Source organism: Paraburkholderia sediminicola, assembly GCF_046030555.1.
Classification (GTDB): Bacteria; Pseudomonadota; Gammaproteobacteria; order Burkholderiales; family Burkholderiaceae; genus Paraburkholderia; species Paraburkholderia sediminicola_E.
Map to the genome: position 1 here is coordinate 171498 of NZ_JAQQCH010000004.1, position 111320 is coordinate 282817.

The 111320-nt window shown below is 59.5% G+C and carries 116 protein-coding genes and 4 pseudogenes (2 of these 120 cut by a window edge); 51 read left to right on the top strand and 69 right to left on the bottom strand.

What is annotated here, in order from left to right; all coding sequences use genetic code 11:
- From PQQ52_RS08320 to PQQ52_RS08385, 14 genes are all read right to left on the bottom strand, one after another.
- Positions 1-363: the beginning of an efflux RND transporter periplasmic adaptor subunit gene (locus PQQ52_RS08320; protein ID WP_408209027.1), read on the bottom strand. 1182 nt of this gene lie to the left of the window's left edge; 363 of the gene's 1545 nt are visible here — the first part of the coding sequence; it begins with the start codon at positions 361-363; the stop codon falls past the left edge of the window.
- A 10-nt stretch (positions 364-373) separates the two neighbouring features.
- Entirely contained in the window at positions 374-1675 is a 1302-nt protein-coding gene (locus PQQ52_RS08325; RefSeq protein WP_408209029.1) for a TolC family protein, read from the bottom strand.
- Between the two features lie 112 nt (positions 1676-1787).
- A complete protein-coding gene (locus tag PQQ52_RS08330; RefSeq protein ID WP_408209031.1) occupies positions 1788-2153 on the bottom strand; it encodes a hypothetical protein in 366 nt (121 codons plus the stop codon).
- A 584-nt stretch (positions 2154-2737) separates the two neighbouring features.
- A complete protein-coding gene (locus tag PQQ52_RS08335; protein WP_408209034.1) occupies positions 2738-3076 on the bottom strand; it encodes a hypothetical protein in 339 nt (112 codons plus the stop codon).
- Positions 3077-3238: 162 nt separating this feature from the next.
- On the bottom strand, positions 3239-3601 hold the full coding sequence (locus PQQ52_RS08340) for a translation initiation factor Sui1 (RefSeq protein ID WP_408209037.1): 363 nt from the start codon (positions 3599-3601) through the stop codon (positions 3239-3241).
- Between the two features lie 102 nt (positions 3602-3703).
- Positions 3704-4279 (bottom strand): hypothetical protein, encoded by a 576-nt coding sequence (locus PQQ52_RS08345; protein ID WP_408209040.1) that lies wholly within the window; start codon positions 4277-4279, stop codon positions 3704-3706.
- Positions 4276-4857: a hypothetical protein gene (locus tag PQQ52_RS08350; protein WP_408209042.1), complete on the bottom strand. Its 582-nt coding sequence runs from the start codon at positions 4855-4857 to the stop codon at positions 4276-4278. Before PQQ52_RS08350 ends, PQQ52_RS08345 begins: the two co-directional genes overlap by 4 nt.
- Before the next feature lie 93 nt (positions 4858-4950).
- Complete coding sequence (locus tag PQQ52_RS08355) at positions 4951-5301, bottom strand: hypothetical protein (RefSeq protein ID WP_408209045.1); 351 nt, start codon at positions 5299-5301, stop codon at positions 4951-4953.
- A 477-nt stretch (positions 5302-5778) separates the two neighbouring features.
- Positions 5779-6822 (bottom strand): alpha/beta fold hydrolase, encoded by a 1044-nt coding sequence (locus PQQ52_RS08360; protein ID WP_408209048.1) that lies wholly within the window; start codon positions 6820-6822, stop codon positions 5779-5781.
- 228 nt (positions 6823-7050) lie between these two features.
- Positions 7051-8388, bottom strand: a complete 1338-nt coding sequence (locus PQQ52_RS08365) for an ATP-binding protein (protein ID WP_408209051.1) — start codon at positions 8386-8388, stop codon at positions 7051-7053.
- On the bottom strand, positions 8385-9125 hold the full coding sequence (locus PQQ52_RS08370) for a response regulator (RefSeq protein ID WP_408209053.1): 741 nt from the start codon (positions 9123-9125) through the stop codon (positions 8385-8387). Before PQQ52_RS08370 ends, PQQ52_RS08365 begins: the two co-directional genes overlap by 4 nt.
- A gap of 126 nt (positions 9126-9251) precedes the next feature.
- Positions 9252-9623, bottom strand: a complete 372-nt coding sequence (locus PQQ52_RS08375) for a GFA family protein (protein ID WP_408209055.1) — start codon at positions 9621-9623, stop codon at positions 9252-9254.
- A 291-nt stretch (positions 9624-9914) separates the two neighbouring features.
- The gene (locus PQQ52_RS08380) at positions 9915-10997 is read right to left on the bottom strand and encodes an aldo/keto reductase (RefSeq protein ID WP_408209058.1); all 1083 of its coding nucleotides are present in this window, start codon (positions 10995-10997) and stop codon (positions 9915-9917) included.
- Positions 10998-11208: 211 nt separating this feature from the next.
- A complete protein-coding gene (locus tag PQQ52_RS08385) occupies positions 11209-11958 on the bottom strand; it encodes an SDR family oxidoreductase (RefSeq protein WP_408209061.1) in 750 nt (249 codons plus the stop codon).
- A 101-nt stretch (positions 11959-12059) separates the two neighbouring features.
- Between PQQ52_RS08385 and PQQ52_RS08390 the strand changes: the two genes are divergently transcribed.
- Entirely contained in the window at positions 12060-12977 is a 918-nt protein-coding gene (locus PQQ52_RS08390; protein ID WP_408209063.1) for an AraC family transcriptional regulator, read from the top strand.
- Between the two features lie 62 nt (positions 12978-13039).
- Here PQQ52_RS08390 and PQQ52_RS08395 read toward each other — a convergent pair whose 3' ends face one another.
- Entirely contained in the window at positions 13040-13351 is a 312-nt protein-coding gene (locus tag PQQ52_RS08395) for an H-NS histone family protein (protein WP_408209065.1), read from the bottom strand.
- 217 nt (positions 13352-13568) lie between these two features.
- Here PQQ52_RS08395 and PQQ52_RS08400 point away from each other — a divergent pair, with 217 nt between their 5' ends.
- Positions 13569-14195 carry a TetR/AcrR family transcriptional regulator gene (locus PQQ52_RS08400; protein ID WP_408209068.1) on the top strand — a complete coding sequence of 209 codons (627 nt, stop codon included), beginning with the start codon at positions 13569-13571 and terminating at the stop codon, positions 14193-14195.
- A gap of 22 nt (positions 14196-14217) precedes the next feature.
- On the opposite strand, the pseudogene PQQ52_RS08405 reads toward PQQ52_RS08400, so the two are convergent.
- Both PQQ52_RS08405 and PQQ52_RS08410 read right to left on the bottom strand, forming a co-directional pair.
- A pseudogene (locus PQQ52_RS08405) lies at positions 14218-14331 on the bottom strand (lipid II flippase family protein); the annotation flags it as partial.
- A 217-nt stretch (positions 14332-14548) separates the two neighbouring features.
- Positions 14549-16096: an FAD-dependent oxidoreductase gene (locus PQQ52_RS08410; protein ID WP_408209070.1), complete on the bottom strand. Its 1548-nt coding sequence runs from the start codon at positions 16094-16096 to the stop codon at positions 14549-14551.
- A gap of 53 nt (positions 16097-16149) precedes the next feature.
- Between PQQ52_RS08410 and PQQ52_RS08415 the strand changes: the two genes are divergently transcribed.
- The gene (locus PQQ52_RS08415; RefSeq protein ID WP_408209072.1) at positions 16150-16788 is read left to right on the top strand and encodes a TetR/AcrR family transcriptional regulator; all 639 of its coding nucleotides are present in this window, start codon (positions 16150-16152) and stop codon (positions 16786-16788) included.
- A gap of 112 nt (positions 16789-16900) precedes the next feature.
- On the top strand, positions 16901-17428 hold the full coding sequence (locus PQQ52_RS08420; RefSeq protein WP_408209075.1) for a VOC family protein: 528 nt from the start codon (positions 16901-16903) through the stop codon (positions 17426-17428).
- Between the two features lie 8 nt (positions 17429-17436).
- Here the strand turns inward: PQQ52_RS08420 and PQQ52_RS08425 are convergent, their stop codons facing one another.
- Positions 17437-18321, bottom strand: coding sequence for an SDR family oxidoreductase (locus PQQ52_RS08425; protein WP_408209078.1), 885 nt, complete (start codon positions 18319-18321; stop codon positions 17437-17439).
- 105 nt (positions 18322-18426) lie between these two features.
- Here PQQ52_RS08425 and PQQ52_RS08430 point away from each other — a divergent pair, with 105 nt between their 5' ends.
- Entirely contained in the window at positions 18427-18846 is a 420-nt protein-coding gene (locus tag PQQ52_RS08430; protein WP_408209081.1) for a winged helix-turn-helix transcriptional regulator, read from the top strand.
- A gap of 44 nt (positions 18847-18890) precedes the next feature.
- Here PQQ52_RS08430 and PQQ52_RS08435 read toward each other — a convergent pair whose 3' ends face one another.
- On the bottom strand, positions 18891-19220 hold the full coding sequence (locus PQQ52_RS08435) for a TfoX/Sxy family protein (protein ID WP_408209083.1): 330 nt from the start codon (positions 19218-19220) through the stop codon (positions 18891-18893).
- Between the two features lie 634 nt (positions 19221-19854).
- Between PQQ52_RS08435 and PQQ52_RS08440 the strand changes: the two genes are divergently transcribed.
- Together PQQ52_RS08440 and PQQ52_RS08445 are read left to right on the top strand one after the other, a co-directional pair.
- A complete protein-coding gene (locus tag PQQ52_RS08440; RefSeq protein ID WP_408209085.1) occupies positions 19855-20223 on the top strand; it encodes a BlaI/MecI/CopY family transcriptional regulator in 369 nt (122 codons plus the stop codon).
- Between the two features lie 5 nt (positions 20224-20228).
- The gene (locus PQQ52_RS08445) at positions 20229-21797 is read left to right on the top strand and encodes a M56 family metallopeptidase (protein WP_408209087.1); all 1569 of its coding nucleotides are present in this window, start codon (positions 20229-20231) and stop codon (positions 21795-21797) included.
- Positions 21798-21913: 116 nt separating this feature from the next.
- Here PQQ52_RS08445 and prpR read toward each other — a convergent pair whose 3' ends face one another.
- On the bottom strand, positions 21914-23878 hold the full coding sequence (gene prpR, locus PQQ52_RS08450; protein ID WP_408209089.1) for a propionate catabolism operon regulatory protein PrpR: 1965 nt from the start codon (positions 23876-23878) through the stop codon (positions 21914-21916).
- Positions 23879-24128: 250 nt separating this feature from the next.
- Here prpR and PQQ52_RS08455 point away from each other — a divergent pair, with 250 nt between their 5' ends.
- From PQQ52_RS08455 to PQQ52_RS08475, 5 genes and pseudogenes are all read left to right on the top strand, one after another.
- A complete protein-coding gene (locus PQQ52_RS08455; RefSeq protein ID WP_408209092.1) occupies positions 24129-25487 on the top strand; it encodes an MFS transporter in 1359 nt (452 codons plus the stop codon).
- Positions 25488-25587: 100 nt separating this feature from the next.
- Positions 25588-26814 carry an MFS transporter gene (locus PQQ52_RS08460; RefSeq protein ID WP_408209093.1) on the top strand — a complete coding sequence of 409 codons (1227 nt, stop codon included), beginning with the start codon at positions 25588-25590 and terminating at the stop codon, positions 26812-26814.
- Between the two features lie 70 nt (positions 26815-26884).
- Positions 26885-27940, top strand: coding sequence for an alpha/beta hydrolase (locus PQQ52_RS08465; protein ID WP_408209096.1), 1056 nt, complete (start codon positions 26885-26887; stop codon positions 27938-27940).
- Positions 27941-28095: 155 nt separating this feature from the next.
- Positions 28096-28548, top strand: a complete 453-nt coding sequence (locus tag PQQ52_RS08470) for an NUDIX hydrolase (protein WP_408209099.1) — start codon at positions 28096-28098, stop codon at positions 28546-28548.
- A gap of 38 nt (positions 28549-28586) precedes the next feature.
- Positions 28587-29312: pseudogene (locus PQQ52_RS08475) on the top strand (LysR substrate-binding domain-containing protein).
- Positions 29313-29357: 45 nt separating this feature from the next.
- Here PQQ52_RS08475 and PQQ52_RS08480 read toward each other — a convergent pair.
- The 3 genes from PQQ52_RS08480 to PQQ52_RS08490 all read right to left on the bottom strand — a co-directional run bounded on the left by PQQ52_RS08480 (position 29358) and on the right by PQQ52_RS08490 (position 32808).
- Positions 29358-30728: an MFS transporter gene (locus PQQ52_RS08480; protein ID WP_408209102.1), complete on the bottom strand. Its 1371-nt coding sequence runs from the start codon at positions 30726-30728 to the stop codon at positions 29358-29360.
- Positions 30729-30732: 4 nt separating this feature from the next.
- A complete protein-coding gene (locus PQQ52_RS08485; RefSeq protein WP_408209583.1) occupies positions 30733-31485 on the bottom strand; it encodes an alpha/beta hydrolase in 753 nt (250 codons plus the stop codon).
- 186 nt (positions 31486-31671) lie between these two features.
- Positions 31672-32808 (bottom strand): C45 family autoproteolytic acyltransferase/hydrolase, encoded by a 1137-nt coding sequence (locus PQQ52_RS08490; protein WP_408209105.1) that lies wholly within the window; start codon positions 32806-32808, stop codon positions 31672-31674.
- A 239-nt stretch (positions 32809-33047) separates the two neighbouring features.
- Here PQQ52_RS08490 and PQQ52_RS08495 point away from each other — a divergent pair, with 239 nt between their 5' ends.
- Positions 33048-33926 (top strand): LysR family transcriptional regulator, encoded by an 879-nt coding sequence (locus PQQ52_RS08495; RefSeq protein ID WP_408209108.1) that lies wholly within the window; start codon positions 33048-33050, stop codon positions 33924-33926.
- 296 nt (positions 33927-34222) lie between these two features.
- On the opposite strand, the gene PQQ52_RS08500 is transcribed toward PQQ52_RS08495, so the two are convergent.
- Positions 34223-34672 carry a type II 3-dehydroquinate dehydratase gene (locus tag PQQ52_RS08500; RefSeq protein ID WP_408209111.1) on the bottom strand — a complete coding sequence of 150 codons (450 nt, stop codon included), beginning with the start codon at positions 34670-34672 and terminating at the stop codon, positions 34223-34225.
- A gap of 16 nt (positions 34673-34688) precedes the next feature.
- Positions 34689-36056 (bottom strand): MFS transporter, encoded by a 1368-nt coding sequence (locus PQQ52_RS08505; RefSeq protein ID WP_408209113.1) that lies wholly within the window; start codon positions 36054-36056, stop codon positions 34689-34691.
- A 227-nt stretch (positions 36057-36283) separates the two neighbouring features.
- Between PQQ52_RS08505 and PQQ52_RS08510 the strand changes: the two genes are divergently transcribed.
- Positions 36284-37066, top strand: coding sequence for an IclR family transcriptional regulator (locus tag PQQ52_RS08510; protein ID WP_408209115.1), 783 nt, complete (start codon positions 36284-36286; stop codon positions 37064-37066).
- A gap of 244 nt (positions 37067-37310) precedes the next feature.
- Here the strand turns inward: PQQ52_RS08510 and PQQ52_RS08515 are convergent, their stop codons facing one another.
- Together PQQ52_RS08515 and PQQ52_RS08520 are read right to left on the bottom strand one after the other, a co-directional pair.
- Complete coding sequence (locus PQQ52_RS08515; RefSeq protein ID WP_408209117.1) at positions 37311-37700, bottom strand: lysozyme inhibitor LprI family protein; 390 nt, start codon at positions 37698-37700, stop codon at positions 37311-37313.
- A 53-nt stretch (positions 37701-37753) separates the two neighbouring features.
- Positions 37754-39175: an EAL and HDOD domain-containing protein gene (locus tag PQQ52_RS08520; RefSeq protein ID WP_408209120.1), complete on the bottom strand. Its 1422-nt coding sequence runs from the start codon at positions 39173-39175 to the stop codon at positions 37754-37756.
- Positions 39176-39471: 296 nt separating this feature from the next.
- Between PQQ52_RS08520 and PQQ52_RS08525 the strand changes: the two genes are divergently transcribed.
- The 3 genes from PQQ52_RS08525 to PQQ52_RS08535 all read left to right on the top strand — a co-directional run bounded on the left by PQQ52_RS08525 (position 39472) and on the right by PQQ52_RS08535 (position 42051).
- The gene (locus tag PQQ52_RS08525; protein WP_408209123.1) at positions 39472-39756 is read left to right on the top strand and encodes a cupin domain-containing protein; all 285 of its coding nucleotides are present in this window, start codon (positions 39472-39474) and stop codon (positions 39754-39756) included.
- 264 nt (positions 39757-40020) lie between these two features.
- Positions 40021-40980 carry an MBL fold metallo-hydrolase gene (locus PQQ52_RS08530; protein ID WP_408209585.1) on the top strand — a complete coding sequence of 320 codons (960 nt, stop codon included), beginning with the start codon at positions 40021-40023 and terminating at the stop codon, positions 40978-40980.
- Positions 40981-40998: 18 nt separating this feature from the next.
- Positions 40999-42051, top strand: coding sequence for a CobW family GTP-binding protein (locus PQQ52_RS08535; RefSeq protein ID WP_408209125.1), 1053 nt, complete (start codon positions 40999-41001; stop codon positions 42049-42051).
- Here PQQ52_RS08535 and PQQ52_RS08540 read toward each other — a convergent pair.
- From PQQ52_RS08540 to PQQ52_RS08580, 9 genes are all read right to left on the bottom strand, one after another.
- Positions 41939-42568, bottom strand: coding sequence for an endo-1,4-beta-xylanase (locus PQQ52_RS08540; protein WP_408209127.1), 630 nt, complete (start codon positions 42566-42568; stop codon positions 41939-41941). The genes PQQ52_RS08535 and PQQ52_RS08540 overlap by 113 nt on opposite strands.
- Before the next feature lie 222 nt (positions 42569-42790).
- Entirely contained in the window at positions 42791-43207 is a 417-nt protein-coding gene (gene arr, locus PQQ52_RS08545) for an NAD(+)--rifampin ADP-ribosyltransferase (protein WP_408209130.1), read from the bottom strand.
- A 247-nt stretch (positions 43208-43454) separates the two neighbouring features.
- Entirely contained in the window at positions 43455-43991 is a 537-nt protein-coding gene (locus tag PQQ52_RS08550) for a GNAT family N-acetyltransferase (protein WP_408209133.1), read from the bottom strand.
- A 197-nt stretch (positions 43992-44188) separates the two neighbouring features.
- Positions 44189-44599, bottom strand: coding sequence for an ACT domain-containing protein (locus PQQ52_RS08555; protein ID WP_408209136.1), 411 nt, complete (start codon positions 44597-44599; stop codon positions 44189-44191).
- A 613-nt stretch (positions 44600-45212) separates the two neighbouring features.
- Positions 45213-45509, bottom strand: a complete 297-nt coding sequence (locus PQQ52_RS08560; RefSeq protein WP_408209139.1) for a hypothetical protein — start codon at positions 45507-45509, stop codon at positions 45213-45215.
- 461 nt (positions 45510-45970) lie between these two features.
- Positions 45971-46477 carry a GNAT family N-acetyltransferase gene (locus PQQ52_RS08565; RefSeq protein WP_408209142.1) on the bottom strand — a complete coding sequence of 169 codons (507 nt, stop codon included), beginning with the start codon at positions 46475-46477 and terminating at the stop codon, positions 45971-45973.
- Positions 46478-47212: 735 nt separating this feature from the next.
- On the bottom strand, positions 47213-48526 hold the full coding sequence (locus PQQ52_RS08570) for an MFS transporter (protein WP_408209145.1): 1314 nt from the start codon (positions 48524-48526) through the stop codon (positions 47213-47215).
- Between the two features lie 141 nt (positions 48527-48667).
- Positions 48668-48970, bottom strand: coding sequence for a VF_A0006 family four-cysteine protein (locus PQQ52_RS08575; RefSeq protein ID WP_408209148.1), 303 nt, complete (start codon positions 48968-48970; stop codon positions 48668-48670).
- Between the two features lie 267 nt (positions 48971-49237).
- Positions 49238-49699, bottom strand: coding sequence for a cupin domain-containing protein (locus PQQ52_RS08580; RefSeq protein WP_408209150.1), 462 nt, complete (start codon positions 49697-49699; stop codon positions 49238-49240).
- 454 nt (positions 49700-50153) lie between these two features.
- Here PQQ52_RS08580 and PQQ52_RS08585 point away from each other — a divergent pair, with 454 nt between their 5' ends.
- Positions 50154-50525 carry a hypothetical protein gene (locus tag PQQ52_RS08585; protein ID WP_408209153.1) on the top strand — a complete coding sequence of 124 codons (372 nt, stop codon included), beginning with the start codon at positions 50154-50156 and terminating at the stop codon, positions 50523-50525.
- 415 nt (positions 50526-50940) lie between these two features.
- Here PQQ52_RS08585 and PQQ52_RS08590 read toward each other — a convergent pair whose 3' ends face one another.
- Positions 50941-51852 carry an AraC family transcriptional regulator gene (locus PQQ52_RS08590; protein WP_408209588.1) on the bottom strand — a complete coding sequence of 304 codons (912 nt, stop codon included), beginning with the start codon at positions 51850-51852 and terminating at the stop codon, positions 50941-50943.
- Positions 51853-52018: 166 nt separating this feature from the next.
- Here PQQ52_RS08590 and PQQ52_RS08595 point away from each other — a divergent pair, with 166 nt between their 5' ends.
- From PQQ52_RS08595 to PQQ52_RS08610, 4 genes are all read left to right on the top strand, one after another.
- Positions 52019-52852, top strand: coding sequence for an oxidoreductase (locus PQQ52_RS08595; RefSeq protein WP_408209156.1), 834 nt, complete (start codon positions 52019-52021; stop codon positions 52850-52852).
- A gap of 248 nt (positions 52853-53100) precedes the next feature.
- Positions 53101-53313, top strand: coding sequence for a ParD-like family protein (locus PQQ52_RS08600; RefSeq protein ID WP_408209158.1), 213 nt, complete (start codon positions 53101-53103; stop codon positions 53311-53313).
- Positions 53310-54077 (top strand): type I methionyl aminopeptidase, encoded by a 768-nt coding sequence (map, locus tag PQQ52_RS08605; RefSeq protein ID WP_408209161.1) that lies wholly within the window; start codon positions 53310-53312, stop codon positions 54075-54077. The genes PQQ52_RS08600 and map overlap by 4 nt, the downstream gene beginning before the upstream one ends.
- 469 nt (positions 54078-54546) lie before the next feature.
- Positions 54547-55668, top strand: coding sequence for a YncE family protein (locus PQQ52_RS08610; protein ID WP_408209164.1), 1122 nt, complete (start codon positions 54547-54549; stop codon positions 55666-55668).
- A 435-nt stretch (positions 55669-56103) separates the two neighbouring features.
- Here the strand turns inward: PQQ52_RS08610 and PQQ52_RS08615 are convergent, their stop codons facing one another.
- Positions 56104-56655 (bottom strand): winged helix-turn-helix transcriptional regulator, encoded by a 552-nt coding sequence (locus tag PQQ52_RS08615; RefSeq protein WP_408209167.1) that lies wholly within the window; start codon positions 56653-56655, stop codon positions 56104-56106.
- On the opposite strand from PQQ52_RS08615, the gene PQQ52_RS08620 reads away from it, so the two are divergent.
- The gene (locus PQQ52_RS08620) at positions 56638-57522 is read left to right on the top strand and encodes an alpha/beta fold hydrolase (RefSeq protein WP_408209170.1); all 885 of its coding nucleotides are present in this window, start codon (positions 56638-56640) and stop codon (positions 57520-57522) included. The genes PQQ52_RS08615 and PQQ52_RS08620 overlap by 18 nt on opposite strands.
- Before the next feature lie 30 nt (positions 57523-57552).
- Positions 57553-58665, top strand: coding sequence for an NADH:flavin oxidoreductase (locus PQQ52_RS08625; RefSeq protein ID WP_408209172.1), 1113 nt, complete (start codon positions 57553-57555; stop codon positions 58663-58665).
- A 115-nt stretch (positions 58666-58780) separates the two neighbouring features.
- On the opposite strand, the gene PQQ52_RS08630 is transcribed toward PQQ52_RS08625, so the two are convergent.
- Positions 58781-59629 (bottom strand): LysR substrate-binding domain-containing protein, encoded by an 849-nt coding sequence (locus PQQ52_RS08630; RefSeq protein ID WP_408209591.1) that lies wholly within the window; start codon positions 59627-59629, stop codon positions 58781-58783.
- A gap of 103 nt (positions 59630-59732) precedes the next feature.
- On the opposite strand from PQQ52_RS08630, the gene PQQ52_RS08635 reads away from it, so the two are divergent.
- Positions 59733-60380, top strand: coding sequence for a LysE family translocator (locus tag PQQ52_RS08635; RefSeq protein ID WP_408209175.1), 648 nt, complete (start codon positions 59733-59735; stop codon positions 60378-60380).
- A gap of 79 nt (positions 60381-60459) precedes the next feature.
- On the opposite strand, the gene PQQ52_RS08640 is transcribed toward PQQ52_RS08635, so the two are convergent.
- The 5 genes from PQQ52_RS08640 to PQQ52_RS08660 all read right to left on the bottom strand — a co-directional run bounded on the left by PQQ52_RS08640 (position 60460) and on the right by PQQ52_RS08660 (position 65746).
- On the bottom strand, positions 60460-62400 hold the full coding sequence (locus tag PQQ52_RS08640; RefSeq protein ID WP_408209178.1) for an SMP-30/gluconolactonase/LRE family protein: 1941 nt from the start codon (positions 62398-62400) through the stop codon (positions 60460-60462).
- A gap of 301 nt (positions 62401-62701) precedes the next feature.
- Positions 62702-63130, bottom strand: coding sequence for a hypothetical protein (locus PQQ52_RS08645; protein WP_408209181.1), 429 nt, complete (start codon positions 63128-63130; stop codon positions 62702-62704).
- A 143-nt stretch (positions 63131-63273) separates the two neighbouring features.
- Entirely contained in the window at positions 63274-64518 is a 1245-nt protein-coding gene (locus PQQ52_RS08650) for an MFS transporter (protein WP_408209183.1), read from the bottom strand.
- 120 nt (positions 64519-64638) lie between these two features.
- Positions 64639-65013 carry a VOC family protein gene (locus tag PQQ52_RS08655; RefSeq protein ID WP_408209185.1) on the bottom strand — a complete coding sequence of 125 codons (375 nt, stop codon included), beginning with the start codon at positions 65011-65013 and terminating at the stop codon, positions 64639-64641.
- Between the two features lie 337 nt (positions 65014-65350).
- A complete protein-coding gene (locus tag PQQ52_RS08660) occupies positions 65351-65746 on the bottom strand; it encodes a VOC family protein (RefSeq protein WP_408209187.1) in 396 nt (131 codons plus the stop codon).
- Between the two features lie 463 nt (positions 65747-66209).
- Between PQQ52_RS08660 and PQQ52_RS08665 the strand changes: the two genes are divergently transcribed.
- Positions 66210-66857, top strand: a complete 648-nt coding sequence (locus PQQ52_RS08665; protein WP_408209189.1) for a DUF3471 domain-containing protein — start codon at positions 66210-66212, stop codon at positions 66855-66857.
- A gap of 42 nt (positions 66858-66899) precedes the next feature.
- Here the strand turns inward: PQQ52_RS08665 and PQQ52_RS08670 are convergent, their stop codons facing one another.
- The 4 genes from PQQ52_RS08670 to PQQ52_RS08685 form a co-directional block, all read right to left on the bottom strand.
- Positions 66900-67043 (bottom strand): hypothetical protein, encoded by a 144-nt coding sequence (locus PQQ52_RS08670; protein ID WP_408209192.1) that lies wholly within the window; start codon positions 67041-67043, stop codon positions 66900-66902.
- Between the two features lie 178 nt (positions 67044-67221).
- Positions 67222-67911 (bottom strand): LrgB family protein, encoded by a 690-nt coding sequence (locus PQQ52_RS08675; RefSeq protein WP_408209195.1) that lies wholly within the window; start codon positions 67909-67911, stop codon positions 67222-67224.
- Positions 67912-67934: 23 nt separating this feature from the next.
- Positions 67935-68297, bottom strand: a complete 363-nt coding sequence (locus PQQ52_RS08680) for a CidA/LrgA family protein (protein ID WP_408209198.1) — start codon at positions 68295-68297, stop codon at positions 67935-67937.
- A gap of 139 nt (positions 68298-68436) precedes the next feature.
- Positions 68437-68559 (bottom strand): hypothetical protein, encoded by a 123-nt coding sequence (locus PQQ52_RS08685; protein WP_408209201.1) that lies wholly within the window; start codon positions 68557-68559, stop codon positions 68437-68439.
- A 249-nt stretch (positions 68560-68808) separates the two neighbouring features.
- Between PQQ52_RS08685 and gcvA the strand changes: the two genes are divergently transcribed.
- The 8 genes from gcvA (at position 68809) to PQQ52_RS08725 (ending at position 74984) form a co-directional block, all read left to right on the top strand.
- Positions 68809-69759 (top strand): transcriptional regulator GcvA, encoded by a 951-nt coding sequence (gene gcvA / locus PQQ52_RS08690; protein ID WP_408209204.1) that lies wholly within the window; start codon positions 68809-68811, stop codon positions 69757-69759.
- A 169-nt stretch (positions 69760-69928) separates the two neighbouring features.
- Positions 69929-70990 (top strand): catalase family peroxidase, encoded by a 1062-nt coding sequence (locus PQQ52_RS08695; RefSeq protein ID WP_408209206.1) that lies wholly within the window; start codon positions 69929-69931, stop codon positions 70988-70990.
- The gene (locus PQQ52_RS08700; protein ID WP_408209208.1) at positions 70987-71523 is read left to right on the top strand and encodes a cytochrome b; all 537 of its coding nucleotides are present in this window, start codon (positions 70987-70989) and stop codon (positions 71521-71523) included. Before PQQ52_RS08695 ends, PQQ52_RS08700 begins: the two co-directional genes overlap by 4 nt.
- Before the next feature lie 175 nt (positions 71524-71698).
- Positions 71699-72280: an RNA polymerase sigma factor gene (locus PQQ52_RS08705; RefSeq protein WP_408209211.1), complete on the top strand. Its 582-nt coding sequence runs from the start codon at positions 71699-71701 to the stop codon at positions 72278-72280.
- 12 nt (positions 72281-72292) lie between these two features.
- A complete protein-coding gene (locus tag PQQ52_RS08710; RefSeq protein ID WP_408209213.1) occupies positions 72293-72601 on the top strand; it encodes a hypothetical protein in 309 nt (102 codons plus the stop codon).
- A gap of 72 nt (positions 72602-72673) precedes the next feature.
- Positions 72674-73390: an O-methyltransferase gene (locus tag PQQ52_RS08715; RefSeq protein ID WP_408209215.1), complete on the top strand. Its 717-nt coding sequence runs from the start codon at positions 72674-72676 to the stop codon at positions 73388-73390.
- 121 nt (positions 73391-73511) lie between these two features.
- Positions 73512-74075: a cysteine hydrolase family protein gene (locus PQQ52_RS08720; RefSeq protein WP_408209217.1), complete on the top strand. Its 564-nt coding sequence runs from the start codon at positions 73512-73514 to the stop codon at positions 74073-74075.
- A gap of 213 nt (positions 74076-74288) precedes the next feature.
- The gene (locus PQQ52_RS08725) at positions 74289-74984 is read left to right on the top strand and encodes a nucleotide-binding protein (protein WP_408209219.1); all 696 of its coding nucleotides are present in this window, start codon (positions 74289-74291) and stop codon (positions 74982-74984) included.
- Between the two features lie 62 nt (positions 74985-75046).
- Here PQQ52_RS08725 and PQQ52_RS08730 read toward each other — a convergent pair whose 3' ends face one another.
- The 5 genes from PQQ52_RS08730 to PQQ52_RS08750 form a co-directional block, all read right to left on the bottom strand.
- Positions 75047-75421, bottom strand: coding sequence for a VOC family protein (locus PQQ52_RS08730; protein ID WP_408209221.1), 375 nt, complete (start codon positions 75419-75421; stop codon positions 75047-75049).
- A 32-nt stretch (positions 75422-75453) separates the two neighbouring features.
- Complete coding sequence (locus tag PQQ52_RS08735; RefSeq protein WP_408209223.1) at positions 75454-76176, bottom strand: helix-turn-helix transcriptional regulator; 723 nt, start codon at positions 76174-76176, stop codon at positions 75454-75456.
- Between the two features lie 305 nt (positions 76177-76481).
- Positions 76482-77654, bottom strand: a complete 1173-nt coding sequence (locus PQQ52_RS08740; protein WP_408209225.1) for a TIGR03118 family protein — start codon at positions 77652-77654, stop codon at positions 76482-76484.
- 311 nt (positions 77655-77965) lie between these two features.
- Positions 77966-78691, bottom strand: a complete 726-nt coding sequence (locus PQQ52_RS08745; protein WP_408209228.1) for an alpha/beta fold hydrolase — start codon at positions 78689-78691, stop codon at positions 77966-77968.
- Positions 78692-78835: 144 nt separating this feature from the next.
- Positions 78836-79759, bottom strand: coding sequence for a LysR family transcriptional regulator (locus PQQ52_RS08750; protein WP_408209230.1), 924 nt, complete (start codon positions 79757-79759; stop codon positions 78836-78838).
- 261 nt (positions 79760-80020) lie between these two features.
- On the opposite strand from PQQ52_RS08750, the gene PQQ52_RS08755 reads away from it, so the two are divergent.
- Together PQQ52_RS08755 and PQQ52_RS08760 are read left to right on the top strand one after the other, a co-directional pair.
- Positions 80021-80791 carry an APH(3')-II family aminoglycoside O-phosphotransferase gene (locus PQQ52_RS08755; protein WP_408209233.1) on the top strand — a complete coding sequence of 257 codons (771 nt, stop codon included), beginning with the start codon at positions 80021-80023 and terminating at the stop codon, positions 80789-80791.
- 554 nt (positions 80792-81345) lie between these two features.
- On the top strand, positions 81346-81846 hold the full coding sequence (locus tag PQQ52_RS08760; protein ID WP_408209234.1) for a DinB family protein: 501 nt from the start codon (positions 81346-81348) through the stop codon (positions 81844-81846).
- Between the two features lie 317 nt (positions 81847-82163).
- Here PQQ52_RS08760 and PQQ52_RS08765 read toward each other — a convergent pair whose 3' ends face one another.
- Genes PQQ52_RS08765 through bdcA form a run of 4 tightly spaced genes read right to left on the bottom strand, consistent with a single transcriptional unit; the run spans position 82164 to position 85180 of the window.
- Positions 82164-83048 carry an NAD(P)-dependent oxidoreductase gene (locus PQQ52_RS08765; protein ID WP_408209237.1) on the bottom strand — a complete coding sequence of 295 codons (885 nt, stop codon included), beginning with the start codon at positions 83046-83048 and terminating at the stop codon, positions 82164-82166.
- A gap of 33 nt (positions 83049-83081) precedes the next feature.
- Positions 83082-84101 (bottom strand): alpha/beta hydrolase, encoded by a 1020-nt coding sequence (locus PQQ52_RS08770; protein ID WP_408209240.1) that lies wholly within the window; start codon positions 84099-84101, stop codon positions 83082-83084.
- A gap of 13 nt (positions 84102-84114) precedes the next feature.
- Positions 84115-84435: an EthD family reductase gene (locus tag PQQ52_RS08775; RefSeq protein WP_408209241.1), complete on the bottom strand. Its 321-nt coding sequence runs from the start codon at positions 84433-84435 to the stop codon at positions 84115-84117.
- 16 nt (positions 84436-84451) lie between these two features.
- On the bottom strand, positions 84452-85180 hold the full coding sequence (bdcA, locus tag PQQ52_RS08780) for an SDR family oxidoreductase (protein WP_408209244.1): 729 nt from the start codon (positions 85178-85180) through the stop codon (positions 84452-84454).
- 70 nt (positions 85181-85250) lie between these two features.
- Here bdcA and PQQ52_RS08785 point away from each other — a divergent pair, with 70 nt between their 5' ends.
- On the top strand, positions 85251-85850 hold the full coding sequence (locus PQQ52_RS08785) for a TetR/AcrR family transcriptional regulator (RefSeq protein WP_408209247.1): 600 nt from the start codon (positions 85251-85253) through the stop codon (positions 85848-85850).
- Positions 85851-86029: 179 nt separating this feature from the next.
- On the opposite strand, the gene PQQ52_RS08790 is transcribed toward PQQ52_RS08785, so the two are convergent.
- On the bottom strand, positions 86030-86344 hold the full coding sequence (locus PQQ52_RS08790) for a GNAT family N-acetyltransferase (RefSeq protein WP_408209594.1): 315 nt from the start codon (positions 86342-86344) through the stop codon (positions 86030-86032).
- Here PQQ52_RS08790 and PQQ52_RS08795 point away from each other — a divergent pair.
- Positions 86296-86605 (top strand): annotated as a pseudogene (locus tag PQQ52_RS08795) (IS30 family transposase); the annotation flags it as partial. The gene PQQ52_RS08790 and the pseudogene PQQ52_RS08795 sit on opposite strands and share 49 nt — an antisense overlap.
- Before the next feature lie 74 nt (positions 86606-86679).
- On the opposite strand, the gene PQQ52_RS08800 reads toward PQQ52_RS08795, so the two are convergent.
- The 3 genes and pseudogenes from PQQ52_RS08800 to PQQ52_RS08810 all read right to left on the bottom strand — a co-directional run bounded on the left by PQQ52_RS08800 (position 86680) and on the right by PQQ52_RS08810 (position 89386).
- Positions 86680-87636, bottom strand: coding sequence for an alpha/beta hydrolase family protein (locus PQQ52_RS08800; protein WP_408209597.1), 957 nt, complete (start codon positions 87634-87636; stop codon positions 86680-86682).
- 584 nt (positions 87637-88220) lie between these two features.
- Positions 88221-88532, bottom strand: a pseudogene (locus PQQ52_RS08805) (hypothetical protein); the annotation flags it as partial.
- A 341-nt stretch (positions 88533-88873) separates the two neighbouring features.
- Positions 88874-89386 (bottom strand): GNAT family N-acetyltransferase, encoded by a 513-nt coding sequence (locus PQQ52_RS08810; protein WP_408209249.1) that lies wholly within the window; start codon positions 89384-89386, stop codon positions 88874-88876.
- Between the two features lie 104 nt (positions 89387-89490).
- Here PQQ52_RS08810 and PQQ52_RS08815 point away from each other — a divergent pair, with 104 nt between their 5' ends.
- Together PQQ52_RS08815 and PQQ52_RS08820 are read left to right on the top strand one after the other, a co-directional pair.
- Positions 89491-89946, top strand: a complete 456-nt coding sequence (locus PQQ52_RS08815) for a phage tail protein (protein ID WP_408209252.1) — start codon at positions 89491-89493, stop codon at positions 89944-89946.
- Positions 89947-90197: 251 nt separating this feature from the next.
- A complete protein-coding gene (locus tag PQQ52_RS08820; protein ID WP_408209255.1) occupies positions 90198-91325 on the top strand; it encodes an aminotransferase class V-fold PLP-dependent enzyme in 1128 nt (375 codons plus the stop codon).
- Between the two features lie 71 nt (positions 91326-91396).
- Here PQQ52_RS08820 and PQQ52_RS08825 read toward each other — a convergent pair whose 3' ends face one another.
- The 3 genes from PQQ52_RS08825 to PQQ52_RS08835 form a co-directional block, all read right to left on the bottom strand.
- Entirely contained in the window at positions 91397-92161 is a 765-nt protein-coding gene (locus PQQ52_RS08825; RefSeq protein ID WP_408209600.1) for an SDR family NAD(P)-dependent oxidoreductase, read from the bottom strand.
- A 57-nt stretch (positions 92162-92218) separates the two neighbouring features.
- Positions 92219-93232 (bottom strand): aldo/keto reductase, encoded by a 1014-nt coding sequence (locus PQQ52_RS08830; RefSeq protein WP_408209257.1) that lies wholly within the window; start codon positions 93230-93232, stop codon positions 92219-92221.
- A 185-nt stretch (positions 93233-93417) separates the two neighbouring features.
- Complete coding sequence (locus PQQ52_RS08835; RefSeq protein ID WP_408209260.1) at positions 93418-94314, bottom strand: LysR family transcriptional regulator; 897 nt, start codon at positions 94312-94314, stop codon at positions 93418-93420.
- Positions 94315-94601: 287 nt separating this feature from the next.
- Between PQQ52_RS08835 and PQQ52_RS08840 the strand changes: the two genes are divergently transcribed.
- Together PQQ52_RS08840 and PQQ52_RS08845 are read left to right on the top strand one after the other, a co-directional pair.
- Positions 94602-95321, top strand: a complete 720-nt coding sequence (locus PQQ52_RS08840) for a carboxymuconolactone decarboxylase family protein (protein WP_408209263.1) — start codon at positions 94602-94604, stop codon at positions 95319-95321.
- Positions 95322-95353: 32 nt separating this feature from the next.
- Positions 95354-96166, top strand: a complete 813-nt coding sequence (locus PQQ52_RS08845; protein ID WP_408209265.1) for a shikimate dehydrogenase family protein — start codon at positions 95354-95356, stop codon at positions 96164-96166.
- A 171-nt stretch (positions 96167-96337) separates the two neighbouring features.
- On the opposite strand, the gene PQQ52_RS08850 is transcribed toward PQQ52_RS08845, so the two are convergent.
- Together PQQ52_RS08850 and PQQ52_RS08855 are read right to left on the bottom strand one after the other, a co-directional pair.
- Entirely contained in the window at positions 96338-98623 is a 2286-nt protein-coding gene (locus tag PQQ52_RS08850) for a xanthine dehydrogenase family protein molybdopterin-binding subunit (protein WP_408209268.1), read from the bottom strand.
- Entirely contained in the window at positions 98624-99151 is a 528-nt protein-coding gene (locus PQQ52_RS08855) for a (2Fe-2S)-binding protein (protein WP_408209271.1), read from the bottom strand.
- Positions 99152-99297: 146 nt separating this feature from the next.
- Between PQQ52_RS08855 and PQQ52_RS08860 the strand changes: the two genes are divergently transcribed.
- The gene (locus PQQ52_RS08860) at positions 99298-100194 is read left to right on the top strand and encodes a LysR substrate-binding domain-containing protein (protein WP_408209274.1); all 897 of its coding nucleotides are present in this window, start codon (positions 99298-99300) and stop codon (positions 100192-100194) included.
- Between the two features lie 77 nt (positions 100195-100271).
- On the opposite strand, the gene PQQ52_RS08865 is transcribed toward PQQ52_RS08860, so the two are convergent.
- Positions 100272-101183, bottom strand: a complete 912-nt coding sequence (locus PQQ52_RS08865; RefSeq protein WP_408209276.1) for a LysR substrate-binding domain-containing protein — start codon at positions 101181-101183, stop codon at positions 100272-100274.
- 242 nt (positions 101184-101425) lie between these two features.
- Between PQQ52_RS08865 and PQQ52_RS08870 the strand changes: the two genes are divergently transcribed.
- The 8 genes from PQQ52_RS08870 (at position 101426) to PQQ52_RS08905 (ending at position 110308) form a co-directional block, all read left to right on the top strand.
- The gene (locus PQQ52_RS08870; protein ID WP_408209279.1) at positions 101426-102391 is read left to right on the top strand and encodes an amidohydrolase family protein; all 966 of its coding nucleotides are present in this window, start codon (positions 101426-101428) and stop codon (positions 102389-102391) included.
- The gene (locus PQQ52_RS08875) at positions 102391-103317 is read left to right on the top strand and encodes an amidohydrolase family protein (protein WP_074289307.1); all 927 of its coding nucleotides are present in this window, start codon (positions 102391-102393) and stop codon (positions 103315-103317) included. The genes PQQ52_RS08870 and PQQ52_RS08875 overlap by 1 nt, the downstream gene beginning before the upstream one ends.
- A 97-nt stretch (positions 103318-103414) precedes the next feature.
- Entirely contained in the window at positions 103415-104812 is a 1398-nt protein-coding gene (locus PQQ52_RS08880) for a UbiD family decarboxylase (protein ID WP_408209282.1), read from the top strand.
- Positions 104809-105423, top strand: a complete 615-nt coding sequence (locus PQQ52_RS08885) for a UbiX family flavin prenyltransferase (protein ID WP_408209285.1) — start codon at positions 104809-104811, stop codon at positions 105421-105423. Before PQQ52_RS08880 ends, PQQ52_RS08885 begins: the two co-directional genes overlap by 4 nt.
- A 76-nt stretch (positions 105424-105499) precedes the next feature.
- A complete protein-coding gene (locus tag PQQ52_RS08890) occupies positions 105500-106615 on the top strand; it encodes a CobW family GTP-binding protein (RefSeq protein WP_408209288.1) in 1116 nt (371 codons plus the stop codon).
- 89 nt (positions 106616-106704) lie between these two features.
- Entirely contained in the window at positions 106705-108051 is a 1347-nt protein-coding gene (locus tag PQQ52_RS08895; RefSeq protein ID WP_408209290.1) for a nucleobase:cation symporter-2 family protein, read from the top strand.
- A gap of 90 nt (positions 108052-108141) precedes the next feature.
- On the top strand, positions 108142-109530 hold the full coding sequence (locus PQQ52_RS08900) for an isoxanthopterin deaminase (RefSeq protein WP_408209602.1): 1389 nt from the start codon (positions 108142-108144) through the stop codon (positions 109528-109530).
- A 46-nt stretch (positions 109531-109576) separates the two neighbouring features.
- A complete protein-coding gene (locus PQQ52_RS08905) occupies positions 109577-110308 on the top strand; it encodes a maleate cis-trans isomerase family protein (RefSeq protein WP_408209292.1) in 732 nt (243 codons plus the stop codon).
- Positions 110309-110440: 132 nt separating this feature from the next.
- Here the strand turns inward: PQQ52_RS08905 and PQQ52_RS08910 are convergent, their stop codons facing one another.
- Both PQQ52_RS08910 and PQQ52_RS08915 read right to left on the bottom strand, forming a co-directional pair.
- Entirely contained in the window at positions 110441-110887 is a 447-nt protein-coding gene (locus PQQ52_RS08910; protein WP_408209294.1) for a PPC domain-containing DNA-binding protein, read from the bottom strand.
- A protein-coding gene (locus tag PQQ52_RS08915; protein WP_408209296.1) for a PCC domain-containing protein crosses the window boundary here: on the bottom strand, positions 110884-111320 show its 3' portion. It continues 97 nt past the right edge of the window; the window shows 437 of its 534 coding nt (coding positions 98-534); the start codon falls outside the window, past its right edge — the gene reads right to left on this strand; the stop codon is at positions 110884-110886. Before PQQ52_RS08915 ends, PQQ52_RS08910 begins: the two co-directional genes overlap by 4 nt.

Sequence of the window (111320 nt, forward strand, 5' to 3'; positions counted from 1 at the left end):
GGTGTCTTGCAGGACCACCGTCGCGTATCGAATGCCAAGATTCTGTTGAAGCGTGGAGTCGACCTTGATCCCGTTTGAACCGCCTTCGTCCGCGAAGACGGGCTGAAGCGCCATATTCATGAAGGGCGATTTGCCGGGTTTGTCAAAGTGCTGGTTGGGCACCATCGGATCGTGCCAATAGAGCACTTTGCGACCCGTGTTTGGATCGACCTTATCGCTGGGTGCGGATGGCGTCGCGGCCGCGGCTGACGCCATGGGTGCATCCGTTGCTGCACGATGCGTGCCGATCATATAGCCGGCGCCTAGCAGCACGGCCGCAGCGAACACGGCTGCCACCGCGCGTACGATCAGTTTCTGGTTCATGTTTTTCTCTTTACTGGCCGGAGGTCAGATCGGGCGGCAGAACCTGGTATTCCAGTTGCGCCCAGACGAGGGAAACGTCGTGTTCAAGGTTCAACACCTGAAGGTCCGCTTCGAGCTGTGTGTGTCTCGCATCCAACGCATCGGCAAGCGTCCCTGCACCCGACCGGTAAGCGGCATTGGCCAACTGCACTTTTTGTTCAGCCGCGGGAAGAACCGTTTGTTTCGCGTTGGTTAAACGTTCCCGGCCACTGGCAAGCTTCGCCGTCAGACTCTGGATATCAGCCACCACCTGCCGCTCGGTGTCTTCATAAGTGAGCCGCGCCTGCGTACCCGTCTCGGACTTCTGCTCGACGTCGCGGTCTTCGACGTTCCTGCGGTGGATCGGCAAAGGGATGGAAACACCGACCGAGACGTAATCCGGGAATTTCCCGCCGCTCTTGAAGTAGGTCAGCCCCCAGGTCCAGTTCGGGTTTCTGTTGCTTCGGGTAACGTCCGTGTCGGCGTCGGCGAGCGAGATCGCTGCGCGGGCTACGATCAACGACGGCTGAACCTGAGCGAGTTGCTCGACGCTTAAACGGGATACGTGTGACTCAAGTTCCGGCGGAGTGCCAGCCACTTCGAGCACGTTGCCCGCCGCCGTCCAACGCGACAACGCAATCAACGCGGTCTTCTCGTCTTGCCGCGCATTGATCAGTTCGTCACGCGCATTCCCAAGCGTCAGGTTGGCCTGAGCGACATCGACCGCCGTCCCCTTTGCGCCACGGTAGGACGCCTGCCTTGCCGTCAGTTCCTCGCTCAGATGGTCCACCAGAGCCTGGTTCAGAGCGACGGCTTTTTTTGCATAGAGAGCGTTCAGCCAGGCCATAGCCGCCTGCTGACGGACCTCGGCCACTTTTTCAAGGTACGTTGATTTGTCGCGCTCTACGGCACGATTGGCGAGCGTCGTCTGCAGTTGGCGCTTTTTCGGAGACACCCATTCCTGCTGGATGCCGATGCCGCGCATCGTGAAATTGTCTTGCCCGATGGTGAACGCATTGGCCCCATTGACGGGTAAGTCCTGGACACTCAGATTCAGCGTCGGGTTGGGCAGTTGCCCGGCTTTGACAACCACGTCCGAACTTCCTCGAACCGAGGCTTGCGCAGCCTGGATCAAGGACGAGCGGCTGGTGGCAATTTGCAGCGCCTCGTCGAGCGTCAAGCCCACGTCCTGGGCGTGCGCCGCACGGCCAGCCGACAGGCCGAACGCGAAAAAGAGGGCACACGAGCGAGCCCAGGCGCGCCGGGACGCCGACGTGCCGATGATGGAAAGCATGTTCTAACCTCGAATGGTCGAGCCGTGTATCGCCGAGCGAGCGGACACACGAACTCACGTCCCGAAACGGGACGACATCACCGCGCAAAAACGGTGAACCAGAACGATGGAGTTAGAGGGACTGCGGTGGACGCCAGAGGCCATCCGGCTCGCGGATGGAGAGCGACTGTGCGTAATGGAAGCTGACGGGGACAAACGACCCGGCGGGTCGAGTCACGGTAGGAGAAGAAACGGGGTGATAGAGGCTACCCATCTGACACTGGGCACTCACCTTGCACAGCGATACCTTCGACTTGCCCTGTTCGCCGGATGGTGGATTCATCGAATCGCAGCCGGGCATCTGAGCCGACATGGCCGCCGTGTCGCCGGCCATGGTGGATTCCATCGGGCACGCTCCAGTCGTGCCGCTCGCTGCCAGCCCACTTAGGGGCAGCACCGCACACAGCAGCAAGACGAGAAGTGTCCGCAGAATTTTCATCGCAGCAAGTATAGCGCAGCCATTTCAATCTGATTGGCGGCCTTTTTCGCTCATGGTTTGGTTATTGCCTGCATGATTGACCTTCCCATTGGGGGAAGGTCAAGTCTTTTATCGAAAAAGATCGCGATGAGTAGAAAGGCCATCTAACAACGGCGGATTCAACCGGTCGTTGCAACACCTCTGTTCCAATACGGAATCTGAGAGTGGAGCAATATGGAACGGCAGAGAAAGTATTGGCTGAGTGCTGAGCGGAAGAACGATATCTGGAGGATGTGGCGCGAGGGCGAATCGTTGACCACCATCGCTTCGTCGATTGGCGACTTGCCGCCCATCAGCGGAGGTTTGCCAAATCGAACATTGAGGAAAGCGTGTCGCCGAACTGGGTCCGACGACCTTTGGTTCAGATCGACCCAACGCGATCCTTCGCTCTTCCGCGTAGCGGTCATTCAACATTGGGTCGTATTAACTAGCGCCTGCTAGCCGCGAAACCAGGGCGCCAGCCGTAACTACTCTTGCGCCCCATGCGCCTGAAGCGCTTGTTCGCTTCGTGCTTATTCGCGGCTAGTTGTCATCTTTACCAACGCTTATTGGCCGGCGGCCGGCGACAATACGCTCGGGGTCGCCAGCGTGTTGTTGCTCTTGGGAGCGCTGGTGCCAGACGTCGAGCTGCTGTTCGTGCCATTCGGCAGGCCGGAGTTCGGCGACTTAAGGGCCATGCCGCTGTCCGAGTTGGTGGTGCCTGGCGTGCCGTAGCCGCCCGTTGCACCGTTCACCTGGTTCGTCTGGTTCGTCTGGTTCGCCGGGCTAGCCGTACTGCCGGCCGTACCGCTGCCGTTTGAGCCTCCGGCCGTCTGTGCATACGCGCCGCCCGACAAGGTGAGTGCGGCGAGGGCCGCGATTAATGTGCTGGTTGCCTTGCTCATGATCTGTCCCTCCTGGGTTGGACTAGAATATAGACACAGACGGTCGCCGCCTGCTTGACCATAAGTTCAGCAAGCACCGTGCCGCGTGTTCTTTGTCCTCACCGACCGGCACTGGTCGCACGTGGTCCATTGAACTCATCGCGCTACCGCTAATTGAAGCGATTAGCCCCCGGCTCGCTTCGCGTTGTGGCCGTACTTCCTGAGCGCTTCGATGACCCGCTCGCAATGGTCACCCTGCACTTCAATCACGCCATCCTTGAGTGTTCCACCAGAGCCGCAGGCCGCGCGCAACTGTTTGCCTAGCAACGCTAACTCAAGCGGATCGAGCGCCAGCCCTTTAACGAGCGTCACGCTCTTCCCGCCCCGGCCTTTGGTCTCGCGACTCACCCGCACTACGCCATCGCCTGCCGGTAGTGTCCTGGCAACCGTCTTGCAGACACATTCCGCGAGCGTCTGCCTGCATTCGGGACACATCCGCCCGCCTTCGGTGGAATAGACAAGGCCGCCTTTGGGGCTACTCTTCATGATTGGTTTATTCAAAGACGCGCTTAAGTCGGGAATCAGGACGAGTTTAGCAGTTGCGCCTTAGCAGCCGCCCCTGCCCAAGTCCGGTCAGATGATCAACGATTACAAACATCGCCGAATGATCTCAGCATCCTTAACTGGTTCTTCGGAATAACGTCCATCATGCGAGTCGATGCGATATACCTGGACCTCAAACGGTATGGAGAAATTGACGGTTACTTCATAGTTCTCCCCCTCGCGCGGGGTAAAACGAAATGCGGTATCGAACTGATCGTAGCCTGGGGAACTCACTCGCAAGGTGAGCATATGGTTCGCTTGCATTCTGAGCTCGAAATAGCTCCTGTCGATGTAAGTCCCATCAATCGGCATTCCCAATCGAGGCTGCTTTCGATGCGATGGAATCAGAATGATCGTGCTGTCGTTAGCGGGTGGAATGTCAGCAAAGCCGATTGGATCACCACCCTTCGGATCACTCGGGACATAGCACGCCGGCAACGCGGGGGGTTGATACAAATGGAATCCCCCGACGTTAATCTCGCGAAACCGTATGTTTGCCGTCGGCGTGCCCGCTGGTGGCGCGTAGTTCGTCGAGACGGCACATCCAGTCACAAGGCTACAGATGGCGAGCACCGTCAAACGGCCTAAAACATTTTTGATTTTCATTTTTGCTTTCATCACGGCAACAACTCCTGCTTGACGTCGATCGTGCCGCTATAAGAATTGGGAATCGCCCACGCCTTCCCGGTTTGCGCCGGCATGACGATGCGATCGGACTCCGAGGTAGCCGAATACACAATGAAGTATCGCGCGGTCGCTGGAACAGGAAAGTAACCTTGCTTGTACCCGCCTTCGATGAACGTCGATCCGGTTGTGCCGTTGAATGATTCGACACTGCTGACCAGGTGCTTGTCGGCATCGAGGAAGATGACAAACGGCTTTAGCACCGTTGCCAGTGGCAGCCACGAACTCGAAAACCATGTGCGCACGCGCAATGCAGTTGCTGTTGGCTGCGGCTCTATGGAGAATGCTGCATACACGCCGAGCCCATCTGGAAATCGGGCGACCGCTGACTTATCCGCGTCGAAGGCGATGGTTTTCGCTTCGTTCAGAGGCAGTGCCTGATAGGACATCTCGGCGTAACTTTTCACCCCGACCCGCGATTCGGGCAACGGCGTCGCAATAATCTGCCGGGTCGCGCAGCCACTGAGCGCCAAGCAAGTGAAACCGATGCACACCTTTATCCATAGCTTCAACACTGCCTCCGTCCGCCAATTCACGACTCATTTTCCTGATTACGGCGGAGGTGTGCATTTCTTTAGAAAAACTGTTCTTGTGTCGTATGCCGAAGCTCAACTAAAGGGCGCCTTTTCCGGATCTGCCGCATATTTGTCCCGGATTGCGTTCACGCAGCTGGTGAACCGCGTGCGGAAAGCAACGGGATCGATGCTCGGCGGTGTGAGTCCATTCGAAGTAACGTTCCATCCGTCGGACGTGCGGCTGACATCCAGATCGAAGGGGGTGCCCTCGTCTTCGAGAATCACCGTCTCGCGCACCTCGCGGCCCTCGGCGCGGATGATCGCAAGGCATCCCTGATGAAGCTTGCCAGGCGTATGCGTGTTGCGGCTGCCCGTGCCGACGCTTTCCGGGGCGGCGCCGTACATCCGTAGCGATTCGAATTGGGGCGGCGTCGCGGCGATCACGAATGCGACATCAGCGTCTGCTATTTCGTCGCTACAGCCGGTGAGCAAGGTGCAAATGGAAGCCAACGTGATGCCGGCAAGAGCGTGTCGGAGACTCGATGTGTGGTGGCGTAGCATGGCTGGTCCAGAAATTCGCGGCACGTGGCCGTAGGCGTCATGTCAAGTGCTCGCTCTAGTGAGGGCATCTCGACTCCACCGCGGCCATCGCGACTATAAGAATATCCGATCAGCATGACAAAGATTAAATCACCAATGTGGAATGGCCGGATGAACGCGAACACGGTTCGACGGCGCTGACGAGCCGCGAGTCCGCACGTACGCGCGGCACACTCGCCCGGCGATGGCTCGCGGTTACTTGCGCTCGCCTTCCAGCACCGCATCGGCGCACGCAAGAAAGCCCCTGATCAGACGCCCGCGCGGCGACGTCGATCGACACCGCGCGTTCATCCCTGAACTGCTGTGCTTGCCTCCGTCCACTTAAAGGCGTGCGACATCGACGATGGCATCGACAAATGCCTTCGGTGCTTCTTGTGGCAGGTTATGTCCGATGCCGCCGTCGATGTTCCGGTGCAGATATTTGCCGGTGAACTTCTTCGCGTAGGCTGCCGGCTCGGGATGCGGGGCGCCGTTGGCGTCGCCCTCCATCGTGATGGTCGGAACGGAGATAGTCGGCGCCTTCGCCAGACGCGCTTCGAGCGCGTCGTATTGCGGCTCGCCCTTGACGATGCCCAGACGCCAGCGGTAGTTGTGAATCACCACCGCGACGTGATCCGGATTGTTAAACGACTCAGCCGAGCGGTCGTACGTCGGATCGTCGAAATTCCATTCAGGCGAAGCGAGACGCCAGATCAGCTTGTTGAAATCGTGGCGGTTCGCTTCATACCCCGCATGGCCACGCTCCGTGGCGAAATAGAACTGATACCACCAGGCCAGCTCGGCCTTCGGCGGCAGCGGCGCCCTGTTGGCTTCCTGGCTACCGATCAGATAACCGCTTACCGCCACCATCGCCTTGCATCGTTGCGGCCACAGCGCGGCAATGATATTCGCCGTGCGCGCGCCCCAGTCGAAACCGCCGAAGATCGCCCTGTCGATCTTCAATGCATCCATCAATGCAATGATGTCGACGGCAACCACGGCCTGCTGCCCGTTGCGCGGCGTATCCGCGGACAGAAACCGTGTTGACCCATAGCCGCGCAGATACGGCACGATGACCCGATAGCCCGCAGCGGCAAGCAATGGTGTGACTTCGGCGAAGCTGTAGATATCGTAGGGCCAGCCGTGCAACAGGATGACCACCGGTCCATTCTGCGGACCCGCTTCCGCATAACCCATGCTGAGCGTTGCGGCATCGACCTGGCGAAGATTGTCGAACGAAGCAACACGCGTTGCCGCTTTCGTATCGGCTGGCGTGCCGTTCGACTGCGCTTGCGCGAGGCTGCTCAAACCCAGCTCCATCAAACTGATACCAGCAACTGTCGTCCCAAGCAAACGACGACGTCGAGTATTGATCTGATCCGGCATCACTGATTCTCCACAAAGATTAGCCACATAAGCGCAGGGCTTGCCTCGCTTGCGAAGCCAGACAATCTGGCCTGGAAGTATTAAAACCCGTGGACGTATCTGCCATGTGTCTGCGCGGAGCGCCAGTGAAACGTTATGTATTTATCGGCGGGAGAGATACATTGAGATACAAAGACGGCGAGGCGAGCATTCAAGCTCGTTGACGAAAAGCTGCGGCATACAGCGCAATCAGCGAGCGACTGGAATCAGGCCGCCGCCTTTCAACACAAGCCTGGCTTCCAGGCCGCCATCCGGCCGGTTATGCAACGACAGCGCCGCATCCATCGCCAATGCGAGTTGCCGCGCAATCGCGAGGCCCAGCCCGGTACCGCCGGTTCCGCGGTTGCGCGATCCTTCCAGCCGATGGAATGGTTCAAACACCGCCTCCAGCGACTCAGCCGGTATACCCGGCCCACGATCGAGCACGGACACCATCACGTGCCCTTCCTGCGAAGCGGCGACCTTAATCTCGGCCGCCCCACCGAACTTCAGCGCGTTATCGACAAGATTGCCCACGATCCGGCGCAACGCCTGCGGACGCGTTACCAGCGCGGCGTCGATTCGACCTTGCAGCGAAACATCCTTGCCGGCATCGACATAGTCGAACACGAGGCTGTCGAACAGCGCATCCGGATCGATACGCAGGGGTGCCTCACTGGCGCCGTGCATGGTGCGCGCGTACGTGACGCCCTCCTTGACCATCGTTTCCATTTCCTGCAGGTCCTGCTGCAGCTTGGTCCCCTGCGCGCTTTCGTCCATCACGTCGAGGCGCAAACGCATGCGGGTAATCGGCGTTTGCAGGTCGTGCGAAATCGCCGCGAGGATCTGCAGGCGCTCGGTCATGTACAGCCTGATACGGTCCTGCATGGCGTTGAACGCGCGCGCCGCCCGCGCCACTTCGTCCGGTCCGTCTTCGGGCAGGCGCTCCGCTTTCAGGTCGGGGCCTAAAGTATCGGCCGCTCGCGCCAACACGCTCAGCGGGCGCGTTGCCAGCCGTACCGCCAGCCAGCAGCATGCGGCCAGCACCACCAGTTGCAGCACCAGCACCCACGACAACCACGGCGACAGCGGCGCGCCAGGCATCGGGTGGTAGTCAATCGTCAGCGGTGTGCCGTCACTCAATTGCAGATGGACCTGCAGACGGTCCGGGTCACCTGGGACGGCGTTAGCCGTTAGCGGATAGCGTTTGCCAATGCCGTCAGCGATTGATTGAGCCACCCTCTCTGAGAGCTTCGCATCGGGCGGTGCGCCGGCAACGCCGGGCCCCAGATTGAAGGTATAGGTGCGCCGCGCCAATCTCGGCAGCCATTCGGCGCGTTCGTTAGCGGGCAAATGATCCAGCAGCGCGACGGAACTGGTGACCTCGCGTTCGATGTAACCCATCATCACGTTCGTCATGGTCTGGTCCCGTTCCGTCATGGTGAGCCAGACCGACAGCGTTTGCACCAGCGCAAGGCTGACAAAGAGAATCAGCGCAAGCCGCGCGAACAACGTGCGCGGCCAACGCAGCAAGGCATTCAGCTTCACGGATTGCCTTCGATCATGGTTACGGCCGCCGAAAATACATAACCTTCGCTGCGCAGCGTCTTGATGTAACGCGGCTCGCGCGCCACGTCCTGCAGGCGCTGCCGCAAGCGGCTGACCAGCAGATCGATCGAGCGGTCGAACGGATCGGCCTGGCGGCCCTGAGTCAGATTGAGCAATTGATCCCGCGTGAGCACGCGCTGTGGATGATCGAGAAACACGCGCAGCAAGCGGTACTCCGCGCCGCTCAGGGCCACCATGGTGCCTTCGGCGTCGAGCAGATGGCGCGCGGTGGTGTCGAGCCGCCAGTCGCCGAAGCCGATTATCGGCGCGGTTTCCGTCACCTGCATACCGGGCGGCAGCATGCGCGCGCGGCGCAACACGGAGCGGATGCGCGCCAGCAGTTCGCGCACCGCAAACGGCTTGGACAAGTAATCGTCCGCACCCATCTCCAGCCCGACAATGCGATCCGCCTCTTCGCTGCGGGCGGTCAGCATCAATACCGGCACCGAACGGAATTTGCCGGCACGCAGCTCCCGGCACAGCACGAGCCCGTCTTCGCCGGGCAGCATCAGGTCAAGGACGATCAGATCCGGCGCACCCTGTTCGAGGACCGTGCGCATCTGCCGGCCATTGGCGGCCAGCGAAACGCGCATCCCGTTCTTCTCGAGATAGGTTGCGAGCAATTCGCGGATGCCGCGATCGTCGTCGACGATCAGCACGTGGTCGGTGTTTTCCATCAATGGATCAATCCTTTCGACGATTGACGCGCACCCGGTTCACGTTGACCAGCGAACAGTGCACGGGGTGCGCCAGTTCCGCTGCCAAGCCGCCCGCCAGGAAGGCGAGAATCGCCATGAACCGTCTCATGCGTCCTCCACGATGGACAGGCTGGCGCCATTGGCAACAGTGGCCTCCAGCGTATACGGGTCGACGCCCTCCAGGCAACCGATGTTGACCCGCCACAACTGTGGATCCCTACGCGTCTGGTGGAACGGATAAATGCCGCAATGCTTGCAGAAGTAATGCTTTGCCGTGCGCGTATTGAACTGGTAGAGCGTCAGCGCTTCCTCGCCTTGCAGGATCTTCAGTTCGCTCGCGGCAAACGGTGGCGTCATCAGTGCGCCCTTGCGCCGGCACAGGCTGCAATTGCAACGCGCAGCCGGCAGGACGTCGGTACGGACTTCAAATTTCACGGTCCCGCAATGACAGGATCCTTGCAGCAGTTCGGTGCTCATGGGGTGCTCCGCGGTAGGCATGGCTGCTTTATAGCCCAGTACGCGCGACGCTTTGTATCGCAATGTATCTGGGTATTCCACGGACACAAAACATTGCACCCACGCCGCCCCGGCGACACAAGTCAGATATGAACGGGCGTTCCAATGCAGCCATGCTCACCGCGGGCTGCCCGCCATGGCGTCCTGGCCTGCACCCGGATCGTCCCTTTCATGAAAGGACTCTGACATGCTCTCCCGACGCAAAACCGCCGCTACCGTCGCCCTGTTCGCTTCTTCGATTGTCCTTCCGCGTCAGTACCGAACGTTGCTTGCGGTGACCAGGGGCAATGCTTGCGTCACCTGTCCGTCGACCGTGGCGCCGGCGAAGATAAAATTCGGCGAAAGGTGAGCGTTGATGTCCGCGGGGAAGTTGAGCGCGGGCTTCGACACTTCGTCGAGCATCGCGATCTGCGCAGCGGTGAGCTCGAGGTCCAGTGCACTCAAGTTGGTCCGCAGTTGATCGATACGCCGTGCGCCGATGATCGTCGAGGTCACGCCGCGCCGGTTGTGAACCCATGCGAGCGCGACCGCAGCGGGGCTCACCTGAAGTTCGGCCGCGACCGCCACAAGCACGTCGATCACCGGAAACTCCTTGTCGCCCGGCACACCGACAAGCGCCGAGCGTTCGGACTTCACGGCTTGAGTGTTTTCGCGCGTGTATTTGCCCGACAACCAGCCGTTCTTCAGCGGACTCCACGGCATGCCGCCAATGCCGAATTCTTCGGCCATCGGTATCAGTTCGCCTTCGGCCGTCCGCTCGAGCAGCGAATACTCGACTTGCATCGCAATGATCCCGTTCCAGCCGCGAAACTGCGCCATGGTCTGCGCTTGCGCGACCTTCCAGGCTGGCGTGTCGGAGATCCCAATGTAACGAATCTTGCCGGAGGCGACCAGGTCGTCGAGCGCGCGCATCGTCTCGTCGATCGGTGTGTTCCTGTCCCAGTTGTGAATCCAGTAGAGGTCGATGTAATCCGTCTGCAGCCGGCGTAGCGACGCTTCGCATTGTTCGACGATCGCCTTGCGTCCGGCGCCTCCGCCATTCGGATCGCCAACGTGCAGGTTGCCGACAAACTTCGTCGCAATGACGCTGCGATGGCGGCGGTCCTTGCGCGCCGCAAAGAAGTCTCCGATGATTTTTTCCGAATGGCCCAACGTATAGATGTTGGCGGTATCGATGAAATTCCCACCACGCTCCAGGTACTCCGAGAGTATGGCTTCGGATTCTGCGGGACTCGTGCCCCAGCCCCAGTCTTCACCGAAGGTCATCGTCCCAAGACAAAAGGGACTCACGCGCAAACCAGAGGATCCGAGCGTGACGTATGAATCGAGCGACATAATGTTTCTCCTGGAAAATGAGCCGACTGGCTAACTCCCATGAGACCATCGCGCGAGTGCGGAGCGGTAGACCGAAACTCGCAAGCTCTTGCACAATCCTCTCGGATTGAGCGGATTCGGGCAGATCCGCTCGCGCTTTCACGGCCGGCCAGGATACGTTTGAGTGCAGAAGCCATTTCCGATTTCAGTTCACGGCGGTGGCGCGGGTCGGTCAACGAACCTCGGCCGCCCATGCTTCGGCGTCGGCGCCGGCCGGGATGCGCATCGGCGATGAGGGGTCGGTTGCCGCGCGCCATACGGCTTCGGCGACGTCCTGTGCCCGGGTGACCGGGGACGACGTATCCGCAAAGCTAGCGAGCACACTCTTGACGAGATCGGCATAGGCTTCGTGGTCGAAACCGTGCATATGGGCACGCGCGTTGTCGCCGAAGCGGGTCTCGGGCGCACGGCCCGGCAGCACCAGGCGCACCCGCACGCCGAACGGCTCGAGCTCCAGCGCAATCGATTCGGTGAATGCGTTCACCGCAGCCTTGCTCGCGCGATACGCAGCGAGCAGGGGGAGTGCCTTCAGCGTCACGCTCGACGTAACGTTCACGACGACGCCGGCCTTGCGCTGCCGAAATTGCGGTAATACTGCTTGCGTCAATGCAATCGTGCCGATGGTGTTGGTCTCGAAAAGCTCGCGCACCGTCGCGATCGGAACGAGTTCGCCAGGCGAAGCCGCGCCGAAGCCCGCGTTGTTGACGAGGACGTCGATCGGGCCTGCGGCCTCGACAGCCGCGCGAACGCTCTCCGGATCGGTGACGTCGAGCGCCAGCACGCGCAAGTGGGCTGAAGGCGGCAGCACGTCGGCACGTGGCGTGCGCATCGTGGCGATGACCTGCCAGTCGCGTGCCAGAAAGAAGCGCGCGGTCTCAAGGCCGAATCCGGAAGAGCAGCCAGTGATCAGAACAGTTTTCACGGAAATTCCTATCTGTTGGTTGGCGTGTGCCCATAAGATAGATCGCCAAGACCGTACTTGCTACAATCAATCATCCGAATTTCATTTGCGAGAGTCCGGCGATGATCGATCCGTTGGCCGAAGTCGTGACGCTGCTGCAGCCGAATGCCCGGTTTTCCAAACTCGTCCACGGCGCCAGCCCCTGGCGCATCAGTCGCTCGGATGCCGGCCAGCCGTTCTACTGCGTCATCCTCGAGGGCGGGTGCCGCCTCGCGATCGACGGACACGATCCCGTCGAGCTGCTTTCGGGTGACTTCGTCCTGATTCCTGCGGCCTACGGCGTCGCGATGTCCAGCCTCGAGCTGCCACCGCCGGGCGTCAAGACGGCGCCGCCGATCGCGCTGGGCAACGGTGAATTCAGAATCGGCGCCCAGGAAAGCCCGATCGACTTACGAATGGTGGCGGGCCACTGCAGCTTCGGTTCACCGGATGCGACCTTGCTGGTCTCGCTGCTGCCGCAATTTGTGCATGTCCGCGGCGAACAGCGGCTGGCCACGCTCGTGCAACTTGTGCGAGAGGAAACGCGCGAGCAGCGGCCCGCGCGCGAGGTCGTGCTCTCAAGACTGCTGGAAGTGCTGCTGATCGAGGCGCTGCGGTCCACGGCAGGAACGAGCGCATCACCGGGGCTGGTGCGCGGGCTGGCCGACGGCCGCCTCGCGGCCGCGATCCGCACAATGCACGAACACCCGACGCGTGCGTGGACAGTTGCTGAGCTCGCGAAGGAGGCCGCGCTCTCGCGCTCGACCTTTTTCGAGCGCTTCAGCCGCGCGGTCGGCGTCGCGCCGATGGAATATCTGCTCACGTGGCGCATGGCCCTTGCGAAGGACCTGCTACGCCGCAACGAAGGGCGTGTCGCAGAGATTGCGCAACGCGTCGGCTACAGCTCCGCCAGCACCTTCAGCGTCGCCTTCACACGGCACGTCGGCCGGCCCCCCACGCAGTACGCGCGCGAGGAACAGGCGGCCGCGAACGGCGCGTAAGACGACGCAACGAGGCTGTTCTCAGATTTGGACGTGCGCACTCGCTCAAATATCAACGGACCCTAGTCCGATCCGGCGTCGCCGGGCCGCTTAACCAGGAAATCGTTGTAGCTCCGGTTCCGGATCCAGGACGGCGCGCGCCCCCGGCCGCTCCAGGTCGCCCCGGTGATGGGGTCCTGATACTTCATCCGAATCGGTTTGGTGTTGTATGTGCCTCGCCGGTCGATTCGTAACTGGTTCGGCACAAGGTTGAAAAAATTCATGACCTGCCGGACGTGTTCGATAGCAGCTTTCTGCTCCTGCTGCCAGGCGGCTGATATCCGCTCATCGAGTTGCGCGAGTTGCTGCTTCAACATCTTTACCCTGCTGCTCATGCTCTCTTTCCGTAGTACATGACCAGGTTGTTGCATCGCGCCCCGGTCTTTGCGGTTGCATCCCGCGCTGACTTCGCAGGCACGCCCTCATCCTGTTCCGTAAGAACCCTCAGAGGCACAGCCCACGCCTTACACTTTCGCATATCAAGTGAGATATGAAATGCAATCGTAATAATATCCAGTTGAATTTTAAATATCAACTGATATCCTTCCGGCCATGAACACGGCGACCAAACCCCCGCGGCTGAGCCGCGAAGAGAGTCGATTGCAGACCCGGGCCCATTTGCTTGCTGCGGCCAAGCGGCTGTTTGTCGAGAGAGGTTTCGGCGCCACGTCTCTCAGGGATATTGCGGCCGAGGCAGGTTATACGCAGGGTGCTTTCTATTCGAATTTCGCGAGCAAAGAAAAGCTGTTTGTGGAACTGATGCGAGAGCGGTCGAAGACGCAGGTGACCGACATTGCCCGGGCGTTGAGTGACCCATCTGCGTCGGCGGACGACATATTGAGCGCGTTGGAGATCTGGGCTCAGACACTTGATGCCGAGCCGGAGTGGTCTGTGTTGGGCGTTGAATTCAAGCTTCAGGGGCGCCGCAACCCCGTTTTTGCAACAGCCTCACAGGCGTTGCTGGACGCCCACCGTGACGGTCTCGCATATTGCATCGGGCAGATTTTCACCAGGCTGGAAAAAGTGCCGCCCGAATCGCCGACCGTCTTGGCCGCGTCCTTCATGGGGCTCTCGCAAGGCCTCGCACTGCAGCAGTCGATGCTGTCCGAGGTGCCCATTGGACACATGATTATGGTGTACCTGCGCGGCTTGTTAGCCGCGGCGCCGCGTGTGCGCTGATCTGCGATGTTGCGGAAGATAACTAGATAAGTTCCGCGACGCGAACAATGATCAAAGCCGCTGGCACGAGCACCGCCTGCGCGCATAGCGTTCCGAGAACGCGCGCGCCCACGAGGGTGGTGATCGCGCGCAAGAACGTTCAGCGCTATGACGGCCCAGGACACGCCTGCTCCAGTTGCCAGTTGGGTAACGTTCTGTCGCAAAGGGAGCCGCGCACGTCTATCCCGCTTTGTCGGCTGTTCGCATCGACGGGGCAACGATCGGGCGGAAAGCGGCTGAAGCATTGCTCAGCCGCTTTGCGGACGAATCGCGATCGGATTGCGAACGGCTCGGCGTAAGGGCGGACACTGGCGTTAAGATCGTTGACCGGCAAAACACTTGAGATCGCTCTGTTCGACGAACAACCAGTGACGCAGTGCTTCCTCCAATCCGTCCGTGCTGTTCTCCTCGCCGGTCCAGGCAATGCAGGCATCGGGACGGATCAGCATCGAAGGCCCTGTATCGACGGCGACGCAACGTATCCGCTGCGTCGTGGCTGCGACGAGCCGGGAAGCCTTCCCGTCGGTTGAGGCGTCGAGAAGAACGCCCACGCCATCCTGCATCACATCGTAGAGCGAGACGTCAGCATCGCCGTGGCTGATCGCCTTGTCGCCAATCAGCCGCCCCACGTCGTCCAACTCCGAACCCAGATCGTAGCGAGTGGAAAGACCGCTCATCATCTCGCCGATGAGCCGATTGACGTTGTCGAATTGCATGAGGTTCGCCACGAGGTCCCGCATCGCACCCGATTGTGGATCGGGCCGCAGCAGGGCGATCTGGGCAAGGGTGTTGGCCAGAACGGCTTTGGCGACCGGCCGCCGTTCGACCGTGTAGGTGTCGAGCAGACTCTCCGGCATCTCGCCGCGAATGACCGTGGCGAGCTTCCAACCGAGGTTGGCAGCGTCCGCGAGTCCGAGGTTCAGGCCCTGACCACCGAACGGCGAGTGAACATGCGCCGCATCACCGGCAAGCAGCACTCTGCCTCGCCGGTACGTATCGACAAGCCGCGTGTTGTCCGCCCACCGGCTTCCGCTTTCGAGTGCTTTCACCCGGACATCCGCGCCGCTGATGCGGCGTAGTACGGCCTCGATTTCTTCGCGTGTAACCGGAGCCTGCCGATCTTTCGGCGGACCGATGAAGTCCAGCATGAACAATCGACCGGGGACGGGCCCGTAGCAGAACACGCCACCCGATGTGCGATTCCAACCAACAGGCAACAGGCGCTCGGGATGGTCGATCTCCGCGACGACCTGGTAGAACGTCGACGTGGGATCCGTGCCGGGAAATTCAAAGCCGGCCATCTTGCGGATGAGGCTGCGCCCGCCGTCGCAACCAACGAGGTAGGCGCAGCGGATGCGGCCTCCGCCTGTCGGAGAGGTCCACTCCAGGTCGACGCCGTCCACCTGCTGGACGAAGCTCGTGACGTCGCACTCGCGGCGTACCTCGACCCCAAGAGCACGCGCGCGATCGGCCAGCATGACTTCGACGTCATGCTGACGCACCAGACGGGGACGCCGTTCCGGCTCTTTCTGCGCGTCCTTTCGGATCAGAGACAGACCGCCGAAATGACCACTGTACTTCGATGCCGGACCACGCAATTGCGCGCCGGTCTGCCTGGTGAACTCATCCATCGCCGCGAGGCTGCGCGCCTCTGCGGCGGTCAGGGCCGCAGCCATCCCGCGACGTTTCAACGCTTCGATTCCAAGCGGTCCTACCGACATCGCCTTCATGGCCATACTCGCGGCGGCCAGACGCTCCAGCACGACGACGCGCACGCCGCCCAACGCCAGTTCAATGGCGGTCAGAAGTCCGACCGGCCCGGCGCCTACAACTACAACTACAACATCGATCGATTCTTTCATATACCAAGTCCAAATGTGTACTCCGTACATAAAATATACGATAAGATAGCACCATGTCAACGCCACCCGACCGCCGCTCCCGAAAACGCCTCGCCACGCGTGAAGGTATCTCCAATTCCGCCACGCGCCTCTTCCTGGAGCGAGGCTTCGATAACGTGACGGTGGACGAGATCGCGGCAGCCGCCGACGTCGGTCGGATGACCGTGTTCAATCACTTCCCCCGTAAGGAGGACATGTTCTTTGATCGCGACGAAGAAGGTCGCGAGATGCTGCGCGAAGCCTTGCGGCAGCGCGATCCCGGCGTCGCGCCGATCGAGACCTTACGTCTGCTCGCGCATCGGCTGGTTACGGAACAAAGCCCTTACGTCAGATTTTCTGCTGGGAGCCAGGGCTTCATAGAGACGATCGAGGGCAGCGAAACCCTCAAGGCTCGGGCGAGAGCGATACGCGACGAGATCGCGCAAGTCGTAACGGTGGCGCTAGCCGAATGCGTGGGGCGAAAACCTGCCGATCCCGACGCCCATCTGGCGGCCGATCTGCTCCTGGCGACGTGGGCCGTGGCGCTCATCCAGGCCCACCGGACCTTTCGACAGACGCACGATACAGAGAAAGCGAAAGCCGCCTTTCTCGCGATTGTTGATAGGGGGACCCTTGGCCTAAAAGCTGCAATGGCGGGCACGCCGTACGCCTGAGCAGCGGTCACTACCGAGACCACATACGCCTGGGAGTTCGAAGAAGAGGGTCGCCCGTTCGAGGTCAAAGTGAAGGGACCGCTGACCTTCAACGACCTACAGCTCATGCTCGATGCGTCTCGTCGATGGCCGGTTGCGATCCGACGCAACCGGCTCATGTCGCCCCTTTGCGGACATCCAGCGCTCGGGGGACAATGCCCCTTGCGAATCTCTTCCGAGGCTGCGCAACATGGCTAAATTTCAACCTGATGGATGGCATACCGTCACGCCCCGAATCGTCGTACGGGACCCGGAAAACCTGATCACCTTCATCAAGATGGTGTTTCAGGCACAGGGCGAATTCCGTCACGGGCTGCCTGCCGAAATCATGATCGGCGATTCCATGGTGATGGTTAGCGGCGGAGACGGCCTTCGCGATCCGATGCCGGCGTTTCTGTATGTCTACGTTGAGGACACCGATTCGACCTACCTGCGAGCGATTGCGGCGAATGCGATCTCGTTCGAAGTTCCGGCCGACATGCCATACGGCGACAGGCGAGCGATGGTAAGCGATCCATGGGGAAACACATGGCAAATTGCCACCCATCAGCGCGACCTGTCGGCTGCCGAGATCCGTTCAAGGTTGGCCCACGACGGATAGAAATATCCTCAAGCTGTATAGCTGGCCTTGGCCTCTTCCAGATAATCCGCAAGCCGCTTCGGGGTGCGGGCGATAAGCGATTCGAGATGGTCCGTGACGATGGAAAGATTGCCGGCCCGAACCTCCGCCTCAATTGACACCAATAGAGAAACAAATACGTCAGGAACACCAGCCGCTTTCAGCCCTGTGACGAATTGCTCGTCAGTCACGTGGACGACGGCAAGAGGCTTGCCTGTAGCACGGCGAGCGAGGTCTGCGATTTCTTCGTTGGACAGCGCCTCGGCGCCAGTGAGCGTGTAGGTCCGGCTATCGGAGGTTGACGTAGCCAGCGCTGCAGCAATCGCTTCCGCGATCTCCTCTCGCCCGGCGCACGACGTTCTTCCACCTTCAGTTGCCGAATGCCATTGCCCGCTTTTCAGCGCATCAGGAAGCGACATGAGCAGATTCTCGTGATACCAACCGTTTCGGAAAATCACGTGCGGCAAACCGGTGGCCTTGATGGTCCGCTCAGTTTCCAGATGGTCCGGTGCGAAGGTCAGAAGCGAACTGGCCGGGTTGGGCATCGACGTATAGGCGAGTCGCTTCACATCTGCCTCGGCGGCTGACAATACCGCATTGCGATGCTGCTTCAATCGTCTGTCGGCCCCATCCACGGCATCTGTTGAAATGATGAGGGCAGTACCGACCCCTTTGAAAGCTTCGGTCAGGCCTTCCGGGTCTTCGAAGTCCGCCTTGCGAACCTCAATGCCCGATGCCGCAAGGCCAGCCAGCTTTTCGGGGCTGCGGGTGCCGGCGATGATGCGGTTGTGCGTCACGCCGCGCGCAAGCAGATGCCTGATAACAAGTTGACCGAGTTGACCGGATGCACCGGTGACGAAAATGGTATCGCTCATGGACTGGCCTCATTCTGAGTGTTACTCTCGTTTTGAGAGTAACTCGATAATCAGGTGTTTACGCTCTTCCGTAAAGAAGGCAGTTTTTCAGGAGATAGTTACCAAATGGGAACCACCAAGGCGTTGACTAGCGCTATCAAAACGCGGCTGGACGAAGCCCGAACAAAATACGGTGAGGTGGCGAATTGCCCGGTGCGCGACGTCATGGATGTCATCGGCGGGCGGTGGAGTTCGTTGCTGATGTTGGCGCTGGCCGAGCACCCACATCGGTTCGGTGAACTTCGCCGGTTGGTACCGGACATTTCGCAGCGAATGCTCACGCAGACACTTCATGAGTTGCAACGCGACGGCTATGTACATCGTGAAGTCTTTCCTACGAAGCCACCGGGCGTCGAATACAGCCTGACCGACCTCGGTCGGTCGATGTTCGAGGCGTTGAACGTCTTGATTCAGTGGGCCGACGAGAATCATGTCGCCGTCTCAGCGGCTCGCCTGCATTTTGATGGCGAGAAGGCATCTGCGTAAGCGGCGTCGAGTTGAGCCGCGACGATCAAAGAGGAAGCATCACGTTATTTCGCGGGCAAGGATCTGACAAATATGAGAGCCGAATCCAATAGTTTCTGGCGTAGCGCGTCATCACCGTAAACCTCCGGGGCAGCGCGTACCCAGCCGTGCATTCGCCGGGCACGCGAGACCATGGGAACGATGCCTGAAATTTGGAGCGCCCAGCCCTCCTTGCCCTTGCCTAATCGCACTAACATTCCATCATCACGGGCACCACACAGAAGATGCCCATTGACCAGCCATGCCCATCCACCGAACATCGCCTTCTCCGTGATATCCGGCTCTGATCTTAAGTCGTCGTTCAATAATTCTTCCAGGCCTCTATCACGCGTCATTTCGTTTTCCTGGAGTTGCGGGAGTAGAACTGATGGCTAGCGTTGGCGGCGGTGCATCTTATCGTGGTCACGATTGAGTGCTCTTTACTCAGGCCAAGTGTGCGTGCCTCGATGAATGCCCGATGCGCCTGCGGATCAGACCATGGCCCGTCGACGAAGCGCGTTACCTCCGGGTCGCGGTCCATCGCAATACATTCTTCCGTATCTAATAGCGTCCGTGGCTGCAATAAAAGGCGCGGAGTGTCGAAGGTCGGTTGCATACGAGCAACTCTGGTTGATTTCCTGTTCAACGAAAACGCTTAACGGATATTGTCGCCAATTCTCGCAAGTGTAGCGAATGACGGCTATTTGCGGCGGATTCAGACGAATGACGATCGTACCCAATCGATCCGTTACGGACTTGCGACGCTCACGTGCGAATGTCCGTTGAGCGCCTGAAAAGCGTGCATCTTATATCGCCTACAAGGCTGGCTTGAACACCATCAGGCAGTAAACCACCGGCATCGCCACGAACGCCGAATCCGTTCGATGACCCCATCGCACTTCCTTTTGCGCCCCGCTCTTCAACTATAAATATAGTTGACAACAGCCTGTCCCGATCCTACGATCTACTACATCTTTAGTAGGAGGCGCTTTGGACATCTCGCTGACCGACCGGGAAGCTGACGTCATGCAAATACTGTGGGAGCGCGGTCCTTCAGTTGTAAGTGAGGTTCGTGCTGGACTTACCGATGACCTTGCCTACACCACGGTTTTGACGATCCTTCGCACACTGGAAGGCAAGGGATATGTAACCCACGTGGAAGAGGGGCGAGGACATCGCTACGCCGCCGCCGTTCAGCAGCAGGCGGCCCGGAAAAGTGCCTTGCGACACCTCACGAGCAAGCTATTCGCGGGATCGACAGAATTGCTGTTTGCGCAGTTGGTGGCTGACAAGAGTCTCACGCCCAGGGAAATTCGTCGTATGCGTGAGCTACTGAAAGAGAAACCTGGCGAGGAGTAATCCCGATGCTAACGTGGATGATTTATGCGGTGTCGGTATCGGCGGTTTTGTCCGTGGCCGCACTCATTGCCGAGCACTCCGCACGGCAACGGCGATCGCCCAGCAGATGGTTCTGGCTTCTCGCGATCGTTGCATCGCTAGCAATTCCATCGGTAATGACGTCGGTTTCAATCGAAATCCCCGGGGACTTAATGCCGTCAGTACCCCGAAACGTAATTGCCCTGCATGAGATCACGTCAACGCATTTATCGCCTGCAGTCTGGGTCGAGAATCATGACAGTGGCTCCTCAACGTTCCAGCAAGCTCAATTCCATGCCAAGGACGTGTGGTATGGCGCGTCGATATTAATGATTTTGGCTTTGCTGGTCAGCGCAACGCATTTGCAGTGGCGCAAACGGCAATGGACTACTGTGTCCGTCTGCGGGGTCTTGGTGTATCTGTCGACCGACGTCGGCCCCGCGGTTGTCGGCCTGATCCGCCCACGGATTGTTCTTCCAGTTTGGCTCCTCGATTCACCTCCAGAGCAACAGGCTGCCGTCATGGCGCACGAGAACTCGCACATAGATGCCCATGACCCGGCCCTCCTCACAGTAGCACTCTGCCTGATCGCGCTTATGCCATGGAACCTGCCTCTTTGGTGGCAGTTGCGACGTCTCAGGTGTGCCATCGAGGTCGACTGCGACGCTAGAGTCCTGGAAGCCGGGTACAAGTTTGCTATTTATGGCGAAACACTGATCGCAGTCGGCGAGCGGCAATCGCGATATGTCGGATCTGTAGCCGGCATGTCCGAGTCCCGATCGTTCCTGGAGCGACGTCTAAAACTGATGCTACGGAAACCGGTTGAGCGGAAATTGCTGGTAGCAATACTCCTTGGATGTATGTCGATAACGCTGGTCACCCTGGCCGCACAAGTGAGCCCACCTATCATGAACGATGCCTCGAACGAACATACTCAAGTGCCGGTACCCGCTGAAATTCTGGATCGATATGTGGGCACATACAAAGCTAGCGAAACTACGGTGTTGAAATTCCGACGTGAAGGCGACCACCTGATGTCGCAACGTACAGGACAAGGATGGATTGGAAAGTATCCAATGAGCGATACAAAGTTTTTTGCAAAGGTCGTCGAAGCAACCGATACATTTGTGGTTGACGATCAGGGACACGTTAGTGCCTTGATTCATCACCAGAACGGCCGCGAAGCCACGTATCCACGAATCGATACTGCCGAGGGCGAGAGAATGGAGGCAACGCTCGCTGCGAAGGTCAAAAGCCAGATTGCCACTCCGGGAACTGAAACTGCACTCCGCCGCCATATTGGGGGGCTGCAATCGGGGAGCCCGATATATGCGGAGATGTCCCCCGAATTACAGGAGGCTACGCGTGAGCAACTGCCTGGATTGAAAGAGGGCTTGAATCGATTAGGTCCTGTTGAAAGTGTCCGGTTTATGGGAGTTGGCAACCAGGGTTGGGACATATATCAGGTTACGCACGATTCCGGGTCTTCCACCTGGCGCATTCATCTCGGCAACAACGGCATTGTCGATGGCTTGCTTGTACAAGCAGGCCCCTAAATGGATTCTGGGATCGAACAGACTGAAACTGCCACGGGACGTACCGCGTAATCGGAACCAGCCTTGCGAGCTTTGCATCACGACTTCATCGCCTTGGCAGAAAACGCGCTTGACCGTCACGTGCTCGTCTTCATCAGTCTCCACAGCGTGGTACGTCCGATCCCGAGCGCACGGCTCGCCGCGGCACGATTACCGCCGTGCTGTTCCAGAGCGCGTTGTACGTCGTCTCGGGTCACGGCCACGGGAGGCAAACCTGCGGCATTTCCATTGGACACTGCCGGGACAGACGGCGCATGCATACGCCCGAGCTCCGGAAAAACGTCCCGCAGATCCTGCCACGCGCCGCTCGTTCCATCGCTCAGATAAATCGCCGCCCGCGCTATCAGGTTTTCGAGTTCCCGCACGTTACCAGGCCAGGCGTAATGTTCGAACAGCGGCGCCAAAAATTCCAGCACGCGTTCCGCGGCCGTGGCAGGCAGCCCGTATTGGGTTGCGCTGCGCCCGAGCAGATGCCGCGCAAGTTCCGGTATATCGCCGCGCCGCTCGCGCAATGGCGGCAGTTCAATCTGCAACAGATTAAGCCGGAAATACAGATCGGCGCGAAACACACCTTGCTCGACGAGTGCATGCAGGTCGCGATGCGTCGCGGCAATCACGCGAACGTCGATCGGGGTCGCGCGCCCCGAGCCGAGTTTCATCACTTCGCGTTCCTGTAACACGCGCAGCAACCGGCTTTGCGACGCCGCCGGCATTTCACCGACTTCATCGAGAAAGATCGTCCCCGTATGCGCGATTTCGAAGAGCCCCGGTTTGCCGCCGCGCCGGGCGCCGGTGAACGCCCCCTCCTCGTGACCGAACAGTTCACTTTCGATCAACCCTTCCGGCAGCGCCGCGCAATTGAACGCGACGAATGGATTGCCGCGCCGGCGGCTCGCGTTATGAATGCCCTGCGCGACCAGTTCCTTGCCGGTACCGCTTTCGCCAGTGAGCAGCACGGTCGCGTCATGTGCGGCCCCGGCCCGCGCAAGACGCCGCACACGCTCGAGCGCTGGCGATGTGCCGGTAAGATCGTCGAGTCGGTGCCGGGCCACCAGATGTTTTGGCCGTTGACTGGTGCGCAACGAGCGGTCGATGCGCTGCGCGACCAGTGCGTCCTGCACCGTCACCACCGACCCGGAACGTAAGCCATGCTCAACGATCGGCACGCAATTGACGATCAGTGCCCGGCCGTCAATCTGCTCGATGCGCTCGTCGATCGGCACGCCGGTGTCGAGCGTTTCGCGTAGAAGCGGGCCGACCGCTCTCGCCAGTTGCGACGGCAGATCATGCGCGCGGTCGAGTCCGAGCAGATCGAGCATCGCCGGATTGACCGCTTCGAGCTGGCCGGCGTCATCGAATGCGGCGACGCCGTCGCGCAGATGCGCGACGATTGTATTGAGCCGCACGCGCTTGGATTCTTTCTGGCGGCTCACGCGCGCCAGTTCGATGGAGCGCTCGAAAGCTTCCTCGACGGCGCCAAGCGAATAGAGAAACACGCTATGCAGCCCGGCCTGCTGCGCGAGATCGCACGCCATGCCCGGACCGATGATGACCGTGCAACCCTCCGCTGCGAGGGTATCGACTGCCGCCCGGACCTCGTCAATCGAACGGTATGCGCGCTGCTTCAATGCAACGTTCAACCACGCGCCAATGTCGGTCAGTTCCTTCGATACCGCTTCGTGCAGAACGAGGCCGATCGGCGCGCCGGGCCACGTCGAGATGGCCTGGGTGATAGCGCTCAGCACGTCAAAGCCGTTCACCTTGACCATCACGACCGGCACGCTCAGGTGGTCGCGCAGATACGCGCCGTTCGAGCCGGCGGCAAGCACGACGTCGACCGACCCTGCGTCGACATAGGCCTGCAGCGCGGTCACGGCAGCGCCGTAGCCCTCGCGCACAGAAAAGAACTTCGCGCGCTCCGTATAGCGGGGCGCGACGGTTTCGCACAGCGTTCTCAGCCGGCTGATGCTGACAAGCGCGATGCCCGGCCGACTCTGGTTGGCGTCGAGGTTTGAATTCGGGTTTGAAACGAGCGTGAGCACAATGGCGACTCCAAGAGCGATGGAACAGTGTTGAAACGTTCCTCGAAACAGATGGAACATCTTCTCACGAACCGCTCCGGCACACCATTCTCAATAGCCCCCTGTTTTTGAAAGAGAAAGTGCGAACTCCGATGATCGGCACGCTTCCTGCAAATGGAAGCAAGACGCCCCCGGTGCAATCGCGAATACGCGGCAAAAGACGAGTGAGCTGAACGCCACTCGATCACACCAATAGAATCACGGAGACATCATGACCACGACCCCTAACCCCGGCGACACGCGCGGCCTCAATGCGGCCACACTCGCGAGCACCGGGGATGCCGGGCGCGCAGAAAACGTACCGGCCCCGGTGCGCATCCGCTCGATCGTCGGCGGCCTCGCCGGCAACATGATCGAGTGGTACGACTTTCTTGCGTACAGCATCTTCTCGATCTATTTCGCGAAGTCCTTCTTCCCGAGCGACAAACCGACCGTGCAGCTGATGAACACCGCTGCGATCGCGGCAGTGGGTTATGTGGCGCGACCGCTCGGCAGTTGGCTGATCGGGCTGTATGCGGACCGGCGCGGCCGTAAATCGGCGTTGACCTGGTCGGTCATGGCAATGTGCATCGGCTCGCTGATAATCGCGATCACGCCGGGCTACGCGACGATCGGCGTGTTCGCGCCGGTTGTGCTGATCCTCGCGCGGTTGTTGCAAGGCTTGAGCATGGGGGGAGAATATGGCACCAGTGCGACCTATCTGAGCGAGATCGCTCCGGCGCACCGCCGCGGTTTCTATCTTGGCTTTCTGCAGGTTAGCGTGGTGGCGGGGCAACTGGTCGCGCTCGCGGTCATGCTGGTGATGCAGAACGTGCTGTTCACGTCGCAGCAGATCGAGCGTTGGGGCTGGCGCATTCCGTTCGTGATCGGCGGCGCGCTCGCACTGTTTGCGCTGTACATGCGCCGCAACGTGACTGAAACCGAGGCGTTCAAGCAGAGCGCGCGGCAAGCGGGGCCGTCGGTCGGCCAGCAGATGCTTCAGCACTGGCGGCAGCTCGCGCTTGCAATCGGCATCACCGTTGGCGGCACCGTCGGCTTCTATACCTACACGGTGTACATGCAGAAGTATCTGGTCAATTCGGTCGGGCTCAGTAAGGAAACCTCAGCGCTTGTCTCCACAGGCGCTCTGCTGCTGTATATGCCGCTACAACCACTGTTCGGCCTCGCGTCAGACATATTCGGCCGGCGCCCCGTGCTGATCTTTTTCGGTGTGTGCTGCACTTTCTTCTCGGTGCCGTTGTTCACGGTGCTCAGTCACACGAAAGATCCGCTCATTGCGTTCCTGCTGTCGTTCGCCGGACTCGTGATGCTGAGCGGCTTCACCTCGGTCCACATGCTCGCGAAGACCGAACTGTTTCCGGCGCGAATCCGCGCGCTCGCAGTCGGCCTACCTTACGCGCTGACGACGGCGATTCTCGGCGGCACGACGGAGTTCGTCGCGCTGCGCTTCAAGGCGAGTGGTCACGAACAGTACTTTTACTGGTACGTTACCGCGTGGGCGGCCGTATCACTTCTCGTCTACATACGGATGCCAGAAACCCATTCCCGAAAAATAGCCGCAATCGAATGAGCTCGACAGAACCTCGTTACAGCCAGTCGTTGCAAACCGTCGTGGAGACCGCCGCGGTCCAACGACATGCCGGGGTACACACCAATCTCAGTGGGGACGTATGAATTCCAGCGACAAGTACAAGGTTTTGCTGATGATCTGGATGCTCCAGTTCGTCAACTACCTGGACCGTATCAATCTCTCGATCGCCGCGCCAACGATGATGAAAGAGCTAGCGATCCGCCCGGCGCTCTTCGGCGTCGTACTGGCCGCGTTCAGCCTGGGCTATGCGGTGGCGCAGATTCCCGGCGGTGCGCTGGCCGACCGCTTTGGCGCGAAGAGCCTTCTGATCGTCAGTCCGATTCTGTGGAGCGTTTTCACGGGTATGACGGGATTCGTCGCGAGCTTCATTGCACTTGCCATCGTGCGGGTGCTGTTCGGCGCGGCGGAGGGCCTGTCGAACGGCGCGAGCTTTAAGTTGATCGGCGACTATTTCCCTTCGCACGAACGCTCGGCCGCGAACGGCGCGTATCTGTCGGCGCTTGCACTCGGGCCCGCGTTTATCGCACCCGTCGCTGTGTGGTTCCTGACGCACGTCGGCTGGCAAGGCATGTTCCGCTGGCTCGCCTTGCCCGGCTTCGTGATGGCGCTGCTGATCTTTCTCGTGATTCCGCGCCTACGCAATACGGCTATAAGCGGTGAACGCACCGAAGCGCCTGTCGAAAGCGGCCGCTTTGTCGACGTCACGCGTATGCCCACATCGTGGCTCATCTTCGTCGCCTACATGGCGTTCAATATCGCGTTCTGGGGCTACCTGGGCTGGATGCCGAGTTATCTGTCGCTCAGCCGTCACATCGAACTGAAAGCGCTGGGCTTTGCCGCATCGGTGCCGTATCTCGCCGGCACGGTCGGCATGTTCGTGTTTGGCTGGCTCGGTAGCAAGGTGCTGTACCGTCATCGCTGTCTGCTGATCGCCGCGATCTATCTGTGCACGGCCGTCTGCCTCTATGTAACCTACAACGTTGCGACGGCGGAGGCGAGCATCGTCGGTTTGTCGGCAGCCGCGTTCTTCCTGTATGGCGGTTTCGGGCCCGTGTGGTCGGTCGTGCTGGATCTGACGCCCGGCAACCTGCGCGGCGCATTCTCGGGTTTCGTCAACTGCGGCGGGCAGATCGGCGGCTTCTTTGCGCCAATCATCGTGGGTTGGCTGGTCGGCGCGACCGCGTCGTTCACGGGCGGCTTTCTGTTCATGATCGGCGCATTGCTGGTGGCCGCATTGTGTTTCGTGGCGCTGCAGGCTCTCAAGCGCGACTGGCCGACGCGGCCGGAGGCGGCGCTCGCGGTGTGACGTTTGCACAGTGCCTGAAACGATTCGCCCTTGTGTGCCACGTAGTCAATTTTTAAGCCCCACACACACCATGAGCCCAACCATTGACGATCTTCCGCGGCAGCCGATCGACTCGCCCCCGATCCGTTTTGCCGATCCGGATCCGACTACTGGCACGCTTGAATTGCGTTCAATCCGCAGTTTCTTCCTGGGCGGTCAGACGGTCAGGCTCTCGGGGCTGCCCGTCGAACAGCGCCGCACCGTCATGGGCGGCGCACCGCGGGCGGTCGATCCGAACGGTGACTACAGCGTCGGGCAAATGTACGTGCAGGAATACCGGCTAGCTGCGCCGCGCCATGCGCTGCCCATTCTGCTCTGGCATGGAGGCGGCATGACAGGCAGCCATTGGGAGAGCACTGCCGACGGCCACGTAGGATGGCTGTGGTTGTTGCTCAGAGCGGGCTACGACGTTCTCGTTTGCGACGCGGTGGAGCGCGGTCGAGCCTCATGGGCGCGATTTCCCGAGATCTACGCAGGACCGCCCCTGTTTCGCACGCGGGAGGAAGCCTGGCATATGTTCCGCATGGGTCCAGTGGGCGGTTACGCGACCGATCCCCGCTCGCGTCGCGCGTTCGCCGGCCAGCAGTTCCCCGTGGAGGCATTCGATGCCTTTTCGCAGCAGTGGGTGGCACGTTGGCCGGATCACGAAACGCTCACGCTGGAGGCTTACGACGCCTTGCTTGCCTGGGTCGGCCGCGCCATCGTTATCGGCCATAGTCAGGGCGGTGGCTTCGCCATGGCGGCAGCTCAGCGCTCCGCGCAGCACGTCGCGGCTGTCGTTGCGATCGAACCCGGCGGTGTCCCGGCCGCGCCCACTCGCGCCCTCGCGCCGCACCTTATCGTCTGGGGCGACCATTTCGAGCCGCCGGCGCCGCTTTCCCCCCATCCGGTCTGGTCCAGTTATCGTGCGATGGCTGACGCGTACTGCGCCGCCGCGGCGCGCCATGCCGGCCCGGCAAATCCGTTCGACGTATTCGATCTGCCGGGCCTCGGCATTCACGGCAATTCGCACTTCCCGATGAACGACCGCAATGCCCCGGAGGTCGCGGCCTTGATCGTGGACTGGCTCGCGCGCTGCGTTAGGTAGGTGGCCGCTCCAGGCGCGTAACCGGCCAGGGTTTTTGTTATTTTTGAACCGCCATGTGCGGATGTCCCCCGGTGGGCTATTCTGCACGTTGAAGTCCCTACGCGGATTCAAAGTTGGCTCTACACGCGGCAGCATCGTCTCTTACACTGAAGAGCATGAAAGATCGATCCACAATCGTATGCGTACGGGACGGCAAAGTGCTTCTGGTCGCCCGCGCGCGCTCACGATGGTCGCTTCCCGGCGGTACGATAAAGCGCTCCGAAACACCCCTGGACGCGGCTCGACGCGAACTGGAAGAAGAAACGAACCTTGTTGAGACCCGGTTGACGTACCTGTTCCAGTTTGGCGGACTGGCCAAACGACATCATGTTTTCTCCGTCGACCTCGCGCCAGACGCATCGCCCGAGCCCTGCAACGAGATCTCCCAGTGTCACTGGTTCAGCCCGATCAAGATAGCGACCTTGTCAACCAGCATCCCCACTCGCGCGATCGTCGATCTCTTTCTTCGATTCGAAAATCGTCGCAAAAACCCGCCCGCAGTCGTCACCGAACAGGACCCGCACGTTCACGCAGACGCAGAGCGAGTAACCACTGGCAACTCATTCTGAACAGACGACGGATAGACGGCAAATCACGCGTGTTCCTGATCACCCGTGATCACACGCACACGCCTCTCACGATCCGCCGACGCATCGTCGTCAGCGCGAGTGCGGCCAGAATTGCACTGACCGTCGCGAGTGCAATGCATTCGCCTGCCACGCGCGTGGTACTGAAGATACCCGTCGCCATGCCGGCACGCTCCTTGGGCACCACGCTCGCCGACGAGGGACGTCACTTCTACGATCGCTGCCACCGGATACTGGAAGATCTACGCGATGCCGAAGCGATGCTCTAGGAGGCCGCGCAAACGCCACGCGGCAGGCTGCGCGTCAGCCTCCCCGCGATCGGCTATCGGTTCCTGTTACCCGTGCTGCCAGAATTCGCGCGCCGCTATCCCGATGTCGAACTTGATCTGGATTTCAACGACCGGCTCGTGGACGTTGTCGAAGGCGGTTTCGACGCCGTCATCCGCAGCGGCACGCTGACAGATTCGAGTCTGATGTCACGCCGCCTCGGGACGTTCTGCTTAACGCTGTGCGCATCGCCCGGCTATCTCGCGCAAGCGGGTGTGCCTCGCACGCTGCGCGACCTGGCCGTGCACGCGTGCGTGCGCTACCGTTTTCCAACAACGGGCAAGCTCACGACATTTCTCGACGAGCATCAGATCGCGCCAGGACAGTTCTCGATCCTGTGGCCATCGAGTCGGCAGTTGTCGCCGAAGCTTAGAGTGTTCGTCGATTTCATGTGCGCGAAGCTGTTCAAGGTCCCGTGAACCAGCGGCTCGGCTCACGACCTTCTGCGTCGCGTACCACACGACCTACACCACCGGATCACCCGAGTTCGCACGCTGCATACCGGCCTCGCGTGCCGTACGCCGTTGCCTGCGTTCCAGCCGGTCGTCCTGCAACACGCGCCGCCCAGTGCGCGTAATGAGCACCAGCATGATCGCCAGCAATCCAGTACCGAACAGGTAGCTCGGCGGAATGAAGTGCGCGTCCGTGAAACGCGCCACCAGCGAGATATAGAACGGCGCCAATCCGCCAAACAGCATGACCGAGGTGTTATACGAAATAGCCACGCCGGTGGACCGCCCCTGCACGGTGAATATCTTGACCAGCATCCCTGGATGCGCGGCGCCTTGCAGAGTCAGGAATAGTATGCCGACCACCCGTACGATCATCAGACGGCTCTCACTGGGGTCTGCCAGCAAATACGCGAACAACGGAAAGACGCAAATCAGCCAGCCCACGATAAAAAAGAAGAACAGCCGATACGCGCCGACACGGTCCGCCACCATGCCGAACACCGGCGACAGAACGCACATCACGATACTCGTGACGAATATCCCTTGCAGCGACGAACTGAGCGACAGATGCAACTGAAGCTGCGCGTAGGTTGGCAGATACGCATTCCAGACATAATTCAGCGACGTGCCGGCGATCATCACGCCCATCGCGCACACTACGGCATCGCCGTTCTCACGCACAAAATCGCGTAGCCGCTCGCGCATGGGCGACCGCGCCGCGGGGCGTGCCTGCAACCGGTTGAATTCATCCGATTCGTCGACATGATGGCGGATGTAGAAGCCGATTGGCCCGACCAGCGCGCCAATCAGGAACGGCACGCGCCATCCCCAGGCCGACAGATCCGCATGCGACAGGTGACGCGACAGCAGGTAGCTGCATCCCGAAGACAACATCGCGGCGATCCCGATCGACAGCATATTGAAGCTGCCGTAAAACATCTTCCGGTTGGGCGGTGCGACCTCGTAAATCGTCACCGACGACAGCGCGAATTGCGCACCCACCGCGAAGCCTTGCACCAGACGGCCGATCACTATCAGCAGCGGCGCGACGAGCCCAAGGGTCGCGAAGCCCGGGGTCAGCCCCAGGATCAGCGAGCCCACCGACATCAGCACCATGATCCACGAGAGCACCTTCACCCGCCCTACCCGGTCCGCGACCATCCCCATCATCACGCCACCGATTGGCCGGACCAGAAAGCCGACCGCAAACGTGGCGAAGGTCAGCAACAACGCCCCGCTGCGATCGACGCTGGGGAAAAACACCCTTGCGATTGTGCTCGAAAAATAGGAGTACACCATGAAGTCGAACCACTCGAAGGTGCCCCCTATCACCGTCGATACAATGGTTTTCCAGACCTTCCCTGAATCGCTTTGGGCGTCCATGTGTTTATCCTCCGGCCCGCAGGGTGCGCAACGTCTGCGCAAAGAAATCCTGAACCACCTCGACGACCTGCATGCCGTTGTGGGCGATATTGGCCATCTCGTCGAAGCGCACGTGAACGCCGGCGGCCTCGAACGAAGCCTTCAGCGTACGCAGCCGCTCCGGGCGCGTCGCGCCAGCGTCGTTGATACCTGGCAGATACATCGGGCTATCCTCGGACACCGTGATTTCCCAGGTTTCCAGATCCGCCCGGCCCACCACCATCTGCACCGGCACACGCTGCAGGGTGGCCAGATCGAATGGCTTGCCGAAGTGCAGCTCGAAGCCGCCCGTGCCGAGCCACCAGTCCTTCGTATGATCGAGCACGGTGACGTTCCCGGGTGCACCGATCGACGCGGCCCATAGCCGCTCCGGATGCGCGTACGCGAAGCGGTTCACGAACTGCCCGCCGCCCGAATAGCCGAACAGTGCGAACTTGTCGAAGCGTTTGCCATAACGCTCGCCCACTTCAGTCACCATGTCGAGCAGCACTTTGTCGTAACGGATATCGCCTTCGATCAGGCGCTTGAAACCACTGCGCTCGCCGTCACCGCGTACGCCCACCGGAAACAGCGGACACAGCACGATGCAGCGGTTCCAGCGGCCGAACGGCGCGAACGCATCGCGATACTGCGTGAACTGACGCCCGGTGCCATGCATCACGACGACCAGTTCCACGTCATTGCCGGGTGTCAGTACTTCAGGCGGCACGTACAGCACATACGGAAAGCGCGGATCGTGACGACTCGCGTACACGGTGGTCGAACCCAGGTCGTACAGCGCCTGTGCTTTCTCATGACCCGGGGCGGATCGTTTCTCTGCATCGAACATCTGTCATTCCTCTCTGACGATTTCAGCGGTCTCGTGTGTGCCTCGCGCGGCGCGGCACACGTGCTTATTCACAGATCACGCCGCTTCGGCGAGCGGTTCGTGGTGCAGGCTGTAGCGGGTGAAGACCCGGTTGAGCGCGGGCATCGGTGCGACATCCATTTCCCCTGCGCCCGGCAGCATGACGATCATCGCGACCGTCGCGGTCATCGTGTGACGTGTGCCCGGACGCGGCGGACGGCACACGGAAAACGGCGTGGCGAACGCATCGAACAGCGCGGCTTTGACTGCGTCGCGATCGATCTTCGGTGCGGCCTTCAGCAACTGACGCACGCGCCAGTCGCGGTAGTAGCTGTCCGGCGAGCTCTCGCAACCGGTATCCAGCAGCTTGGTGCGGGCGACCGGGCTGACCCAATGGTTCGCGTGCACGATCATCTGGTCGTCGTCCGGATAGATCGGGAAAGCTTCGTTCGGCGCGCATTCGAAATCGATGCCGAAGCCCTCGGCCATCCCGAGCATGATGTTGTTCGAACACGATTTCGGCGTGGTGGCGATCACCCGCAACGCGTTCGCGAACACCGGCTCTTCCAGCACGCGCCGGCGCAGCAGCGACAGCGGCACGCCCATTTGCGTGAAGTCGCGCTCGGACTCGAGATAATTCGCGGTGATCGACACGCCCGCGGCATTGAGCCCACTGCGCGCGAGGCCGCCCGCTTCGACGAAGGTCAGGAAATCGGGGCCGTCGTCGCTGCGTACGCGCAAGACGATGCCGGTATCGACGCAATCGGCCTTCCAGTCCCAGTTTTGCGCATGGATCAATTGCCCGGTCGACGTGCGCGACGGCAGCACCAGCACGCCGGTACAACCGTCTTCGTCGTCGGCTTGGAGCGCCATTTCGACGCGCGCCTTGGCCAGCACCTCGGTGCGGGCATTGATCATCACGATGTCTTCGAACGGCACGTCCGCGCCGGTGGCGATGCCACGCATCTCGTCCAGGTACGCAGGTTGAAACTCGCCGATGACCTGTTCGAGCGAGCGGATCAGCGCCGTCTGCGACGCCTCGCTGTAGCCAAGATTGCGCAGCGTCTGGCCGTAGCGGGATGCGCTCAGGCGCACGCGCGCCGCCGCCGCACGGCCATATTGCACGCCGCGTTCATACGGTTTGCCGGACACGCTGACGAAAGGAAACTGCGGAAACTGCTGGATCTGCGACATTGATGGAACTCCTCACCCTGGCTGCCGCCAACGGCATGAAGCGCGACCCGAGCCCGCGCTGACGCCATCGGCCTGATTTGTGACAAATCGATTCTCATTGGCCAGAAACAAAATAAAAAGCGTTATTTTCTTTATCGAAAGGAAAGAAAAATTTTCGTTTCGTGCGATCATGCAACGCACGGAAATGGGAAAAATCGCGCAATCCGTGCACATCCCGACGGCCTTGGAGGAGATCCCGCATGAGTGAAATTCGAATGTTGCGGACGTTTCTCGCCATCGAGAAACATGGGACCATGGCGGCCGCCGCCGATCGCATGGCGCTCACGCACGCCGCTGTCGGCGCGCAGATGCGCACGCTGGAGCGCGTGTGCCAGCGGCAGTTGTTCGACCGCAGCGGGCGCAGCATCCAGTTGAACGACGCCGGTCGTTCGATCATCGAGCAGGCACGCAGGGTGGTGGCCGCGTACGATTCGCTGTTGCGCGGCGTGGCCGACAAGCTCAGCATCGAAGGCTCGATCACGATCGGCTCGACCGCGTCGTCGATGGGGTTTCTGGCAGCCAACGTGATCCAGCTGAGAGTCTCCTACCCCGGCCTGAAGGTGCGCCTCACGCACGGCGACAGCGCCGAACTGGGCCGCCAGGTGCGCGCCGGGGAAATCGATGCGGCGGTGATCGTCAGCGAACCCCGGGTGACCACGCTGCCCGAGTTGTGGGAGCGCCTTTACGACGAGCCACTGGTATTGCTGGTCAATCCGGCGATCGCCGCAGACGATGCGTCGGTGACCTCACTACTGAAGCGTCATCCGTTCATCGGCTTCGAAGCGGCATCGCTGACAGGCACCCATGTGGCGAGCCTGCTCCGGCGACTGCGCGCCGAGGTCAACCCTATTCTGGAAATGAATTCGATCGCCGCGATCGCCGATCTGGTGCGACAGAACGTGGGCGTGTCGATCGTGCCGCGTTTGCGGCATGCCGCTTGGGACGAAGACCCCTTGCTGTCGGTAAGGCCAATTCCAGGCACGGCATGGCGCCGGCATATCGGATGGTATGAGTTCGGGCGACAACCGCTGGCCACCGCGATCGTCAAGAATCAATTGCTCGCGGCGCTGGCCGAGTAAGGTCTCCGCATATTTTCGGACTGACTCCGCCTGCCGTGGTTGACTCGGTGTCGTGATTGATTCGTCATGGTCTACTGGTGGCTTGATCTGGCCGAATCCGGCAATTCGATGAAGGACTGTGTTCGACCCAACTCGGCCACACGCTGATAGAGGACAAACGTCTGCCACGGTACCAGCAGCGGACGCTGGCCCGTAACCCGCAAAATCGGTTGCGACTATCCAGGATGCGGCTGCCGGAGAGTTCACCATTATCCGCCCGGCTTATTGCCGGTCGAGGCAACGTTTGCGAACCCTCTTCACACTTGTACGCGCTGGATGGCTCCAGCGACCGCTCGCACGGCGAGCAGGTATCCATCAACACCAAGGCCGCATATCACGCCACGTGCCGCCAGCGAGATCAGCGAATGTCGATACTGTTCATCCCGCTGATGAATGTTGGTGATGTGCACCTCGATCACCGGTTGGCGAATCAGCTTGACTGCATCCAGAACGGGTATCGACGCAAACGAAAACCCCGCTGGGTTGATGACGACGGCCGCATCCTTCTCGAAGGCTTCCTGCAACCAGTCGACCATCACGCCTTCGTGGTTCGTCTGGCGGAAATCGCATTCGAGGTCGAGCTCGGCCGCGAGGGCTTCAGTACGCTCTTTCACCTGAGCAAGTGTCGTCGTACCGTACAGGTGCGGTTCGCGCTTGCCGAGCATGTTGAGGTTCGAACCGTTCAGGACGTAAACAAGTGGTTTCATCTGCATTGCCTGCGTTTCAGTGAGAATGGGATTGAGTGCGCGCGTGCCCTGATGAGCCAATGACTTCTTCGGCAGAGTCGACCCGGTTCATGTCGATACCCAGCGTTTCGGGGGCGGTGAGGATCGCGATGAGAGAAATGACGTTGAACGTGACGCACACTGTGACGACGCCCCACGGCGAGCCATTGCAAAGGGCGAAGAGCCAGACGGCAAGAACAGGCATTGGCCCCCCGGCGATCAGATTGGCGCCGGTATAGGCAAGCGCCGACCCTGAGTAGCGCACGTTAGTTGGGAATGCTTCAGCGAATGCAACCGGCTGGATGCCGCTCTGGAATTGGGTAAAGCCGAGAAAGAAGCCCATTGCTGCCAGCATCGGCACGAAACTCTTCGTATCAAGAATCTGAAAGTACACGAACAGCATGAGCAAGGTCGCGATCGAGCCGATCGCGAGCGCTTTCTTGCGACCGATACGGTCACTCAGCATGCCGCCGGCCAGCGCGCCGACGATGGCGCACACGTTCGCGCCCATCAACAGCAGGAAGCCCGTCTGTTTCGGCACGCCCAGCGTTTTCGTGACATAGCTCAACGAGAACACAACGATCAGATAGAAGATCGCTGCCGGGCCGCAGAAGAACAGCATCCATCGGAGCACCACTCGCCAGTGAAGGCGAAGTGCATCGCGCAGCGGACTGCCCACATTGGCTACTTCCGTTTTACGGAGCGCGACGAACGCAGGCGTCTCACTGACTCGCAGCCGGATGTAAATACCGACGATCACGAGAATGAAGCTTAGGACGAACGGAATGCGCCAGCCATACGCATCGAACGCCTGCGCCGACATCGCCGATGAAAGTGCTAGCAATACGCCATTGGCCATGATCTGGCTGAGCGGCGAACACAATCCGAGCAGGCCGGAGTATTTGCCGCGACGATCGGGACTCGCGTGTTCGATCGCCATCAACTGCGCCCCCGTCGATTCACCACCCAGCGCGAAACCCTGCAGGATGCGAAGCACAACTAGCAATAGCGGCGCCCATACGCCGATGCTCGCATAGGTTGGCAGCAAACCCATCAACATCGAGCAGACACCCATCACGGTGACGGTACCGAGCATCAGATTGCGCCGTCCCAGCTTGTCGCCAAGGTAACCGCAAATGATAGCGCCAAGCGGTCGCGCCGCGAGGCCGACACCGAACGTGGCAAGCGATGCCAGCAACGCGGAGGTCGAATCCATCGACGGGAAAAACAGTTTGGGTAGCACGGTAGCGGCCAATGCGCCGTATAACGTGAAATCAAACCATTCGAGTGCAGTCCCGACGGCCGCCGCTGTCACGGCACGCGTGCGCATCGCCTGCTGCGCGGGTAGGTGCGATTGCTGATCCATGTTGTCTCCTGTTCCAAACCTGTGTCGGTGTCACGTCCCGGCGAACCTTGTCATGTCGACCGCGAGTGGCTCGTCTTTTGTTATGCGTCCCATGCGGAGCGTGTTGAAGCGTTCGACGAGACGGCATGTTGCACAGATTAACAGCGCTGGTGGGACACTGTTCCAGGCTGGAATCTCATCCCGCATTATGCAATCATGCATGTTCTACTGAATTGATGGGAGGTTCCATGCCGGGTGTGACCGAGAGAACACTGGCGGTGCTCGAATTTCTGGCGACGCAGATGGAAGGAACGCCACTCGCGTTAATCTCGGATCAACTTGAGATCCCGCGTAGCGCCTGCCATCGCCTGCTCGCCGACCTCAAGCAGTGCGGCTATGTGCGTCAGTTACGCGAGCAGGGCGACTATGTACTGACCACGAAGCTGGTCGGACTGGGTCTCAGTTATCTCGCGACGTCCGGTATCATCGACATTGCGCAAACCATGCTCGACCGTCTGGCGGAGACATCCGGCGAACTCATACGGCTCGCGATCGTCGACGGAGACAGGCTGACGTGGGTTGCCAAGTCGCAGGGCGCGCTGAAGGGGCTGCGGTACGACCCGGACATGGGTATGGATACCATTCTGTCGTGCAGTGCAACCGGCCACGCATGGATGATGACAATGACCGATGAGCGGGCGCTCGAATTGGTGACACGCCAAGGGTTCGGGCAGCCGAAGCAGTACGGACCCAACGCGCCGACCACCGTGAAGGCGCTGCTGGGGTTTGTCGATGCCGCCCGTGCCCGTGGCTACGCAACGATTTATGAGGTGTTCGCGCCGGGGATGACGGCGATGGCTGCTCCGGTTCAACGACGGGGTTACCCGGCCATAGGGGTCATCAGCATTGCAGGGCCAGCCGTTAGATTGACGGAGAAGCGCATGACGGCACTCGGCCCTGCGCTTATGGCTGCTGCAAACGAACTCGCTGCCGCCAGCCTGGCATCTCCGCTTTTGGGTCGAGCCCGTTAGCGTCCAGCGCGCGGTCTAAACGCATACGTTCGAATATGAAGTCTGCTTATGGATCATCAACGGACGTCCACGAATGCTCGTCATTGGCCGCAGTTGGCCGAACTGCGACGAATGGCGATGGTCTCTGTTCCAGTCCCATGTCCCGCTCACATAAGCCGAGAACCGAGCGCCCTATTTTATAAAGAAAGGCTGAAGCGCTGGACAACTTCTAAACCTTGCTACGAGCTATACGCCGGTTCGTCAGTCAATTGCATCGGTGAATCGATGCGATTACCTTTGTCATGCGGTCGGTCTCTGCCGCCTGGCAGGCAGCAATCTCCATCGGCACAATCGAACCGCCTCCGTTTTCTGCCTCAGCCGATTTCTTGCAACTCGCATCGCGTCGCTTCTTCCATGCGGCGACCTTGCTCTCCAGGCGTGCTTTGCAGCCCGGGGATTTCGCGGCTTTATCGTCGACGGCATCCTGCAGTTTCTGCTCAGCAACCACCCTGTCGCGCCATGCACAAAAATTCAAGCTCGTCTGGTTTGCGTCGCAGTCCGCCTGCATGCCTTGCACGTCGCTCGCAGGCAGTCCACTTTGCCACGAGAGCGACATCATCCCAACGGGAACATTGTCCTGCTCGATAACATACATCCCGCCTTGGTCCAAGGTTTGCCGTCGTACCGCTCGTGATACGGCAAATCGCGTCAGTAGCACTGGACGATCTTCCGAACCTCTGCGGGAGAAACCGCCAGCCGTTGAAGTCTGACCGTCGCCGCGGCCACATCGTCCTGCTCAAGCAGCGCCGCGACCGACAGCAATTCGCCGAGTACGCCGCCGCCGTTAAGGATGGCCACCCGGATGGAATCAGAAACGGGTAGCTCGTCGACGAAGCTGCGCCGTTCCATGTGATACGCGACATGTAGTAACGACAGCATACCGGTCAGATAGGCTGCACCCGCCAGCGAGCGCGATGCGTCCGGCATCGCGTCGATCGCCTCCTCCATGAAATGTGCCCGTCGTTGCGCAAGCAGCACAAGCGGATCATCCTCGACCGGAAACCCGTCCCGGCCGACGTAAAGAAGAAGTCCGCACCAATGGAGAAGTCTGCGACTACCGGCTATCGAGAGTGCCTGCTTGAGCGATGAAATACGCTCCGTTCTGCCGTTATGCTGCTCGCTGCTGTTTGCAAGCCGTAACAGTTGGGCAACCAGCATTGGCGTCTCTCTTAGCGCCCGCGCGATACTACCCAACGGCGCATCGCTGCCGACCAGGTCGAACACGTGAAGAATCGCCTTGACTGGCGGCATCGCGCGCTTGCTCGAAAGAATCTGCGGTTCGGCGAAATAGTAGCCCTGCAGCAGATCACAACCTAGTTGCCGGGCATGCTCCGCATCCTCTGCATTTTCGATTTTCTCGGCGAGCACGACCTTTCCCGCACGTTTGAACTGACTGACCAGCTCCGGTAACGCCGCACTTTCCACAAACGGCCAATCGATCTTGACGATGTCGACGAAAGGAAGAAACCATCGGATCTCGTCAGTCATGCTCCTGACGTCATCCAGCGCTATCTGGAAGCCCGCTCCTCGCAACTCGTTGCACCGTCGCGAGAGGTCCGGTGTCAGTTCGACAGACTCAAGAATCTCCAGAACGAAACGTGACGCCGGTAGCACATACGGGTAGTCCGAAAACAGAAAATCATGTGGGCAGTTCAGGAAGCAAGCCTTGCTGCCAGCAAGCCGTTCGAGACCGATAGAACCCACTGCGCGTTCAATCACGGCCGTCGTACAGCGCAGTTCGTCCCCAATCCGCGCGCTCCCGGCGGGACCGTCCCTGAAAAGAAGCTCGTATGCGACAACGCGACCAGCCCGATCCATGATTGGTTGACGTGCTACAAACACATCGGCATCGCCCGGCGCGACGGCCTCGATTGAAACGCTGTTCACGACTACCTCTGGCTGGAAGGCATAACAATAGATACGACGGCGCACTGAGGATCGAACCTCGACGCACGATTGTCGACGATTCCAGCGTTCCTGTCCAAAAGCCTCTTGTGGCCGGTCCCGGCCTGTCAGCAATCGGGCGCACACGCCCCTGAACGACCGGTCGCAGTCCGGCGAATCGGCCATTCCAACACTCAAAGCGTGTACCGTCACTGGCTATGCTTCCGACAAGTGGACCATGCTCCGTCTTCAATACCGACCGTCTTGCATCCCATAGGTGAATGCAACTGTGTTGGCAAGAGCAAGGGCACTGTGCATGTCAAACGAAGGGCTTCACCTCCAGAATGATTAATAGATGTATTGAGCCCGGAAGCATATTGACGCACGGTGGAGTCGCCACTAACCGGTGACAGCGCACCTATCGATGTGGCGTGAAGGGCCACCCGACGAATCTCGTCGCCCACTTCGCTGAGGAAATTCTCATGGATCGTCCGCAGGCAGTTCCAACGCAGCAGGTACTCAATGAACGCGTGATCGTCACCGAGTGGCGATTTGCGCCCGGTGCTGAGACCGGCTGGCATATTCATGGGCATGACTATGTCGTGGTGCCGCAAACAGACGGCCAACTTCTTCTCGAGACAGCGCAAGGCAACCGGGAGTCGCAACTGCACGCCGGGCACAGTTACGCTGGGTTGAAGGGTGTGGAACATAACGTCGTCAACGCGACCGACCACGAGGTGGTATTTATCGAGGTGGAGATTCGCTGAGGCGGCCTTCGGATCGAGGATTCTCGTAAGCCAATCGGCGATCCGGCGCCTCACCCCTGCATTTCCGCACCATGGAACAAGGTCAGCGAATGGGTGAAATTAGCCGGCTCGCGCCGCGATGTCGAACGGCCTGATGATGAAACGCTAGAATTCAATCGCTTTTGAGCCCGGTTACGCGGGAAAATCGGGTACATCCCATTCAAAAAGATCAGGAGATACAGACCTATGAGTGATCAGCCGTTCGGACGCTCCCGCCGTGATTTCATGCGTATTGCCGTGACAGCAGGCACCACCGCAGCGCTGCCCTGGATGAAAGACGCCAACGCGCAGTCACCGGCCAATTCCGCAACCCCTGCACCCGCCGCTGGACACTCCGCCAAAGGCACACAGCTGATCCTGCTCGGCACGAAGGGTGGCCCGACGCCGTCTGATCTGCGCGCGGCACCGGCGAACGTGCTGGTGGTAGACGGTCAGCCCTACGTGGTCGATTGCGGCAACGGCGTCGCGCTGCAGTTGACCAAAGCGGGCATCAAGCTGCCGGGCATCCGTGACATTTTCCTGACCCACCATCATTCGGACCACAACGCCGACCTCGGCAACCTCGTGTTCCTCGCCTGGGCCACCGGCCTGCGTACGCCCGTCAACCTGTACGGACCGCCGCGCATGACAAAGATGATCGACGACTTTGTCGACATGAACGCGATCGACCTCGACGTGCGAATGCGCGAAGAGGGTCGTCCACCGTTCCGGCCGCTGATCAACATTCATGAATTCGACGGCCCGCGCCTCGTGATGGAAGACGACCGCGTGCGCGTGACCTCGACGCTGGTCGATCACTACACCATCAAACCGGCATTCGCTTATCGCTTCGAGACCCGGGACCGTACCGTCGTCTTCTCCGGCGACACGACCTACTACCCGGCGCTGGCTGAGTTCGCGAAAGGCGCAGACGTGCTGGTGCATGAAGTGATGTACCTGCCCGCGCTCGAAAAGCTGATGAAGACCGTCGACAACGCGCCGACCTTGCTCGATCACCTCATGAAGAGCCACACCACCACGGAGCAGGTCGGCAAGATCGCCGCGGCGGCCGGCGTCAAGACACTGGTGTTGAGCCATTTCGTGCCGGGCGGCGATCCCGCGATTACCGACGAGATGTGGGCCACCGATGCGCGCAAGCATTTCGACGGTCAGATCATCGTCGGCAAAGACCTGCAGGTTATCTGAGTGTCAGGACACGCCACTATGCAATCCGCCGCGATTCCCCTAACGATGCTGACCGGCTTTCTCGGTTCGGGTAAGACCACGTTGCTGAATCGCCTGCTGCCGCAACCGGCGCTCGGCCGGTGTGCGGTAGTGATCAACGAACTGGGCGCGATCGGTCTCGATCATCTGTTCGTCAGCACCTCGCGCGACGAGACCATCGCGCTGCTGGAAAATGGCTGCCTGTGTTGCGGCGTGCGCGACGAATTGGCTGCGACCGTGGCGGATCTGCTGGAGCGCCGCACGCGCGGCGAAATTCCCGCGTTCGAGCGGATCCTGATCGAGACCACGGGACTTGCGCGGCCTGGTCCGGTGATCTCGTTGCTGCTAGGCGACCCGGCGCTTGAAGGTCGTTTGCAACTCGACGGCATTGTGACGACCGTGGATGCGAAACACGGCACCGCGCAACTTGCCCGCCATGAGGAATCGCGTCAGCAGGTGGCCGTGGCGGACCGGCTGTTGCTGACCAAGGCCGAACTGGTCGATGCGCCCGCACTTGCCGAGCTCGAGGCGGCGCTTGAGGCGCTGAATCCGGGCGCGACGCGCATCTCAGTACGCAACGGCGAGATTGACGCCCAACACTTGCTCGACATCCTGACACCGCGTGCCTTGCGACCCTGGTTGCGCGCCGAACCTGCGCCGCGCAAGTTGCTGATGCGTGGCGCGACGGCGTCACGCGTGGCCCATCCGGACATCGACAGCTTCTGCCTGACTTACTCGCAGCCTTTGCCGATGCAGGCATTCGAAACCGCGCTGACGGTACTGCTCGGCTATCACGGCGAACACATTCTGCGGGTTAAGGGGATCGGCAACTTCATCGGCGAATCGCGGCCGGTTGTGTTTCATGGCGTGCAGCAGTTGCTGCATGAACCGTTGCGGCTTGACGCGTGGCCTGATGAGGATCACACGACGCGGCTTGTATTTATCGTGCAGGGGCTTGCGAGGTCAGTGATTGAGGAGACGATTGCGCATTTTCTGCGTGAAGCGCCCACGCGCGCTCAAAGCAGTGCTCGACAACCCAGCTCGCAGGTTTGATCTCGCGTTGAGGGCCAAACACGAGCGGTCGTTGTGCCAGTGGTCCGCTGATGACGGCGGCACCAGCGAGATGCGGCCTGTCCCAGACGCCCCATGTAATGATATTGGACACTGAACCCGTGGCGAGAATCAGGTTGAGATAACGCTTGTATGTCTCCGCAACGGCGCCGTCACGGTCTTCTGTGGAACCGGTGAAACGGCTGTCGTCGACATCCAGCTCCGTGACATAGACCGACAGGCCCGGATCCCGTACCGCCAGGATGAAGCGCGAAAGACCTGGTCCGAAGGTATCTCCGGTACGCAAATGGGACTGGATTCCGAGCCCATGCACCGGGACACCTCGTTGCCTGAGCCCTTGCAACATCGCGAGTACGGCAGCACGCTTGCTCTCCCCGTAATGCCTGTCTTTTACCAGTCCATAGTCGTTGTAGCAGAGCACGGCACCGGGATCGGCCGTGTGCATTCTCCGGCACCACGATGCCGGCCTGGGAGGCGACGGCATCACGATACGTCGCATCGGTCGCCAGCTTTGCCGGGTCAAGCGCGAAACCGAACTGGATGCCCTTTTCAGCGGCAAGCTGACGCAGTGGCACGAAGGTTTCAGCTGCAACCGAAAGGCGACTGCCCAGGAAGGGGGCGCAGACCAGTGCGCGAAGAACTCCGGCAATGAACCGGCGTCGGCTTGCTGGGTACACGGGTATCACCTTTGCGTAAAAAAAGATGTCAACCGCCGCCCGACTCAGTCCTCAATTGCCTCAATACCAAGTCGCCTGGCTCGCTCAACGTTGTCCTTCATGGTTTTGAGTTCTTCGGGGGCGTGGCCCTGCCAATCCGTAACCTCGCCCGTGACTCGAAGCGGATCGCGAGAGCGGTATGACTTCGTCGGGTTCCCTGGGTACTTTTTGTCCGTCAGATTGGGGTCATCTTCAATCGGGCCGGTCGGCTCCACTATGTAGATTCTGCCAGGTTCTTCGCCGAGCGCCAGCTCGGCCCCCCAAGTGGCCGCATTCAAGGTGGCCGTCAGATAGACATAGACCGCCTTCTTCCCCTTGCCGAAGTTAGAGTTGTAGCCGGCCTTGATCAGGTCCCCCAGCTTCAGGTCGGCCTTCGTGCCATGGTAGAAACGCTGCGAATTCAGATCGTCGATAGCTGCCATCGGATCGCCTCCCTATAAGTCACTCTATTGCCCGGCTAGCCGTTCTTGCGTCAGGTGAGATCGCCATGGCTCAGCTTGTACGCGGACGCGCAAGCGGCACCCCGTGAATCCTCACGGCAATCCAGCTATTGCCTGGCACACCTTTCAAGATCACCGATTACCCGCGATCGTGCAAGATTTGTGAAAGGCTGCTCATGACCGCACTGCGCCAGTTGCAGAACAGACTCGCTTCCGCTCCGCTCGTGGACTAGTCGTCGTTCAAACGCGCATACAGCTGGAAATTTCCCGGAATGCCACGGACCATGCGATATGAGCGAAGCAGGCCCTCGTACCGATATCGACATTTCTGCAGTACGCGTGCCGAGCCCGAGTTGGTTTCAAGCACTGTTCCTTGAACTCGAACGAATCCAAATGCTGAAAACGACCACTCGGTTACCGCCGAGCATACGGCGCTCGCAATTCCTCTTCCCCAATAATCGGGCGCAAGATCGTAGGCAATTTCCGCGGTACGGTTGATATCGGAGACGGTGTGAAACCCAATCGTGCCGATGAGCTCGCCAGCGAGGTCACTGACGATCGCCAGCCGCCTGATTGAAGATGATAGTTCAGAATCGAGCGCGTCGAACATCGGCAGGAGGTCTGTTTCTGACTGCAGGTTCCAGCTTGTGTGTCGAACAACGTCGGGATTCGACAAGTATGCATACCACGAAGGCGAATCGCTGCGTTCGAGCTGACGAAGGGAGAGACCAGGACAGCCTGACTGAGGGGCGCTTAGGATCTTCATTGTCTTGTTTATGCGGTGAGAGGTGTCCGCATTAAGCCTAAAATCGAGTGTTGACGATAACTCGCGCCAGCGTTGCGAATCCGATTATGTGCGTGACGGACAATACAAAAAGTGGAATCGCAATCTTGTCAGGTAGAGGTATGCGCATCGACTGCCCGTCGTCAATATCGACCCGGCGATATTGCTCGCATGGCCCGTTATTGCGCGGTCTCTCCATCCGTCTGCAATTTATGAAGTACCTGCATCGCCGTCTGTGCCGACTCGAGTGGAACAAAAATATGATCGTGGTACGCGCCCGCCACCACATTACAGCTGATGCCGGAATAACCCAACGCGCGGGCAAATGCCGCGGTCAATCCCACCGCCTCCAGGGCTGAATTCACGGTCAACGTAATCCAGGCACATTTGAACAACGCATTCAAACCGCTGGTCGCCGCATCCGCCTCGCTCGTAATGACCGACAACCCCTCCGGCTCCCGAATTGACGCAACGATGACGGCCGGGTCGATGGCATGACCGTCCTTGACCGAAGCAAACACAAACACGCCCGGGTTGAGCACCGGCTCCAACGTTTTTAATAAAACAGAAAGATCGGAAACTGGGGGCATTTAATCTCCTGTGCAGTAACGCTCGGCAGCGCCTGACGACGCCCCCGCGTGATCGACCTCACAGTTTGGCAGCGATCGAATCAGCGTGTACCTCCCGTAGAGGGGTAGTCCGCGTTGTTGACAACTGACGTGTCGGCGTCCTGCCACTTGAAGTAGTAGAAGCCTATGAAAACGCATATCACGCAGACCGTCAATGCTGCACCAATCACTGCTTTGGTCGGACGATCCATGAATCGAACTCCATAGTTAGCCAACAACAGTTGATGTCGCATTGTCGCCAGGTTCGGAGTAACGGTCCAGCGACCGGTTCCGGCCGCGTGCCGCGTCATGCAATGAGGCATGCGCGGCTTCAATGTCACCAGGCTGCGATCGGCAGCAGCCGACCGGGAGCGCCGTCGGCTCAATGAATGGTTAGGCGCCGACATTTGATGGGCTGGACAATGCAAGAAAGACCGCTGTCCGTGAGGGCAGCGGCCTTTCTATGATGCGTGGTGAATGAAGGACTCGGCTAGTCGCCAAACTGTGACAGCGGTCACAATGACAACTGCGGTCCACGCGATTGAAGCGCTTAGCGGCCTTACGCTTATTTGCGCCTGGTTAGCCTTAATTGCTGTTATTGGGCAGCCGGCGACACTGTGCTCGGGGTTGCCAGCGTATTGTGACTCCCTGGAAGGTTGGTGAGGGACGTTGAGATATTATTGTTCGTGGTATTCGGCAGGCCCGAGTTCGGCGACCCGGCGCCTATGCCGCTGTCCGAGTTGGTCACGCCAGGCGCGCCGTAGCCGCTCGTTGCATTGGCCGGCGAAACAGTGCTTGGGGTTGCCAGTGTGTTGTTGCTCTGTGCATAAGCGCCGCCCGACAGCGTGAGTGCGGCGACAGCCGCGATTAATGTGCTGGTTGCCTTATTCATGACCTGCTCCTCCTTGATTGGATTGGAATTTCGACGCAAACGGTCCATCCGTATTCCTCACAGTGGTCGTTGTACGCTTGGCTATCGCGCCCTTAGTAATTGATATCAAGTTTAGGAAAACGGTCGATAATAATTAAGCGCATTGTTCGCAACGGTCCATTTCGATTTTCGGAACTACCCCTAACGGGTCCCGGTCGCCAATTTGAGGCCGTCGTGGTTCGGCATTGCGCGGTGCATGCTACGTGACCCGCGAGGAAACTGATTGGGCTGCTGGGGTAGCGTTAAAGGCATTGGTCGAGACGTTGCACGTGCTTTGAGAGCCACGCAGGGACACGCGTTATGGTCCCTGTCGTCGATCCTTTTTATGCAGTGCCGTGCGATGCGATGCGATGCGACCAAAGCGTCATCCGACTCATTCCGCACGTCGGTGACTTCAACTTTCATAGTCGTCTGGTCGAAAGCTAATAGGCCGGTTTTTCGTACAGTGACCAGACATAACCGCCGGGTCCCGGTTCCGGCCACAGACCTACGCGGGTAAAGCCAAGCGATTCGTAGTAGGCGCATAGCTTCGCGTTGTGAACGGGGCAGTCGAGTCGGACATAACGCCGGTTCAAGCCGCTCACCTTGATGCCGCACCAGTCAAGCATGAAGCCGCCGAGTCCTCGTCCGTTAAAGCCTCTCCGCACGCTCAGCCCGTGCACATAACCGGCGATCGGTTCCTGAGGCCCCCAGCGCTGTTCATCGTCGAGATCGAGCGAAAACGTCCCAACAGGAGTGTCATCCAGCTCGACGACATACACGTCCTTTTGAGAAACATTGTTTCGCATCCATCGCTCGGAGACTCCGCCTCCTTCTTTGCCCCACGCGTAGTCGCGGTGCGCTACCTTCATTGCGTGCGCATCGTTCCGGATCTGCGTAAGCACCGGTACATCATCTGCCGTTGCCCGGCGGACGCTCTTCGAGGTCATCGCTTATTTCTCCGATACGCAGTCTTGATGGAGGAAGAGCGAAGATTACCAATACGCCCTTACGTTGCGCCAACCATCTGAAAGGCGGCTTTTGCCGATGATGTCGACTAAGGTGTCAGCGTCGGATTCGACTGCCAGAACCTCGGCCTGAACACCAAGCCAGATGCGCATAATTGATTGGGTTCGAGACATCTATATTCTCTGGCGGCCACAGCGTTTACCGGTCCGCCGTCTGCTCAAGGCTCTGAGAACCCTGCCGGTTCTCTCATACGTACAGCGAGCAGTGAATGGGCACGGATTCACTGTATGGCGGAGTTTTCACTTTGCAGTTGCTGGCACAAACTGGATAGTCGTTGTACACGACCAGGGATCAGGTCGAGAGCCATGGACGATCTTCATCAATAGATCGAAGGTTTACTCGTTTCAAGGGCGATTCGCTGACTTTCAACAGTTTGTCGCGCAGTTGCCTGAGCCTTTGCAGAGCGAATTCAGGGCGAATGAAGCACTGTTTTCGAGCCCTCGTCGCAACCGGGTTTCTGATGTGGCGTAAGTGCTGTAAAACCAGGAGGTCGACCGGTTGAATCCAAGACCGCACTCAACCCGATGATGATTGCCGCAGATCGACCCAACGCGGTCGATGAAATCTCTACAAAGCAGTCACTTTTTCGTGCCCTGGCTTGACACCCATCCATTCATATACGCGTGGCGTTCCCCGACTTCCTGTCGCGTTGCGATCTACGTAATTTGTCTCGATTCCGGCACTGTAGGTGCTTTGAATGCATCGGGATATTCGTGACGAAACCAGTCTTTCACCTGATCGTGATTGAGCGCAAAGAATTCGCGCGATCGCGGTATCAGGACAAAACCGAATGCGAGCAGGCAGGTGGCGAGACCGAAGCATGTATAGACCTTGCCCACCGCCCAATGCGTGAGCGCTACGCCAGCTATCATCGGTCCAAGAATGCCAGCAATCTGCGTGGTCATCATGCTGGCAGCGAGTATGCGTACACGGAAATTCTGCGGAATCGCCAATGAACGATGAGTCGCGCCAACGAGTCCCATCGATGCATTGGCGAAACCCACACATGTCAGTGCCAATACGAGCATGATGGGTGAATGAGCCCACCCCGAAGCAGCAAGTGCCAGCCCTTCACACATCGCGGCCCCTACGCGGACATTGAATCGGCCGAACCGACTGACCAGCGCGTCAGATCCACGAAAGCTGCCGAGTAGCAAACCCATCGATAAGGCCGCTTCGCAGCCACCTAGCCAGAGACCCGACAGCCCGAGTGATTGAACTTTCAGCGGGATCAGCATGCCGACGGCAGGCCCCTGGAATATCCATACGAGGAAGTTGACAAGTGTCCAGCCGCGCTCCAATGGAACGATCCATTTAGCATGCAGCCCGGCACGCAGGTCTTCCCACCACCGGGCTAAACCGCGATGGTGTTCGCGACGTTGAGATTGGGATGGGAGCTGCAAAGTCACGTAGGCAGCAACGCCAAGCAGAATGCCGTTCATCCAGAATGTTGCAGCGATGCCGCCCAAGGCCAGTGTCGCGCCGGCCAATGCGGGTCCTAGGGCACGGCCGGCCGCTTGCGTCGATTTACGAAGACGAAGCGCTTCGGCCAAACGATTCGCCGGAACAAGTTCAGCCGAAATGGTGGCGCTGGCCGGATCGATGAAAGCTTTCGCTATAACGGTAACCACGCCTATGCAGATGATGAGCATAAGTCGGTAGTCGGACAGCGAGGCGAGCGTAGCGAGGGTAAAGGCGACGACCATCAAGGCGCAGACACCCCATACAATCTGCGGTCTCTTTGCGTATCGATCCCCAAGTGGCGAAAGCAGCGGCACTGCAAAAATCGTAGTGGTGGCAATGCTTACGCTGTAGATCGCGAGGTCATGTGCGCCGCCCCGATGAACGATCCACCAGGGGAGCGTGATATAGCCAACCATGTCCGCCAGAATCGTCAGAAAATCGCTGAGAAGCAGACTGCCAAGAGGGGGGACGATTGCGTCTATGCGAGATTTGATTCCCCGAAACACCGCTTTCTCCCCTGTTGAGTTCGACGACGGATTTCGGCACGCGCCCGAAAGCAGACGGCGGCACCAATCCAAAGCAGTCGTTGGTCAGCATATCTAATGGCACGCGTACGGTGCATGGGCAGCATCAACACCCAATATGGCTCACATCTGATTCTGGCGCTGGCATGCCCGCAGAATCTGTTGAACCGCAAATCCGTCTCTGACGCTCTGCAGATTCTGCAGGACACACACGTGATACGACCTTTCTCGAGGCAAGAGCAGCGCGCCATTTCTGTAAAGCGCGTCGCACGAGCGTCTGATCGCGTCTGCCGCCATGCTGCTTTCGCTATTCCTCAGCGATTGCAGGATGCATTGATCGTAGTCTGGATTGTCGGCGCCGATAGCCAAGGCCGAGAGCGGCGAGGCGAGCGTGATCGAGAAAAGCAGATAGGTGAGACTGCGCATGGATTCTGGGCGAGACGCAGGGATGAAGAGGGATAATCCTACCATGTCGCATTTCGAAATTCTCGGTGCAATGACCAGCTGAAATCGACTCTTATGGGAGTGACGAACTCCCGGAAACCTTCATTCGTTATCAGCCAAAAATCCTTTGGTAGAACTGGCTGGGATCTCCGGCGGCGCCGTAAGGCTTTCTAATTCAAGGCGACTGGCGCAAGAGATTTCCTATAAGAGCAGGGCTTCAGGTCATCACCTCCGAATGTTGGATGATCCTCAAGAATCGGAATACGGTGTGCCGTCTTTATGCAAGAACCGGCCGTCGACGCTGGGGCTCATCATGTCGATGTCGGAGCAGGTGATGACATCCGCAGGTGAGCGCGAGCCGACTTCGAGATAAACGGCCATCACGTTCGACTTGTTAATCATGTGATGGCCATTGCCGGTGTCTTTTGGAAAGGCAGCACAGTCGCCGGCCTGAAGCACCGTTTCACCGTCGTCTTCGATCAACGTAAGCTCGCCTTCAAGCAGGTAGACAAACTCGTCTTCGGCAGAGTGCCAATGGCGCTGGCTCGACCAGTTGCCCGGCGGCAAGCGCATAAGATTGACACCAAAATCACTGAGTGCGCCGGCGTTGCCCAGTCGCCGGCGTATCCGATCGGCGCAGGGTGCATCGAACGGTGACGGATAACCCGTACCTTGACGTTCTGGTACGTCGGCGATGTTGATCTTGGGCATGTGAGACTCCGTAATTTCACGCTGACAAATCGGTTCAGTGAAGTTCGGCGAGCATGTTCCAGGGCAGGTAGTCTTCCAACGCTCTCCGACCTACGGGAACCTGGTGGACGACTACGGAAACCTGGTGGAAGAACCAGGCAGTATCAGCGCCAGCCGGCCACTTGCCGCGCTCAGTTCAACGCTCAATAGCGTAGGCATGGGGCTCTCGTTTTGCCGCGGATCCGATCGCCCGATGGAGTGTAGTAACGGGGCCATCCGCCCCCGAATCTTTAGGCTAGCAGGAAATGTGTTTAATCGACAAGGCATGTGGAGGCGCCAGCGGTGCGCGTCGTCTAATTACCGCATTTGAAGCAGCTGTTCGACATCAAGCCATGCGTTTTGGCTGCCGTAATCAAGACATCGGGGCCGGTTGCACTGGTAACTACGCCGGGCAGACCCTGTCTTGGAGTCGATCATGAGCTATATTCGCGCCGCGGGTAAGGCCACGCGCAGCCTTTGCCTCTTTCTCTTTTCCAGCGCTGTGTTTCTGCTATGGGTATCACTCGCTGCGGGGGCTGGGTTCATCTTGCTCCAGTTGCCCGATGTATGGGCGACGCACAGCGACGACGAAAGTACTCGCTATGCAATCATGTCTGTCACCGCGTATGCGCTAATTGTCGGCGTGCTGTTCCTGGTCTTTATCGCCGGGTCCATCGCGCGGCTGTCCGACGCGCTGATAGCAGCACGAACGGCGGTTCGACACCTTCGCGAGATGCGCGCCGTCCGGCGTACACGAAGTGACGCCCTCTCTGCAGTTGCGCTGCATCCGGTCCGAAACACGCTCTAACGCCGGGATGCTTTGTCGACCGTGAAGCTCACGAACACGGGCTTTCTTGGCGCCATATTTCCCCGGCACATTTGCGCCCGCACTGCAACGGATGACGACAGGTGCATCCCGACCCGCAAGGGATGTTCAACCTTTCTCACCAGCGGTCGTTCAAGGACATGGCTGGCATTGGATCGATGATATGCGGGTGGTACGACGGCCGCGATGCGCCGCAGCGAGGGCCGCGATTTTTTGGGCCCGTGCGGATTGATCGCCACTGACCGCCAGCGACCAAAGTCACTGTTGGCACTATCAGGTAGTGGCCACGTCGCTTGAGAAATATGTCTTTGATCTATGACGTTGTGATTGCCGGCGCCGGCCCTGTCGGCTTGTTTCTCGCCTGCGAGCTGCGCCTCGCCGACCAATCACCTACCCCTCAATGCGACGAGACGAACTTTGACTCTGGAAATGCGGGCGGCAGCGCGAAGCTCTCGCGAAGGCGTTTCGTCTCCGCGGCAGGCGTTCGCCCAAAGAGCCGCTTGAACTCCCGATTGAATTGAGAAGGGCTGACATAGCCGACAGCATGACATGCCGCCTCAGCGGTCATACTTTGGCGCACCATCAGCAAGCGAGCCTGATGCAATCGAGTGGATTTCACGTACTGCATCGGCGACGTACTCGTGATGGCCTTGAAGTGGCTGTGGAACGTAGGAACGCTCATCCCGGCCTGGTTTGCCAAGCCCGGAAGGTCGAGCGGCTCTGCATAGGTCGCATGGATACGCTCCAGCGCCTTCCCAATCTTTCCGAATTGCCCTTGCATTGCTAAAGCCGCACGCATTGCATTGCCTTGTCCGCCGGTAAGAACACGGAAATACAGTTCACGCATCAGCCCCGGACCCAGGATTGCAGCGTCAAGCGGCCGGTTCATTGCCTCCAGAAAGCGCAATACAGACGCTCGCATCGGCGCATCCATTGGACTCGACATCATGGTCTGCGGCACGTCGCCCGGCGATGGAAAACCGTGACGATCTATCTGAATCATGAGCTCGGCCGCTACCTGAAAGTCCAGATGCAGGTACAGGGCAAGTAGCGGACGCTCGGGCGTCGCGTCGGTCTCCATCGTGAAGGGGACCGGCACCGCGACAGCCAGATAGTGCTGCTCGTCATACACGTAAACCTGGTCGCCCAAATATCCCCGCTTTCTACCCTGGCAGACGATCACGATGCCGGGATCGTATAGCACCGGCGTGCGAGACAACGCCCGGTCCGAGCGCAGGATGCGCACATCCCGCAACGCAGTCAGGTTGTAGCCTTCCTGCGGAGCCAGCGCAGTCAGCAAGGCCACCATGCGGCGCCGTTCACGTGCACTGGCAGAGGAAACAGCTTGCTCGATGCTCTCCTTGTGGGCCGCTTTGCTCATAGAAATAGGCAATAAATACAGAAAAATTGGTCTGATTTTCGGGAGATCTTCAGAATAACATGCAACTTTCCAGACCAGCGCAGGAGTGTTTGCAATGCCATCAACTAAAACCATGCTTATCACCGGCGTCAGTAGCGGCTTCGGACGCGCATTGGCCGAAGAAGCGCTCGCCGTAGGGCATCGGGTCGTCGGCACAGTACGAAGCGAGCAGGCAAAGCAGCGCTTTGAATCGCTTGACTCCGCACGCGCATTCGGTCGAATACTCGACGTTACTGACTTCGACTCAATCGAAGATGTCGTCAAGGGGATTGAAGCAAGCGTGGGACCACTGGACGTGCTGGTGAACAACGCCGGTTACGGTCACGAGGGCGTCATGGAAGAGTCGCCGCTTGCTGAAATGCGTCGGCAATTCGACGTGAATGTGTTCGGTGCTGTTGCCGTCATGAAAAGTGTGTTGCCGTATATGCGCGAGCGGCGACGCGGACACATTCTCAACATCACGTCGATGGGCGGCTTTATCACCATGCCGGGAATTGCCTACTACTGCGGCAGTAAATTCGCCCTGGAGGGAATCTCCGAGGTCCTCAGTAAAGAAGTCAAGCCGTTCGGCATCCATGTGACCGCAGTGGCACCTGGGTCGTTTCGCACTGAGTGGGCTGGTCGTTCGATGGCTCGAACACCGCGCTCGATCCCGGACTACGATTCTCTGTTCGACCCGATCAGAAAAGGACGGGAAGAGAAAAGCGGCAGGCAGCTCGGAGATCCTGTGAAAGCTGCACGTGCCATGTTGTCCATTATCGAAAGCGACGAGCCGCCATCGCATCTTCTGCTAGGAAGTGATGCGCTCGGTTTGGTCCGGGAAAAGCTCTCGTCACTCAGTGCAGAAATTGACGCGTGGGAAGCCGTTACCAGATCGACGGACGGATGAGTGTGGGTCGCGTCCGTACGGGCCTTACTCCCCGTTTCACGTCGCAATCCACCCGCTGACGGCCCGACGGGTGCCAGACTCGCGTAGCCAGCGCTCGACAGCGTGACCGGCCGTTCTGGCCGGTCATGTGCAAACCTGGATTCTGCTCATGCCGGAAACTCGCTTTGTAGACAAAGCGGCAAAGATCACTTGCACTGCCACGGGGCCAGAGTATATGATTCGTATATGGATCATATATTGAGAGTGTTATGGGCATTGTGAATATCGAAGATGATTTGCACGATCAAATGCGTAAAGCGAGCGCCGTGTCGTGTCGGTCGATCAACGCGCAAGCGGCCTTCTGGATCAAGATTGGCATGCTGTGCGAAATGAATCCGACGCAGAGTTTCAATGAGATCGTTGCTCGGGAAATGCGAGCCGCGGGCATTGTGGAGCCAGCCATCAAGGCGGCTTCGACATGACCAAGCGGCCAGAAGAAATCGCCTTGCTGGCTGAGTCAGGAAAGTTGCTAGCGGATGTGTTTGGCTATTTGGATCGGCTGAGCTTGATCGGTATGTCAACCATGCAGATCAATAATCTGGTTGATAGCCTCATCGTGGATGAACTCAACGCACGCCCAGCAAGCAAAGGGCAGTACGGGTATGCCTACGCCCTCAACTCCTCTCGCAACAATGTGGTCTGCCACGGTGTTCCATCTACGACCGATATATTGCAAAGCGGGGATATCGTTAATTTCGACATCACGTTAGAGAAAAATGGCTATATCGCTGATTCCAGCAAAACGTATCTTGTTGGTGAGGTGCCGCCGCTGGCTAAACGGCTTGTGCAAGTGACCTACGAGGCCATGTGGAAGGGAATCAAGGCCGTTCGTCCAGGCGCCAGACTTGGCGATGTCGGGCATGCCATCGAGCGGCACGCTCGGAGAAACGGCTATTCGGTCGTCAGGGAATATTGCGGGCATGGCATTGGGCGTGAAATGCACGAGCCTCCCCAAGTGCTGCATTGGGGAAAGCCGCAAACGGGTTTGGTGCTGCAGGAAGGCATGGTGTTCACCATCGAACCGATGATTAACCAGGGGCGGCATGCCGTTCGGACAGAAGAAGATGGCTGGACAGTCGTCACGCGCGATGGGCAACTGTCCGCGCAATTCGAGCACACCGTAGCCGTGATCCGAAACGGCGTGCGGGTCTTGACGTTGCGCCCCGAGGAAAAGATGCTGAACTGACCGCTTCCGAAGGTCCGTGCATCGACAGGCAGCAGCTAATCGCAATGATCATGCTGCTCCAATCGCCCGTGTGCCCAACCATGGGTTGCTCTCCGAACTCCGCCACGTCGCGCGGAACCGGCAAAATCTGCAGCGCGAAATTGCGGCCGGCATGTCACCGCCACGTCGATCGAAGCTTCAGATTCATTACGGGTATAGCTTCCACGTAATGCAGACCATAAATAAGTTTTACTTTCCGATTTTCCGTCGCGCCGCCATTGTGTGAGCCAGACAGCCAGTCTATAGCCACAATTCATGCAATGCGCAGCCGCATTCATGGGAAACGTGGCTATCTCTTCAGATGAGCATTTCTTAAGATTCCTTAAGGAATCGTCGCTGATCGGCGTCGTTCAGGAGCGGGATAAATTTCGGTACTCGAGCCGATGCCTGGACCGACGGTCAGGCCAATAAACGGAAAGGAGACGAATCGATGGAAAAGCGCATGATGACCATGATGTTGCTCGCTGCGGCCGCATTGGCCGGTTGCGGAGGGGGAGATAACGTCAGCGCACCGACGCCGCCAAAGCTACTGACTAGCATCGCCGTGCCCAATGCTTCGAGCCCACCATTCAGTTTCGACATCAGCTACGTCGAGGCCGGCAAGTACTTTCTCGCCGACCGCAATAGCAAAGCCGTCGATGTCGTGGACACCAAATCGAACACGTTGATCGCACAGATCCCGGGGCCGTTTATCGGTGCCGGCGCCACGACCGACGAGTCCGGTCCTGACGGAATTGTAGGTATTACTGGCACGAACACGATCTATGTCGGCGACGTCGACTCGGTGAAGGTGATCGATACGGCTGCACAAAAGACGGTCAACACGATCGTCATCAGTAATTCCGGATCGCGCGTCGATGAGGGCTGCTACGATCCTGACGATCATCTTGCGATGTTCGCAAGCCCCGGAGACTCGCCGCCGTTTGTCACGTTGATTTCCACGTTGACACAAACGGCTGTTGCAAAGCTTCCTTTCAACGGCTCGTCGGGGCTCGAAGCGTGCACATATGATCCGGCCTCGAAGAGCTTTTTGATCAACAATGATGGGACTTCTGCCAATCCCGACGGCGAGCTCGATGTTATTACCGCCAGTTCTGCAGTGGCCGGCAGTCCTTCTGTCAGCAAATCGTTTCCGCTTGGGAAATGCGGACCGGCGGGGATCGTGCTCGGCCCGAATAACGACGTGCTCATTGGATGCGATCCGCCGGCGGGCGACCCGCTCATCACGCTGATCCTCGACCGTACAAGTGGCGTAATTCAAGCCAGCCTGCCATTCGGCGGGGTGGACCAGGTCAGTTACGATCCGGCTTCCCACCGCTATTTCCTCCCGGCCCGACACTACGTCACGAGCGGTACCGCTGCGGCGTCAGGATTTAGTCCGCAGATGGGCGTAATCGATGGTGCGTCACGGCAGTTGCTCTTTAAGATTCCGGTGGGAACAGGCGCGCATTCTGTCGCGATCGATAGCACGCTTGGGCAAGTGTATGTGCCGTTCCAGCCCGGCGCGGCAGGATTCCCCAACGGCGGAATCTCCGTGTTCTCGACCCACTAGCCATTCTCATGTGGCTCATAGTCTAGCGGGCCGGATTGGATGACGATTGCCACCACACGTTTCAACAATGGCTGGGTGGACGCTCCCACCAACGCTCCACGATCCGGTGGGTTACGGGTCTGGAGCGCCGGTGATGCGAGTAGTTTGGTGGTAATGTCGATCTGGCGTTCACACTATTTATAGACAATTTTCGCCATCTTTCGTGGCGGAACCCCGGTCGTCGCCTCGCTTGGCGCCTGGCAATTGGCAATTGCCAATTGGCCCTTCAGTTTTCCTTAAGCATGTCAAAGCGATTTTCAGGCAGCACGCACGCCTCGCGTCATATCAGACCTTCACAGACAGGGGCAGCCTGCTGGAAGGTCAGGCCTACGTTGTACCTTCTCTCAGGTTCTGACTCACTCGGAAGCATGGAATAACCGCGCCGATCTGCTCTCGCTATTGCGCTGGCAGTGCATGTTGATCATAGGTCTTTTGCGCCTGATCAATCTCATGCAAATGCTTGATCGACCAGGCATATACCGCGCCGAACGGAACTTGCAAGGTACGCCCGAGCTCCGTGATCGAGTATTCCACCGCTACCGGCGAAGTATTGAGCACCGCCCGAGCGATCAGGCCATTCCGTTCGAGACGCCTCAAGGCTTGCGTAAGCGCCTTGTGCGTGATTCCTTCCAGCCTGCGCTTGATCTCATTGAAGCGTGTTGGCTTCCTGGTGAGCAGCGTAAGAATCATCACCGACCACTTGTTCGCCACCTGATCGAAAAACGAGCGTGCGGCGCAGTCCGCAAAGAAAACCTCATCAACCTCGCAAGTCATCCCGGTATCCTCCTGTATATCTGCGCACCTGAAGGTGCGTAATTGACCGTAGATATCCAATGTATAACATGGAGTCAGGTCAATTGCTTCGAGCTCGGCGTCACGCAGTCGAGCGAGCCAGGCGTTTGATGTTCCCATAACAAATAAGGATGGCGAATGGAAATAATGGAACATGAATTTTCCCGACGCGGCATGCTAAAGATCGCCGGTGCGGCGGCCGTTGCCGGCGCGCTGGGGAACCGTACGGCCTCTGCTGCGCCCGAATCGCCGGCAACACTGTTCGCGACGGAGCGAGGCAAAGGAAAGAACGTGATGTTTATCCACGGCTGGACTTGCGATTCCCATGACTGGAGTTGGCAACTGCCGTACTTCGAGAGCAAATACCGTGTCGTCGCTGTCGATCTGCGGGGGCACGGCCGGTCGGAGGTCATGCCGCTGGGTGCCTACGCGCCTGCTGATTATGTCTCGGACATCGAGGCGTTTATCGTGAGGAGATATCCTGGCCAGAAGTTCATCATCGTGGGACATTCGATGGGTGGGCAGATCGCCGCCCGACTCGCCGCCAGGCGGCCAGACCTGGTCAGTGCCGTTGTGTCGATAGACGGCGCACTCGGCTTTTCCGAAGCCGCTGCCGAGCTCTTTGCGAAAACCAGCCACGATCTAAGCACTGGCGATCCCGGCTTGGTGGTCCCCGCCCTCTTCGAGCTTGTCTATGACCGCAGCACCAATCCAGCATATAAGCGTTGGCACACGAGGCGCGTCCAGGGCATGCCCGCGCATGTCGTACGCGAGTCCTTTGCTCCCCTGTTCTTTGGTCGCGATCAGGTCGGCATTGGAGAGGCGAGTGCCACGCTTTGCAGGAGCCTCACGGTTCCTGTGAACCACCTGTGCCGTGATCCCGAGCAAGCCAACCGCATGCGCTCCTGGTTCGCACATCCGAAATCGAAAGTCGACGTATGGTCCAACACGGGCCATTGGATCATGCAGGACCGCAGCGACGACGTGAACGCTGCGGTTACCACGTGGATTGACACGCTCTAGCCAACGGCCTGTCGCGAACTGGAGAATCCTATGCCCGATCTTGACGTCCTGCTCAGTTCCTACCAGCTGAATGCCCTCACCGTGCCTAACCGCATCGTTATGGCGCCGATGACACGGTCCTTTTCTCCAGGCGGCGTGCCGACTGCCGAGGTCGCCGCGTATTACCGCCGCCGCGCAGAGCACGGCATCGGTCTTATCATTACGGAGGGAGCCGGAGTCGGACGCCCCGCCGCGCTCGACGATCCGGACGTCCCACGCTTCCATGGCGAGGCAGCGCTCGCCGGCTGGAAAAGGGTCGTAGACGAGGTCCACGCCGCTGGAGGACGCATTGCGCCACAACTGTGGCACGTGGGACATAAGCGCTCGACTGGCCCGGCTGATCGGACGCTGTCCATGCACTACGAGGGCCCCTCGGGCCTCTCCGTAACGGGTGACCGCGTGGGTCAGCCGATGAGCGAGGCCGACATCGCGGACACGATTGATGCCTTCGCACGGGCTGCGGCGGATGCGCAGCGGCTCGGGTTCGACGGTGTCGAACTGCACGGAGCGCATGGTTACCTTATCAATCAGTTTTTCTCGGAGGACCTGAACCAGCGCAGCGACCGCTATGGCGGATCGACACTCCTCGAGCGTTCACGCTTCGCAGTCGAAACGCTAAAGGCGATCAGGTCGGTGGTGGCCCCCGGGTTTCCGGTGATTCTTCGCCTCTCGCAATGGAAGCCGAAGGACTTCCGCGCGCGGTTAGCCGGGACGCCACACGTGCTCGAACGGTGGCTTGGCTCGCTCGCGGACGCCGGTGCGGATGCCTTCCACCTCTCCCAACCGGCCTACTGGCAACCCGCCTTTCCCGAATTCGACGCGAAGCTGAACCTCGCCGGCCGGGCGAAGAAAGTCACGGGCGTCACAGCCATTACAGTTGGCTCGATTGGACTCGGAAGCGACGTCTACGACTCGTTTGCGGGCAACGGCGCGCGATCTGTTCCTCTGGACGAATTGCTCGCGCGGCTGGAGCGAGGAGAGTTCGACCTGGTTGCGGTCGGACGCGCGTTGCTACAAGACCCGGCATGGCTCGAGAAGATTCGGCAAGGTCGCGTCGACGAAATTGCAGACTTTGCCCCGGATGCATTCTCGACCTTGGGCTGATCTGATCGTCGTCCCGTTCTACCATGGTGGCGTATACGGAAATGGGTAGAGCCTGCCATGCTGGGATCACCCGGCGCAACAGCCCGCTGGCGACGGCGGCGATTAGGCGACCGGCTCAAACCCGCATTTCAGCCAGAATCTGTTCAGCGAGAAAATCACAAGGCGGTCGGCCAGATCGGGCACTGCGGGCAAGGACGACTTCGAGTTCATCCAGGGGCGGCAACCCTTCGTTCTGCGATAACTGAACAAGGTGCCCCGGCACGCTGCATCGTGCGAGGGGAGCGACTGCCAGCCCTGCTTCGACCATGCTGATAAGACCCAACAAGCTCGGGCTTTCGTAGGACATCCGATATTTGATATTTTCCCGCTGAAGCGCGCTGATGGCGTAAGCACGTGCCGTACTGCCATGTGCGAAAACGGCGAGTGGAAGCGGGCGCTCCTTCCACACTTTTCTTGCGGGCGACCCGGCCCACACCATCGGCTCGAAGCGGATGAATTCGCCCGCGATGCCCTTCGTTTTCGTGAGGCAGGCCAGGTCCAGCGTATTGTCCTTGAGCAAGGGAGCGAGCTCACTGCTGGGCAGGCCGATTACCCGAATGTCGACACGGGGATGAGCAAGCGCGAACTTGCCGAGAACCTGTGGCAGCAGCGATGAAACGTAGTCGTCAGGAACGCCGATGGTGACGCGGCCCTTCATCTCCGGGCGAACGACCGACGCCCACGCTTCCTCCCGCATCGCCAGCATTCGACGGCCATAGTCCAGAAGCGTCTTGCCCTCTGCGGTAATCGCCACGTTACGGGTGCTTCGCACGAAGAGCGGTTTTCCCAGCGCTTCTTCAAGCGATTTGATCTGCATGCTCACCGCCGACGGCGACCGATGCACGGACTCCGCACCGCGAACAAAGGATTCCGTATCGGCGACTGCCACCACCATTTCCAGCACATCCAGATCGAGTTTTTTCACATTAGTCAGAAAATCTGAGGAATACATTCAGTTTAATTCGTTTTACGGGAGTATGTATCGAATCGATACTACTCGCGATAACCACTTGAAAGGAGCCCGCGAAATGCACGGTACGGCATCGATTTACGGATTTGTCGCGGTCGGCGGAATGCTTGCTGTGACACCGGGTCCAAACATGGTCTACGTGATGTCGCGCTCGATTGCGCAAGGACGCACGGCCGGGCTGATATCGCTTGCGGGCGTAATGCTCGGCTACCTCTTCTACATGTTTGGGGCAGCGTTCGGTATCACGGCGCTCTTCCTGAGCGTGCCGTACGCAGGCAGCGTGTTGGGTGCAGGAGGCGCTGTTTATCTGTTCTATCTGGCGTGGCAGGCTGTGAAGCCTGGCGGCCGTTCTCCCCTGGAGGTTCGCGATCTGCCTCGCGAACGGCCTCGCCGGCTCCTGGCGATGGGCGCAACGACCAGTCTGTTGAATCCCAAGCTGGCCATGATCTTTCTGTCACTCCTGCCGCAGTTCATCAACTACCAGAACGGCAGCGTTCTCAGGCAATCGCTCGTGCTCGGTTCGTCGTTGATTGTCGCCTTCGCATCGGTCAATGGCTTTGTGACAGTCTGCTCCGGCAGCATGGCGACGTTCCTGTCCAGTCGCCCGGGACTTCTGCAGGTTCAACGCTGGACGATGGGTGTTGTTCTGTTTGCGCTCGGCGCACACATGGCCATCGATGCATTGAAGCTGGGAGGCATCTATTGAGCTAACGCTCAAATCAGGTCGAAAGCGGCCACCCGGCCGCAGACAATACCAGGACGCCTGTCACGGACGAAACGCGCGGTCAGGGTGTCCAGCGATAAACGGTGATGCTGGACCCCTTGACGTTGTTCTTGGTGACCACGTACTCGCCTGTCGATCGAAGGTACGCCCTGACGCCGTACATCGAATCGATGGCACTGCTGGCGTCCACGGTAGCGCTACTGGTGTTGACCAACGTGGTGTCGAGGTTGCCTGTAGCGAGATTGAAGGCATCGATGTTCGGCAAAGCTTGCCCGCCACTGAACCAGTAGCCGACGAAGAGATAGCTGCCGGCCGCGTCAATCGACTTGGCGCCGGCGTGGGTGAGGTTGATCACCGGATTGGGTTTGGTGGTGTTGCCCGCGCTCCAGCCGTGATACACCTCGATCCGCGTGCCTATCGACGTCCAGTCCGTACTCCCGACGATGCCCTGTCCGAGAATCATGGTGTCGCTATCCGCAAGGTAGACGATGCGAGTCAACGGCTGGATGCTCGCAGGAATGCGGATGGGGATACCGGGTCCCCATGTTGGCTTGCCGCTGGCGTCGAAGCCGGTCAACGGGTAGTGGTAGATGTAACCGGTCTTGTCCAGCCCGGCCCACGCGCCCCCCTTGCTGTCGATGCAGAATCCGTCCCTGACCGATGCGGTCGTATTGAACGCCGCACCGGGAAGCGTGGCGTCCGGTATTGCGATGTAGCCATGCGCGGCATTGAAGTGAAAGAAGTAAAAAGTATCGGGATTCTGGCCGAAGGCCACGAGGATCCGGTTGGCGCCGACGGCGGCAATCTGACCGAAGTGCTCATCCCGTGAGCGATCGTTGATGTTGATGCGTGGATCGGATGGATAATCGATCGGATCGACAGTGTTCGCAACGAAGGTTCCCCCAACGGTGCCGGTGTAGATGTTGGTGCCGCCATAGAAGTAGGCGCCGTCGGTACCCGGATCCGGCGCGGCGATCCCCTCGAAGTTGAGGGACTGAAGCTTCCACCGCAGGTCGCCGGCACTGTTGTACGCATGAATATCGGTGCCGCCGTTGCGGCCGAGGTCCCAGCTGCCGCCCCACGGGTTGTTGAGCACATAGAGGTTGCCCGCGGTGTCCTTGCCGATGCCAGCGACACGGGTGAAGCGCTTCGCGCCGACCTGGCCTTTGATTCCCGTCGTGGTGTCGAGATAACCGCCCTGAATGCCGAATGTACCGGCGAGCGTCGGCGTGCCTGAGAGCGTATAGCGCTTGATGTTCATGTCGGGACCTTCGTCCCCGACCATGAGCTGCCCCGACGACGCGTCGAAATAGAGCGCCGACGGCTGCGACGCGCTGGGCATCCGGATGGTGTTCAGCAAGGCGCCGGTTGGACTGAACCCGACGATCGAACCCTCACTCTTCTGTGCGACCCAGACGTTGCCTGCACCATCTAGTGCGAGCGCGCCCGGACCCGAGACGTTGAGATCCCGCTGCCAGACGCCGTCGGTAGTGTAGATCCGGACGCGATTGCCATAGAAGTCGCTCGCATAGAGGAGCGAGCCTGCCGTGGCGAGTCCGGTGATGACGTCGATCCGAGGCTGGTTGTTCAACGCACTGACCTGAATCAAAAGATCGCGGGTCTTGGTGGTGCGGTTGTATCGTCCCACCGCGCCGCTTCCGTACGTGCTGCCGGGCTGCAGTGCCACGAAGATCGACGTCGCGTTGCCCGTGATCGCGCTGCCCTGAAACTCGCCGTGCGCACCAATCGAACCGAGGCTCTTGCCGTTCTGGTAGATTGCGACGCCACCCTCATACTCGTCCCACATGGAGGCCGTATAGATGACGCCTGCGGGCGCGACCCACATGGAACGCGCAGTGTTACCCACGTGGGCAGCGAGGGTGCCATAGGTGTTCGCCAGCCAGTCGGTGGTGTTTTCCGCCTGACAGGCCGGCGCAATCATCGCAGTCGTGGCGATCGCTGCAGCGAGAAGCACAGCATGAATTCGTTTCTTCTCGACCATGGCTGATGCTCTCCTGAATGCAGTGATCATTCACGTGAATGGTAGGCCGGCCAGATTATTTAATCCGTGATCTGTGACCCACCTATGAACATATGCAACTCATTGCGCCTTTACAAGCCGCACCGTGATTTTGCATACGGACGTGAATTGCGGTCTTGGGGGAAGTTCGATCGTCTCCTGTTGGGCGCGTGTTGTCTCATGCATGGAACATCGTTATGCGTGGCGCGTAAAGGGGTGATCGGCGGCAAGCGCCATTCAAGAAACGTCAGCGCTGGCGAGCGCGTGTTCGACGTGTAAGTAATTAATGGTACGTCGTCTTGGACGACTGCAGCTTGGTCAGCACGCCGCGTTTGAATCGGAACCAGCCTTGCGAACTTTGCATCACGACTTCATCGCCTTGCCAGAACACGCGCCTGACCGTCATGCGTTCGCCCGAGCGCTGGACAAGTGGCGGATGCTGGCGGAAGTCGTACAGCACTGGGCCGGAATCGGTTTGCACGAGCATGCGCGTGACGGTGTCATTCGCATCGACGTCATCGAAATGCGTGAGCGTATTCGCGCCGAAGCGATCAAAACCTTCCTTGTCGAGCATCCCCACGAAATCGCGGTGGGCGCGCACGAATTCCAGTTTTCCCGAGGACGTGGCGAGCGGGCCGGACGCGTTGCTTTGCGCATGAACGCAAGTCGCGAAAGAGGTGGCTGCGATCGCAGCGAGAAATAGTCGTCTCATGTTTCCTTTTAGATTCAGCAGCGTCTCCAACGACGGAGCACGACCTGCAATCGCTCCGTGGGAACATTGTCGTCAATTTTGGTCGACATGTCGAAGGACTGGCTCAACGCGATGGTGAAGCGCGCGACGGGGAATGGCCGGGATCAATACACCTTGAAGCTTCCGGTGCGCGCCATCACTGCCAGTCCAATAACGGCAATGCCCGCGAAGAGCGCTGGCAACAGGAAGACATGGGGAAGGCCCACGAATGCGACCCCGAAACCGCCCGCGATGCCGCCTAACGCCGAGGCGAGTGCCGTCGAGCTCATGAAGATGGCCGACGCCGTCGCCACCGCGTTGGGAAGCAGCCGTTGAGCGACGAGGATGCCCAGAACCATAAATATGCCCCAAACACCCCCCATGAGAATCTGTCCGGCGAACATGCCCATGACGGACGGCCAGAACGCAAAGCAAAGATTGGCAAACACCCCCATGGCGGCCCCGATACACATCAACCACACGTTACCAAGCTTGCGGCCCAGCCCGATGCTGAAGGGCATGATGAGTAGCTCGATGAATGGCTGTATCCCGATGACTGCTCCCCGTACCGCCGGGCCTAGCTTGAGGTGTTCTTCCATGTAGATCAGGAGGAATCCGTACTTCACCGGCTCCCCTGCGTAGACCATGACGAAGAGTCCTGTGAACGTCAGCAGTGGAAGCATGGCACGCAGGCTGGCGTGACGCGCGGGCTCACTCGCCAGCTCCGGCTTGAGCTTGACGGTTGGGTTCAGCGTGCCGAGCGGTGCGATCTGTAAAAGCATGCAGATGGCGGTCATCCAAAGCATGGGGCGCAGGCCATAGGCCGCCGCCACCCAAGCTCCCAGGACAGGCCCGACGATCCATCCGCCGGTCAGCGCCATACGGATGATGGCAACGACACTTTCATTGGCGCCGCCGGGCTTGTCGCTGAGTTCATCGTGGACAGCCGCGAAAATTTGCGAGGCGGTAGCACCGGAAACGGCCAGCAAAGCGACAGCGATGACGAAGGGCATCCAGACCGAAGTAGAGAGGGCCAGCCCCGCCCAGCCCACAAAGCCCGCCGCAGCACACATGCGAAAAAGACCGAGGCGATTCCCTGTGTGATCGGAGTAGCGGCCGACGAAATACCCCGCGACTGGTGCTGCAAGGCTGGTCAGGTAATAGAATCCCGCCAGCGGCAGCGAGGCGCCGAGTTCCTTCACCATGAACAGAACGATCTGTGGTGCAGCAGCCGACGCGCCGAGACCCGACAGAAACATCGCAATCGTTGCGCCGAGAAAAAGCCGCGAAGCTGCAACTTGACGCAATGCAGATTGACTACCGGTTCGCTCAGACATCGTGACAGATTGACTATCGCTTCGGTCAGACATCGTGAACGCCCCTCCCGGTTATGTTCCTGAACCTGTTCGGCAGCGACGTCCCGTCCGGCGCGCACGCTGGAGTTTGACATGAGAGGCGGTCTCGCCTCACGAGTCCGCTCGATGCAAGGACTAGGCCTCGGGTTGGTGGCAAACCACTTCGATGTTGTGCCCGTCCGGACCAATGACAAAAGCTGCGTAGTAGTTCGCGTGGTAGTGCGGGCGCAGACCAGGCGCACCATTGTCTTTGCCACCCGTCGCCAGAGCCGCGCGATAGAAAGCGTCGACTTGCTCGCGATTCTCAGCCGTGAACGCCAGGTGAAGATGCGCTGGCTTCTCCTCGGTTTGGTACAGGCACAATGAAGCCTTACCCGGTGGGCTAAGCTCGACGCCGTACGTCGGCGACCCCTCCGAGATAACAGCTACGCCGAGCGATTCGAGTGCATTGACGAAGAATGCTTTGCTCGCTGCATAGTCGCTGACTCCGAATTTGACGTGGTCGAACATGAGTTCTCCAGAAGAGTGGGCCTGCGCGAGGCCTAACGGGAATTAGAGATCATAGCGATGTTGCCACACGTAGCCGCAAGTGGCCACTGGTGCCAGTCGGGGGTATGACATAGCGGCCAGCAGAATTTAAGGGTGTAGCTGGGGGCTGTTCGCGTCGACGGGGAAATTGTCGCCGACATACATCCGATGTTGAGGGACCGTTTTTTGGCGGCGAGTGATCCGTAGATCTTGCGCTGCTGACAGCGCTATATCCGCGATCTCCGCCAAGCAGTTGCCTGATTGACCGATTGACTATCGCGTTGAAGCTCCGTGTGATTGTGCTGCGATCACGAAGCGGTCATCCGCGAGCATCCGGTTGGCGGCTAACGCAGCCTATGACAAATCGGTGGCCGTCGGGCGTCGCGACGGTAAACTCGCGCATACCGTATGGCCGGTCAGTTGGAGGCTCCAAAATAATCGCGCCCTTAAGAGAAAATTCCTGGTGAAGCGAATCAACGTCATCGACTTCTACATAGCCAAAGTAGCTGTGATCTCCCGTCTCTGAAGGGGACAAAGCGTCGGGGCAACTGCCTAGCATGATGCGAATGCCTCCACGAGAAACTAGCCGCCAATCAGACGCATCAGTCCATTCGACATGAAAGCCGAGAACATCCTGGAAGTAGGTCGCGCTGGTTTCGATATTCGGAACTGCAAGGACAAATGCGAATGGACGCAACGCGTTCGTATCGGCCACGATCAATCTCCTTTCAATGCCTCGATCAACAACAAACCGGAACAGCGCGGCATATTAAGTGTCTGCTCCCATATGTTTTTGCGGCGCAAACATGCTCGCAGATTATCACCATGTCGGCAGACTCAACATCTGAGATTGTCGTCAACGTCAAGCCGGGAAGCGAACGTCCGGATCTGGTGGCAGTTACGACGACTTCGATGTGCCATCGAGATTGACTGTGACGCGCGGGTACTGAAGGGAGGACAGGATTTCACGATCTACGGTGAGACGCTCATCGCAGTCGGCGAGCGCCAGTCGCGTTATATCGGATCGGTAGCAGGTATGTCTGAATCGCGATCATTCCTGGAAAGACGGTTGCGCGTCATGACTCACAAAGCCGTTAAACCCAGATTGATAACCGCGGTGTTTCTTGTATGGTTCAACCGCGCTTGTGGTTTTTGCAGCGCAAGTGAGCCCACCTAACATGACCCAGCCATCGGACGACCACCAATTTATCCATCTCGCCCCCGAAATCATTGATCGCTACGTCGGAACTTACAAGGCAAACGAAATCACGGTGCTGACGGTTGCCCGGGATGGCGAGCGCATCTTGACCACGTTCACGGGTGAAAGAACGATCGAGAACTTTCCAGAAAGTGAGACACAGATCTACGCTCCTTCCGTGAAAGGCACGATCAACTTCAACGTGGACCAGCAGGGTCATGTAACTGGAGCGGTTCTGCATCAATTCGGGAACCCGCTCGAAATGCAACCTATCGATCCAGCCAGCGCACGGCAGATCGAAGCCTTCGTCGCTGACAAGATCAAAAACCAGACGGCTACGCCGGGCAGCGAAGCGGCGCTTCAGAGCCTGACTGGAGGGCTCGTCTCGGGGAACCCAAACTATGCGGAATTGAGCCCGGCACTGGCGGATGCGACGCGTGCGCAACTTCCCCGATTGAGAGAATCACTCAATCGACTAGGTGCACTACAAACCCTGACATTTATAGGTGTCGGCGGCAAAGGCTGGGACGTCTATCAGGCTCGCTTCGACCATGGATTCACGATCTGGCGGCTATGCCTACCTAGCAACGGGATCATAGACGGCGCATTAGTGACTTCAGGTCCCTAAAGCGATACAACATGCCCGCAGGGCCCTCCCGCCGGCCCCTTGTTACCGTTGAACTGGTTGCCACAGATAGAAATGACGGCGCTGCAAACGATGCAGATACGGATCGTTCAGCACCTGCTTGCCGCCCGCGATGGCCGGCTCTTCGGTGAAAAGCGACTGATATTCCTGCTCGGAACACGAAGTCATCGAAGCCCCTAAAAAAATCTGCGAAGTAAATGACAAGCCGGCGGCATCACGCCATACGGCAACCCGACCCTGCCTCCTCAAAGAGGCAGGGTCCGCTGCCGCCGGGGAACCGCTGAGAAAGGCCGCCTTCAATCGCAGTGGCTAGCTGACGATCGGCAAGCACAGCCCAATTGGTCGATCAGAACAAACGGAAAATCGCCGGAACGAGGACCGCCGAAGCGCAGCCCATGAGCGCCATACCGAGCGTGGCGAAGGCCACGGCCTCCGAACCGAACTCGACCGCACGCGTAATGCCGAAGGTGTGGGAAGTCACGCCGAGCGTGAAGCCTTTCACGGCCGGACTGTCTATGCCAATGGCTTTCAGGAGGAACGGCGTCAACGTGACACCGGCCAGCCCTGTAACGAATACGCCGAGAATCGTCAGCGGTACCGACCCGCCGATTTTGTCGGCCACCGACAGGGCGATCGGCGTCGTCACGGATTTCGTGCTGAGCGCCCGCTCCATCAGCGGACTCAACCCGAACACATGGCCCAGCAGCAGCGCACTGCCGGTCACCGCGAGGCCACCGGCCAGCGTCGCAAGCACGATTGGCAGCAACGCTGCGCGTGCCTTGTGCACGTTCTCATAGAGCGGCACGGCGAGCGCGACCACCGCCGGACCCAGCAGGCTATGCAGCATGCTGGTGGCGTCGAAGTACCGGCTGTACGGTAAGCCGGTACTCAGCAACAGGGCCACCAGCGCAATCGTCGCGATCATGACGGGTTGCAGCACGGGCAATTTTCCCGAGCGCAGATACAGCCAGTTGCCGGCCGAGTAGGCCGCGATCGTCAGTGCGACGAGACCCAGGGAATTGCTGAAAATTGTCATGGCGAGCAGCGGTATGTTGGAACTTATGACGCCACCGGATCGGTCGCAGCGTGGCGGCGGGCGAATAGCGTATTGGCAATCCATGCAGTGGCGAGACAGCCAGCCACCAGCGCGAGAACCAGCACCAGGATCAGGCTCAGGATGCCCGGCGGCACGCTGTGAATCAGGTTGACGACACCAACGCAGGTCGGCAGCAGCATCAGCGCCAGGTAGCGCAGCAATACATCGGACGAGACCTTGAGCGGTGCGTCCACTTTGCCTCGCAAGGTCAGGATGGCGAGCACCAGACCGAGTCCGATGATCGCCCCCGGTACCGGTAGCGCAAATCGCGCCGACAGGTAGCTGCCGACGAGATACATGGCGATATAAAAAGCGAAGCCGAACATGATCAGGACTCTCTGTCCGAAGCGGCGCCACAGCGGCGCCGGATAGGTACGACTATGGCATCAGGCGGTTAGCGAAAAAAGCGAGTAATTCGCAGCCTCGGATTAGTTTTGCTCATTACACGCCAACCCCGCGCAGCCGTTAGGCGACGCAATTACGAGGCACACCCGCGGCGAAGGCTTCGAGATTCGCGGTCAACTGATTGGCCAACGGGCAATGCAACGTGATCGCGTCGGCCTCGGGCAGTGCGCGATCCCACGCCACGTACTCGAGAATCTCCAGGGTCTCCTGGGTGAAACACGCGAGCGCTGCCTTTTGTGCCAGCGTCGGGGGACAAATGAACAGGTTTTGCGCGAGCTTCTCGTGCTTTTTACCGGGAGCAAAAAAGTGATCTTTTCTAGCCGTCGGGTTAGTTTGGCTATCGCGTTATGCGAGTTGAATATCACTTTCTAATATTTAGAAAAGCGTTAATAATCTTTGCGCTTGCGTTACTTTGGCTAAATTCCGGGTGTGATGAAATATCGATTGCCGCCGTTGAATGCGTTGCGGGCGTTTGAAGCTGCCGCACGCCATATGAGCTTCAAGAAGGCCGCGGAAGAGTTGTGCGTCACGCCGGCCGCCGTCAGCCACCAGATCCGCACGATCGAGGAGTACCTCGGCGTCGAGCTGTTTTGCCGCTCGAACCGCGCGATCGAATTGACGGAGCACGGCAAGCGCTGTTTCCAGGAAGTCAGCCTCGGGTTCACCCATCTGACGCGCGCGATGACCTGGGTCGATACGACTCGGGATTCACAGCGACTGGTCATCACGGCAGGCCCTGCCTTCACGACCAAATGGCTCGTGCCGCGTCTTTCGAAATTCACCGACTTGCATCCCGAGATCAAAACTCGCGTGTCCGCTTCGCTGGCACTGTGCGATTTCGTCAAGGAAGGTGTAGATGTGGCGATTCGCTTTGGCCGCATCGATACGGCTGGCTTGCATGGGGAGCGTCTGATCGAGGAATCCGTGGTGCCGATGTGCAGTCCGATGCTGCGCAACGTGCAAGGTCAGCCGCTCACGCCCGACGATCTCGCCCGCGTGCCCTTGATTCACGACGAGTCCCTGCGGATGGTCGACCCGGCGGCCACGGGCTGGTCGGAGTGGCTCAAGCAAGCGGGCATAAAAATCGATGCGATGCGCGGCGTGTTTTTCAATCACGCGGACCACGCAATCCAGGCGGCGGTCGAAGGCACGGGTGTTGTAATGGGCCGGCGCGTGCTGGCCGCGCAGGACGTGCGGGCCGGACGTCTGACGATCCCGTTCGGACCGGAGATCCCGACGGGGCTTTTCTTTCACTTTGTATGCGCCGAAGAAAAGAGCCGGTCATCCACGGTGAAGCTGTTTCGTGATTGGCTGTTCAAAGAGCTGCAGAGTGAGGCGAAGCCGCTAGACTGGCGTGAAGATGTTCGATCGCAAAGGCTTTAGCAGGCCTTCGATCTCTGCGACCGTCAGTTGAGCCAATGCTCTTGCGAAGGCAACGCGCCGCCTCCAGTCATACCCCCAAGCCCCCGCAGCACAATCCACCAATCACTGGCACTATTCCCCCCGCCCTGCTAGATTTCCACTCAGCCGAATCATTGATCGGGAGAGATCGATGGCCGACAGACCGACTTCCAACGCCTCCACCGTCCGTTCGCTGGTCCTGATCGCAGTCGTCGTGGTCGCGCTGGTCGCGGCCTTCGCCTTTACGGCCGGCTGGCTCTCACCGGGGCGCCTGACGCCGGCAAAGATCGTCAACGCCCTGGCGCCGCCGGGCGGCGCAACGCTGGGCTTCCGGCGCAATCACGCCAAGGGCATCTGCTTCACCGGCAACTTCGAATCGAATGGCGCGGCGGCGGCCCTCTCCAAGGCACCGATGTTCGCGGCGGGCTCCTATCCCGTCACAGGACGCTTCAACCTCGCAACGCCAGACCCCAAAGCACAGGACGCCATGGTCCGGGTTCGGGGCCTCAGTCTGCGCATCGTCGCGCCGGACGGAAGCGAATGGCGCACGGCGATGATCGACGCCCCCTTCTTCCCGGTCGCCACGCCGCAGGCCTTCTACGGTCTGCTTCAGGCTTCGGCCAACAAGAGCGATCCGGACGCCATGAAGAGCTTTGCCGCCGCGCATCCGGAACTCGGCCATTTTGGCGCGTGGGCCGGTAGCGCGCCGTGGACAGCCTCTTACGCGCAAGAGCGCTACAACAGCCTCAATAGCTTCATCTTCACCAATGCCACGGGACAAGACCAGGCCGTGCGCTGGTCCTTCGTGCCGGCCGCGCAGCCGGAGGCCGTCACGCCTGATCAGTTGAAGGCACGCGGCGCCGACTTCCTCGCCACGGACATCACGCAGCGCGTGCAAAGCGCGCCACAACGCTGGACGCTGGTCATCATGGTCGCCAATCCCGGCGACCCAACCGCCGACCCCACCCAAGCCTGGCCGGACGACCGACGCAAAGTGGAAGCAGGAACGCTGGTGGTCAACGCCATCGAACCCGAGGCTAACGGGCCGTGTCGCGATCTCAACTTCGATCCCACCGTCCTGCCGCCCGGCATGCACGTCTCGGACGATCCGTTTCCCGCCGCGCGCTCCGCCGCCTATGCCGTGTCGTTTGACCGGCGCACCGCTGAGGATAAAGACTATCCGCGCCATCCGGCGGGAGGAGCCACGCCATGACGACCCCGATCCACGATCGCTTCACACCGCTGCAGCGCGCGCTTCACTGGCTGATGGCGGTTTGCATTCTGGCGATGTTGTTCATAGGTGTGGGGATGGTGTCCACCGTTCGCCCGGATTATCTTTCGCTGGTTTCGATCCACAAGCCGCTGGGTGTCGTGATTCTCGTGCTGGCGCTGATTCGCCTGGCGGTGAGGCTAAAGCGCGGCGCGCCGCCGCTGCCGGCCTCGATGCCGGAGCCGATGAAGCTCGCCGCCCACCTGTCTCATCTGGCGTTCTACCTGCTGATGATCGGGCTTCCGCTGATCGGCTGGGGCATGCTGTCGGCCGCGGACTATCCCGTCGTGGTGTTCGGCGTGCATCTGCCGTCCATCCTGCCGCATAGCAACGCTTTGCACACGCTGCTCTGGAACGCGCACAGGACGCTCGCGCTGTGCTTCTTTGCGCTGATCGTGCTTCACCTGGCGGCGGCGCTTTTGCACGCGCTGGTCAGACGTGACGGTGTTTTCCAGGCGATGGCGCCCTGGCGGTGAGGCGTGCCGACTACGCCGCTCAAAAAATTTCCCGAACTTAAAATGGCCGAACGCCGGACCCGTTAGGTCATCCTGACGACCTCGTCACGCAATACGCCAAGCGCGCAGGCCCCTGCAGAACGCAGTTTTTTTCAGGCGGCCACAATATCCGCGTTCCTGAAACGTCTTCAGACGCATGGAACCGCCACCCACCCCGGACACGATGACCGATCGAGACAGCGACATCACCGCGACCGTGGTGCGCGAGCGCACGAAGCTCGTCAATTTTATCCGGCGTCACATACGCGATCCAAACGACGCCGAAGACATCCTCCAGGATGTTTTTCACGAATTCGTGCAGGCCTACCGCCTTCCCGCGCCGATTGAACAAGCGAGCGCGTGGCTGTTCCGTGCCGCACGCAATCGCATCATCGACCGTTTTCGCAAGAAGAAAGAGCAGCCGCTGCCGGACCTGTCACCGGATGGGGACGGCGCCGACAGTGAGTATCGCCTCGATCTTGCCCTACCGGCGCACGATGCAGGCCCCGAGGCGCTCTACGCTCGCGCTGTATTGCTCAAGGCCTTGCAGGATGCGCTCGATGAGTTACCACCCAATCAGCGCGACGTGTTTATCGCACACGAGCTGGAGGGACGGTCCTTCAAAGACATGGCGGCGGAAAGCGGCGTCACGCTCAATACGTTGCTCGCGCGCAAACGCTACGCGGTCTTGCATCTGCGTGCCCAGCTGCAGGCCATTTATGACGAACTGGATATTTAGAGGAGTCGACGGATGAATTATCGAATCAGATGTGCGGGCAAAGTGCTGCTGGTGGTGGTCGGCATAGGCGTGCTCGGGGGCGTGGTCATGACGCTATGGAACTGGGTGATGCCGGCGTTATTCGTTGGCGCCCGTGCGATCGACTTCGTGCACGCACTTGGTTTGCTGGTTTTGAGCCGCATCCTGTTTGGCGGATTTCGCGGACACGGTGGCTGGCGCGGGCGACGGCATTGGCGCAAATGGGATGCCATGACGCCAGAAGAGCGGGAACGCTTCAAGGCGGCGAAATGGTCACGTCCAACTCAGTCTGCGGAAGATTGAGCATGTGCAAGGCGATGTCGGTGTGCTTTTGGACACTCCGTCAGGATAATTCAGGTTACTCAGGAGTAGCGTATGACATTGACTGCCACAATGCTTCTGCGGCGGCTTCACCAACAGAGCCGGACAGAAGTGATGGCCCGCGCACGAGCGCAGTTCCAGGGATCGAGCGATGAGTTCGTGACGCTTGCGGAGGACTACGATACGCTTGCCCCTCGACTGCGTGGACGGTTTCTCGAAACGCTCGGACTATCGAGTGAAGATTTCGAATCCTCGCAAGGCACGCCTCTGTCGTTAGCCGTGTCTGCGGAAACGGGACGATTTTTAAGCAACATGGTGCTTTCGCACAAGCCGACTCGAGTCCTCGAACTCGGCAGCTCCTGCGGCGTGTCCACGCTGTATTTCGCCGAGGCCCTGCGCACGTTGGGCAACGGCACGGTTGTAGCGACTGAACTCGACCCTGCGAAGTGCGCACAACTTCGAACTCACGTCAGAACGGCGGGCGTAGACGCCTACGTCGACCTTCGGGAGGGCGATGTCTTCCAGACCGTTTCCGAATTAGATGGCACTTTCGACATGGTGTTTATCGACGTATGGGCCAACACGTATCTGAATCTGTTCAAGCAGATTGAGCACCTGCTACGCCCGGGATCCATCGTTCTCGCCGACAACATGTACACCGCCGAGGACGCCGTTCGGTCATACAAGCAGTACCTTGACGACCATCCGCGCTTTTCAAGCACGACGCTGGACTTTGAATCGGGGATCGAATTTACAGTCGTCGTTTCTTAAGCTCATGTGAAGTATTATTTCCCCAGTAGCGAAGCGTCGTTTTGACAACCGATGCTTCGCCGCGTTCGACGTTCCCTGGTTGTGAATATGAACCGTGTGTCGAAGTAAAGGAGACGGGTAAATGGAGGCAATCGCGCCGGCGCACACCGCGCTTGTCGTCATGCATTATCAGACCGACATTCTTGGGCTCTTTCCATCGGTCGCGCCGACCTTGCTCGCCAATACGCGCATGCTATGCGACGCGGCGCGGGCCAAAGGCGTCAGCGTCTATTTCGCCAACCTCCGGTTCAGTCCGGGCTATCCGGAAGTCAGCCCATTGAACAGGAATGGGCAGGGAATCAAGCAGCTCGGCCTCTTCGTCGACGACTGCACCGCGCCGGAGTTGGGCCAGCAGGCCAGTGAACCGCTCATCATCGCGCATCGCGCCAGCGTGTTCTTCGGTACCGATCTGCAGGCACGACTTTTCGCACAAGGTATCGATTCACTGATTCTGGTCGGCATTGCGTCGACCGGTGTCGTGCTGTCGTCGGTCGCATATGCAAGCGACGCGGACTTCCGCCTGTACACGGTCAAGGATTGCTGTTACGACCCGGATCAGGTGGTACATGAACATCTGTTCTCCACCGCATTCGATTCGCGCACTACGGTGCTGTCACTCACCGATGCCTTGCTGCTGCTCGCCTAGGCGTTCGAAGTCAAGCAGAAGGAACAATGCGCCACATCATTGATCTTTCAGGACGCTATTCGATGCAGGCGCCTCGCAGTAATACACCAGCCCAATAGCGGACGGGGGCCGGGCAAAAAAAACGCCTCCGCGAATTTTGCCCGGATAACCTATGTGCAGGCGCGCACTGCGCGCTTGCATTGCAGATCCACTGGACAACAAGGAATCGAGCACATGAGCTTTGTGCACTTTATTGGCGGGGAAAAAGGCGGGGTGGGAAAATCGCTCGTCGCCCGCGTTCTGGCGCAGTACTTCATCGACCGCAATTTGCCGTTTCTTGGCTTCGACACTGACCGCTCGCACGGAGCGCTGCTGCGCTACTACGCCGATTTCACCGCGCCAGCTACGCTCGACGACCACAACAGTCTCGACCCGGTAATCGAGCACGCTCTCGAACAGCCCGAACGCCGCATCCTTGTCGACCTCGCAGCGCAGACCCAGCAATCGGTCTCGAAGTGGTTCGACGACTCCGACGTGCTCGGCATTGCGCAGGAAAACGGTGTTGCACTCACGTGGTGGCAGGTCATGGACGCGGGCCACGATTCGGTCGACCTGTTACGGCAATGGCTCGATCAGTTCGGTGGCAAGTTACGCCTCGTGATCGTGCTGAACGAAATCCGAGGCGAGCGCTTTGAATTGCTGGAAACCTCAGGCCAACGTCAGCGCGCGGAAGCGCTGGGTGCAAAGGTCGTTTCGCTGCGCCATCTTCCCGACACGACGATGCAGAAGATCGACCAGAAAAATTCGAGCTTCTGGGCCGCGGCACATCATCCGGATCGCGCAAGCACCGGTCTTGGCATGCTTGAGCGCCAGCGGGTCAAGGTCTGGCTCAACCGCGTTTATGAGGAAATCGACAAGGTCGCGCCTTAACCGGCGAGCGGTCGTGACGAGAACCCGAGTCAGGGAAAGTTACCGTGGTCCGGTGGCCTTTCTCAACGCTTGGGTCGAGAAAATATGTTGACGAGATTCCCATCCGGGTCGCGCAGCAAGAGAGAGCGATTGCCCCACGGCATCAACGTCGTCGGCATAACGATGTCCGTCCCCGACGCATTCATCCGTTCGAATACTGCATCAACGTCCTCCACTTCAAACTCCAGGATTGCCGACTGATTCGCAGCCGCAGTGGCGGCGCCGACATTAAAAAGCTTGATCAGGTGCTCAGACGAAATCGCAAGCACCGCCCCTTCGAATTGTATTTCCGCAAACCCATCAGCCGGCCGTGCAGCCTCAAGACCGGAAAGCCTTCGGTAAAACTCGACCAGACCTTCGATATCCTGGGTAACAATACGAACAGATGCAAACTTCATTTTGAGCTCCTGGCGAAGAAAGGAAGCTCAGTCTAAGAGACGATACTGTCAGATTCTGGCAGTATCGTGCGGCTGGCTACATGATTTACTTTACGCCACTCGCGAAGCAGCGTTGACCGCCTTTTGGGGTAGCGCTCCTCCATTTCCTCGACGTTCAAGATGCGGTCCGAGCGGAAATTCCGAAAGTCTGCACGAAGCTCACACCAACACATCAGCACTCGGGCCTGGTCGAAATACACCAACGCAAATGGCCAAACTATGCGTTGCGAGTTAGCACCACTGCCGTCCCTATAAGTAATATTAAGCTTTTGCTCTGCCCGGACTGCAGCCCGTAGGAGGTCCGGCGAGACTTTATAGGCAGGCCTCTTCAACGGCGCACCGACTAGCAGCGACGATTCCTCAAGTTCGCGACGCAGTTCAGTGGGCAGTACGGCGGCTATCTTTGCAAGCGCGCTCAGCGCGCCGTCCGATAGCGTCCTGTCGCAGCGATCCGCCACCCAGCGCATGCCGAGAACCAAAGCGTCGAGTTCCTCTGAGCGGAACATCATTGGCGGCAGCATGAAACCCGGTTTCATCACGTAACCAACGCCCGGCTCCCCCTCGATCATCGCTCCTTGCGCCTGCAAACTGGCGATGTCCCGGTATAGCGTGCGGATGCTCACGCCGAGCTCCTCGGCCAAAGCTTGACCGCGCACGGGACGTCGGTAACGCCGTAGCACTTGCAGGAGACTAAGAAGACGCTCAGAACGGGCCATACGTTGATCCTGAAATCGGCACTCAAGTAAATCGACGACGCTATCGGTTACTTCGAACCGAATGCAACAGGCTGCTTCCAGCTAGATATCGCATTGTTGACGATCTGTGTGGCTCTGTCGAATGATCCAAGATGGCCGGGACCTGCAGCCCAATTCCCCACGTAAGCGGGCGACGTTAGCGATCGAACGGCCACTCGGTCTGCGCCTGCCGCGTGGCGTGGCCAGGTCTGCCGCGCGCATCGACTTGCAAAAAAAAGCGGCCGCTCTCGCATAGAGAACGGCCGTTGTCTATTGCGCGGTCTGCGCTACATGCCGATGCTCGTCCCTCCGCTCGCGTTTGTGCCCGTGCTCGAACCCGTGTTCGTGCCTGGACTCGACGTTGTATTCAGATCGATTCTTCCATAGACGCCATCGGCTTCGTCATTCGGCCCCGCGGTGAAGAACAGCGTATTGGAGGGCTGATTGCTGAGATCGTTGCCGAACGCAATGCCCCACACACCGGGTTCGACGATCGGACTGCCGCTCGGTCCAATGAGCGGTCCCATCGCCTGGCCGCTCGATGCATTGAACGCGTTGATCGTGCCGTTGCCGAAATTGCCGATCAGTATCGTGCCGCTCATCGAGCCGAAGTTGCCGGGCGCTTGCGCAATGCCCCAGGGCGCGTTTAACGACCCGCCCGTCGCGAAGCGCTGCTTCAGGTTGCCCACCGTGTCGTACACGTCAACCATGCCGAGTCCCGCGCCCGCGACATCGTCGTGCTTGACCGCATCCTGCATCGCGTAAGTGACGAATAGATTCGAGCCGATCGCCTGAATGCCGAACGGCGCAAAGCCGGCCGGAATCGCCGGGTCCGTGAAGGCGCCTGGCATCGCGACCTTGGTGAAGTTGGTATTGAAAACGTCGATCTTGTTGTTATGGAAGTCGGTCGCGTAAAGGAAGTTGCTGCCGTTCATTTCGGCGAGCGCGAGACCCTTGTACACGGCGCCGCCCGTGCCGTCGTCGTACATCACGAATGAGTTGGTCGGCCCGACGGCGGGCGCCCAGGCGGTGATGGTTCCGCCTTCTCCGGCGAAGATGAATGCAGCGGCGCCGGACTTGCCGTTTTCCGAGACGGTGAAGCTTTGTGTGCCGTTGAAGACGATGCCCGTGGGCGCTGCTGAACCGTTCTTGCCGTTGGGTATCGTGACGACCAGCGATTGCGGCACGCCGTTGCCGTCATAGAGCGTCGCGACATTGGTGCCGTTGTCCGCGACCCAAACGAAACCTTTCGGATTGAAGGCGACGCCCCACGGGTTTTTCAGATTCGCGTCAGTGTGCGCCGCGGGCACCACGCCATCCGACACGAGGGCCGTCACAGTGAACGATGAGTGGACGGGTGGGTTTGAACTGTTTGAACTGGAACTGCCGCCGCACGACACGAGCGTCGCGATAGCCGCGCTGCATGCTACGACGCCGAACACGTCGAGTAGAGATTTCATGACCGCACTCCTTGTTCTGTCCAAAAGGCTGTAACGGTCATTGAACGAAGAGGACGCGGGGTTTATTCCTGCGACGGAGGGCTTATTTCGTGTGCGATTTCGTGCGACTGCAATGGTTGAACTGGCTAGATAAAAGCGAATGGTGTGCAACGAATAACACGCGTGACTATTCCATCCGTCCAGCTAAAAAGTTGTGAACGCGTGTAACGTGCTGCACACCATCAGCAAATAGCCGCAAGGACCTTAGTCAGCGCGTTGAAGGCGCACGCAACTTGCCAGCGGAAACGCTATCCACGGCCGTGTGCATACGCTTAAAGCGATGTCCGCTCCAGGAACTTCCTGATCTCGAGAGAGTAGGCGCCGGGATGCGAGAACCTGAACATGTGGCCGGTGCGCGGCATGATGACTTCCTGCGACCCCCTTATGCCCTTCAGGAGGATCCCCGCGGCTTCCTCGCCGATCAGCTTGTCTTCCTCGGGAGTCAGGATCAGTGTGGGGACGTCGATCTTCTTCAGCAGAGCCGTATAGTCCACCTTCTCGATCGAACGCATGCGGTTGACGTAGGCTTTGTGGGGCGTCTCCTTGACGAAGAAGGCGCGACTCTTTCCGGTTGACCAGGGGATCTCCCCCTCCCTGTCAAACGACGAAGCCAACTGCGCTGCGTGGACCCGAAGGGTCATCTGTCGGTAAAAGGGCCCGGGGAAGAACGGGACAAGCGCTGCCAGCGTCTTGAGCAAGCGCGACGTGATCGGGCTCCTGGCAAAACCACCAGAGAGCACCAGGCCCTTAAGGCCCTTCGGCTGCCGCGTCGCAACCGCGATCGAGGAGACCGCGCCGTACGAATCGCCAACTAATACATAGCGCTCGAGGTCCTTCACCTGGTCAGCGATGAAGTCGGCCAACGTTTCCAGCTCGCACACGTCGTCCGGCAAACGCAGGGTACGCATGGGGCGGCTCTGCAAGTAGGTCAACTGGTTAAGCTGCCACGCGGCCCCCGCGAAGCAAGGGATCATGACCAAGGTGGGCTCTGTTTTCATGGGGTACGCCTGGCGGAGTTGGATAAACGACGACCGAACTCTAGGCGGACCGAGACATTCGATCTAATGGCATTTACACACCATGTCGATGCACGAGATTCATGGCCCCGTGTCGCTCCGGCCGCGGCAAGCCCCTGCCGATGTTTAATCGGCGATCATCATGTTCGTAATCCACTTGACGGCGGGCTCGTTGGCGCGCCCCCGGGCTCGAATAACGAGCACCTCCCAAGTTGGGAGCGCCAGGGGCACCTCAAAAAGACTCAGCTGCGCGGTCTCCTGCATCCGCAATGCGACCCGCTCAGCAACAACGGCAATCGATTGCGAGGCGCCGACCATGAACGGAACAGCCAGAAAGCTGGGGCAGGTAACGTTCACCTTACGGGTTCGACCGAGGTTCTCCAATGCATCGTCGACAGCGCCCCGCGTATCGCCGCGCGGCGAAACCAGAATGTGGGGCAAGCGGACGAAGTCATCCAATTCCATGTGCAGCTTCTTGCCTCGCTTGACCAGCGCTGGGTGGCCTTTGCGCGCGATGCCGACGAAACGCTCCTTATGGACAAGCTGGCAACCAAAGCGCTGCGGGATCTGGGCAAAAGAGCCCGACCCAAGCACGATATCGAGCTCACCGGCGTCTAACATGCGCAGAGCCGATTCGACATCGGCCGGCCTGAGCCTCAGCACGACGTCCGGCGCGGCGGCTTGGATCTTGGCCAGAACAGGGGCGATGACGGTCAATACGGCGTGGTCGGTGGCCGCCACTGAGAGCACGGCTTGCAAACGACTTGGATCGAACGGGCCGCGTGGACTGGCAACGAGCCTGACCGACTCGAGCACCGCCGCTACTCTCGGCATTAACTCTATGGCCAGCGGCGTCGGCGCGATCCCGCGGGGGTTACGAATGAAAAGCTGATCAGCAAAAGCTGTACGCAGCCTCGATAAGGCGTGGCTGGTTGCGGACTGGCACAAATGCAATCTTTCGGCCGCACGGCCGACGTGCCTTTCGGCCCAAAGCGCCTCAAGTACAACCAGAAGGTTGAGATCGAAACGGGTCAGATCGAGGGGCTTCATGCTGTATTAGCCTCTTCGGTTATAACTCGAAGCACGGAACTTTCGTACAGCCCTTTCGGGGCTGTTATCGTGCACGGTAAAGCAAGGGTGGCGTCTGGCATGCAGGCAAGCTTACCGCGAACAGACAGGAGCGCTGAGCCACGTCTCGGGACCGCATCAAATTCTTCGGGATTTTGGAGGGGCCGCGTCTCATTTCCGGATCGCCCACAATCTTGCCAACGTGCTTATGTAAATTCCACTTGAAAACCACGTAGTGACGACATGCATATCCCGACGAAGTGGCGTGAAAAATTCGCTGGAGCACTTATCGAACGACAAGTTGTTGGCGAATCAGGAGCGGAAGTTTTTCGCATCCAGTGTGGCAGCGGGGAAGAGCTATTTCTAAAGTCCGAGCCCACTGGCTTGCCAAGTGAGCTTCCTGGTGAGGTTGAACGCCTGCAGTGGATGAACCGGCGCAATCTGCCTGGACCTACCGTGCTGGGTGATGCGATGGAAGACAACCGCCACTGGCTGCTCATGACGGCCGTCCCCGGGTGCGATTTGGCCAACGCTAACAATCTGTCTCCGCTCCAAATCGTAGAAATTTTGGCGGTGGCTCTACGTAGCCTCCACGCGGTACCGATCGCGGAATGTCCCTTCGACCATCGCCTCGAAGAGCGTATCGCAGTCGCCCAGAATCGTGTGAGCGTCGGACTCGTTGACGAGGCAGACTTCGACAATGAGCGGCGAGGACGGGCCGCTACGGATGTGCTCGCTGAGTTGCTGTCGACGCTCCCGGAGACGGGTGACCTTGTAGTGACCCACGGCGACGCATGCCTGCCGAATTTCATGGCTGACGGAAGTCGCTTCACTGGCTTCATCGACTGCGGTCGCCTGGGCGTCAGTGACCGCTATCAAGACCTTGCACTGACCGCTCGAAGTATTGTGCGCAATCTTGGGCAGGACTGGGTAGAGCCATTCTTTCGCGAATATGGTGTAGAACCTGATCACCAGCGCATAGCGTTCTACTGTTTGCTGGACGAGTTCTTCTGATCGCCCTTGCGACGTTGTTCACTGCGGATTGTCATCGATCTGTCCATCGACGTCGATCGGCTCATATTGGCCGGACAGTGCCCAACGTCGATTGGTGGCATGCGATCCGAAGCCGCCGTTCACCATGTTTAGGAGCGGTCGGTCATTCGAGCCGAAAATTATTGAGTAATTCTAAGTAGAATGTCTCTGTAATGCGCCCGCGCAACGTAGATGGAGGCTTGCGAAAAGATGATTCCGCCCACACCTCCGCCGACGGCTGCACCGAGCAAAGGATGACCAAAGACAATCCCCAGACGGCAACCCAGATATGCGCATGCACCGCAAGCAGCCAGGCCAACCCAGGTTTGCCAATGGCGAAATGTCCATCGATATGCCTGCCTCCATACTAGTCGCCGCTCCTTGGCCGAGAGTTGCGAAAGCTCTGGAATGCTTTTGAGAGTCCCCATGCCCAGCATGAGCCATTTGACCAGATCCGCGCACGAGCTTCGGCCGACCATAGGCCAGAACCGTACGACAGATAAAGAACTATTCGCCGTATACAGCCAGGAGGTTTCATGAAAGCCACACAAACTCTTACACGCTACAAAGCCTGGGCGGACGAGCTATTTCTGTCAGTCGTGGCTTCCGTTCCCGCTGCAGAGCTTACCGCACCGCGACCACTCAGCTTTCGCAGTCTGATTGGGACGCTCAACCATTCGTATGCAATGGATTACGTCTGGCAGTGTCACCTGCTTGGCAAACCTCACAATTTGACTACACGCAACCCCGAAAACTGGCCGACATTCGAGGAATTAGCAGTCAACCAACGGAGCATTGACGAGTGGTATGTGAACTACGCGGATGCAGCTACGGAACACGAACTGGCAGAAATCGTGCAATTTGAGTTCATTGGCGGTGGTACAGGACGCATGACTCGTCAGGACATGGTTTTGCACGCCGTAAATCACACCACCTATCATCGTGGCCAGGCAGCGGCCATTCTTTACACGCTCGACATTTTCCCACCCGCCACTGATATGCCGGTGTTTCTGCGGCAACAGTCTGTGAGTCCCTGACAGCGTTATTTAATCCGGCGCTGGTCCCTGGTGTCGTAGCGGTTCGCGTCACCAGAGGCTGTCAGGTAGTTCGCCTGAGAGAAGGTGCAGTAGAAGGGATAAGGGTGAGCCGAAAAACGAAGACCAACGTTGTCGATAAGTCTCCTTACTAACTGCAAGCGGTCGTTCGTACAACATTTTCAAGTGACTGGACCTGGCCGGTCACTGCCCGACGTCGATCGGCGGCACGCGACCCTTCTGAGACATGCGTTCAATTGAATCAACCAGCCTGGTCTCGGGCCATCAGCTAACAATGGAGCGATGCTGGGCACATTTCTTCACGACAATGACGAACGGACGATCGAGCGCCGTTTCGCGTTCGGGTCAATAGTCAAAGCTGCCATCGCCGACCAGTCCCGATCGCCCATGCCCGCTTCAACGGTCGCCGCCATCTGGCCATGCACGGCCGCGAGCAATGGCAAGGAGCGGCCAGCCTGTCCGGCTGCTTCGGACGCAAGACGGAGATCCTTCAATCCAAGTGACGCCTTGAAGCCAGCCTCGTATTGACCGGCGGCAATATTCGCCGAATAGACCTGATACGAACGGCTGCCGAACAGCGTGTTCAAGATCAGCTCAAAAAAATGCTCGCGAGAAAGTCCATTGGCTTCGGTCAGCACCACGGCTTCCGGCATCGCCTCGATCGCCATAGCGATCATCATATTGCAGGCGATCTTTGCGGCGTTCGCTGCCGGCGCATCAGCACCCATGTCCCAGACGCGTTTGCTTATCACGTCGAGCAAGGGTCGGACCTTCGTCAGCGCGTGCGGCGCGCCGCCGGCCAGCACGTTGAGTTCGCCCTTCGCGGCTACGTCGGGACGCCCGAGTATAGGAGCCGACACATAGTCGATACCCGCAGCTTCGTGTAGCACAACGAGTTCGCGTGCGAAGGCCACGGAAATAGTCGACGTGACGACGTGCACGAGCCCCTGTTTCGCGTGCTTTAGCACGCCAGGTTCAAGCAGGACCGAGCGGATCACGCTGTCGTCGGACAGCGTCGTGAGCACGGTGTCGCTTTGCAACGCATCAGCGGGTGATGCCACCATCGTCACGCCTTCTACCGACCCACCTGAACGGTTCCACGCCTTAACCGTGTGGCCCGCTTGCGCGAGATTAAGCGCCATCGCCCGGCCCATTGCGCCGAGGCCAATCATTCCGATATCCATCTGCGTTTTTCCTTTTTTACCGTGGATGCAACGTCAAAGTACCGCTTCCTCACGCGCGGCTTCCGTCTTTAACATGAGCCATTCGAGCACCGGTGCGAGCGCGTCGTCGGAGTTCATTTCATAGATCAGGCCGTGCCCGTTGCCGCGCACGCCGTGATCAGCAAGGTCCATCAGCTCGGCCGATGCGCCGCACGCGTTGAGAAAGGCGGCGGTAGGTGGGCTGGCCGCGGCGAATTCGGACGCCTCTGCTGTCACGATCAGGATCGGCAAATCATCCAGCGCGGGGAGTGCATACACGCCCGGTGCCGCGTTCTGCACATCGCAAGGGCTCGCCGCAGGTGGCTCGAAACTCAACGGCGCAGCGGTGGGGCCCCAGCGCATATGACCGATGTTGGGAATTTCGGCGAACGGAGGGCCCATCGGTTCGATAGCCGCAATGGCCTTGACGAGATGTGGACGACGGTCAGCTACGAGCCAGCCGTCGGGCCCTGATGCCGAATGCGTGATCAGGATTGCGGGCCCAATGCGATCGAGCAACTCGGCGGTGCGATCCGCGTCCATCGTCTCGGATGCCTCGAGATCGGCCGGCAGCGGACCGTAGCCGGAGATAAACTCATCCATGGCCGATTCATCGTCCGATGCAAACGGCCATTGCGTATGACGCGGATCGTCGCCAGGGAAGTAAATCTGCCGGCCCCCTTCGTACGAGAACGGCGGTCCCATGGTCCCCATGGTGTCGACGTGATATGGCGAGCGGCCGTGCCCGGGCCGGTCGACTACGAGCACCGCATAACCCGCCTCAACCAGCCGTTGCGCCCACCCAGGACGTCCGTCCGGTGTGTCGAACCATTCGGTGCCCTGGAAACCGCCCCCGTGCATGAGAACAATCGGCCATTGGCGTGTAACCCGTTCCGGCGCTTCCCATTCCACGTACATCGATCCGCGCTGATACGTCTTGTCGCCAATGGCGACGCGTTCGCCCGGAATCCAGAAGTGGCCGTGACGGACGGTGCGCGAGCGAGTGGTCGTCCATGGGGCAAATGGTTGAGTCATTGGAATCTCCTGTTCAGAGCAAAACGGCACGCGCGCGTCGAGGCGCGATGTCGGTGAATCGGGGTACGTCGGCCATGACTGCAGGTGCTTCCGGCGAGTTGAACGCCGCATCGAGGGCGCCCTGATCGCGGAACCTGCATTCGCAGATGGCCAGCGTTCTGGTCTGCTGGCCTGCCGGGAAAAAGGCAGTAACACTTTCCAGGCCGTACTGGGACCAGCTAGTCATGACGAGCGGCAAATGACGTTCAACGTACCAGGCGCGATCAAAACGGGCGTCCGCAGATCCGGAATAGGTCACGTAGATCGTCACGGGGGTTTCGTTTTCGTACGTCACACGTTTCTCCGGGCTTTCATGCGCCAAACCCGCCGTCGATGGTGTGCATCGCGCCCGTGATGCCACGCGCAGGCGGCGAAGCGAGGTACCGCACGAGACTCGCCACTTCTTCAGCGGTACCGTGCCTGCGGATTGCCATCTCGTCGTGCATCCGCTGTACGAGCGGGCCGTCGGCCGGATTCATATCCGTATCGGTGGGTCCAGGCTGCACGACGTTGACCGTGATGCCGCGCGGACCGAAGTCGCGGGCAAGACCTCTCGCCAGTCCTTGCAACGCCGACTTGCTCATGCCATATGCGGTGAACCCCGAAAAAGGCATTCTGTCTCCGTGTACGGATCCGATTGCGATGATCCGGCCGCCATCGGCCATGCGCCGCGCGGCCTCGACGAAGGCGTGATACGGCCCGCGTACGTTCACGTCGATCAGCCGGTCGACTGCGTCGGGGTCAAGCGTCAGTGGATCGCCGCTCTCGAGGAGCCCCGCGTTGTAGACGAAAACATCGAGCACGCCCGCTTCACGAACTGATGCAAGGAGGTGGTCGCGATCCGCCGCATCACCGTGGATGGCTATCGAGCCAGTGGACGTGGCGAGCGCTTCGGCTGCGTCGCGCGATCCTGCGTACGTGAAACGAACCGTCGCGCCGGCTGCGGCAAACGACGCGACGATGGCTGCACCAATGCCGCGACTGCCGCCCACGACCATCACCGACTTGCCACGAAACGGGGATTCGTCTGAAACCGTCATAACGACCTCCTTGAATTAAATTAGCGATCACTATATATTTCAGAAAACGACAGCACAAGGGATTTTTATAGTGATCACTAATTTAAAATCGGAAACGAGGCCGAGCCGCGGTCGCCCTCGAGCCTTCGACCCCGAAGCAGCTTTGGCCGTTGGTCAACGTTTGTTCCACGCGGCAGGCTACGATGGCGTTGGATTGAGCGCGCTGACAGAAGCACTCGGCATCAAACCCCCAAGCTTTTACATGGCGTTTGGCAGCAAGGCAGCGTTCTTTGAACGCGTCCTGGACCGCTATGCGCGCACCGAAATTCCGCTTGCGGACGTGCTGTGGGGCGGTCGGCCAACGGGCGAAGCGCTCGCTGACCTGCTTGAGCGTGCGGCCCGAACGTATGCACGCGATCCGGAGCGCCCGGGCTGTCTGGTGCTCGAAGCGGCGCGCGGCAGCGGTGAAAGCGAAAGCGTGGTGATGGCGCGGCGGACGGCAGAAAGCAGGCGCGCGCAGGTTAGAGCCTTTGTTGCCGCAACCCATCCAAAAATCGCCGACGTTGTCACGGACTTTATATCGACCGTCATGTCGGGGCTGTCTGCGAGTGCACGCGAAGGCATGGGGGAAGCGCGACTCCTCAAGGTGTCTCGCGCCGCGGCGGAGAGCATCAATGTTCTGCTTTGTTGAAAGCGTCAGCAGTTTGGCTCGCGGTATCGCGCGTCGCACGTAGTTGCCGCGTTGAGTGCGCCCGACCGCGCTTTTAACGCGTCAGACGTGTCAGAAATGACGCCCGTGCCGTAACGATTCGCTCACCGCGACTGACCGTAGCAAGCTTGCAAACGGTCCGGGTTGACCGCATCCCATGCTTAGGCCGAATCCGGACAATCCCGCGGTACAACGTTTAGATATTCGGGGAGACTCGCTCCAGTCAACGGCTTGACCATAACGCGCAGCGAGTGAACCCTATCCTTCATTTGCACGCCGCGTCGACGGCGTACATCAAGGAACCCACTTCGCTCCCAAAACCGCTCCGCACGATTGTTTCCGACGATGACGCCAAGGCGTAACCACTTCGCCCCAGACGCTCTCAGCCACGCTTCGAGCCCCTCATAAATGCGGGTTGCGACGCCCTCTGCCGCAAGAGCTATACAAATCGTTGACCTGGGATCGTGGGAAGGAATTGGCCTACCATAAGCGCTTCACTGTGGCGACCGACATCAAAATCTATTTCTGCGATCCACATGCGCTATGGCAGCGCGGATCGAACGAAAACACCAACGGTGTTGCGCAGAGAGTACTTCCCGAAGGGAATCGATGTCTCAGCGTATTCCCAGTCGAAACTTAATTCCGTCGCGAGGCGACTCAACGAGCGACCCAGAAAAACACTAAACTTCCAGACACCGGCCGAACAGTTTTATCAATGTATTGCGTCGACCGGTTGAATCCAAGAGATCCAAAGGCCGCTCGCCGAGCCGACTTATCTGACACGCGCGGTCAGCGCGGACCACGTTCAGATCTACCGAACATTCGCTTGAAAAAACGTCAGCGCCATTTCGTCAAGCTGCTTGTGAAAAACTGTGCGATCGAAGCCGTTCGCATCTACGCAGAGTTCCGGCGCATCGTTCTTCATTGCCGCGGAGCATGGCGCAAGAAAGGCTAAATGCGCTGCGTTGGAAACAAGGTGATATTCAGGTCTGTGAGGAAGGGTGTTGGCGAGTGCGGGAGCGTTGCGCGGCAGCACGCCATCGCCGCCGAACTGAGAAGCCCAAAGTTGAATGGGCGCTTTCACATTCTTCAGGCTCTCCGCGGTTGGGAATACATTGAGCGGGTCCGCCAGGACAAAGGCTTTGATCCGCGCGTCGTGAGTCAAGGGATCGGTGGATACCTCTCGACGTCGGATCTGTTCGCAAATCGGGGCTTTCGGGTCCGGGCACGGAACATCGGCGTGCAGGAAATCCGGGGTGCCGCCGGCCAACACCAGGCCCGCGTAGCCGCCACGCGAGAAGCCAAAAAAACCGATCCGTTCCGGGTCGATTCTGGCTGCGTCGGGCGCGGCGCTCAACATGTAATCGATAAGACGTTTTATATCGGTCGGTCGCTCGACGAACACAGACATCTCGCCCGCGCGAGTCATGTCAGAGAATGTATCGCCTGGATGATTGATTGCTGCGACGACAAAGCCGGCGCCGGCAAGCGTCTCGGCAAGGTCATGGTGGCCAAGGAACGATCCGCCATGGCCATGTGAAATGACAACCAGGGGAAGCTTTTCGCCAACGGTCGGACAGTCGCGCCGCCCCTTCAGGACATATGGCCCGATCGGTAACTCTTGGGCAGGCTCTGCGCACGGCGTCCACACCATCGCTTTTAACGCCGGGCCGTTGGCATCGGCCGGAATTTGAACGAACTTTATTCCCGCAGCGTGTGCGATTGTCGTAGATAGACAAAACAGAACGGCCGATATGAACGTTTTCATGTAGTGTTGAGAGGCAATGTGTTTGCTTTCAATGTATTCAGAAATCAGCGCAGAATCGGCCTCCATCAGCAGCAGGTGAGTCAGGTCTCCATGAAACAGTTGACCGTCCATCACAGGGATGTGAGAAACCCTCTGCGTCGCCTCGACGAATGCGGCCCATCTGGCCAATGCACGGTCGGCGAGTTGCTGCGGTGTCGCGTCCCGCCACGGCTCGAACCAGTGTTCAAGTTCGTCCGTCGCTCGCACCGGGTGCGGCTCCGTCCTTTCATGTAAAGGCAATGCCGGCCACCCCGAATCTTGCAGATTCCTAACGATGAAGCGCATCATCGTCGACTTGCCTGAGCCCATGATGCCCTCGATGATCACCAGCCGGTGGGCGGGAGGCTCTGCACTGCCGGAATTCGTTGGGCTCGCCATTTTGCCGACAGCTCCTGGTAAGGTAGCGTGCGTTCGTGCCGTACAGCGATGGATTGTCAGTGATTTACGCTTGGTCGTCGAGTGACCGCTGCTTGTCGCGATCGGCATGAGCGTCGCCGAGGCCGGTCGCGCGTCCCAATCATTGGGCTTTGAACGATTCGGACGCACTACCCTGCCCCCCAGCGGCCTTTCCTGATCGCCTGGTGAGACGTGACGATCCGCCGCTGCAATGCGTCGCCTTTTAACACCGCCGCGTTTTTCTCTGGCAAGCTTTCGCGCTCTGGAACGTTTGCTGCAGCTACGGGTTCCTTCGCCCTTTGCGATGCCTCTACAAGCAGGTTTGCCGCCTGACGTGCTGTGATGCGGCTGTGCGCGACGCCCTTCGCGTCGAGCGCGATTGCCTGGTACAACTCGCGGTCACATTCGAGTTCCTGCTGATACTGCTCCATCGTGTCCACCAGCAATTCAAGCAACGTCTCCGTCGTGATGACCAACGGGTCAGTGTCCCGGGTGAACTATAGCGGGCCAACAGGCGGTGTACTAACGAAGGGCGAGCAATGCGCATACGCAGTCCAGAACTGTACGCACTGAGCCGATGTGCGAACGGCGACAATGGCCGACGAACAGTCCCGCAAGTTCGACGTGTGAAGGCCGCTTCCTGAGAAGAACGGACGTCCTACTGTCCATCCGAACAAGCGAGTGACCGGCCGGAAATGGTCACTTGTGTTTCTCGGAAGCGGTCGCTCATGAGCCGCTCAAAGCGCGTCGTTCATCATGATTTTGGCGATGTTGACGTCGTCTCGTGACCGCAAGAAGCCCGTCACCCCCTTGAGGCCATCACTATGTTCTCGTGTTTGACGCCGTCTAGTTCAAAATATGCTATTCCGTCCCACGTCATACCCCGAGAATGATAGAAAGAGATTGCCTTTGCATTTTGTGAGTTGACCGCAAGCCAGACTGATCGACTTCCGGTTCTTGCCATCACAATGTCTCTAGCGTGACTCAGCAATGCCGATCCAATTCCGCGCCTGGCAAAAGAGTTTTGAATGTAGAGCGTTTCAATTTCGACGGGAACGTCGGCATGGTGCGAGCTGAAGCGGATGACAACATAACCGGCAAGATTGGCATCTGCTTCTGAAACCAATAGAACGATATCCGGATCGTTCACCAGAGCCAGGATTTTTTGGGGCGTAAATGTCGTCAGAACATATTGCGCAATGACGTCAGACACGCCCGCGGCCGCATAGGTATGCACCCAGACATGTGCGCCCAGTACCGCGATACGCGCCGCGTCTTCCGGTTCGGCTATCCTTATCGAATGCGTGGCTTCCATCTTGTTCTTTTTCCAGAATTCGCTGGTGAAGGTGGGGCTGACGTGCAAACGAGTGCCACGGCGAACCAAACGCTTCCTGATTGCACAGACAAGGAGAATCGACTATGGCAAGTGAAGCACAAGATCAGAGTGTCTGGCCGTTACCGAAGTTCTACTTTTCCGTGGATATCGGTGACCAGCAGAATCTAACCTTTCAGGAAGTATCCGGGCTCGAAACCGAAACCCAGGTCGTCGAACACCGTGCCGACAACAGCAAACAGTTTGCCACCGTGAAGATACCTGGCATCACGAAGGTCGGCAACGTCACGTTGAAGAAGGGCGTGTTCGCCAAGGACAACCATTTCTGGGCCTGGTATTCCCAGATCGAAATGAACACCATCAAGCAAGTGCCGGTGGTAATCAGGCTGCTCGACGAAAACGGCAACGCCACCATGGTGTGGACGCTGCTCAACGCATGGCCGACCAGGATCACAGGCACCGATCTGAAAGCCGATGGAAACGAAGTGGCGGTCGAAACCCTTGAAATCGCGCACGAAGGCATGACGGTCAAGACCGGCTGAGCATCGGCCGAAGCCGACGTTCGGATGTCTCTGTTCGTGCGGCGGCCTCAGGTCGCCGTCCTGCCGTTCGCACATGGCTACCCGGAAGCGTGTTGCGCCGCAAGCCATGCACACTCTCAATCCGACGCGCTCGACAGTGCTAACGTAATAGCGGATTAAAAGGTCTGCTGGGTGGATAGCCAAACGTACCAGCGGGTAACGGTTAGAATCTGTTTTCAATCCTTATATTTATCTAATAACCGGAGACAAACGTGCCAGGCCTACTTCCCGATGTCGACCGCGAGGGACTCCTCGAATATTCAGTCGTTTACACCGACCGATCCATCAATCATATGTCGCAGCTCTTTCAAGGAGTGATGCGCGACATTTCCGATTCTCTGAAGAAAGTCTACAACGCGAAGTCGGCCGTGGTCGTCCCGGGCAGCGGGACGTTCGGCATGGAAGCCGTTGCCCGGCAGTTCGCGACGGGCAAGAAGTGTCTGGTGATTCGCAATGGCTGGTTCAGTTTTCGCTGGTCGCAGATTTTCGACATGGGCAGTATTCCATCTGAATCCATCGTGCTGAAGGCGCGCCCGGTCGAACAAGGGAGACAGGCTGCCTATGCACCACCACCGATCGAAGAGGTGGTCGCTGCGATCAGGGAAAACAAGCCGGATCTCGTCTTTGCGCCGCATGTCGAAACCGCGTCCGGGATCATGCTGCCAGACGCTTATTTGCGCGCGGTGGCCGATGCTGTGCATGCCGTCGGTGGCATGTTTGTACTGGATTGCATTGCCTCCGGCACAGTCTGGGTCGACATGAAGGCGAGCGGCGTTGACGTCCTGATCAGCGCGCCGCAAAAGGGATGGAGCGCGTCACCGTGCTGCGGGCTGGTCATGCTTAGCCCACTCGCCCGTGAAAGAATCGACGAAACAACTAGCACCAGCTTCGCTTGCGATCTTCGCAAATGGTTGCAGATCATGGAAGCCTACGAGAACGGTGCGTTCGCGTACCACGCAACGATGCCCACGGACAGTCTCGCGACGTTGCGTGACGTCATGAAGGAAACCGAGGCATACGGCTTCGACAAAGTGAAAACAGAGCAGCTTGAACTCGGCAAGCGCGTTCGCTCACTGCTCGCGGACAACGGTTTCAAGAGCGTGGCGGCCGAAGGTTTTGAGGCTCCGGGCGTCGTCGTCAGCTACACGGACGATGACGGAATACGATCCGGCAAGAAGTTCGCTGATGCCGGCTTGCAGATCGCACCTGGCGTTCCCCTTCAATGCGACGAGCCTGCAGATTTCAAGACCTTCCGCATCGGATTATTCGGCTTGGACAAATTGCATGACGTTGACGGTGCGGTGGCCAGGCTCGCGAAGGCGCTGGACAGTTTTCTTTAGAGCGTTTTTTGCGGAGGATGGGCGTATTGCTTGTCATGGCAACCGGCTCGGTTCGTTGCGCTGCGCCTCGCTCATCGCATGATGAAGCCGCCGTCGACGGAAATGGACTGACCGGTCACATAGCTCGAAGCATCGCTGCAAAGCCAGAGGACAACGTCGGCGATCTCTTCCGGTTTCCCATATCTGCCCATCGGAACCGCCTTCAGGAGTGAATCAAGGGCTTCGCTCTGGCCGGAGGCTGCCATCTGCTCGGCCATCGGCGTCCAGAACAGACCCGGGCAGATGGCGTTGATCCGGACACCTCGTGCCGCGTACTCAAGGGCGGCACTCTTGGTCAGTCCCAGTACGCCATGCTTCGCAGCGTGATAGGTGCCGCGCTCCGGGCCGCCGACGAGGCCGCCCAAAGACGAGCAGTTGACGATCGCACCGTTGCCCTGCCGGCGCATCTGTTGCAGTTCGAATCTCATGCAACTCCAGACACCGCCCAGATTGATCGACATCACGCGATCGTAGTCGTCTCGCGTCGAGTCGGCTGTTTCAGCAAGAACATTTTGGACGCCAGCGTTGTTGTAGGCGATATCCAGTCTTCCAAAGGTCGACACGGTTTGCGCGACGATTGCCTCTACCTGTGCATCGTCCGCCACGTCGCAATGCACAGCGAGGACCGCACAACCTCGGTCCTTCAGTTCGTCGGCCGCCGACTCCACGGTCTCTCTATCCCAGTCTGCCAGCACGACCGAAGCCCCCGACAAGGCAAACGCCTTCGCCGTCGCCAAACCAAGGCCGGAGCCCGCACCCGTGACGAGTGCAACCTTGTTCTCAAAAGTTATATTCACGTTCAGTTCCCTCAACTCGTACAGGTACGATAGTCAGCAATACTCTCTGTCGGCGGATCAACTGGTCACGCGGCGGCCTTCAACCGGATAGTTCGGGTCCGTATAGCCGGCCGTCGATGCATGCCCAGCGGGCACCAGACTGTTGACAAACTTCTCGTCGTCCGGTCCGATTTGCAGCGTCAACGCGTCCATGTAGCTGTCCCAATGCGCTTCCGTGCGTGGCCCAGCGATAGCGGAACTCACAAGCTCGTTCCTGAGCACCCACGCAATGGCGAATGCTATCGAGGTGGTGCCACGCTCAGTGGCGTACGCGGCGATCTTCTGTGCGATGGCGAGAGATTCCGGACGCCACTCGGTCTGCTGGATGCGCTTGTCACCGCGCGCAACACGGGAGTCGGCAGGCGGCGCACCGTTGGGTGCATATTTGCCGGTCAATACACCCCTGGCGAGGGGGCTGTAGGGCACGACGCCAATGCCGTAGTGTCCAGCCGCGGGCATCAGCTCGACCTCGGCGGTGCGGTCGACCATGTTGTAGACCGGTTCGATCGCAACGGGGCGATCGATGCCCAACTGATCGGCAAGGCGCACGATCTCCGCAATACGCCAGGCGCGGAAGTTGGACAGACCGAAGTAACGCACCTTACCCTGACGAATGAGGTCGCCGATGGCGCGAATCCCTTCCTCGAGCGGCGCGTCAACAAGCGACCGGTGGCAGTAGAGAATGTCGATGTAGTCGGTGCCAAGGCGCTTCAGGCTGGCGTCGACCGTCTGGTAGATCCATTTGCGTGACTGGCCCTGTTCGTTTGGGCGGGCGGTCGCTGACGCCGGATAGCCGAACTTGGTCGCCACGACCCAGTCATCCCGTCGCTCCGCAATTGCCCGCCCGACGATTTCTTCAGATCGGCCAGCGTGGTACACATCGGCAGTGTCGAGGAAATTGACACCCTGGTCGAAAGCCTTGTCGATAATCCGGCGCGAGGTAGCTTCATCCGTTTCGCCGCCAAACATCATTGCACCCAGGCACAGGGGCGAAACCTTGAGAGCGCTGCGCCCCAGATATCGATAGTCCATTCTCATCATCTCCATGCAGGCTGCGCCTGCGGTTACCAGAACGTGCGCGCCGGAAAAGGCGCATCAGCGGGCGCTTTGATCGCCGTCTGTATGGAGGATGATAGGTCGATAGTATCTAGTGATAAAGCCAGTAAAACGGCAAACCCCCATGAACTGTATTCATGAATCTCATTCCAGTTCCTGGGCTATTCCTTGCGATAACGGATTGCATCGATCACCACGGTCATCGCCCGTGAGAACTCACGTCGGGTCGCATAGCACGCGTGCAGCCCTGGAAAGGTAGGGCACCATTCTTCCAATACCTTCACGAGACGGCCCGCTTCGACATGAGACTGGGCGAGGTCAGCGGGAATGTAAGCCAGGCCGTATCCCGACAACGCGGCAGCCAGCATCTGGTAGGTCCCGTTGAAAGCGAGTTGTCCGTCGACGCGAACCTGCACCTCGCGACTGCCCTTCTTTAACTCCCATGAATAAAAGCCGCCCAGCGTCGGTAAACGAAGATTGATGCAGTTGTGCGCGGTCAGATCCTGGGGCTTCCTTGGTAACGCACGCGTCTTGAGGTACTCCGGTGTCCCGACGATTGCCATGCGCATTTCTGGCGCGAGGCGGACCGCGATCATGTCTCTCGCTACCTGATCGCCGTGACGAACGCCGATGTCGTACCGATCTGCCACGATATCTGAGAGGCCGTAGTCGGTGATGATCTCCACCTTGAGGTCTGGATATTCATGCAGGACCGGCGATAACCTGGGCCACAGAACCGTCTCGGTCGCGTAATCGGTCGCGGTGATGCGGATCGTGCCCGCAGGTTTGTCCCGAAACTCCGTCACGGCCGCCAGTTCGGAATCGATCTCTTCAAAACGGGGTGTAATGGTCCGAATGAGGCGCTCGCCAGCCTCCGTCGGCGCGACGCTGCGCGTGGTTCGGGTTAGAAGTCGCATTCCGAGCCGGGTTTCGAGTGCCCGGATGGTATGGCTCAAGGCTGATTGCGATACGCCGAGTTGCGCGGCGGCGCGCGTGAAGCTGCGCTCGCGCGCGACGGCGATCAGTGCAAGCAGGTCGTTGTAGCTTTCGCGACGCATTGATGAACTCATTTCATAGGTGTTTGCCGATTCTAGCGCCTAGTCGAGCATGCGTGGGCACGTTAGATTTCAGATATGGCCACCGCCTACTCATTCTGTCGCCCTTGTTGCGATCGGTTGTCGGAGCAGAGTGTGCTTACGCGTCGCCGAACAACACAATGTAAATCGACTCATTTCAATGCGGTCAGGCGCTATCGAGGAAACTGCCGATGAGGACATTCGCTGTCGCGATGATATCGCTTGCGCTCGGTACCGCGGCCTGTTCGCAGTTCGAAAGGAAAACTGACATGGAAAGCCTGGATCGCGCGCCCTCCATCAGCTTGCTCACCGGAATGGACACCGTTTCACCAGCTCTTGAGCGCTATACGAACGATGTGGTGCTGGGCGACCTGTGGAAACGTCCGCAGTTGTCCGCACGGGATCGCAGCGTGGTCACGCTCTCAGTATTGATTGCGCGCAATCAGAGCGCGGAGTTGCCGTTCTATATCGATCTCGCGCTCGAGAGTGGCCTCAAGCCCAGCGAGATTTCGGAAATCATCACGCATCTGGCTTTCTACTCCGGTTGGGCCAACGCGACCGCGGCTGTGAAGGTAACGAATGCCGTTTTCGAGAGACATGGGATTACGGCGGCGCAACTCCCCCCAGCAACAGTTGGCCTTTTGCCTCTGGACAAGGCGGCCGAAGCCCAGCGCGAAAGCGCAGTTCAGCAAACCTTCGGCGCCGTTTCGCCCGGGGTTGTTCAATTCACCCACGATGCGCTGTTCAACGACCTGTGGCTACGGCCGGGTCTTGCGCCCCGCGACCGTAGTCTCGTCACGGTCAGCGCGTTGGTCGCCACTGGACAGGTCGCTCAACTAACCTATCACCTGAACCGGGCAATGGATAACGGACTGTCCGAGGCACAGGCGTCCGAAGTCATGACGCAACTGGCGTTCTATGCGGGCTGGCCGAATGTCTTTACGGCGCTTCCAGTCGTTAAGGACGTGCTTGAGAAGCGTCCCGGCTAACTCACTCCCCCGCACCACGAGCAGGAAACCCGATGCCTGAAAAACTGGATGGTGCCACACGACTGTTCCCGATCATCGGCGACCCGATCAAGTTCGTAAAGTCGCCGCAGCGGTTGACCCGTGGCTTTGAATCGCGAGGTCACAATGGCCTTTGCCTGCCCATGCAGGTAGCGAAAGACGATCTGGATGCGGTCATGCATGCGCTGACACTGACTGGAAACGTCGATGGCCTGCTTGTCACGATGCCGCATAAACACTCGGCATTCGACTACTGCGCGACCAGTTCCGACACTACGCGATTGCTTTGTGCGGTAAGCGTCATGCGTCGCAACGCCGACGGTTCGTGGCACGGCGATATACTCGACGGCCTCGCGTTTGTAAAAGCACAGATCGATCACGGCGCACGCGTGAAAGACGGCCGTGCATTGCTAGTCGGCGCGGGGGCGGCAGGCAGTGCGATCGCGATCGCCTTGCTCGAGGCGGGTGTACGCGAACTCATCATCCACGATGCCGACGAATCTCGCTCGACCCACCTGAACGGACTCATTGCCGACCTCGGCCGGGGGCGAGTGCGCGTTGGGCCAGCCGATCCGACAGGATGCACACTGGTGTTCAACGCGACACCCATGGGCCTGGCAGAGAATGACCCCCTTCCAGTCTCGGGGGACCTGTTGGATTCGGCGATGTTCGTGGGCGACGTGATTGCCGGGCACGGCGTGACGCCGTTTCTGAAGGCGGCGCAGTCAGTGGGCTGCAAGACGGCGAACGGCGTCCAGATGGTCGACGCCGTGCAGGAAATGATGCTTGATTTTTTGCTGGCCGAGAAAATCTGTCAAAGCGCTTAGCCGACCACTGACTCAACGTCGCCGTGGCAGCGCAAAGGCCGGCCGTCGCGCAGGCGGAGTTGATGCACGACGCATGGACGTCAACATCGGTTTATCCGGCGGGCACAAAGTGATAAATATGGGAGCGACGGCCAAGCGGCTCACGCCAGGAATCAAGGAGCAATCGCCGCTTCAAGCCTTCGCTTTCCCACCCACCTTCCCACGAACACCCGCTTGCGCCGCCACCTTCTCAAGATCAAACGGCGTATCCCTCACCCTCTTCCCCGTCAACCTGAACACCGCATTAGCCACAGCCGGCGCCACCGAAGGACTCGACAACTCCCCCACCCCACCCGGTTTCGCCGGATCGCCTTGCACGATCAAAATATCAACCTCCGGCATATCACTCATCCGCATCACGCGATACGTATCGAAGTTCTTCTGCTCAACCTGCCCATGCCGAATATCGATGCGGTCCGCCGTCGCATGCCCTAGTCCCCACATCAACCCGCCATACAGTTGCTCCTCAACCCCACCCGGCGACACAGCCAACCCGCAATCCGCCACACACGTCAGCTTCTCAACTACAACCGCATCGCCCTTCCGCACAACCCGCGCCACCACCGCGACATAGCTGCTATACGCCTGATTCGTCGCAACACCCAATGCCGTCCCAGCAGGCAACGCCTTCCCCCACCCAGCCCGCGCCGCCGCCTCGCGCAACACCGCCTTATGTCGCGGGTCCTTCATATGCGCAAGCCGAAACTCAACCGGATCACGCTGCCCCGCATGTGCGGCCTCATCCATGAACGACTCCACCGCGAACACGTTCGGGATGTAACTCACCGCCCGATACCAACCCGTCGGCACACCCGTCTCATGCCGCACCCAACCCAGATCGACATGCGGCGCATCGTAAGCGAACTCATATTTGCTGATCGCTTCAGTCGTGCTGTAGTCCATCCGATCCGGACGATCAAAATACCCCGGCTCCCATTGTTCCGGTGAGGCAGGCATCACAGCGCGTAATTGCAAGGTGGTGAGGTTGCCGTGCGCGTCGAGCGCAGCTTTGCCGCGGTGATAACTCGCCGAGTGATAGAACAGCGCGCGCATTTCGTCTTCACGACTGTTCATCAGCTTCACGGGTTTGCCAACTTTCAGCGCGAGCCACGTCACCTCAAATAGCCAGTACTTCGATTCCCGCGAACCAAAGCTGCCGCCCGAAACAAGTTCATGCAATACCACACGCTCAGCAGGAATCCCGCCGATCACCTCGGCCGCTTCCTGCACCGTGGAAGGCACTTGCAACCCGCCCCAGTACTCGATACCGCCATCCTTCGCCCACGCAGTGACATTGATCGGCTCGAGCGCATTCTGTGCCTTGTAGGGCATCGAATACGACGCCTCGATCACGCGTGCGCCATGCGGCCACGCGGTTTTGGCGTCGCCATGCTGAACCGTCGGGACGACATGCGAAGCGGGATCATCGAGCCACGCGGCCTGACGCGCGGCGAGCGTGGTGCTGTCGAATGTCTCGAACGGACTATCTTCCCATTCGACGAGCAGCGCAGCCTGGCCCTTATGCGCCGACCAATAATCGTCCGCCAGTACGGCGACGCCGGCCTGATTGCCGCCGAGAAGGTCCGGACGACCAGGAATCTGCAGGACCTGCCGCACGCCCGGCACCGCCAACGCGGCTTTGGCATCGACGCTGCGCACACGTGCGTCGATAACCGGCGCACGTGTGACAACGGCAACCAGCATCCCCGGCAACGAGACATCGATGCTGTATGGAAACGCGCCCCTTGCTTTCAGATCGGCGCCGCGCTTTTTCTGCAGCTTGCCGATGTATCTGAACTGCGAAGGGTCTTTCAACACGACGTCTTTCGGCGCGGGCAATTGCGCCGCTACGCTCGCCAACGATCCGTAGTTCGCACGCTTGCCGCTCGCCTTGTCGATCACAAAGCCGTTTTCGGTCGAACATGCGGACGGCGCCACGTTCCATTGTTTCGCGGCGGCTTGGATCAACATCGCACGTGCGGTTGCGCCCGCACGCCGCAAGCGATCGTACTCAAGCGAGACGCTGGTACTGCCGCCTGTCGAAAACACTTTCCACAACGGATGAATGTAGTCCCCGTAAAACGGATTCTCCGGCGTAATCACATCCACGCGGAACAGATCGACATCGAGTTCTTCAGCAACCACCGCAGCCAAGGCGGTACGCGTACCCGTGCCGGAGTCATGCTTGTGGACCACCAGTTTGATCGTGTCGTCAGGCAGCACGCGCACCCATGCGTTCGGCTCGAACTCGCCGGCTTGCGGTTTCGGATCGCCGCTTACGTTGGCGTCTTTCGCGAAAGCCTCGGGAAGTTGAAAACCGATCGCGAGGCCGGAAGCCAGCAATGCCGAACTCTGTTTGATGAAACGTCTACGCGCCGCACCGTGTGCGCTGCCCAGCGCTTGCTTGTCGTCGCGCATTCAAGCCTCCTCTTTCGTGGAGGTGCAAACCGAAGCACACATGGGCTCGACCCACGTAATCGACGCGAGCGTGGCATCGCCGGAAGCCGCGCGTTTGATCGCCTTGCGAATGCGTGAATAGGTACCGCAGCGGCAGATGTTGCCCGACATGGCGGTGGCGATCGTTTCATCGTTGACGGTCGGCTTGTCCTTCAGAAACGCTGCTGCCTGCATCAACTGACCCGATTGACAGTAGCCGCACTGCGGCACGTCTTCCGCGACCCACGCGAGTTGCAGCGGATGCTTGCCGTCTTTCGACAATCCTTCGATCGTCGTGATGTGTTTGCCCGCCACCGCTGCAACCGGCAGCAAACAGGAGCGCACGGCCTCGCCTTCCAGATGCACCGTACACGCGCCGCAGAACCCGCCGCCGCAACCGAATTTCGTACCGGTCAATTTGAGCCGGTCGCGCAACACCCACAACAGGGGCATGTCTTCCGGTACATTGTCGAGCGAGTGCCGCGTGTCGTTGACCACGATCTCGATCATGCGCTGTCTCCTGAATGTTGTTGTGCAGCGCGGTGTGTGGTGCATGCTACAAAGCAAAGGCCGCGCGCTTGCGGCCATTATTGAAAGCCGTTAAGCACAACGCCAGCGACGATTTCTTCCATCACCCGTAAGTCCGGCTAACACCTATGTTGAAACGCTACCCTTCGATCCAGTCGATGCAGGCTTTCCTGCAAGCGGCACGCGTCGGCAGCTTTTCGAGCGCGGCGCGCCAGTTGTCGCTCACGCATAGCGCGATCAGCCAGCAGATCCGCACGCTCGAAGAGTTCGTCGGCCAGCCGCTGTTCGTGCGCGAAGGCGGCGGCGTGGTGCTGACGGACGCGGGCGTACTGTTTGCGAATCAGTTGACCGATGGCTTCGAGCAGATCGATCGTGCGTTGTCGTCGGTGAAAGAGCGCACGGTCAAGCAGTCCATCACGCTCGACGTCGACCCCGAACTCGCACAGAGCTGGCTGGTGGCGCGCTTGCCTGCTTTGCTCGGCGCATTGACCGGCACGTCATTGACCGTGCTGTCCACGCCGCGCCACGACCGTAGCGCGTTCGAGCGCGTGGATATTGCGCTGCGGTATGGGTATGGAGAATGGGATGGCTTCGAGAACGCGCTGATTTGCGGCGATCGGTTGACGGCCGTGGGTTCGCCCGCCCTTCTTGAGGCACGTAAGCTGAGCGTGCCGCTCACGCCGGAACAACTGCTCGATTTGCCGTTGCTCGGCTATACGAAACGCTCGTGGATTCCGTGGCTCACCGCGGCAGGCATGGCCGCCGTCGAACCGGATGCCGTGGCCGTGTTCGATAACGCCGCCGGGCTGATTGCAGCGGCCAGCGCAGGCATAGGCGCGGGTTTGGCGCGCGGTCTGCTCGCTGCGGACGCGCGGCGCGAGGGGCGCCTGGTCGAACTCACGCAAGTAGAAATCCCGACGCATTACAACTTGTATGCGGTGTGGCCTCGGGAGAAAGCGGCGCGCGTGGCGCCGCTGATCGAGGTGATTCGCAAACTGGTCGCGCAGACAGTCGGCGCGCGTTAGCATTCTCCGCCGCTCACGGCGCCCTTCGCGCCCAGGCGCACTCTCGCGCATCACGCGAACGGTCAGACGCGCTCGCGTTACGGCTCCCCGCCCTTCGCGTCCGCGCCCACGCTAGCAGCCACCTCCCGCACGGTATCGAGAAACAGCGAAAGCACCGGCGACGGTTCCTCCGCACGATAGCGCGCGTGCAGCGACACCTCGGGACGCGGCGCAGCCAGCGGCACGAACGCCACCCCACCGGTCGTCAACTGCCGCGCCGACGAAGGCAGCAACGCCACGCCCAGCCCTTCGCGCACGAGGCACAGCAGCGTATGCACCTCGACCACCTCCTGATCGATCTGCGGTGTAAACCCCGCTTCGACGCAACAGTCCTGTAAGAAGCGCGCGAGTTGCGAATGCTGCAACCCGAACGACACGAAGCGCTCCGTCTCCAGCTCGCGCAACGCAATCGCCTCACGCGCCGCAAGCGGATGCTCTAACGGCAGCGCCACCACCGCCGATTCGCGCATCACGACTTCGCTACGAATCTCCGGGTCCTCATGCGACACACGGAAGAAACACACATCCAACCGACGTTCCTTGAGCGCGAGAATCTGCGCAGCGGGTGTCATCTCGTGCAGTGTCCACTGCACGTGCGGATGCTTCTCCGCAAATACCCGTAGTGCGCGTGGAATCGGATCGACCATCGCCGAGCTGATGATGCCGATCTCGAGACTCCCCACTTCGCCCCGCCCCGCGCAACGCGTCAGATCGATCGCGCGTTCGAACTGCGCGAAGATCAGCGGCACCTGCTCCTTAAGTGTTTTCCCTGCATCCGTGAGTTCGACACGGTGTTGCGAGCGCGTGAACAACGCAGTGCCCATCTCCTCTTCGAGGATGCGAATCTGCTGACTCAGCGGGGGCTGCGAAATGTGCAGCCGTGCGGCTGCCCGGCCGAAATGCAGTTCGTCGGCAAGTACCGCGAAGTAACGCAACAGCCGGATGTCCATATCGCAAACGTATCAAGATCGTGGTTAAAAAATATTGTACAGAGCGTTTTTAACGCGTGAGACTGCATCGCAAGCAGCAGTGCACATCAGTGTGACACTCGATGCCGGCGAGGGGAAGGCGCACAAACACTGCGTCTTGCAAAGGGCCGCATGGGCAAGCCTGTCTAGGCTCCGTTCCATCGATGCGCCTGCCCGCGATCCGGCAACTGGATACACCAGTTCCTCTCAAGGAGATCGAGTACATGATCATCGACACTAGCTGTTACCCGACCAATCTGGTCGACCTCGCCTGGCGCCACGACGGCGAGCCATTTACCGGCGAGCGTCTGATCAAGACGATGGACGGCCCGTACCTCATCAACGGCAAGCCGCGCCGCATCGACAAGGCATTCATTCAACCGCCGCAAGGCAACACGATCTATACGTGGACCGACGGCAACCGCTCGGGCCGCGAGTCGATCGACGACTACATGGCTTACACGGTCGAAATGACGCAGAAGTATCCGGACCGTCTGATCGGCTGCTTCGTCTACAACCCGCGGTGCGGTCCAGAGAACGGCGCTGAGGCCATCGAGTTCTATGCGAAGGAACACGGCTTCAAGATGGTGCAGTTGCAGGCCAACATGCATGCGTATCGTCCCGACCGCGCGCTCGACTGGCTGCGCCCTGCGTTGCGCAAATGCGCGGACCTCGGCCTGCTCGTGAAGCTGCACACCGGCGACGGCCCGTACAGCATTCCGACCGAGTGGTATCCGCTGATCCGCGAATTCCCTTCGGTGAATTTCATCATGGCGCACTTCGGTGTGCAGACCGGTGGCGTGTACTGCTTCGAGCCGTATCAGATGGCCCTCGATACGCCGAACGTGTATTGCGAATCGAGCTGGTGCCTGCAATCGCGGATCGTCGAATTCGCGAAGGTGCTGCCGACGCACAAGATTCTCTACGGCTCCGACACGCCACCGAACGAGCCCGGCATGTGGTTGCGTCTGCTCGAAGTGTTGTGCCACGAGCCCCCGCAAGGCCTGAATCTCGACGAGGACACGCTTGAGGACTACCTCGGCAACAATCTCGCCCGCATGATCGGCATCGAGCCCACCGCGCGGCCGAAAAGCGTCGAAGAAGCGCAAGCCTATCTGAAACAACACGCCGGCGCGTCGCATCAGCATGCCGCGAACGCAACTCAAGCCGCCTACGCAGGAGCCCGCTGATGATCATCGATACCCATCTGCACCCGACCAATCTCGTCGACGAAGCGTGGCGCCATACCGGCGAGCCGTTCACCGGCGAACGCCTGCTGAAGATGATGGACGGTCCGTACATCATCAACGGCAAGCCGCGCCGTATCGACATGGGCTTCATTCAGCCGCCGCCGGGCAACACGGGCTATCGCGACGGCAATCGTCGCGGCCGTGAAGGCATTCGCGATTACATGGCGTATATCGCCGAGCTGACGCAGAAGTACCCGGATCGCTTTATCGGCAACTTCACGTACAACCCGCGTTGGGGTCCGGAGAACGGCGCCGCCGAGCTCGAATTCCACGTGAAGGAGTACGGCTTCAAGATGCTCAAGCTGCACGCGAACATGCACGGCTATCGGCCGGATCGCGCGCTCGACTGGTTGCGTCCGGCGATGAAGAAGTGTGCCGAACTCGGCGTGGTGGTGCTGATTCACACCGGCGACGGACCATACACGATTCCGACGCAGTTCTATCCGATCATCCGCGAATTCCCGATGGTGAACTTCATCATCGGTCACTTCGGGATTCAAACGGGCGGCAATTACTCGTTCGAATCGTTCTGGATGGCGATGGATACGCCGAACGTGTACTGCGAATCGGGCTGGTGCTATCAGTCGCGCATTGTCGAATTCGCGCGTGAGCTGCCGCGCAACAAGATCGTGTTCGGCACGGATTCACCGCCGAATGAGCCGGGTATGTGGCTGCGCGAGCTGGAAATGCTGTGTGGTCCGGCGCCGCAAGGCATGGATCTGGACGAAGACGGTCTCGAAGACTATATGGGCAACAACATCGCCCGCCTGGTCGGCATCGAACCGACCAAGCCGCCGAAGGATCTCGCCGAAGCGGAAAAACGTCTGAAGGCGACCTACGTGAATGACGTCACGCAGCCTGCTTAACGCTTCCTAGTGGTGTATTGCAGGCGCGGCTAGCCGTTCGCGCCGCGCCTGCCCTCCTACCGGTCCGCTTTCGTTATCGCTTTCGACGGAGTTCACTATGGCGGATAACCTCTTCCGCGCCACTCAGGATTTTCACCGCTTTGCCCTTGCGTACCGCGAGCAGTTCCCAGATGACGTATTGACGATCAAGCAACCGTTGGCTGCGGATCAGGACGTCACCGCAGTAGTGGCCGAATTGGCCGCGCGCGGACGGCATGAAATGCTGATTTGCGAAAACGTCGACGGCATTGCGACGCCGCTGGTTACGAATTTCTTTGCTTCACGTACACGTATTGGGCGTTTGTTCGACGTGGATGCGTCGGGCCTATTCGACGCTTATCAACAACGTGCGAACGCCCCAATCGCGCCGGTTTTCGTTCCGACCGGCCCTGTTCTCGATCAGGTTATCGAAGGCGATGCCGTCGATCTCGCACAACTGCCGATGATCCGCCACTTCGATACGGATCGTGGGCCGTACATCACCAACGCGGTGATCATTGCCGAAGATCCGGAGACGGGCGTCGCGAATATGAGCTATCACCGTTCGATGCGGCACGCCCGCAATGCGCTGGCAACCAGCCTGCATTCGCGTGGTCACCTCTGGCGCATGCTGCAAACCGCTCAAGCACGCGGCGACACGCTGAAAGTCGCGATGGTGATCGGAGCGCATCCGTTGTTCATGCTGGCCGCCGCAGCACGCGTGCCCTTCGGCACGGATGAACGCGCGATTGCAGGCGGATTGTTTGGTGCGCCTCTGCAATTGGTGCGCACGCCGCGATATGGCATCGGCGTTCCTGCTTCCGCTGAGTTCGTCCTTGAAGGCACGATCGATCCGGACGCCCACGCCGAAGAAGGTCCATTCGGCGAATTTACCGGCTATTCGTCGGATCGCTCCACCAACAACGTGCTGCGCGTCGACACGATGATGCGCCGTAACGATGCATGGCTCGTCGACGTTGTCGGTGGCCCGTACGCGGAGCATTTGACTTTGGCCCGCTTGCCGCGCGAAGCGGAAATGAGCGAGAAGTTGAAGGCGCGCTTTCCTTCCGTCACCGCGTTGCACTATCCGAACTCGGGCACGCACTTCCACTGCTACGTCGCGCTGAACCAGACACGCGACGGCGAAGCGCGCCAGATCATGCTCGCGTTGCTCGGCTGGGATCCGTATCTCAAGAACGTCGTAGCGGTGGATAGCGATATCGACATCACCAACGATTCGCAGGTGCTGTGGGCTATCGCCACGCATTTCCAGCCGCATCAGGACATATTTATCGTCGATGGCTTGCCGGGCAGTCCGCTCGATCCTTCATCGTCCGCAGCGGGCACCACATCGCGCATGGGTATCGACGCGACACGCGGTTCCCACTTCGACGGCATTCGCGCGAAGATCAGCGAATGTGCCGCACAACAGGCGGTTGAGATCCTGGCGCACGCCGCCAACGGAGCCCAGCGATGACCCCGCGGCGGCTCGTAGTCGGCATCAGCGGTGCGTCCGGATTCACATACGGCGTGCGCCTGCTGCAACTGCTGCGTGAACTCGACATCGAAACGCATCTGACCGTCTCGCGCAGCGCGCTGCTGACGATGACGCATGAAACCGACTACAAGTTCGCCGAAGTCAGCGCCCTCGCCCGCTTCACCTACCGTTGCGACGACATGGCCGCCGCCATTTCCAGCGGGTCGTTCCGCTCGCTGGGCATGATCGTCGCGCCCTGTTCGATGAAGACGCTTGCCGAAATTGCCAGCGGCATGTCGTCGAGCCTCATCTCGCGCGCCGCCGACGTCACGTTGAAAGAGCGCCGCCCCCTGGTGCTGCTGGCGCGTGAAACCCCTTACACGCTGGCGCATCTGCGCAACATGATCGCCGTCACCGAAATGGGCGCAATCGTCGCGCCCCCTGTGCCGGCGTTTTACGCGCGCCCTGTTTCGCTCGACCAGATGATCGACCACACGCTGGGCCGCGTGCTCGATCTGTTCGGTCTCGAAGCGGGCACCGTCAAACGCTGGCGAGACGGTGAAGTAGAAACCGCATCACAGGAAGCCGCAAAAGCACCGCATCTCGCCTGATAGCCGAACCGCAACAACCGCAACAACCGCACGAAGCGCACGAACCGCAGTACGAACGAAGAAACGGAGACGAGTCATGAATCACATTCACACCACCCACAACGAAATCGAGAAAATCCCTGTCACGGTGCTGACCGGCTTTCTCGGCGCCGGCAAAACGACGCTGCTCAACTACATCCTGCGCGAGAAGCACGGGCGCAAGATCGCGGTGATCGAAAACGAGTTCGGCGAAATCGGCATCGACGGTGGTCTCGTGCTCGAATCGACCGAAGAGATCTATGAGATGACGAACGGTTGCGTGTGCTGCGTCGGCGCGGTACGCGAAGACCTGGTGCGCATCGTGAGAATGCTCGTGGAAAGACCGGATCGGCTCGATCACATCATCGTTGAAACGAGCGGGCTTGCCGATCCATATCCGGTTGCACAGACTTTCTTCCTCGATGACCCGATTGCGAAACAGGTGACGTTGGATGCGGTGGTCACAATGGTGGACGCGAAGCACATCGCCGCGCACCTGGATGATCTGGTGCTCGACGGCAGCGATAACCAGGCGGTCGATCAGATCGTTTGTGCAGACCGTATTGTGATCAACAAGGTCGATTTGGTGACTGCAGAAGATATCGCTTCGCTGACGCAGCGCATTCGCGGATTGAACGCTACGGCGGAGATTGTCGAATCGAGCTACGCACAGATCGACCTCGACAGGATTCTCGGCGTCGGTGCAAATGAGTTCTCGCAAATTCTGGTCGAGACCGACGGCCTCCATGAAGAAGAGCATTCGCACGCCCACGAGCATGAACATGAGCACCACGACGAGCACGAGGCGCATCACGATCATGAACACGCCCATCATGACGACGATCACGCCGACCACCAGCACGACGAAAGCGTGTCCTCAGTCGGCATTGAAGTCGACGCCGATATCGACCTGGACGCGCTGCAAGCCTGGCTCACCGAACTGCGCGAAGCCGATGCAGCGAAACTGTTCCGCATGAAGGGCATTCTCGCTGTGCAAGGCCAGTCGCATCGCTATGTGCTGCAAGGTGTGCACAACGTCATCGAACTGCGCGCGGCGCAAGTGTGGGGCACTGAACCGCGCTCGTGCCGCATTGTATTCATCGGACGCGATCTCGATCGCGCCGCGCTGACCGACCGCTTCCATGCCTGTCTTGCCGTGCCGGTTGCGGCCTGACGGGAGATCCGGTCGGCGCGTGAAGTGATGCTGCACGGCCAAGTCGTGCGGTGCGCGCCGACCGGAAAACGATAATTTGGAGACACGTCATGAACACCGCCATACATCCCGTCGATCGGATTCTGCCGAAGCGCCAGATGATCACGCTCGGTTTGCAGCACATGCTAGTGGCTTATATCGGCGCGATTGCTGTTCCGTTGATCGTCGCGTCGGCACTGAAGATGTCACCGGCCGACACCACCGTGCTGATCAGCACCGCTCTGTTTTGCTCAGGCATCTCGACGATCTTGCAGACCGTCGGCATCTGGAAGTTCGGCGTGCGTCTGCCGATTCTGCAAGGCGTGGCATTCAGCAGCGTCGGCCCGGTCATCGCGATCGGCCTGAGTCCGGGTGTCGGCTTCGCCGGCGTGTGTGGCGCGGTAATTGGCGCGGGTCTCTTCACGATGTTCGCCGCACCGCTCGTCGGACGCTTACGAAGATTCTTCCCACCTGTCGTGACCGGCTGCATCGTGACCGTGATTGGTTTGCAACTGTTCCCCGTTGCGTATCAATGGGCCGGCGGTGGCGAGGCCGCGCAGCAACAGTTCGGTGCGCCGTCCTTCCTCGGCGTCACGCTGTTCGTCGCGCTGGTGATTCTTGCGATTAACCGCTTTGCCGGTCCGTTTCTGCGCAATCTCTCCGTGCTGATCGGTTTGATTGCGGGCGGCATTCTCGCCTGCTCGCTCGGCATGGGTAACTTCTCCAGCGTGAGCGCCGCGCCGTGGTTCACGATGCCGATGCCGTTCCACTTCGGTACGCCCGTGTTTTCCGTCGTGCCGGTGCTGACGATGATCGTCGTGATGGTGGTGCAGATGGTCGAATCGATGGGGTTGTTCGTCGCCATCGGTGACATCGTCGGTAAGGACGTGAGCGAGGAAGACGTGGTGCGCGGCATGCGTGCGAACGGTCTTGCAAGCGCGATTGCCGGCATGTTCGCGGCGTTCCCGTTCATCGCCTTCATGGAGAACGTCGGGCTCGTGATCCTGACCGGTGTGCGCAGCCGCTGGGTAGTCGCGATCAGCGGCGTGCTGATGTGCGTGGTGGCGCTGGTGCCGAAGATCGGTGCTGTGGTCGCGTCAACGCCCGCTGCGGCGCTTGGCGGCGCCGGTATCGCGATGTTCGGCGTGGTAGTGGCCGCAGGCGTGCAAACGCTGGCGAAGGTGGACTTCGAGCGCAATCGCTACAACGTGCTAATCGTCGGCTTCACGATCGCCACCGCGCTGATTCCGGTGATGTCGCCGCAAGTCTTCAAGCACATGCCCGACTGGACGCAGCCTTTCCTGCATAGCGGTGTGGTGTTGGCGTGCCTGGTATCGGTCGTGCTGAACGCCGTATTGAACGGCGCGCATGAAGAAGAAAAAAAGATCGTGGAGACGCACAACCTCGTGCGTGAATAAGCAACCCACGCAGTAAGACGAGCGCGGCCGTCATGCCTCTCTGGACCGACGGCCGCTTCGCAGTAACTGAAAGGACATTGAATCGTGAGCATGCAAACTGAAGCGTTGCTGATCAAGAACCCTGTCGCGGTGATGAGCGGTCGAAGCGGCCGAGATGGCACTAGCGCGCGCCTGGGCCAGGTCGATCTGCGGATTCGCAACGGCCGTATCGAGAACATTGCGCCTAACCTGGAACCACGTGCCGATGAACGCGTCATCGACGCGCGTTCATGCGTGGTTTATCCAGGCTGGGTGAATACTCACCACCATCTGTTCCAGAACCTGCTGAAAGCAGTACCGTCCGGCATCAATGCCGATTTGCAGGAATGGCTGGCCGCCGTGCCGTATCCACGACTCGCACGCTTTACGCCGGACCTGGCGCGCGTCGCCGCACGTTTGGGTCTTGCCGAGCTGCTTCTGTCGGGTGTGACCACCTGTGCGGATCACCACTACTTGTATCACGCGGAGGGCACCACCGAAACGGGCGATCTGCTATTCGACGAAGCGGCGTCGTTCGGCATGCGTTTCGTGCTGTGCCGTGGCGGCGCATTGCAAGCGGCGGGCGATCATCCGGGGTTTTCCAAAGTGGCGTTGAAACCCGAGACGCTCGATCAGATGCTCGCGGACATCGAACGCCTGAAGTCGCGCTATCACGATTCGGGCGAGGCTTCGATGCGTCGCGTCGTCGTGGCACCGACTACGCCGACGTTTTCGTTGCCACCGGAACTGCTGCCTGAAGTCGCACGCGCGGCGCGTCGCATGGGCTTGCGGTTGCACACGCATCTTTCGGAAACGACCCGCTACGTCGACTTCTGCAAGGAGCGCTTCAACCAGTTGCCGGTCGAGTTCGTCGCCGATCACGAATGGCTTGGGCCGGATGTCTGGTTCGCCCACCTCGTGCATCTGCAGCCCAGCGAAATCGCGATGCTCGCGGAAACCGGCAGCGGTTGCTCCCACTGTCCGGTGAGCAACGCGCGCCTCGGCAGCGGCATTGCGCCCGCACCGCAGATGGTGGCGGCAGGTGTGCCGATGTCGCTGGCCGTAGACGGCGTCGCCTCGAACGAATCCGGCAGCATGACCAACGAAGCGCACTTTGCATGGTTAGTGCATCGCGCGGCACAAGGCGCGTCGGCAACCACCGTCGAAGAGATAATTCATTGGGGCAGCGCGGGCGGAGCAGGCGTGCTCGGCCTGGACGCGGTCGGCACGCTCGAAGTCGGCAAGGCTGCGGATTTCGTGCTTTACGACGTTAGCGATTTACGCTTCAACGGCTTTCACGATGTGGCGGTGGCGCCGGTGGCCGCAGGCGAACCGGCTCGTGTGCGCTACAACGTGGTGAATGGCCGTGTGGTGGTGGACAACGGTGTGATTCCGGGCCTCGATCTCGAACAGCTTCGTTATGAAGCGGCCGAAGGTGTGAAGCAGCTGCTCGCCGATTAAACCACTCACGTCCTCACGCCCTCAAGCACTAAAGGGATACGCCGCAATGCAACACAGAAGAATCCGGCTCGGCATTCTCACGCCTTCGTCGAACACAGCGTTAGAGCCGATGACCTCGGCGATGCTCAGCGAATTGCCACACGTCAGCGCGCATTTCGCGCGCTTCACGGTGACGGAGATCGCACTATCGGAGCAGGCGCTCGGCCAGTTCGACGCGAGCCGGATTCTCGCCGCAGCGCGTCAACTGGCCGATGCGCGTGTGGATGTGATCGGCTGGAGCGGCACGTCGGCCGGCTGGCTCGGCTTCGAGCGCGACCAGACGTTGTGCCGCCAGATCACCGAGGAGACCGGCATCCCCGCGACGACCTCGGTACTGGCGCTCAACGAAATCCTCGCCAGAACGGAGGTGCGGCGCCTGGGCTTGGTGTCGCCGTATATCGACGACGTTCAGCAACGGATCGTGCGGAACTACGAGAAGCTCGGTATCGAATGCGTGTCGGAACGACACCTCGGTTTGCAGGACAATTTCAGTTTTGCCGAGGTGCCAGATACGCAACTGGCCATCATGATGCGTGAAGCTGCGTTTGCAAGGCCGGATGCGGTGACCACCTTCTGCACGAATCTACATGCAGCGCATCTGGTGCGCGCGTTTGAGATGGCTACGGATATTCCTGCTTATGACACGGTGGCGACCGTCGTGTGGAAGTGTTTGCGGATGTTGCGGGTGGACACGGAACCACTGGCAAGCTGGGGGAGATTGTTTACCGACGTGAAGTAACGTTAAGCGATCATAGGCCGCGGCGATTCTTGCAGTCTTCGTCGTGGTCCGCCGCCTGCCTATCGAGGGGCGGCTCATCGAACCGCCCCGCTTTGCTCCGTCATACGAGCCGTCTGCTTTCGGGACGATCCGTCAGGCGCTCCCCGTCAGACCATCCACGTCCGCGATCCACTCCTGCAGTGTTACCTCGATCGTGATAAATGACAGATTCATACCGCGTACCACGCGCCCGGCAAACACCTGGCTATCTGTACCGGACAGAATCGCGGTGAGCTCGGTCGCGCCCGTATCGTCGCGACCCGCCACAACACCCGCGACTTCGCCGAACAATCCGACGATCTCGACGCCCGGCCCCTTGACGATCTGCGTGGCCAACGTCGCACCCGCGCCGCTCGCCAGGTGCCCGTCGATCAGACTGCCCACCGCGCTACGCACTACCGCGCGGCCGATACCATATTGCACGCACAGCCGCTCCAGCGATTCGACGATGTCCTCATTCGGTTTAAACCGTGCAATCACGGTACGCCCGTAGCTGCCGGCTTCGAGCTTGACCTCGGATGAGTTGGATAGCGAAGTCATGCGGCATCCTCCGCCGTCGGCCCAAACAGCGTGTAGCGGGTTTCCTCATCGATATATTGCGTGAAGCCACCGTGCGCGAATGCACAGAGCCGCAACACCAGCGATTCACGGCCCACTTCGAGACGATCGAGAATCACATGCCCGCCGTGCAACCGCCCATCGCCGCCGACAAACGCGCCGTGACAATGCAGCGCGACGCAGCCCGCGCGATCCTTACCGATCGTGACCGCGCCATGCAGCAAGGCAACTTCATCATTCTCCTGGGTCGGGGCGCCGTAGATATAAGGCCGCTCGCCTTGCGCCGCCTTGATGACGACGTGGTACTGCAATGCACGCGCCGAACCGCTGCAGATCCGGCCGGTCGCGCCGCAGAAACCGTGGCGCGTCATCAGATCGCGCAGTACTGTGCCGGCGTTGCGTCCACTGGGTATTT

Bases quoted from the DNA above. Each gene is read 5' to 3' on its own strand.
- PQQ52_RS08325 (WP_408209029.1), bottom strand. From the start codon at position 1,675: ATGCTTTCCATCATCGGCACGTCGGCGTCCCGGCGCGCCTGGGCTCGC.
- PQQ52_RS08330 (WP_408209031.1), bottom strand. From the start codon at position 2,153: ATGAAAATTCTGCGGACACTTCTCGTCTTGCTGCTGTGTGCGGTGCTG.
- PQQ52_RS08335 (WP_408209034.1), bottom strand. From the start codon at position 3,076: ATGAGCAAGGCAACCAGCACATTAATCGCGGCCCTCGCCGCACTCACC.
- PQQ52_RS08340 (WP_408209037.1), bottom strand. From the start codon at position 3,601: ATGAAGAGTAGCCCCAAAGGCGGCCTTGTCTATTCCACCGAAGGCGGG.
- PQQ52_RS08360 (WP_408209048.1), bottom strand. From the start codon at position 6,822: ATGCCGGATCAGATCAATACTCGACGTCGTCGTTTGCTTGGGACGACA.
- PQQ52_RS08370 (WP_408209053.1), bottom strand. From the start codon at position 9,125: ATGGAAAACACCGACCACGTGCTGATCGTCGACGACGATCGCGGCATC.
- PQQ52_RS08375 (WP_408209055.1), bottom strand. From the start codon at position 9,623: ATGAGCACCGAACTGCTGCAAGGATCCTGTCATTGCGGGACCGTGAAA.
- PQQ52_RS08380 (WP_408209058.1), bottom strand. From the start codon at position 10,997: ATGTCGCTCGATTCATACGTCACGCTCGGATCCTCTGGTTTGCGCGTG.
- PQQ52_RS08390 (WP_408209063.1), top strand. From the start codon at position 12,060: ATGATCGATCCGTTGGCCGAAGTCGTGACGCTGCTGCAGCCGAATGCC.
- PQQ52_RS08395 (WP_408209065.1), bottom strand. From the start codon at position 13,351: ATGAGCAGCAGGGTAAAGATGTTGAAGCAGCAACTCGCGCAACTCGAT.
- PQQ52_RS08400 (WP_408209068.1), top strand. From the start codon at position 13,569: ATGAACACGGCGACCAAACCCCCGCGGCTGAGCCGCGAAGAGAGTCGA.
- PQQ52_RS08410 (WP_408209070.1), bottom strand. From the start codon at position 16,096: ATGAAAGAATCGATCGATGTTGTAGTTGTAGTTGTAGGCGCCGGGCCG.
- PQQ52_RS08415 (WP_408209072.1), top strand. From the start codon at position 16,150: ATGTCAACGCCACCCGACCGCCGCTCCCGAAAACGCCTCGCCACGCGT.
- PQQ52_RS08420 (WP_408209075.1), top strand. From the start codon at position 16,901: ATGCGTCTCGTCGATGGCCGGTTGCGATCCGACGCAACCGGCTCATGT.
- PQQ52_RS08425 (WP_408209078.1), bottom strand. From the start codon at position 18,321: ATGAGCGATACCATTTTCGTCACCGGTGCATCCGGTCAACTCGGTCAA.
- PQQ52_RS08430 (WP_408209081.1), top strand. From the start codon at position 18,427: ATGGGAACCACCAAGGCGTTGACTAGCGCTATCAAAACGCGGCTGGAC.
- PQQ52_RS08435 (WP_408209083.1), bottom strand. From the start codon at position 19,220: ATGACGCGTGATAGAGGCCTGGAAGAATTATTGAACGACGACTTAAGA.
- PQQ52_RS08445 (WP_408209087.1), top strand. From the start codon at position 20,229: ATGCTAACGTGGATGATTTATGCGGTGTCGGTATCGGCGGTTTTGTCC.
- PQQ52_RS08455 (WP_408209092.1), top strand. From the start codon at position 24,129: ATGACCACGACCCCTAACCCCGGCGACACGCGCGGCCTCAATGCGGCC.
- PQQ52_RS08460 (WP_408209093.1), top strand. From the start codon at position 25,588: ATGAATTCCAGCGACAAGTACAAGGTTTTGCTGATGATCTGGATGCTC.
- PQQ52_RS08465 (WP_408209096.1), top strand. From the start codon at position 26,885: ATGAGCCCAACCATTGACGATCTTCCGCGGCAGCCGATCGACTCGCCC.
- PQQ52_RS08470 (WP_408209099.1), top strand. From the start codon at position 28,096: ATGAAAGATCGATCCACAATCGTATGCGTACGGGACGGCAAAGTGCTT.
- PQQ52_RS08480 (WP_408209102.1), bottom strand. From the start codon at position 30,728: ATGGACGCCCAAAGCGATTCAGGGAAGGTCTGGAAAACCATTGTATCG.
- PQQ52_RS08490 (WP_408209105.1), bottom strand. From the start codon at position 32,808: ATGTCGCAGATCCAGCAGTTTCCGCAGTTTCCTTTCGTCAGCGTGTCC.
- PQQ52_RS08495 (WP_408209108.1), top strand. From the start codon at position 33,048: ATGAGTGAAATTCGAATGTTGCGGACGTTTCTCGCCATCGAGAAACAT.
- PQQ52_RS08500 (WP_408209111.1), bottom strand. From the start codon at position 34,672: ATGAAACCACTTGTTTACGTCCTGAACGGTTCGAACCTCAACATGCTC.
- PQQ52_RS08505 (WP_408209113.1), bottom strand. From the start codon at position 36,056: ATGGATCAGCAATCGCACCTACCCGCGCAGCAGGCGATGCGCACGCGT.
- PQQ52_RS08510 (WP_408209115.1), top strand. From the start codon at position 36,284: ATGCCGGGTGTGACCGAGAGAACACTGGCGGTGCTCGAATTTCTGGCG.
- PQQ52_RS08515 (WP_408209117.1), bottom strand. From the start codon at position 37,700: ATGTATGTTATCGAGCAGGACAATGTTCCCGTTGGGATGATGTCGCTC.
- PQQ52_RS08520 (WP_408209120.1), bottom strand. From the start codon at position 39,175: ATGGCCGATTCGCCGGACTGCGACCGGTCGTTCAGGGGCGTGTGCGCC.
- PQQ52_RS08525 (WP_408209123.1), top strand. From the start codon at position 39,472: ATGGATCGTCCGCAGGCAGTTCCAACGCAGCAGGTACTCAATGAACGC.
- PQQ52_RS08530 (WP_408209585.1), top strand. From the start codon at position 40,021: ATGCGTATTGCCGTGACAGCAGGCACCACCGCAGCGCTGCCCTGGATG.
- PQQ52_RS08535 (WP_408209125.1), top strand. From the start codon at position 40,999: ATGCAATCCGCCGCGATTCCCCTAACGATGCTGACCGGCTTTCTCGGT.
- PQQ52_RS08540 (WP_408209127.1), bottom strand. From the start codon at position 42,568: ATGCGACGTATCGTGATGCCGTCGCCTCCCAGGCCGGCATCGTGGTGC.
- arr (WP_408209130.1), bottom strand. From the start codon at position 43,207: ATGGCAGCTATCGACGATCTGAATTCGCAGCGTTTCTACCATGGCACG.
- PQQ52_RS08550 (WP_408209133.1), bottom strand. From the start codon at position 43,991: ATGAAGATCCTAAGCGCCCCTCAGTCAGGCTGTCCTGGTCTCTCCCTT.
- PQQ52_RS08555 (WP_408209136.1), bottom strand. From the start codon at position 44,599: ATGCCCCCAGTTTCCGATCTTTCTGTTTTATTAAAAACGTTGGAGCCG.
- PQQ52_RS08560 (WP_408209139.1), bottom strand. From the start codon at position 45,509: ATGAATAAGGCAACCAGCACATTAATCGCGGCTGTCGCCGCACTCACG.
- PQQ52_RS08565 (WP_408209142.1), bottom strand. From the start codon at position 46,477: ATGACCTCGAAGAGCGTCCGCCGGGCAACGGCAGATGATGTACCGGTG.
- PQQ52_RS08575 (WP_408209148.1), bottom strand. From the start codon at position 48,970: ATGCGCAGTCTCACCTATCTGCTTTTCTCGATCACGCTCGCCTCGCCG.
- PQQ52_RS08580 (WP_408209150.1), bottom strand. From the start codon at position 49,699: ATGCCCAAGATCAACATCGCCGACGTACCAGAACGTCAAGGTACGGGT.
- PQQ52_RS08585 (WP_408209153.1), top strand. From the start codon at position 50,154: ATGAGCTATATTCGCGCCGCGGGTAAGGCCACGCGCAGCCTTTGCCTC.
- PQQ52_RS08590 (WP_408209588.1), bottom strand. From the start codon at position 51,852: ATGGTGGCCTTGCTGACTGCGCTGGCTCCGCAGGAAGGCTACAACCTG.
- PQQ52_RS08595 (WP_408209156.1), top strand. From the start codon at position 52,019: ATGCCATCAACTAAAACCATGCTTATCACCGGCGTCAGTAGCGGCTTC.
- PQQ52_RS08600 (WP_408209158.1), top strand. From the start codon at position 53,101: ATGGGCATTGTGAATATCGAAGATGATTTGCACGATCAAATGCGTAAA.
- map (WP_408209161.1), top strand. From the start codon at position 53,310: ATGACCAAGCGGCCAGAAGAAATCGCCTTGCTGGCTGAGTCAGGAAAG.
- PQQ52_RS08610 (WP_408209164.1), top strand. From the start codon at position 54,547: ATGGAAAAGCGCATGATGACCATGATGTTGCTCGCTGCGGCCGCATTG.
- PQQ52_RS08620 (WP_408209170.1), top strand. From the start codon at position 56,638: ATGGAAATAATGGAACATGAATTTTCCCGACGCGGCATGCTAAAGATC.
- PQQ52_RS08615 (WP_408209167.1), bottom strand. From the start codon at position 56,655: ATGTTCCATTATTTCCATTCGCCATCCTTATTTGTTATGGGAACATCA.
- PQQ52_RS08625 (WP_408209172.1), top strand. From the start codon at position 57,553: ATGCCCGATCTTGACGTCCTGCTCAGTTCCTACCAGCTGAATGCCCTC.
- PQQ52_RS08635 (WP_408209175.1), top strand. From the start codon at position 59,733: ATGCACGGTACGGCATCGATTTACGGATTTGTCGCGGTCGGCGGAATG.
- PQQ52_RS08640 (WP_408209178.1), bottom strand. From the start codon at position 62,400: ATGGTCGAGAAGAAACGAATTCATGCTGTGCTTCTCGCTGCAGCGATC.
- PQQ52_RS08645 (WP_408209181.1), bottom strand. From the start codon at position 63,130: ATGAGACGACTATTTCTCGCTGCGATCGCAGCCACCTCTTTCGCGACT.
- PQQ52_RS08650 (WP_408209183.1), bottom strand. From the start codon at position 64,518: ATGTCTGACCGAAGCGATAGTCAATCTGTCACGATGTCTGAGCGAACC.
- PQQ52_RS08655 (WP_408209185.1), bottom strand. From the start codon at position 65,013: ATGTTCGACCACGTCAAATTCGGAGTCAGCGACTATGCAGCGAGCAAA.
- PQQ52_RS08665 (WP_408209189.1), top strand. From the start codon at position 66,210: ATGACCCAGCCATCGGACGACCACCAATTTATCCATCTCGCCCCCGAA.
- PQQ52_RS08670 (WP_408209192.1), bottom strand. From the start codon at position 67,043: ATGACTTCGTGTTCCGAGCAGGAATATCAGTCGCTTTTCACCGAAGAG.
- PQQ52_RS08675 (WP_408209195.1), bottom strand. From the start codon at position 67,911: ATGACAATTTTCAGCAATTCCCTGGGTCTCGTCGCACTGACGATCGCG.
- PQQ52_RS08680 (WP_408209198.1), bottom strand. From the start codon at position 68,297: ATGTTCGGCTTCGCTTTTTATATCGCCATGTATCTCGTCGGCAGCTAC.
- gcvA (WP_408209204.1), top strand. From the start codon at position 68,809: ATGAAATATCGATTGCCGCCGTTGAATGCGTTGCGGGCGTTTGAAGCT.
- PQQ52_RS08695 (WP_408209206.1), top strand. From the start codon at position 69,929: ATGGCCGACAGACCGACTTCCAACGCCTCCACCGTCCGTTCGCTGGTC.
- PQQ52_RS08700 (WP_408209208.1), top strand. From the start codon at position 70,987: ATGACGACCCCGATCCACGATCGCTTCACACCGCTGCAGCGCGCGCTT.
- PQQ52_RS08705 (WP_408209211.1), top strand. From the start codon at position 71,699: ATGGAACCGCCACCCACCCCGGACACGATGACCGATCGAGACAGCGAC.
- PQQ52_RS08710 (WP_408209213.1), top strand. From the start codon at position 72,293: ATGAATTATCGAATCAGATGTGCGGGCAAAGTGCTGCTGGTGGTGGTC.
- PQQ52_RS08715 (WP_408209215.1), top strand. From the start codon at position 72,674: ATGACATTGACTGCCACAATGCTTCTGCGGCGGCTTCACCAACAGAGC.
- PQQ52_RS08720 (WP_408209217.1), top strand. From the start codon at position 73,512: ATGGAGGCAATCGCGCCGGCGCACACCGCGCTTGTCGTCATGCATTAT.
- PQQ52_RS08725 (WP_408209219.1), top strand. From the start codon at position 74,289: ATGAGCTTTGTGCACTTTATTGGCGGGGAAAAAGGCGGGGTGGGAAAA.
- PQQ52_RS08730 (WP_408209221.1), bottom strand. From the start codon at position 75,421: ATGAAGTTTGCATCTGTTCGTATTGTTACCCAGGATATCGAAGGTCTG.
- PQQ52_RS08735 (WP_408209223.1), bottom strand. From the start codon at position 76,176: ATGGCCCGTTCTGAGCGTCTTCTTAGTCTCCTGCAAGTGCTACGGCGT.
- PQQ52_RS08740 (WP_408209225.1), bottom strand. From the start codon at position 77,654: ATGAAATCTCTACTCGACGTGTTCGGCGTCGTAGCATGCAGCGCGGCT.
- PQQ52_RS08745 (WP_408209228.1), bottom strand. From the start codon at position 78,691: ATGAAAACAGAGCCCACCTTGGTCATGATCCCTTGCTTCGCGGGGGCC.
- PQQ52_RS08750 (WP_408209230.1), bottom strand. From the start codon at position 79,759: ATGAAGCCCCTCGATCTGACCCGTTTCGATCTCAACCTTCTGGTTGTA.
- PQQ52_RS08755 (WP_408209233.1), top strand. From the start codon at position 80,021: ATGCATATCCCGACGAAGTGGCGTGAAAAATTCGCTGGAGCACTTATC.
- PQQ52_RS08760 (WP_408209234.1), top strand. From the start codon at position 81,346: ATGAAAGCCACACAAACTCTTACACGCTACAAAGCCTGGGCGGACGAG.
- PQQ52_RS08765 (WP_408209237.1), bottom strand. From the start codon at position 83,048: ATGGATATCGGAATGATTGGCCTCGGCGCAATGGGCCGGGCGATGGCG.
- PQQ52_RS08770 (WP_408209240.1), bottom strand. From the start codon at position 84,101: ATGACTCAACCATTTGCCCCATGGACGACCACTCGCTCGCGCACCGTC.
- bdcA (WP_408209244.1), bottom strand. From the start codon at position 85,180: ATGACGGTTTCAGACGAATCCCCGTTTCGTGGCAAGTCGGTGATGGTC.
- PQQ52_RS08800 (WP_408209597.1), bottom strand. From the start codon at position 87,636: ATGAAAACGTTCATATCGGCCGTTCTGTTTTGTCTATCTACGACAATC.
- PQQ52_RS08810 (WP_408209249.1), bottom strand. From the start codon at position 89,386: ATGGAAGCCACGCATTCGATAAGGATAGCCGAACCGGAAGACGCGGCG.
- PQQ52_RS08815 (WP_408209252.1), top strand. From the start codon at position 89,491: ATGGCAAGTGAAGCACAAGATCAGAGTGTCTGGCCGTTACCGAAGTTC.
- PQQ52_RS08830 (WP_408209257.1), bottom strand. From the start codon at position 93,232: ATGGACTATCGATATCTGGGGCGCAGCGCTCTCAAGGTTTCGCCCCTG.
- PQQ52_RS08835 (WP_408209260.1), bottom strand. From the start codon at position 94,314: ATGCGTCGCGAAAGCTACAACGACCTGCTTGCACTGATCGCCGTCGCG.
- PQQ52_RS08840 (WP_408209263.1), top strand. From the start codon at position 94,602: ATGGAAAGCCTGGATCGCGCGCCCTCCATCAGCTTGCTCACCGGAATG.
- PQQ52_RS08845 (WP_408209265.1), top strand. From the start codon at position 95,354: ATGCCTGAAAAACTGGATGGTGCCACACGACTGTTCCCGATCATCGGC.
- PQQ52_RS08850 (WP_408209268.1), bottom strand. From the start codon at position 98,623: ATGCGCGACGACAAGCAAGCGCTGGGCAGCGCACACGGTGCGGCGCGT.
- PQQ52_RS08855 (WP_408209271.1), bottom strand. From the start codon at position 99,151: ATGATCGAGATCGTGGTCAACGACACGCGGCACTCGCTCGACAATGTA.
- PQQ52_RS08860 (WP_408209274.1), top strand. From the start codon at position 99,298: ATGTTGAAACGCTACCCTTCGATCCAGTCGATGCAGGCTTTCCTGCAA.
- PQQ52_RS08865 (WP_408209276.1), bottom strand. From the start codon at position 101,183: ATGGACATCCGGCTGTTGCGTTACTTCGCGGTACTTGCCGACGAACTG.
- PQQ52_RS08870 (WP_408209279.1), top strand. From the start codon at position 101,426: ATGATCATCGACACTAGCTGTTACCCGACCAATCTGGTCGACCTCGCC.
- PQQ52_RS08875 (WP_074289307.1), top strand. From the start codon at position 102,391: ATGATCATCGATACCCATCTGCACCCGACCAATCTCGTCGACGAAGCG.
- PQQ52_RS08880 (WP_408209282.1), top strand. From the start codon at position 103,415: ATGGCGGATAACCTCTTCCGCGCCACTCAGGATTTTCACCGCTTTGCC.
- PQQ52_RS08885 (WP_408209285.1), top strand. From the start codon at position 104,809: ATGACCCCGCGGCGGCTCGTAGTCGGCATCAGCGGTGCGTCCGGATTC.
- PQQ52_RS08890 (WP_408209288.1), top strand. From the start codon at position 105,500: ATGAATCACATTCACACCACCCACAACGAAATCGAGAAAATCCCTGTC.
- PQQ52_RS08895 (WP_408209290.1), top strand. From the start codon at position 106,705: ATGAACACCGCCATACATCCCGTCGATCGGATTCTGCCGAAGCGCCAG.
- PQQ52_RS08900 (WP_408209602.1), top strand. From the start codon at position 108,142: ATGCAAACTGAAGCGTTGCTGATCAAGAACCCTGTCGCGGTGATGAGC.
- PQQ52_RS08905 (WP_408209292.1), top strand. From the start codon at position 109,577: ATGCAACACAGAAGAATCCGGCTCGGCATTCTCACGCCTTCGTCGAAC.
- PQQ52_RS08910 (WP_408209294.1), bottom strand. From the start codon at position 110,887: ATGACTTCGCTATCCAACTCATCCGAGGTCAAGCTCGAAGCCGGCAGC.